Source organism: Fodinicola feengrottensis (assembly GCF_010993775.1).
In the GTDB taxonomy this organism is placed as follows: domain Bacteria; phylum Actinomycetota; class Actinomycetes; order Mycobacteriales; family HKI-0501; genus Fodinicola; species Fodinicola feengrottensis.
On sequence record NZ_WOTO01000025.1, the window covers coordinates 1 to 109,892 of the forward strand.

Consider the following 109,892-nt stretch of genomic DNA (forward strand, 5'->3'; position numbering starts at 1 on the left):
CCGCCGATGGGTGCTGCTGTCCCGACCTTCCAAAGCGGCTTGGCTAGCTCCTTGATTGGCAGACCGGTCAGGCTACGCCGTACCGGCCAAAATACAAAAAACGTCGTCGGTTGTGAATATTCGATACGCAAGAATGCGACGAGCACCCCAACGGCATGCGCCCCGCGTTCTGCTGGCCACGCTCCAGCGGGCTCTGCCACCACCGCGACAAGGCCCACGACGCCGCTCGGCCAGATCGCGGCCTGGCGCCTGGACGGTAGAGATCCAGGTCACGCCGCGGAGGAGATCCCAGCCGGCCCAGCACGGCGGTCGCGTTGGCGATCGTACGACCATGTCGGACCAGCAGCACCGTTGTCATCGCAGCCCAGCCTACGTCGGGAAAAGGTGCCGGTCAGACGGCCGCGACGAGGCCGGTGGCGACCAGCAGGATGACCGCGACGCCGACCACGATCCGGTACGGCACGAAGACGCTGATCGGGTGCTTGGCGACCAGTCGCAGCAGCCAGGCGATCGAGGCGTACCCGACGATGAAGGACACCACGATCCCGACGATCGTCGGTCCCCAGCCGCCGGTCACGGAGATGTCCTTGCGGGCTTGCACGGCCTCCAGCAGGCCGGCCGGCCGCGCTGAGCGCCGGGATGGCCAGGAAGAACGACAGGCGGGGTGGCCGCGACCCGGTCCAGGTGCCGGAACAGGCCGATCGAGATCGTCGCACCGGACCGGGACACTCCCGGCACCAGTGCGATGCACTGCGCGAGGCCGATGAGCAGCGCGTCCATGATGGTGACCTGGTCCTCATGGCGGACACCGCTGTCGTCCGGCCCGTGCCGACCCAGCGGTTCCGCGGTCAATCGGTTGTGATACCACTCGGCCGCGACCATCACCGCGGACCACAGGATCAGGCCGGCGGCCACGAACCAGAGACTGCGCAGGGCACCGGTGACGATGTCCTTCGCGAGCAGGCCGACGACGGCGATCGGAATCGATCCGACGATGATCGCCCAGCCGAACCGCCACTCCAACTGCTGGCGGGCGTCGGCGGAGAAGATGCCTTTGACGAAGCCAACGACGATCCGGACGATGTCCTTGATGAAGTAGAGGACCGCCGCGAGGATCGCACCGACCTGGATGATCGCGGTGAACGCGGTGACACCCTTGTTGTCGATGGTCAGGCCCATGATCTTCTCGACCACCGTGAGGTGGCCGGTGGAAGAAACCGGAAGGAACTCGGTGACCCCCTCGACGATGCCGAGGATGACCGCCTGGATGTAGTTCAGCTGGTTGGCCGGGTCGCCGGTCACCGCATCCGCGAGAATCATCATTCGCCCACTCCCGCCAGGTCCAGTGCCTCAACCGCGGTCCGCAGCGCGGCGATCCGCTGGTCCATGTCCGCGCCCGAGGGCGAGATGCTGAGCGTTGTGACGCCCAGCTCGGCGTACGCCTGCATCTTCTCGGCTATCCGTTCTTTCGGGCCGATCAACGACGTCGAGTCGACGAACTCGGCCGGCGGCACTGCGGCGGCCGCCTCACGATATTTGCGGTCCAGGAACAGGTTCTGCACCTTGGCGGCGGCGTCCGCGTAGCCCATTCGTACGGCGAGTTGGTTGTAGAAGTTCTTCTCCCGGCTGCCCATGCCGCCGATGTAGAGCGCTGCGTTGGGCCGGAGCGGCTCGGCGCAGGCGGCCAGGTCGTCGCCCACCACCAGGCCCATCGACGGCACCACGTCGAAGCCCTCCATGGTCTTTCCGACCTTTTCCCGGCCGGCCTTCACATAGGCCAGCGACTCGGGCGCGTAGTCCGGCGCGAAGAAGATCGCCAGCCAGCCGTCCGCGATCTCGCCGGTCAACTCCAGGTTCTTCGGGCCGACCGACGCGATGTATACCGGCAGGTCCTGGCGGGCGCCGTGCACGGTGAGCTGCAGCGCCTTGCCGGGGCCGTCGGGTAAGGGCAGCTGGTAGTGCTTGCCGTCGTATCGGACCTTCTTGCGGCTCAACGCCATCCGGAATGTCGACATACTCCCGCGTACGGCCGAGCGGGTGGTCGAAGCGGACGCCGTGCCAGCCCTCGGAAACCTGCGGGCCGGACACGCCGAGGCCGAGTCGGAACCGGCCGCCCGACAGCGTGTCGAGGGTGGCCGCGGTCATCGCGGTGGCCGCTGGCGTACGAGCCGGGATCTGCATGACGGCGGCGCCGATGTCGATCTGGTTGGTCTGCGCGGCGATCCAGGAGAGCACGGTGGGCACATCCGACCCGTACGCCTCGGCCGCCCAGACCACCGAATAGCCGAGTTTGTCGGCTTCCCGAGCGAGGGCCAGGTTGCCCGCGTCGTTCCCGGCTCCCCAGTAACCGAGGTTCACCGCCAGCCGCACGCTTGTCTCCTTCATGCCGATCTTCGGCCGCGAAACCCGTCCCCGGAACAGGACGCGGGGTAACGCCGTGCAGCCTATGGCGGGTCGGTGCACAGTGATCCACCAGGGCGGCGGTAGCGTCCGCGAGCATGGAACTGCGCGCAGCCTCGGCCGCACCGGCCTGATGGTGTCCCGGTTGGCGCTGGGCACGATGACCTGGGGTTCCGACACCGGGGCCGATGACGCGGGGGCTCAGCTCAAGGTCTTCACCGAGGCCGGTGGGACCTTGATCGACACCGCGAACGTCTACGGCGGTGGTGCGGCCGAGCGGATTCTCGGCCAGCTGCTGACCGAGTCGATCGATCGCGCCGAGCTGGTGCTGGCCAGCAAGGCGGTGGCGCGCCCGGACCATCCGCGTCGGTTCGACGCCTCCCGCGGGCACCTGTTGTCGGCGTTGGACGCCTCGCTGGCCCGGCTGGGCACGGACTATCTCGATCTCTGGCAGTTGCACGCCTGGGATGACCGTACGCCGTTGGAGGAGACCCTCGCGGCCGTCGATATCGCGGTCTCCTCCGGACGCGTCCGCTATGTCGGAGTGTCGAACTACAGCGGCTGGCAGACCGCCAAGGCGGCCACTTGGCAGGCCGCCTGGCCGGGCCGTACGCCGCTGGCCTCGGCCCAGGTCGAGTACTCGCTGCTGGCTCGCGGGGCCGAGACCGAGGTGCTGCCGGCCTGCGGGGACGCCGGCATCGGGGTGCTGCCGTGGTCACCGCTCGGCCGTGGCGTCCTCACCGGCAAATACCGCGGCGGCGTACCAGCCGACTCCCGGGCTGCCTCATCCCGTTTCGACCGTTTCGTCGGCCGCTTCCTGGACGACCATTCGGCCGGCATCGTGGAAGCGGTCGCGACCGCGTCGGACGGATTGGGTGTGTCGCCGCTCGCGGTCTCGCTGGCCTGGGTAAGGGACCGGCCTGGGGTGGTGGCGCCGGTGGTCGGCGCTCGTACGGCTGGACAGCTCGTGGTGTCCCTCGACACCGAGGAACTCACGTTGCCGGCCGAGATCACGGCGGCCCTCGACGACGTTTCCTCACCCGTACGCGCTGGTTGACGGTTGGGCGCCGAAAATGCCGCCCCCGAATTCGAGTCTTCGCGGCGGGTGGGACATTTTCGCGCCGCTCCCCTGGAGCGATGAAATGTCCGATTCCGCGGCGACGGCGGATCGCTGGATGGGCTCTCTTGACCGAAAAAAACTGCCGGTGTCGGGGAGACGATCGGGCGGTTAACAGGCAGGATGGAAGCGTGCCTCCACCCGACTACGAGTACGCCCCGCTGCGGATTCCGCCTCATACGGACACCGCGACGGCGCAGACCCAGTTGGCGATCCAGGCCGAGTTCTCCGGCTGGGAGCTGGCGCGGTTGCGGTTGTTCGCGGACGGGACCCGCCAGGTCCTGCTCCGGCGGCGGCGTACGAGCCCGTTGCAACCCGGACTGTCCACCTGACAGCCTGAGGTTGAGGTCGCTGCCCACGCCGACAGCGGCCGGTCTTTTGATGTCCACGCGAGCGGTCACGCGCCGTCGTCGTCGAACGGGTCCCGCTGTTCCGGATCGGCCGGCTGGACCTGCTCGTCGATGCGCATGAGTACGGCCGTACGGCGGCCCCAGCAGGAACGGAAGGTCCTCCTGGTCGTCGTCTTCTGTCAGGTCCAATGGCCGCGGCACCGCGTTGACCATGATCAGGCCGGCGCCGGCCCACAGCTCTGGGATGTCCAGCCCGGCCAGCGAGCCGTCGGCGGCCTGCAGCAGCTCGTAAATCGCCTCGCCCACGTCCGAGATGTCCGCGTCCAGGTCGGACCAGTGCACGTCCGCACCGCCGGCCGAGAAGGTGTCGTTGCGAATGTCGGTGGCGGCGGCGAGCAGGTCATCCACGTTCGGGACCGTGTAGTCGCGGCGCTTGCGAACCGAGACGGTCATGCCGTCGTGCACCAGCGTCGCCGGGTCGGGCTTGCGCCGGGAGGCGCGTACGGGCCGCCAGGGAGTCACCTCGCCGGTGGCGGACCGCAGCCGGGCGCCGTAGACCTCCGACGCGGCGGCGAGCTCGCTGAAAGCCTCCGCGATCGCCGGCTCGTGGCCGGACCGCACAGCGTCCAGGTGCACCTTCGACGCGTGGATGACGCGCTCCAGTGCCACATCGAGATCATCGCTGAATTCGCTCACTCCGAGGCCCTTCCTGCCGGGTTGCGGGGGAACCTGCGACCCTATCGCGATGGAACGGATTGTCGTGGTCGACGGAGCGAACGTGGTGGGGTCGCGGCCGGACGGCTGGTGGAAGGACCGGGTGGGCGCGGCCCGCCGCCTGCGCGATCACCTGGAGGACTGGATCGCCGACCAACCCGAGGGAGTCAGCGGTGTGATCTTGGTCGTCGAGGCGCCGCCGCCCCCGGTCGCCGAGGACGACCGCGGCGACGTGTACGTGCTCGCCGCGCCCGGTTCTGGCGACGACACCATCGTCGAGCGCGCGGAAGCGTCCGCCAGCGTCGGCCCGACCGTGGTCGTCACCGCCGACCGGGCACTGCGAGAGCGGGTCCACGCGGTGGGCGCCGAGACCGAGTCCCCCAGCTGGCTGTGGTCGCAGCTGGACGCTGTGTAAAGGATTACTCCATCTCAACAAATGCTTCAACGTTCCGTTTACAACGTGAGAACGTGCGCAGGTGACCACTGTCCTCACCCGGCCGCGCATGCGCGATGTCCTGGGCAATAGAGAATTCCGCGCGCTCTGGCTGGCAGAGTCGCAGTCCACCGCCGGCGACCAGCTCGCCAAGGTCGCCCTGATGGTGCTCGTCTACTCGCGGACCGGCTCGGCCCTGTGGGCGGCCGGGGTCTTCGCACTGACCTTCCTACCAGCGCTCGCCGGCGGCCTCGGACTGTCCCAGATCGCCGACCGGTTCCCCCGCCGTACGGTCCTCGTGGTCAGCTCGTGCGGCCAAGCCGTCTGCGTGGGGCTGATGGCGGTCCCGGGCATGCCGCTGGTGGTGCTGTGTGTCCTGGTCGTGTTGACCCAGTTCCTGCTGGCGCCGGCCAACGCCGCCCAGAACGCGCTGGCCCGGGAGGTCATCGAGGGCGACGAGACGTACGTCCGATCGCAGGATCTCCGGCGGCAGATCAGCAACAACACGATCCAGCTCGTCGGACTGGCCGGCGGCGGTCTGCTGATCGCCGCCATCGGTACGTCCCCCGCGCTCGCGATCGATGCGGCGACCTGCGTACTCGCCGCCCTGACGGTGTGGTTCCTGCTCTCCCCGCGACCTTCGCCAGGCGGCCAGTTCACCAGCTGGTTCGCCTCCAGCGGCTGGGTCTTCAAGCAGCCGCGGATGCGGGTGATGTTCATCCTGTCGTGGCTGGTGGGGCTGGCGGTGATCGCCGAGGGCCTGGCCGCGCCACTGGCCGACGAACTGCACGCCGGCAGGGCCGCGGTCGGCTGGCTGCTCGCCGCCGACCCGCTCGGGTTCATTCTCGGTGCGTACGTGCTGTCCAGGTTCTTTCACGCTCAGACGCGGCTGCGGATGGTCGGGATCCTGTGTACGGCGTCGCTCACGACCCTGGTGCTCTTCTTCATCAGGCCAAGCCTGCCGGTCGCACTGATCCTGCTCGTGGTGGCCGGCGCCACCGGCGCGTACCACATCTCGGTGATCTCCGCGGTCAGCACGTGGACGCCACCGGAGTTCCGGGGCGGCACCAACGGCGTTTTCCGTACCGGCCTGCGGGTGTCGCAGGGCCTGGGCATCGCGGCCGGCGGTGCCGTCGCTCAGCTGATCGGCTCCAGCGCGATCACGATCGCCGCGCTGGCCTTCGCGGGGCTCTTCATCTCGGTCCCCGCCACCCTCGCCTGGGCGCGCCTGAAGCCGACCATCGAGGCCACCTGAGCAGTCCTCAGGAGTTCTCGACCAGCCGGCGCAGAACCCGTACGCCGAACTTCAGCGCCTCGGTGGGTACGCGCTCATCGACGGCGTGGAACAGTGACGCGAAGTCCAGGTCCGCGGGCAGTTTCAGCGGCGCGAAGCCGTACGAGCGAATGCCGAGGCGGTGCAGCGCCTTGCCGTCGGTGCCACCGGAGAGCATGTACGGGACGGGCCGCGCGCCAGGGTCCTCGGCGATCAGCGCCGCGCCCATCGCGTCGACCAGCGCGCCCTCGAACGGGAACTCCAGCGCCTGCTGGCAGCTGATCCACTCGCGGGTCACGTCCGGGCCGGCGAGTTCGTCGATGATCCGCTCGAACTCCTCCTGCGTGCCGGGCAGGAAGCGGCCGTCGACGACCGCTTCGGCCTTGCCGGGGATGACGTTTGCCTTGTAACCGGCCGAAAGCATCGTCGGGTTCGCGGTGTTGCGCAGGGTGGCGCCGACGATCCTGCTGATGGGGCCGAGCTTGTCCACGGTCAGCTCGGGATTGTCCAGGTCCACCTCGATGCCCAGCTCCGCCGCGGCGGCCCGGAGAAATGCCTCGACGGTGTCCGTTATCTGCAGCGGGAACCGGTGCCGGCCGATCCGGGCCACCGCTTCGGCGAGCGTGGTGACCGCGTTGTCCTCGTGCAGGAACGAGCCGTGCCCGGCCCGGCCGGTGGCCGTCAGCTTCATCCAGCCGATGCCTTTTTCGGCGCCCCCTGGATGGGATAGAGCCGCCGGTCGGAGTCCAGGCTGACGCTGAAACCGCCGACCTCGCTGATCGCTTCGGTGACTCCGTCGAAGAGTTCGGGCCGCGTGTCGACCAAGTGGTGGGCGCCGTACGTGCTGCCAGCCTCCTCGTCGGCGAAGAAAGCGATCACGATGTCCCGCGGCGGGGTCCAGCCGTCCCGGCGCCACTGGCGTACCAGCGCCAGGATCATCGCGTCCATGTCCTTCATGTCCACCGCGCCACGGCCCCACAGGTAGCCGTCGTCGGTGATCTCGCCGGCGAACGGCGGCTGCCGCCAGTCGGCGGCCTGCGCTGGTACAACGTCGAGGTGGCCGTGCAGCAACAGCGCTGGTCTCGAGGAATCCGCGCCGGTCAGCCGGGTCACCACGCTCGCCCGAGTCGGTTCACTTTCGCTGAGGGTGACCTCCAGGCCCACCTCGGAGAGCTTCTCCGCCACGTACTCGGCGGCGACCCGCTCCCCCGCGCGCGCTGGTGGCGGTGTCCCCGGTGTTGCTGGTGTCTATCCGGATCAGGTCGCGACACAGGTCGACAACCTCGTCCTCGGCGGTGACGGTGTTCGGCATGCCCTCGATCCTGGCATGCCGGACCTGCGACCATGTCGGCATGTCGATCACCCTGGACGTGTCCCGCTCCACGGCCGCCTCGCTGGTCAGGGTGGGCGGCCGTTTCATGACCGGCGATCAGCTGGCAACCGCGGCGCGGGCGCAGCTGATTCCGACCACCGGGCTCTACTTCCGCGGCCGGATCGGGGCGGTCGGGGAGGTGCCCTCGCCGGTGGCGACCAGCCTGCTCGGGATTTTCCCGCACTGGCTGGTCGAGCGGATCTGGGCGGAGACCGCGGCCTTTCCGGCGGCTGCCGCGGTGTCCGCGTACGCCGGTGCTTGTACGTCCTGGGGTGCCGAGGCGCTGAGCGGGCTGGAGCGCGCCGACCAGGTGGTGGAGGTGGCCGAGAAGGTCATCGACCGGGCCGAGAGCACCGCGCTGCCGCTGTTCGCCGGCTGGCGGGCCGCCCACCGGCCGGCGGCCGGCCCAGGACGCGCCGGATACGCGTTGATGCTGCTCAGGGAGCTGCGCGGCGGCCTGCACTTCGCGGCGCTGCGGGCCGCGGGTCTGGACATACCGATCGCCGTTATCGGTGACCCCCGACCGGCGGGCTGCCGCGGCTGCGGCAAACGGACTGGCGGCCGGAAGAAATCGAGCAGCTGCAGCGCCGGGCCAGCACCGTACCGGACTTCCAGCGACGCTGGAACGCGGCTGAGGAGACCACCAGCGTCGCGTTCGCCGGCTGCCTGGCCGTCCTCACCGAAACCGAGCTCACCGAGCTGGCAGAGCTGATCATCGAGGCGGACCGCATCTCGGTGAACACGTAGCTCAGCTAGACTTTCTCATCTTTCACTCTAGCCACAGAAGGCTTATATCGGACATACTCCCCCAAGTCACTCTGAGAGTTCTGGGGGATCAGATGAAACGACGGAGCGTCTTATCGATGGCGGCGCTGGCGCCGTTCGCGGTGGCCGGCGCCGCCCGCCCGGCCGCGGCCAGCCCGCCGCCCACGCCCGCGACCAGCGCTCACGAGGTCGAGTTCGGCCACCTGGACCGGCCGGCAGCCGGCCTGACGGCCAGCACCGGAGTGCCCGCCGGCGTACCGACGGCCGGCGAGGCGCCGAAGATGCGGCTCATGCGGTCCGCCGCCGAGGTCCGGTCGGTACGGTACCGCTCCCAGGACATCCCGCCTTTCGCGTTGTTGGGGCTCACTTGGGCGGCGGAGAAGCCCACCGAGCTCTACGCCGGCGAGGTCTCCGTCGCCGCTCGTACGATCGACGCCGCCGGTCGCTGGTCCGGCTGGCAGGCCATCGGTGTCGACGACGCCTTCGACACCGCCGCCCGCGAGCGGACCGGCACCGAGCCGCTGTGGACCGGCAACGCCCGCGGCATCGAGGTCGTCGTCTCCGGCTCTGGCGCCCGCTCGCCGCGGGATATCCGGCTGGCCCTGGTCAACCCGGCCCGGCTGGCCTCCGATCACCAGGTCAGCCAGCGACCGCACCTGATGGACAAGGCCACTCGCCCGGACGTACTCAGCCGGGCGACCTGGAAGGCCGACGAGACGCAGATGCACTGGAAACCGGAGTATTCGGACACCCTCCAGGCCACCTGCCTGCACCACACCGAGACGTCCAACGACTACACGGCCGACGACGTACCAGCCATCCTGCGGTCCATTTATCACTTCCACTCGATCACCAGAGGGTGGGGCGATATCGGCTACAACGCCCTCGTCGACAAGTTCGGCCGGCTCTGGGAGGGCCGCTACGGCGGCATCGACCGGCCGGTCATCGGCGCGCATGCCGGCGGCTTCAACTACCGGTCCGGCGGCATCTCCATGCTCGGCAGCTTCGTCAAGGACGACGTACCGCAGATCATGCGCGACACCGCGGCCACCTGGCTCGGCTGGAAACTCGGCATGTACGACCGGGACGCCCACGGCTCCATCAGCATGACCGGCGGCCCGAACACCATGTACCGCCACGAAGTGACCGTCGTCCTGCCGTCCGTCTGGCCGCACCGGCAGACCAGCAACACCGACTGCCCCGGCGACGGCGGCATGCGGGCCATCCAGAACATCCGAGACCTCGCCTCCCGCGCCATCCAGGGGATCTGAGCTTCACCGACAAGGCGCCGTTCGGCCGCCGTACGAGGCCGCCGGAGGGTCCCAACACTGCGCCAAACCTGGGTTGAGGCGACCGAAACGGGTAAAGTTCGCGCCCAGTCAAGCGAAACCGGGAGCGAGCCGATGGGGAGTCGCCGCCATGTCCTCGCAGCGCTGGGAATCGGTGCCTTGGTAGCCGGATTCGATCCGGGCGCGCGTGCTTGGGCCAGCGATGGCCCCGGAGTGCAGGCGCTGCCGCCACTTGACGGCACTGTCCACCTCGACGATCCGACGCGGCGGCAGGACTCGCAGGACGCCGGGTCGCTATCTGACCCAGCTGCCGCACGCGGTGCTGCGGCCGGGCTCAGTCACTGACGTACAGAAGATGATCCGGTTCTGCCGGCGGCACCGGATCCCAGTCGCCGCTCGTGGGCTGGCGAACACGACGAACGGCCAGGGCCTGGTAAACGGCCTGCTGATCGAGAGCCGATCGCTGGCCGGCATCCGGACGATCGGCGCCGACCACGCCGTCGTCGGCGCCGGCACGACCTGGCTCGAACTGACCAGGGCAGCGCACCCACGTAGCCTGACACCGCCGGCGTTGACCGGTTATATCGGACTCACGATGGGTGGCACGCTGTCGCTCGGCGGCATCCCACCGGCGTACCAGACCGGCGCACAGGTCGACAGTGTGCTGGAGCTCGAGGTCGTCACCGGCACCGGGGAACTGGTCCGGTGCTCGGCCAGCCATCGCCGCGAGCTTTTCGAGGCGGTGCTGGGCGGACTCGGTCAGTTCGGCATCATCACCGAAGCGACCGTACGACGACTGGTCGCCGCGCCCACGAACGTACGGGGACACGAGCTGTCCTACACCGATCCGTCGGCTTTCTTCGAGGACGTCCGGACATTGGTACGCCGTGGGGAAATCACCGAGATCTATGGCGACTGGTGGCGTCCCGGTGAGCACGGGGAGACCTACCACCTCAACGCGTTCACCTTCTACGACACGGATAATCCACCGGACGACGCCCATTTGCTGCGCGGCCTGACGCAGCTACCGGACCGCGCCGTGGTGACCGAGAACGATTATCTCTCGCACGTCACCCGCATCGACGTCGCCGTCGACCAGCTGCGCGAGGCGCTCGACTGGGACAACCGGATCAAGCCGTGGGTGACGTTGTGGCTGCCGGAGTCGACCATTGAGGCGTACGTACGAGATGTCGTGCCGTCCTTGCGGCCACCCGATGTCGGGGACGCTGGATTCGTGCTGATGTACGTCCACCGGCGCTCGAAGCTGACCCGGCCGTCGCTGCGGCTGGCCGACGAAGATGGCAGCGACTGGGTTTATCTCTTCACCTTGATGACCTCCGGCGCGGTCGGCGACGTGGCGTTCGGTCACGAGATGGTCCGGCGGAACAGGCACCTTTACGACAAGGCGCGTGCGCTGGGAGGCCGGCGCTATCCGATCGAGTCGGTTGATTTTGATCGAACCGACTGGACCCGCCATTACGGCGATCGCTGGCCGGAGTTGGTGGCGTTGAAGGAAAAGTCGGACCCTGCTGGATTGCTGACACCTGGTCCTGGAGTGTTCGGCCAAGACCTGCCGTTTTAGCGGAACATCGGTGAAGCGGATCTGAAGCGGCATTGTACGACGGTTCGGTGCGACTGGGGCATCCATCTCCCCAGTCGCACCTTTCCAGGTCCACGAGCGAAAGGATACGACCTATGCGCACAGCCCTGAACGCCGTCGCCGATCGCCTTGTCAGCTTCGTCGCTCCCCGTACCGGCGCCTGCGACGGCGAGATCGTCTACCGATGCAACGCAAGGAACGAGCTTCGGCTCCCGGCGCGGTGGCTATTTCGACGGCAACGCAGTCCTTGGTGTCGTCGTACGCACAATGCAATCGTCATAGCCGCCCTCAAATACCGGCGCGGGACCTGAATCGGGGATGGCTGAGGCCAGTACTCGCTCTAGTACGGCCAGGGAGCGGGTCCGGTGCTGGATGTCCGATACCAGCCGCTCACGGACAACAAGCAGGTTCTTCACCAGCGCGGGGGCGGCATCGTCGGTAGCGCCGGTCATGCACGGCAGGGCTTCGATAACGCAACTGCTCCTCATGCCGGTCGAAAAAAGCAGCTGAATGGTCGCCACCCGTGACACGTCCGAGGCGGCGAAACAACGGTAGCCGTTCGCGTCGCGGGTGGGCGCCAGCAGGCCCTGCTCCTGGTAATAGCGCAACGCCCGAACGCTGACACCGGTGCGGCGAGCCAGTTCGCCGATCTTCATGTCGCCGTCCTCACAACGCTTGACCATCACGTCAACGTGACCCTTTAGCGTTCGCAACATGACCGACACCACCACCTATTCCCCGACCAATCCCCTGCTGCGCCCGTACGACTCGGCCGCGTTACATTTGCCGAACCGCATCGTGATGGCCCCGATGACCCGCGGACGCGCCGATGCGGCAGGCGTACCGCACCCACTCGCCGCCGCCTACTACGCGCAGCGCGCCAGCGCCGGCCTGATCGTCACCGAAGGAATCTGGCCGATCTCGACCGGCATCGGTGGGCCGGGATTGCCTGGCCTGGCCACCGCCGCCCAGGTGGCCGGATGGCGGACCGTCACCACGGCCGTACACGCCGCAGGCGGTCGGATTTTCGCGCAGTTGTGGCACGTCGGGCGGGTCAGCCACCCGTCCGTCCAGCCCGGCAGGGCGGCGCCGCTCGCGCCGTCGGCGGTCCGGCCGCCGGGACAATTGCACGTACCAGGCGGGAAGGCCGACTACGTGACACCCCGGGCGATGGCGCTCGCTGAGATCGCCGAAACCGTGCGGTCGTACGCGGACGCTGCCCGGAACGCACTGGCCGCCGGGTTCGACGGCGTCGAAGTCCACGCGGCGAACGGCTACCTGCTCCAGCAATTCCTCGGAGACAACACAAATCTGCGCTCGGACGCGTACGCCGACGGCCGCCGGTTCGTGATCGAGGTGGTCGACGCGGTGACCGGCGCGATCGGGGCCGCCCGGGTCGGGCTTCGACTGTCGCCCGGAAACACCGAGAACGACGTGCACGAATCTGATCCCGGAGCGCTCTACGCACCGCTGGTGTCCACATTGGACTCGCGCGGCCTGGCGTACCTTCATCTGTCGGAAAAAGGCCGTTATCCAGCGATCACTGAGTTACGCCAAGTCTGGTCAGGAACGCTGATCGGCAACTACGATCCGCCGGAGCCGACCAACCCCGCGACCGGTGAACTGTTGCTGGCCTCCGGAGCGGCCGATCTGGTCGCGTTCGGGCGGCTGTTCCTTGCCAACCCCGACTTGCCGATCCGGATAGCGGTCGGTGCACCGCTTGCCGAAGCCGCGGAAGCCACCCACTACACCCCTGGCCCCAGCGGCTACGCCGACTACCCGGCGATCGACCTGGTCGACGCGTACGACCCGATCAACGGTATGTGACTGCGCCGCATTCATCACTGACCCTGAGGTGCCGATGCCCGTACCCAAAGGTCAACTTAGCCCAGTGTTAGCCCAGTGTTAGCGCGCACCCGGGAAAACTCGGCTTCCGTCCATCTACGACGGGAGACACCGTGACCAAAACCCTCGGCCTCGTGAGCGACCGGCTGCTGACTCTGTTCGTACCGAAAACCACCGCAAGCGCGTGTGCCTGCAACGACTATTACTGCACGAGGTACGGCTGTCCGGCCGGCTACATCCGCGACTGTCGCGACAACTGCGACTGCAGCAAGACCGTTTGTGGCGTCTGCTACCGCGGTTACTGCTGAGAAAACCCATTATCACCACCGGTTCTCCCCCAGTGGCCGGTTGGTCACTGGGGACCTTTTCGCAGGCGCACCAGTACTCAGGAGCACCAAATGTCCGCAGTTGTCGCCGCGGTCGCCGTTGTCGGCGCTCTCAGCGTGGTCAACCTCTTGTTATGTATCGGAATCGTACGCAGGCTTCGCGAGCACACCGAAATCCTCAACACCCAACTCGGTGACAGTGGCCAGAACCGCCGCCCCGCGCCGATGTACGCCACGGGCCAGCGCATCGCGGAGTTCACCGCCACCACCGTCGACGGCGCGGACCTCAGCCGCGCCCTGATGACCGGCACCACGATGGTTGGCTTTTTCACCCCGGGGTGCTCGCCGTGCAAGGAGCGAATGCCGCTGTTCATCGAGCAGGCCGCGAACCATGACCGCGATCAGGTCCTCGCGGTTGTTGCCGGCACGCCGGATGCCTCAGCCGAGTACGTCGCGAAGCTCGCGCCAGTCGCTCGGGTCGTACGCGAGAACGACAACGGCCCGGTCGCCGCGGCGTCGGCGTAGACGGTTTCCCGTCCTTCGCGCTCGTTGACGCTGACGGGCTCGTACTCGCCAGCGGCAGCAAGCTTGGTGCGCTGGCGATCCCCGTCCCAGCATGATCGGGCTCAGCGTTGCCCAGTTCGGCTTTGTCCTGCTCGGCCTGGTTCTGCTCGGCGTCGTCGGTGCCGTCCTGGTCGTACGGGGCGCGGCTCGTCGCGGTCACGGTCGTGGGCGAAAGCATGGCGCCGACGCTGAGTCCAGGCGACCGCGTACTCGTGGTCAAAGTACCGCTTCGTTGGATACGCCGCCGGCAGCTCGTCGTTTTTCGCGCCACCAGCGGAGTTGGCCGATGACGATCCGCCGTGGCTGATCAAACGCGCGGTCGCGCTCCCCGGAGACGTGGTGCCGGCGGAGGTTCCGCACCTCGCCGGCGCACGCGTACCAGCCGACCGTTTTGTGGTGCTCGGCGACAACTCGGCGCGCAGCTACGACTCACGGCGGGTCGGCTATCTGCATGCCGACACACATTGCTTGGTGTTGTCGTACGCCGTTTGCAAGCATAGCGGCCAAAGATTTGTCCTGTAACCCCGAGGAAAGTGGAGGATTCCATGTCCATCACGAAACTGTCCGATGCCATGGTCCGGTGGCTGGTGCCACAAACGACCGCGGCCGCGTGTATTCAACCCGATGGTTGTGACGCCTGTCGTCCCAATCCCCGGGTCTGCTACAACCACCGCTGGACAGTCTTCTACTACCAGCACCTGGCCTACAACTGCCTCGGTCAATGCGTCTTGCACAGAACGACCGAATGCAAGGCGCCGGTGGTCGGCGGGACCTGCTGACAACGGCACGGATTTGTCGAATTATCCCAACGGAAGGGGAAAGAATGTCCATCACAAAACTGTCCGACGCGGTGGTTCGGTGGCTGGTGCCACAGACGACCGCGGCCGCATGTATTCCGCCTGAGCCGTGCGACAACTGCGTTCCTGGCTTTGTGTGCGATGCGAACCGCAGGCGCTACGAGGCGCTCATCTCGCACAAGGTGAACAACTGCAACGGCCAGTGCACGATCGGCAAGACGACGGTTTGTTCGGTAGGAAAATTTGTCGGAGCCTGCCTGTAAAAGAAACAGGTGACTGCTAGCAACACAGGTGAGCACGTCCGGACCGGACGTGCTCACCTTTACTATTGCACTGTTGCCGGCTGATATCCCTGTCCCTGAAGCGTAAACAGCCGTGCATAGACGCCGCCGCACGCCATCAGGTCGTCGTGGTCGCCTCGCTCGGTGATCCGTCCGCCGTCGAGTACCACGATGTGGTCGGCATTGCGCAAGGTGCCGAGTCGATGCGAAATGAGGATGGACGTACGGCCGCTGCGAAATTCCGTGAGCGTCTGGTGAATGTGATGCTCGGCCTCGGCATCCAGCCCCGAGCTCGGCTCGTCGAGGATGAGCAGGCTGGCACGGTCACGCATCAATGACCGCGCGAGTGCCAGGCGTTGCCATTGGCCGCCAGAAAAACTGACACCGGCTTCCTGCTCGTCTTCGTCGTCTTCGGCGAAGAAAAAAATCCGACTGAGCATCGTGTCGTAGCCGCGCGGCATCGCTGCGATCGCGTTATCAATATCCGCGCGTACCGCAGCAGCACGAATCGCATTCATGTCGTCGTACCGAGACAGGTCACCCAGACCGATGTTGTCGCGGGCCGGCAGGTCGTACGACATGAAGTCCTGAAACGTGGCGGCGAGCCGCAGTCGCAGCGATTCTGGTGAGATCTGCTGCAGATCGATGCCGTCCCACAGGATTCGGCCCCGTTCGGGTTCGTAGAACCGGCACAGCAGTTTGATAAGCGTACTTTTGCCAGCACCGTTGACGCCGACGATCGCAAGGGAACTGCCGGCGGCGATCTCGAAGCTGACGCCGCGCAGGATCCACGGACCGTCCGGATGGTAACGGAACCAGACGTCGTCGAACCGTACGCAGGTGCTCAGGTCTGGAGCGACCAGCTCGCCGCTGGCTGACCGCCGGCAGCGCCATCACCTCCAGATAGCGTTGGAAAGACTTGAGCGACTCGACCACGGACCCGATCCGCCCGACCAGATCCGACAGCGCGGCTTGTACGCTCCCGACGGCCGCCATGAACAGCAGCACATCGCCAGGCGTCAGCTCACCGCGTACGACCCGCAGCGCGACGATCGCCACTGCGACGCCGGAGATCACCGCGCCGAGCAGGCTCAGGCCGGACTGCACGACCGTTGTCCGACCGGCCAGCCCGAGCGTGACCTCCTGCGAGCGGCGCAGCGCATCGAGTTGGAGGCCGCGGAAATGGTCGCCGAGGCCAAACAGCCGCACTTCCTTCGCGGCCTGTTCGCTGGTCAGCAGCATCCGGTAGAAAAAATCGCCGCCGTTGCAGCGGCGAGATCGCCAGGCTGGCCACCACTTGGCGGTTGGCCAGCATGATCTCCGCCACCAGACCAGGAACCGCTGCAACCAGCAACACGACCGCAAGTGCGGGCCACACACGACCGCGACAATGCCGAGAAAGCTGAGGATCGAGATGACCGCGCGAGTGCTGCCTTCGGCGAAGTCGTTGATGCTGCTGGGGCCGTGTGACGCTGCGCTCTCGGCGACCATGAGGTTGTCCTGGAAGCCAGGGTCCTCGAGGTAGCGCAGGCCGACGAATCCGCAGACCTTCTCGAAGAGGTCGCTCTCGGTGCGCAAGGTGATGGCGGCGTTGTGCCTGCCGAGAAGGTACGTTGTCAGCTGTTGACCGAGCAGTCCGACGGCCGCTGCGATCGCGGCCGCGACGGCGTAGAACACCACATGAGCGGCCTGGCCGGACCGTCCCAGCGCCAACTCATCAACGAGCAGCTTGCCGTACCAGGCGGCGACTGGCGCGCTGGCCGCGATGACCAGGGTCAGGGCGAGCCGGCCGATCGAGCAGCGGGCCGATGCTCGCCAACCCAGCACGAGAGCAGACCAGCCTGCCGCGAGAAGAGCGGCAGGGCTGGTCGGGAGGTTGTTGCGCTTCACGCTGGTACGTGGTCAGGCAGTACGTCGGCATATTTGATCGACGATGCGACGACCACTCCGTCCTTGATTCGCGCAGCAGTCGGATAGCCGCGGCTGCCGAACGCGTCCTCGACGCCGGCCGTGCCGTCGAAGGCCGCGATCGTCCCGATCCCGGCAAGCTTCGTGAGCATTGTGTCGAGCTCCGGCTCGTCCGGCTCGGCCCGCAGCAGGATGAACGTACGCTCCGGTAGGTCGGCACGGTCCTTCTCGAGCTTGGCCGCGGTTTCCTTGCAGGGCTGGCAGCTCGGCGACATCATCAGCACCAGCGACTCGCCGCTGCTGAGGTCCGCCTCGGTGACGGCCGTCCCGTCGACGGAGGTGACGGCGAAGGCGCCGACCGTCGCGCCGACCGCAGGTAGCTCAGGCTGTGCCTCGTTTTCTTTGTCTGATGCCATCGTACGGAGGCGGCGGACGACACCGAGCAGGATGAACAGATTGAGCAGGGTGAGGACGGCGAGCAGGCCCACCGCGACAGCCATAGCAGCCATGAGGAATCCAATCAGCGAGGCGAAAGCAGGAACGCGAAGTCGTCTAACCGGGTCATGACAATGGCAAGTACGGCACCGACGGCGACGGCGACCGCGGCGGTCACCAGGTCAGCTGGGACATCCGGTCCTAGACTCGCGGCGACGGCAGCGCCAAGCAGCAACAACCCGTTTCGTACCGCGTGGATCGGCGCGATCGTCGTACTCGACGAGCCAAAACACGCGCAGGTGACCTTCAACCGGCGGCGCAGGATGAGCACTGTTCCGGCGGTGAGTACGGCCATAAGGACGGTCGCCAGCCCGGCGCCGACGACCACCGTCCATGGGAGCAGCAAGAGCACGGCCGAGGTGGCCTCGCCGACGATCAACAGACCACCGACCCAACCGGCCTGCCGGCCGATGCCAAGCTGCGTAAGCATGTCGCTGAGGCCGCGCCGGCCGCTGGGCGTCAGCTTGCTGACCGAGCTCCAGCCGAGAACAACAGCCAGCAGCACCCGCAGGGTCAGCGCCGCTGTCGACATTCATTCCTCCACGCCGCAGGGGCCCATCGGCCCAGGATCACCGGCAGGAATATGCGCAGGAGCCGCTAACTTTTCGCTAACAACCAGCTATCCGCAGCACCAGCGCGGTCGCCAGGTCTGCCGCAGTGCTCATCGGTTTCACCACCGAACACGATCTCGTGACGGGCGGCGACAACGGCGTCCAACGCTGCCGGCGGATGCACGATGAGATGGGAAAGTCCGGTTCGACGATGAGCAGCAGCTGACGTAGGACTCGACTATTGCCAACAGAATCATGGCGCGCGTCATTCAGCGCAACACCATCACCATCTCTACCGTCTCGCGCAACTTGTCGCGCGCCGTCATTGTTGTTTGGGTGTGGTGTATAGCTCGTACCCGAGCTTTCCGTCGTCGACACGTGTCACAGTGTCACTCACCAGGACATTCTGGTCAGTGTCCCGACTGAACACGTAGCCGACATCCCAGATCCCGCCGTAGTTGCAGACCTGCCCTCCCGGGCAGAACTTGATCAGGATCCTGATCGTGATACTCCGGCCGTTCTCGTCTATCGGACCGTTGATCCGCTGGGTCAGCACCTCATGCCGAGCCGTCAAGCCGACGGCGTTGGTGATCGGGAACGCATCCACCAGCCAGGAACTCACCCAGGCGTTCTTGCATGCCGTGATGGCGATGCTCACGTCGCCGTACCGCACCTGCCCCGTCTTTATTCCGGGATAGAAGTTCATCTGCGAGGGAGTGGCACAGTATCCTTGCGAACTTCCGGACGATGGTGCGGATCGCAGGACAGTGACCGTCGCGAAGACCAGCAACAGGGCCGCGCACGCCGCAGCCACCATAAACGGACCCGAGTACTTTCTCAGCAATGGCATTCCTCAGAAGTCGTCGCGAGCAGCTGGTAACAGATATCTCGGCTGTCCAGCGCAGAAGAAGAAATGACGAAGATTCACAGTTGGCGATCGACGGCGCCAGTCACGATCGATAACCCACCCTCCAGTTCCTATACCGCGAACTGAACAAGCTACCTGCCTTGGCCGATGTTCGACCTCCCAGTTCTGGCGAGTCGAACAGCCGCGACCACATTCGAGGGTCTTTGATGGCGATTGCCGCGCAGTACGTTCCAATCTCGACCACATACAGTAACTTGACCGTCCGGAAGCTGGGATCCTTTTACTGGCCGCAAAACACCATGCCCCGAATATCCACGACAACGTGGTGGCGGTGTTCAGAAAACCGGGATACTGGTCGTGCCGTTAACGAAACCGAGAGTGGTGGGCCACGGATCGCCGACGGCGGGTGGCCGGGTTTCGCCGAAGGGCGTATACCAGCGACGGGGTGACGGTTCGCTTCGGGCGAGGGTGAGTTTCGTCGACGGGGTCAGCGAGACAGTCCAGCCAGCCTGGACGTCGCTTCGCTCCTTCGATCCGCCCAACAGGGATCAGGAAGTCGACGATGAACTGGGACGCGGGGGGTACTGCGTCCCAGTTCGTCTCGTGAGTCGTCGTTCAGCACCGTGTGCATATCAGGTGACGGACGCTCAGCGGTGGCTGAGCCTGTCGGTCAGTCGATGCCTTCGATGATGCGGAAGTCGCGCTGGAAGCCGTCGGGAAGGGCCACCAGCGCGTCCTGGTAAGCCTCGCTCTCGTACGCCGCGACGGCCTGTTCGAAGCTGTCGAACTCGATCAGAACGACGCGTTGCGTGATTCCGGCTTCGTGGGCGACGACTCGGCCGTCACGGGCCAGGACCCGTCCGCCCCCAGCTTGGACGGCCGGACGAGCCAACTTGTTGTAGGCAATCAGCGTCTCAGGGTCGGAAATAGCGGGGTAGACACTGACCCAGTAGCCCCCTTGGCCATGGAAACCTCCTGTGTTCGGCCGGACACGTCCGACTTCGAATTCACGCTCAGATCGCTCGATCCCGGCGACGGATCCCCTCCCGCGCCGAGTGCGGGGTGAGGCGCGGTGTTCGGGACGAGAGATACATAAAGCATTCATATAAATATTGTATGCTTCACCTATGAGCCGTCAAGACGCTACTCGTAGCGCTTCCGCTGCAATCGGATCGACCCTCTATGGGCTGGCCACCAGGGCTGTGAGACGCCTTCCGCGCGATATGAGCATCACGTCCGCCGCCACCCTGGCCACCCTGGACAGGTCCGGCCCGCGACGCATCACCGATCTGGCCGTGATCGAGGGTGTCACCCAGCCCGCGATGACCGTCCTGGTCCGGGTGATGGAGGAGTCCGGACTGGTCGAGCGGAGGGGCGACGCGTCCGACAAGCGGGTCACGCTGGTGTGTCTGACCAAAGCCGGCACGTCGTACGTTCAGACACGGCATCAGACGGGCGTCGATGCATTCGCGCGGCTGATCGACGAACTCACCGACGACGAGGTCGAGGCCCTGGTGGCGGCGCTTCCGGCGCTGGCGCACCTGGCAGAGCTCGAAAGCCAGGACCAAGAAGGGTCGAAGCGGTGACGGAGCGCACCCTGGAGCGCTCCGAGGCGCGGCTGCTGGTCCCCGCCCTGATCTTGATCGCCCTGGTCGTGGCGGCGGTCGCCAGCCTCGGGGCGCCGCTGATCACCAGTGTGGCGACCACGTTCCACGTCTCGCTCGACAGCGCGCAGTGGACGCTGACCGTCCCACTGCTGAGCGGCGCCGTCGCCACGCCCGTCCTGGGCCGGCTCGGAGCCGGCCCGTACCGACGGGCCACGATCCTCGCCACGCTGGCGATCGTCGTCGCCGGCAGTACGCTCACCGTGCTGCCGCTGCCGTTCGCCTGGCTGCTGATCGGCAGGGCGACCCAAGGCGTCGGGCTCGGTCTGACGGCGCTGATGATGGGCGTGGCCCGGGACCATCTTCCCGAGGACCGCGGCACGGCGACGATCGCCCTGATCTCGGTGGTCTCGATCATCGGCGCCGGCGTCGGCTACCCGCTCACCGCGCTGTTCGCCGAGATCGGCGGCGTGCGGGCCGCCTACGGCTTCGGTCTGTTCGTCACCGCTGTCGCCTTCCTGACCGCTTGGCGTTCGATACCCGCGGCTCCCGAAGGCCGGTCCGCTCACGTGAACGTGGCGGGCACGCTCGCCCTGGCGGGCGGACTGTTCCTCGTCCTGTTCCTGGCCGGCCAGAGGAGCCTGTGGAGCCGTCACCTCGCCGTGGCGGTGGTTCTCGCCGTAGCCGCCGTGCCCCTGCTGTGCGTCTGGACCACCTCCGAGCTGCGCAGCAAGACGCCACTTGTCGATGTCCGTGCGGTACGGCACCCGGCGGTCGCCGGAGCGAACATCGCCATGTTCGTCGGCGGGAGCGGCATGTACCTCCTGCTCACGCTCATCACGCGGTACGCGCAGACGCCGCACAGCGCCGGCTACGGCTTCGGACTGACAACCTTCGTCGCCGGGCTGGTCCTCGTCCCGTTCTCGGTGCTGGGGTTCGTCGCCGGCAAACTCACGCCGCGGGTTCGGACGCTGATCGACGCACCCGTGCTTCTGGCCGGCAGCGCGGTCATCGTCGGCGGCGGGTTCGTCCTCTTCGCCACGGCCCGGTCAAACCTGGCCGAACTGCTCGTCGCGATGGGTGTGCTGGGCCTGGGCGTCGGCAGCTTCTCCGCCGCAATGCCCGGCGTCATCCTGGCCGTCACACCCAAGAGCGAGACGTCGAGCGCGATGAGCTTCAACTACGTCGTCCGCAGCGTCGGGTACTCCCTCGGCAGCGCGATAGGCGGCCTGGTCCTGGCCACCGGCACCGACACCGGTCATCTCTTCCCGAACGACCACGCCTACACCACCGCAGCGCTGGTCGGCATCGCCGCGATGGCGTCACACGACGCTGGCCCGCCTCGCTCTCGCCCCGCCAACGCCCGCCCGAGATCAACCCCACCGCGGTCGCGAGCTGGGGCAGACCCGCCTCCGGCGGGCAGACGACGACTGTGACGCAACGAGGGCACGGTCAGCGGCGCCACTACGGCGCTGCCGCTCACGGCGACCACCTCGCACCGCGAAGCACCCGAAACGGGCGGAGTTGATAGTTTCGGGTGTCCAAGTGTGCTTGAACACCACACGTCGTTTGTGGCAGATATGCCAAACCTGTGTGTCCGAGGGGGGACTCGAATACGTATCCATGTGGATAATCGCAGTGCCTCACGTGTCAATGCGCCGTACTGGTGGTCAACGTCTCCCCTGCGAATTCTGAACGCATGGCAACTCCGCGGTCCCCTCCCCGCTTGCCAATGCGACAGTCAGAAGCGGCCGACGTGCCTGACGTGGCAACGTTGGCAACTGCGCGCGAAAATTCGCAGCACCTATCTGTCGACCACATGTGGAATCGACTGATGATTGATCCTGGTGGACAAATGATGTCGGTCTTGTCTTTTTCGGAGGCTCGTTCTGTTGGTCTGCCCAGCATCTCGGAGCTATCGACTTCCTGCGTTACGGACGAGGTCGATCGCTGAGCCGGTGATCGCTCGCTCGCCGGTGATAAGACTGGCGACGGCTCCGACAAACAGTGTGGTTTGGATTGTGGCAAACCCTTGAGCCTGTAGGGATATACCGGGAAGGAACGGAAGCGCGAACGCGAGCCCAGCGAGCGCAACTGCACCACCGATCCTGTTCCAGGCCTTTGTCAGCGCCGCTAACCGGGGACTCCGCACGTCCGTTTCTTGCCGATCAGGCCATCGCCCTTGCGCAAGCAGGATCACATCTGCACAAACCACATTGAGCAGAACACGGAAGTCGCGGTAGGACGCAGCTGCGAGCATTGACCGCTCATACCCCTTCATCCTTTCTTCGACAGCGACCGCAGCTCTTCGGAACCACCGCCGATCCTCGGCGTTGCCGCCCAAGGACCTGACACTTCGGGAGACCTGACGTACCAACTGTAGCCTGACAAAACGCATACTTCGGACCACAACGCGTCGCTGTCTGGGCCTCATCCAGACGCGCCGACACTCATCGAGTTGCTCCAGAGCTTGCAGACACACGATGAGGGCATCGAATCGCGGCGAGAGCGCGCGTCGCCTCCGGTCATGTAGGACTTCGCTGATCCATGCCCACAGCGGCGAAAGCGTCAGCGACGACGTGAAGAAAATTGTCAGAAACACTAACACTGCCCACGACGCAGGCTGAACAAATCGGTCCAAGTCGGCTAACCGCGGATCGATGGATCGATAGAAAATGCGAAAGGATTCTGAGGCTGATGATTTTGACAACCAGAACTGGCATGAACACAGCACAGCGATACTCACGCTGCGAGGACGGGGAAGGAACTGCAGCATCTCAGTCAGCTGCCCAATCACCATCCAGGAAAGCCAGAGTTCGAAAACCGCCGCGACACTCATCCAGAAGACTGCGCCGCTGCCCATGCGATTGACCTGCTCGATAGCAAAGATCACCCATACGGCCGCGACGAAGGTCAGGACTGTCGCTAATCCGGCTGATATGACGAAAAATTCGTAGCCGGACCACCAGTCCCAGCGGGCCGACTCTCGCACGGCTGCACGGCGGACTGCATGCCGGATGGATGGCTCCTCGACATGAGGATCGAGGCGATAAGTGCGAACCAGGTGGATCCAACTCGAATATCTCGATCGTGCCCTTTCCAGAAGATCCACGTCCATGTTTGCTCACCCACCTTTCGGCGTGGTACGGAGGCGCGAATGCGGCAACCCCGACACCGACACACCGGGCATCGCAGCCACCCACGCGACTCCTGACTGCGTCGTCAGGCAGGAAGGTCAGACTGCGGCTCGAATGAACATCCGGGGCGGACCCCGAGCATTGGTCGGGACAAACATCGGCTCCTTGCCCACACCGAACAGACGCATCAGGTCCCGCTCGGCAACACCACTCACATGCGACTCCTGCAGCACTCCACCACGTGATTGTCGCATCGCCAAGCGCTACAATTCGTACAATTCCGAAAACTCGATAGGTCATCCGTAGATCAAACACAACATGCTGGTCAGGGCGATCTCGCCGGCAGACTAGATAGAGGGTCGCATGACCACTGCTCCCGTCGATGCCTACCGCGTCGACACCAGCCGCCGATCACCCAACTGATGGTCGGCCGCTGTGTGCTTGCTCGCCGTCTATTTTCTGCTCCCCCACTCGTGTGTACGGGTACTAAGTAGTTGTGGGTAGGGCCAGATACGTGAACGTCACGCCCGAGCGGTACACGTGCTGCTGGATCCAGGTGGCGCTCATGTGAGGCTGTCCTGCCATGCCGTGTGCAGGTCGGCGAATGGTCCGTGCTCGTTGAGGAGTTCGCCGGGCGTGCCGTCCTCGACGATCCGCCCGTCGGCCATCATCAGCACCCGGTCCGCGATGTGCACAGTGGACAGGCGGTGGGCAATGACCAGAGCCGTGCGTCCATGCAGCACCGTGTTCATCGCATGCTGGACCAGTCGTTCGCTGGGCATGTCTAGGGAGGGTGTGGCCTCGTCGAGGATCACTACGGCGGGGTCGGCTAACAGCGCCCGGGCCAGCGCCACCAACTGCCGCTGTCCGGCGGAGACCCGGTGTCCACCGGCCTGGATGTCCGTGTCGTACCCGTCAGGCAGGGCGCAGATGAACTCGTGCGCACCGATGGTCCCGGCCACCTGTTCGATTTCCTCGCTGTTGGCGTCGGGTCGGCCCAGTGCGATGTTCTCGGCGATGGTGCCGGAGAAGATGAAGGCTTCCTGGGTCAGCATCACTACGGCACGACGCAGCTCGGCCGTGGTGAGGTAGCGCAGGTCAACTCCGTCGAGCAGAACACGACCGTGGGTAGGGTCGTAGAAGCGGGCCAGCAATTTGGCCAGGGTGGTCTTGCCCGCACCGGTGGCTCCAACAACGGCCACAGTCTGCCCGGGGACGAGGGTCAGGTCGAATCGTGGCAGCACCTCGCTCCCCGTGTGGTAGGCGAAGGCGACCGACTCGAAGACAACGCCACGGCCCCGTTGCCTGGAGGAGGAGGTGCTCGGCGAGAGAGAGCGTCTGGGGCGATGCCGGCTCAGGTACGGAGGCTCGCTGGGCCAGCAAGGCCGCAATCTTCGAGAGAGACGCGACGGCTGACTGGTAGGCGTCCAGGACGCCACCCAGTTTGAGCGGGTCGTCGTACAGACGGCGCAGGTAGAGCACGATGGCGGCGAAGGCACCCAGATCCAGGTCATGCCCGGCTACCCGGAAAGCACACCACATGACCAGGACAGCGATCCCAATGTTGGCCACCAACCGGGACGAGGTCACATAGCGTCCCATCACAAGCGCGGAGTCACCGTTGATGCGGGCGTGCCGACGGTTGATCCGCATGAAGGACCGGTCGTTGGAGGTCTCCAGCCGAAAGGTCTGCACAGGGTGGATGTTGGTGAACGTCTCCGCGTATTTTGCTGTGACAGCGGCGGTCGCGGTCGACCGCTCGCGGTAGACCTGGTACGCCCGGCGCCGGAAGTCGCGGACGGTCAGGTATAGCGGGCCGCCCACCGGATGGCCGCCAGACCCAGCGGCCAGTCCAGGTAGAGCAGGGTGACAGAGACGTAGATGGTCGTCAGGACTGCACCGACGATGTCCTCGAGGCCGCCTGTGAGCAGGTTGCGCAACGCCTGCACGTCGCTGGTGGCCCGGGAGGTCAGCCGACCGGAGGTGTAGCGCTGGTGGAAGTCGATACTTAGCGCTTGCGCGTGGGTGAAGATCCGGCTGAGCAGGTCGGCGATTAGATCCTGACCAACCCGGGCTTCGGCCCGTACGAAGGCATATTGGAAAACTGCCGAGGCTACCGCAGACAGCAGGTATCCGAAGCAGACCGCCAGTAGCGGGCCGTATTGGTGGGCGCGAACCGCCGGAATCACGTGGTCGATCGCATACGCGACTAGCAGCGGGCCCAACTGGGAGATCGCGCGCTGGACAATCAGCAGCAGGCCGGCCAGCACCACGCGGCGACGATGCGGGCGCAGCAAGGACGCCAACAGCGCGCGCGACGCGTCCTCAGGTGCGGGCAGCAGATCCTGCGTGAAGAGGTCGAGGGCAGCACGCGCGGATGCATTCGGTGCCTGCGTCTCGCTGACACGGTCGGCGCCCGCCGCGGCGAGAGGGTTCGGAAGCGTCATGACGTTTTCGCCCCCCCTTGCCTGTGCCGCCGCCCAGTGTCAGAGGCTCGATCCCCGACATGAGGAGGGCATAGTCGGGGTTGGTCTTAAGCAGCTCCCTGTGGGTGCCTACGGCGGCGACAACTCCATCGCTGAGCAGGGCGACCCGGTCGGCCAACAGTGCCGTCGAGGGCCGATGGGCCACGATCAGGGCCGTTGTGGTGGCCAGTACCTGCCGCAAGGCCCTTTCGACCGCGGCCTCGGTGTGGATGTCCAGCGCCGACAACGGATCGTCCAGGATCAGTACTCGCGGTCGGCCGACAACGGCCCGGGCCAGAGCGAGCCGCTGGCGTTCGCCACCGGAAAGCGTCAGCCCCTGCTCGCCCACCTGCGTGTGCGGCCTGAGGGCAGAAGGTGGACGAAGCCGTCGGCCTGCGCGACCCGCAAGGCCCAGGCACCATCGGTCTCGGTGGCCGCCTCGCCGCCCATCAACACGTTCTCCATGACTGACGCGGAGAAGAGCGCTGGGTCTTCGAAGGCGACGGCGACCATGGTCCGCAGCTGCGAGCGCGGCAGGTCGGCGATGTCCTGGCCGTCGAGCGTGATGCGTCCGGCCGTCGGCTCGTACAGCCGCGGCACCAGACCGACGAGGGTGGTCTTGCCGCTGCCCGTCGAACCGACCAGCGCCATCGTCTCACCGGGTTCGATCCGCAAGTCAACACCGCGGAGCACCCCCGGAGCGTCCATCGAAGCGTTCGGATACTGAAAGTGCACATTCTCGAAAGCGAGAGCGGCCGGCCGCGGCGGTGCTGACAGCCCCACGTCGGGCAGGTGGTCCTGCGTAGGCAGCGGCTCGTCCATGATTTCGCAGTAGCGGTCGACCGCGGTCGCAGCCTGGTTACACATCGCCAGCAGCGGTCCGGTCGATTCCACCACCGGGCGCAGCACTAGAACAGTTGCCAGGAATGCCACTAAAGTCCCAGCAGCGAGTGTCCCGTCGGCCACTTGGACCACGCCCAGCGCCAGTGTTGTCCCCATGGCGATTTCCGGGAGCAGGACGAACATCCCTGACAGACTCGCGAGAAGGCGTGCTCTGTGTAACTCGACGCCGCGGACTTCGAACACCATCTTCTCAAAAGCCCGGGCCTGACTGCGATGACGGCCAAATCCCTTGATCACCCGGATGCCCCGGATCGACTCCTCGACCAGCGTGGTCAGGTCCCCCTCCAGGTCCTGCGCACGGCGCGATGCGAGCACATGCCGAGCCTGGAACCACGAGCACAGCACGGTCAGCGGCACGACCGGCACTAGCAACACCAGCCCTAACACCCACTGCTGCTCCAGCAAGATGACGCAACCCGCTACAAACGTCACAGCGTTGACCACCAGGAACGTGAGAGGCTGAGCCAGGAACGCATGCACCTGGCCGAGATCCGCGGTGCCCCGTGAGAGCAGCTGACCCGAGGACCACCGATCGTGAAAGGCACTCGGCAGCCGCTGAAGTCGGCCGTACAGCGATTCCCGCATCGACGCCTCGACGTCGGCCAGCGGCCGTGCCGTCAGCCAGCGGCGCACACCGAAGATCCCAGCCTCAGTGGCACCCAGCAACACCAGGACCAGCCCGCCCAGCCAAATCCCGGAAAGATCACCACTGGTCAGAGGGCCGTCCACTAACCACTTCAGCACGAGTGGCATGACCAACCCCAGACAGGAGGCAATGGTCGCCAAGAGGCAAGCCAAGAACAGCCGCACGCGCACCTGCCGCACATAAGGCCACAACCGCAGGAGTGAACGCACAGCAGAACGCGGCCCAGCATCGGAACGCATTTGCACTGTTAGGTTACTCATCAGAGGCGGAGGATATAGTGAGCATGCGAAGCGGGCTCAGGCGAGTCATCCGCCCGGGCAATGCAGCCGGCCACCCGCTCCCCAGTACACACACCCGGCCACGTCTCAGGCCCAACCGATGGCGAGTTGACTGCTTCACTCCATCGTCGCCAAAGCTTGGTCGAATGCACTTGCGGTGTGGTCCAGCTCTTCTTCTGAAGCAGGCACGTCAAGAACGAATATTCGGTTGCCTTGCTTGATGTACCGCGCGATCTCCAGGCCAACCTCGGTGTAGCTACCGACTAAATACGGGCAAAACGACTGGGAATTACGAAGGGGGCCGGTCCAATGGGGGGCTGATTCCACTGGCACGTCCCGTCACGCAGAGTCGCCAGGCGACGGAACCAGCGCGAGTCAGACGACTTTACTGTGAGAGCATATGTGAATTGCCCCTTGCGGTTCTCCGGAAAGCGCGCACGAGCGACCCGTCACGCTGCCGCGGAGCTATTACGCGCAATAACCCCGACGCGCACACCTCGGCTCCCGCCAGCAATTTCCATCTCCGTCTGTTCGGCCGGGGGCCGAGGGTAGCCGACGACTGTCGCGCCGATCGCCTTGGCCGCCGCTAAGCTTGCTGTCGACGAGCCCGATGTGAACATTTTTGCAGTGCGGCCTGGAGCAGGCGCCGGCGTGAGCTTCAGACACTTGAGCGTGTAGTAGGCGCCGTCAAACGTAATCGGCGATTTACCAGACAGCAACTGCTTGACGATGAATGCGTACTCAGCCACCCGGTCATAGCGTTGGTCATGTGCTGTCTGATCCCTCAATGCGATGAGGTCGTCTCGAAATCCCCTGCGACCATGTTCAGATATGTCTCGCACCCATAAAGCCAGCCGAACATACTGGCCGCCTTAGCGGTTACGAACGGACGCATGCACAGCGGTTGAACTGCAACAAGAGGAACCAGGAAACGAGTACTCTTCACGATTATCTCTGAAACAAGCCATGGATCAGCCTGTCGATTATCGGCATATGCCGAATCCGACTTCGGGAACAGTTCCTCTGGCGATGAGTATTTCGACCAATACCACGGAGCGACAGAACCAGGTGCAGCTTCAGTCCGGCAGAACGGAATTGATCTCTCCGTCGGGCGCCCGGATCCCGACTTCGGGCCAGGCCTTACACAACAACCTCGCTTAAACAAGCGATGAGTTGGATGGCAGCGAAGTCCAATCCGGCCGTGCTTCATTTCAGAGCCCCGATAAGTGCGTTGCGACAAATGAATGGCGTGTCCTCACTAGCGCCGATGAATCCTATCAGAACTTGGTTCGTCTTGGACGTAGCCAAGGACCCATGCATGGCTATGATGGGGTCGAAGGCCCGCTGTTGCTGAAGCCGCAGCGCTTCTTGGCGGGCGACCCGGCACTGACAGGAGGACCCCAGATATCCTTCCACATGTCTGATGCCCTGGCGCTACTCGAAAGGTTCCTGGAGCCCGAGCGATGAGCAAGATCAACATACCTGTGACGCCAAGAGCTGAAGCCCTCCTCGGCGAAGTTGTCGTCTCGATGTCCAACTTGTTCGCGATCAGTCACGAGGAAGCCATAGGGCGAGTCAACGTACACTGGAGCGGTCATGCCATCTCGACCGAAGATAGTGAGATCATGTTTCTTCACGAGACGTCAGACTACTGGGCGAAGGAAATTTTCTATCTTCCAAAACTAAATGGTGGATACCTGGCCAGGAACCCAAACCCAGGCCGTATCATTGAGTAGACCTGACAACAAGTATTAGGTGATGGTGATTTGTGCTTGTCGAACTCGCAGTAGGAGATGCTTACGGAGCCGGGTTCGAGTACGCCGATCCGGACTTCGTTGCATCGAATAATACACTCAATCGCTATGTGCAACATCCGAAGCATAGTGGAATTCGCCCAGGTCAATATACTGACGATACCCAGATGACTCTGGCCGTAGCCGAACTCCTTGTGTCAAACGAGCCGTGGACCGAGGGCTCTGTGGCGGACAAGTTCGTTGAAGTATTCCGCCGAGACCCGAGAGAGGGATATGCAGGCAGGCGGATTCTACAATGTTCTGAGCCATGTGCGCAGTGGAAGTGAACTACAAGACCGCATCACACCCCACAGCGACAAGAGTGGCGCCGCTATGCGGGCGGGCAGGCGCAATTGGATTATGTTCAGATGTAGACCAAGTTATTCGGTACGCCGACATACAGGCTCGCGTGACGCATGCAACCCCCCTCGGCATCGAGTCAGCACAGGCCGCAGCCCTGGCGGTACATTACTGCCGTTACAATATCGGCCCCGTCAGCAATATCGGCGCATGGATAGATGCGGAAATTCAGGAATATGGCGGTCTTGGTGGATGGGCAAGAGTATGGAATGGCCCTGTAGGAAGTCGCGGATGGATGAGTGTTCTCGCGGCACTCACAGCCCTGTCTGCCGCATCCAGCCTTAGCGACCTGCTAACGCGATGCGTCAACTACACAGGGGATGTTGACACAGTCGCAACCATCGCTCTCGCCGCGGCATCGTGCACAACGGAGCTAGTTGCAGACCTACCTCATGCGTTGCTCCGGGATTTGGAGAATGGGCCTTATGGCCATGACTACCTGACGGAACTTGACAAAGTTCTTTTCCGTGTAATTCAATAGATAGTCACAGAAGAGTTGTTAGGGGCAAACGGAATTCCCAAATCCATCCCAGTAGCTGTGGTTGGACACCAATGGGATACCGGGTACCCTGCGATTGGCCTGGCCGTGAGGTCTCAAACACGCCAACAGGGTGATCCATCGTAGCCAATGACGCGTGGGGCGCAGAGCGTGATCGATCGCAAGTTGCCCCGTATACGTGGCGAGTCCACTTATATGGGAAAATATATGGGATTCGGACAAAGACCGTGAGACCGTCACTGCGCATGAAATCAATCAACTGGAGAAGACATGGTACAGATGGGACGGGTGGAACCTCCTGCCTCCTGATGGGGGAGCATGAGTCGCATGACATTTGATCCAGGAGCTCCTCACCAGCGACGCTTCGCACACTACGGACCGGCTCCGATTCCGGCCGCCCGAGATACCGAGATGGATGAGTTCATCGACGCCGTCTGGCGCGGGGGAGAGACAGCTGTCTACACCGCACTGGCCGCGGTGGCGGAACCTGGTCGCCGAGTGCTGTGTACATATGCCGAACGCCTAGCAGCTCGGGCTGTGAGGAACGAGACCCCTGAGGATCTCATGCGGGCCCTGATCGCGCTCGTAATTGGCGGCCTTGACCAGAACACGCCTGAAACGCTGATGTGTATGGCTCTTGTTGAGGATGCTGCGCGACGTTTGAACTATGACCTGGCTGAATTGTTCGAAGAGACGTCCGGTGTGGTCGGGCACCCAGGAACTGTTCATCTGGTGCAATGGCTTAGCCGTCGTCCTGAGGATCGCACACTGACCTGCATGGGCTTTGAAGCTAGGAACGACGGATCCGGATTTCGCTACTACTGGGTTGCCTGACGCTGGTGAGCGCGGGCGATCGCCGTGTATTCGACGATGAGCCTCGCTCAGGTTCGCGCCGTGTGGCTGCTTACGCGGCGCCTCGTGATCGGCAGCAGCCACCCACCGACGATGGTCGCGTATGGATCGCCCGGCGGCAAGCCCGGATTTTGGCTCGCTGACACGTGTGCGCTATTCACCAAGAAACCACGTCGCGATGGAATGTTGGACAGTGACATCAAGGCACAACGCCGAGAACGCACCTTGGGTAGCCGATCATCGGCGGACACCTAGTAGTACTTTGTTAGGTTGTTTCGGCGTGTCGAGTCGGAGTTTTTGTTGTTATTCGGGACAATGTGTGGCATGAACCTGAAGCGCGGGATTCGTCAGGATCTTGAGCGGTACGTGCTGGATGTTTTTGGCGCGTTGCCGCGTTCGGATCAGCGGGTGAAAGCGGGCGCGTATCTGCGTGGCGTGTTGACCGATGGTCGGCGTAAGTCGATGTGGCCGATGGCGGAGCGGGTCGGCGTGGACTACCAGCAGATTCAGCAGTTCGTGTCGTCCTCGACCTGGCCGGTGGAGCCGGTTCGCGCGCGAATCGCGCGGCTCGCCCAGGAGTTGGTCGACCCGGTGGCGTGGGTCGTGGACGACACCGGGTTTCCTAAGGACGGCAAGCATTCCCCGTGTGTGGCGCGGCAGTACAGCGGCAGCCTGGGCAAGGTCGGGAACTGCCAGGTCGCGCCCAGCCTTCACCTGGCCACCGACGTGGCGTCGGTACCCGTGAACTGGCGCTTGTTCGTGCCTGAGCGCTGGGACGACTCACTCGCCGACGACGGTGATGCCGAGGCGGTCGCGGTGCGACGAGCCGCGGCGAAAATCCCGGCAACCGAACGACACCGGGAAAAATGGCGGATGGCACTGGAAATGATCGACGAAACAACGAAATGGGGCCTGCGCCCCGGCGTGATATGCGCGGACCCCGGCTACGGTGACTGCGGCGATTTTCGCACGGCACTGACCGACCGTGGATTGTCTTATGTCGTCGGCGTCAAAGGTGACACCGGCGCGCACGCCGTGGACACCGAACCCGATATGCCGCCCTATTCCGGGTCCGGTCGCCCGCCGACAGCCCGCTACCGCACCAAACCCCTCAGCCTCAAGCAACACGCGATACGTGCCTCAACCCAGGCCGCGCAGACGATCACCTGGCGCAAAGGCACCATCGGTCCACTTCGTTCCCGGTTCGTCATCATCCAAGTCCGACCCGCCAACCGCCACATCCCCCGTCAATCGGACGGCACACTACCGATCACCTGGATGATCGCCGAATGGCCCCCAAAAGAAGAAGAACCCACAAAATACTGGCTATCCAACCTCCACCCCAGCACCCGACCGAAAACCCTCGTGCAACTCGCAAAAATCCGCTGGCGCATCGAACACGACTACAGAGAACTCAAAACCGGACTCGGCCTCGACCACTTCGAAGGACGATCCTGGCTCGGCTGGCACCACCACGTCACCCTCACCAGCGCGGCACACCTGTTCATCACCAAAACCAGGCTCACCAACCCAAAAAAGCACCAGCGCCGGCCCACCCCCAACCCTTTACCAAATAATACGAGAAATCCAGCACATCCTCGCCACCTGGGCCGGCGCATGCCATACCTGCCACCAAATTCTACGAACCTAACAAAGTACTACTAGTCGCATCCAGGGTTCTGAGAACGTCGCGCACCGCGCGAAACCTGTTACACCACACTGAAAACGAACCTGCTGCCTTTCTCCCGCAGCTGCACCAAACAACGCTCAACATCCAGGTCTGGCACGCGAAGACCGAGGGCTCCCCCGCGTCGGCACGCGGTTCCGGTGTGCAGCCGCAGAATAGCGCGTCGAGGATGCCGTCATTACCGCTGGAGCGGGCGGCGAGATTGATCTGTTCGAGCTCGCTGTCTGTGGGGGCGCGTCGGGTGCTGGGCAGCCGGCGGGCCTTGGTGACGCGGTGGGCAAGGCTGAGGCCGGGCGCGACGATGCCGTCGGCGATGGCACGGTTGTAGACCGCGCGGGCGGCGGCGATGACGTGTTCGCCGGCATGCCGGCCATGGCGGCGGTTAGGCCGCGACCGCGCGCTCGCGGCGGCGGTATGTTGCATCGCCTCGATATCGCTGGCATAGATCCGATCCAGCCGGCGGTCGCCCCACACGACCGCCAGCGGGCGCCAATAGCTACGATTCGCCCCCGGACCAGCGGCAGCGATCACCCGCGGGAGGTAGTCGGCGAATGTCGGCAGGACCAGAACCGCGGACTCGTCGTTGAGGAGGTCCGCGATGCTGACACCGAGCTGGGCGAGAAGCTGGCGGGCGAGCGCGGTACGCGAGCCCTCAACGGTCATGGCGACCGCCCAGCAGGTCCGCGTCCATAGGCAGCCAACAAGCGCGCCACTACTCCCCCGGCGTGGATGAGCAGCAGATCCTCAGGTACGACCGCCAAGAAAACGACTGGTTGATCTGGCTCGATTGCGCACATCCGCCGCACTGCAGCAGGCAGGCGGAGCGCGCCGCGGCTGTCGATCACATGCTGGCCAGCATGTGACGGCGTGCCCATAATCAACCCGGCCGCCGTGTCCAGGCTACGACGACGACGACCTGCGGTCCACTTCGACGCGGAACCAGCGCGCCGACCACCTGTTCCTGCGCACACGCCGACAGTGCCTGGTCATGATCGGTCATGCCGTCATCATCCCGACCCGCTGACCTGCGGCAACGCGATACTTAGAGCGCTGTGCTACCCAACGCGCTAGAAGCGCGAGGTACGCCAAACCATGGTGTCCGCATCCCCAGTCCGGCGCCACCGGATTGGTAATAGTCCACCCATTGTGGTGTCCGAGGGGGGACTTGAACCCCCACGCCCGTTAAAGGGCACTAGCACCTCAAGCTAGCGCGTCTGCCATTCCGCCACCCGGACAGGTGTTTCTCGCCGCCAACGCTCAGCGGGAGAACTCCACCATAGCGAACCCGTACCGGGCGCCGGCAGCCCGGGGTGCGTAGGGTGCCGTGGCTCCGTACGTGGGTATGGCAGCGCCGTAGCCCGAGATAAAGCAAAGGCTTAGCGTGCGGCGGTGATTTGTTCTCGGAGAATGTCGCCGTGGCCGGCGTGACGGGCGAAGTCCTCGATCAGAAGCAAGTAGACGAATCGGAGGCTGACATCGCCGGCGAGAGGATGCGTTCTCGTGTCGTCGAGTCCGAAATCGGCGGCGATCCGCCGCGAACGTTCGCTGGTACGTTCGAATTCGGCGATCACCTCGGCCAGCGTTTCCCCTTCGGTGACAACGAAACTGCCGTCGCCGGGGATGGCGTTGCCGTCACATTCGGATGCGTCCAGACCGAGCAGGATGCACTGGAACCAGCGGCGCTCGGCGGCGACGGCGGCGTGTTTGATCAGGCCGATCGGTGTCGTCAGCGAGGTGACCAGGCGCCGCCGCGAGTCGGCTTCGGACAGTCCTCGTACGGTGTCGATGAGCGCTTGCCGGTTCCGGTCGAGCATGTGCTCCAACATGAGACGCTCAGGCCCCGGTGGTCAGCAGGGGCAGTACGGGCATTGCTCACTCAGCCTTCTCTGACATTGTCAATGGTTTCTCGGTGGCGGCCGTGATGGCCGGATCGCTGGTGACCGCGCCAGCCGCGTACGCCGACCCGGGTCCGGCGCCAACCCCGTCGAAGCCGCCGGCTTGGGCCGGCGCCGGGCGGCAGGGTCCTCAATGAGGATGGCTGGTCCGCCAACCTGGTCTACCAGTCCGACGGAAACCTGGTCCTCTACCGGTACGACGGCCAGGCCCTGTGGTCCAGCAACACCGCCGGCCAGGCCGCCTACCGAGCGAGCCTGCAGAACGACGGGAACTTCGTGCTCTACCACCCCGACGGCTCTTCGTACTGGTCCACCGGAACGAATCAGTGCACCGCGTCGAACGAAATCAACCAGCTGCATGTACAAAGCGACTGGAACGTCGTCATTTACCGATTTGAACGCGGAACCAACAACTCGACCGCGATCTGGGCGCTCTACGGAGGTGCGCACTGCTGATCAGGCAGGGCCGATCCAGACGGTAGTGTCGGTGGGCAGGTGACCATCGTCGAGCGGGCCACTGCTCACCAGTACGGTGCCGGCCGGCAGGGCGACCGGGTGCGGGCCGAAGTTGGTGATCGACTGCCAACCACCGGGACGGACGAAATGCAGCACCGGCTCGCCCGGATTCCCCCACCATTCCAGCTCCTCCGCGGCCTGCGATCGACGTCGTACGTCCAGCGCCCGCCGATAGACGTGGAGGATGGCGGCAGGATCCGCTTCCTCAGCCTCAACCGAGTACGCGCTAAACCACGCTGGCTGAGGAAGGTGGGCTTTGCCCGTACCGAAGCCAAAAGACGGTCCGTCGACGGTCCATGGCAGCGGAACGCGGCAGCCGTCGCGGCCTTTCTCGGTGCCGGCGGAGCGTACGAAGGTGGGGTCCTGCAACGCGTCCGCCGGCAGGTCGGCGACTTCGTGCAGGCCGAGCTCCTCCCCCTGATAGAGGTAAGCCGAGCCGGGAAGCGCGAGCATCAGAAGGGTGGCGGCCTTGGCGCGACGCAGGCCCAGCTCGAGGTCGACGGGCGGATTCCTGCCGTCGCTGAGCAACCACGCGATCTGGTCCGTACCGGACGGCAGGCCGTAGCGAGTCGGGTGCCGAATCACGTCGTGGTTCGAGAAAACCCACGTTGACGAAGCGCCGGACGTGGCCGCCTCGGTCAGGTTTTTGCTGATGATGTCCCGAAACTGCGCCGGATCCCAGTCGGCCCTCAGGAGATCGAAATTGAATGCCTGCCCGAGCCCTTCCGAGCTGGCATAGCGGACCCGGCGCTCGGCCGTGTTCACCCATGCCTCGGCGACGGCTGTACGGGGTGGGTCGTACTCGTTGAAAACCTTGCGCCACTCCGCATAAATCTCGTGGACCTCGTCGCGGTCCCACAGTCGCTTCGAACCGTTCATCAGGTCGGCGGTGTCGACGATGTCGGCAGGTAGCGGGTCTGGTAGATCCTTGGCGAGCCCGTTCGCCACGTCCACCCGGAAGCCGTCGACTCCACGGTCCGACCAGAATCGCAGCGTGGTCAGGAAATCATCCCTGACCTCGCGGTTCCGCCAGTTGAAGTCGGGCTGCTCCGGCGCGAACAGGTGCAGATACCACTGCCCGTCCGGCACCTGCGCCCACGCCGGTCCCCCGAACACGGACTTCCAGTCGGTCGGCGGCAGGTCGCCGCGGCCTTCCCGGAAGATGTATCGGTCCCGAGCCGGTGAGTGCCGCGGTGCAGCAGCAGCGCCTCCTGGAACCAGACATGCCGATTCGACGAGTGGTTGGGCACGATGTCGACGATCACTTTGATGCCGTCCGCGTGCAGGGCGGCGACCATCTCGTCGAAATCCGCCAAGGTGCCCAGCCGCGGATCTACGTCGCGATAGTCGTCGACGTCGTACCCACCGTCCGCCAGGGCCGACGGATAGAACGGGCTGAGCCACACCGCGTCGATGCCCAATGCCTTCAGGTACGGGATCCGTGAGGTCACACCGGGCAGATCACCGATGCCGTCGCCGTTAGCGTCGGCGAAACTGCGCGGATAAATCTGATAGACAGCGGCCTGGCGCCACCAGTTCGGGTCGGACATGGTGTTCCTTCCTGAATTAATATAGCTTCTATATTTAGACCCTGCAGATAGTCTGACGCGCAATATCCCCGAAATCAAGAGGCAGATGAGCGAACCCTCCGCGACTACCCCCCCGCGCCTGCTGCGCCAGCTGAACGCCCGCAAGGTGCTCGGCGTGCTGTCCACCGGCGAGCCGCTGACCAGCACCGAACTCGTGGACGCGACTGGGCTGACCCGCGCCACTGTGCACGCCGTCTGCCAGGACCTGATCGAACTCGGTTGGGCGCATGAGCTGGAGAATGAACGTACGACCGGCAGCTACCAGAGAGGCCGGCCATCTCGTCGGTTCCAGTTCAACGACCGAGCCGGGTTTGTGCTCGGCATCGACGTGGGCGCCTTTAAAACCACCGCGATGGTTGCTGACCTGCGCGGCCAGGAGTTGGCCCGCTGCGGTCTGGCCTTCGCGGACGTGAAGGTGCCGGCGGCCGAACGGGTCGACACTGTTGACAGCGCGCCGCGCTGGGCGTGCTCGAGGCCGCCGGCGTGCCAGTCTCGTCGGTTCTCGCCGTGACGGTCGGGGTAGCCGCTCCAGTCGACCGGAACGGGAAAGTCGCGGTTTCCGACCAGTTCTGGAAGATCTTCGACATCGACCTCGGCGCGGCCTTACGAGACCGGCACGGCTGTTGTTGGTTCAGATGGAGAACGACGACGCCAATCTCGCCGCCCTCGGCGAGCGCTGGCAGGGGGTCGCCCGGGGCGTCGACGACCTGGTTGTGCTGCTCGCCAGTGAGCGCATCGGCAGCGGACTCCTTGAGTCCGGCCGGCTCCTGCACGGTCGCCGTGGCGGCGCCGGTGAGCTGGCTTTCCTGCGACGACTGGAAGGCGTCGGTACGGTCGACGGCATCGCCTCTCTCGCGCGGCAATGGGGCACTGAGGCAGTCGCCAGCGGTGAGCACGCGACCGTAATGGCAGGCACAGTCACCGCCGAGATGGTTTTCGCCGCAGCGCCGGCGGCGACCAGGTCGCCCTCGACGTTCTCGATCGGCTCAGCACCCGGATGGCCAGGATCGTCGCCGCCATCAGCGATTTGCTCAACCCCGAGCTCGTCGTCATCGCCGGCGCTGTCGCCCAAGCCGCCGGCGTACTTCTCGAGACGATCCAGGCCCGGCTGCCCACCTTCGCCAACAGCCCACCCCGGCTCGCGGTCTCCACCCTCGGTGACGCGGTCGTCGCCATTGGCGCGATCCGGCACGCGTTGGACTACGTCGAGGCGAACCGGCTGACTTTCGCGACAGCATCAGGTGAACCGAACGATCGGTTCCACTCCCGCCGGTGACCGAGATGGCGCTCCGCCATGTTCCTTGCTGGGTCCGTGAACCGGTTGGCTCCGGCGTCCGTTTACCGAGACCATGACCGCCACCACGCCGCGCGGCGCCGCACCGGTGCCGGTACGCACGCAACGCGTCGCGCCTCGAGGATGGGGCAGCCACCGCACCATCTCGGCTGCCTTGCGGGCGGCGTCCAACGGCTCGGTGATCAGCGTGGCTCCCGGGGTCTATCACGAGAATGTGCTGGTCGACCGGGACATCAGCATCATCGCGGACCGTGAGCACGGCGGCGTGGAGCTGGTCGGCGCCGACGGTCCCGCGCTGGTCAGCCGGGGCGGCACGGTGGAGGTACGGGGGCTGGCCGTACGCGGCAGCGGATCTGGGGCTGCCGTGCAGACCAGTGCCGGGACGTTGACCATGGTCGACTGCGAGGTCTCGGACGGCTGGCTGGAGGCGGACGGCTATGCACCCCCCGGTGCTGCGCGGCTGCCGCGTCCACTCGGTCATCGGCGCGGGGCTGCGGGTCCACGGCGACGCCAAGGTCGAAGCGCTCGGGTGTGCCATCGAGGGGGTGGACGGCGACGCGGTCGTGGTCGGCCAGTCCGCTCGCGCAGGCCTGCGCGACACCGTGATGCTCAGGCCGTCCGGCCACGGAGTCGCGCTGTCCGATCGGGCCTTCGTGGAGCTCGCGAACTGTACGGTCGCACACACCGGCGGCGTCGGCGTACACGTCGATCGGCAGGCCCGGGCCGTCCTGCGCGAGTCGAAGATCACCGACACCGCCGGCGATGCGATCCAGCTGGTGGGAGGAGCGCTGGACAGCACGGTCGCGGAGCAGGATCCCTGCACTGTCGAAGCGACCGGGACGACCATCGCCCGCAGCGGCGCGCATGGCCTCTCCGTGCACGGTGCGGCGCATGCGGTCGTGCGCGAATGCACAGTGAACACGGTGGCGAAGAGCGGCCTGATCGCGGAGGCAGGCGGGCGGATAACAGCTGACGACTGTACGGTCTCCGGCAGTGGCAGTACGGCCCTGGTCGCTCGCGGGGCGCGGGTCGAAGCGGCCGACTGTACGCTGTCGCGGGCCGGCGCGAACGGTGTTTTTCTGGACGGTGCGGCCCATGTCACGCTCCGCCGGTGCATCGTCAGCGGTTCGTCATTCAGTGCCGTCCACCTCGCCGGCGAGGCGGTCGCGGAACTGGACACCTGCACGGTCGCGGAGTCCCCGCAGCATGGCGTACGGGTCACCGGGCAGGCGATGGTACGGATGACCGGTGGGCGCGTGGAGCACGCCGCGATGTCCGGCGTACAGGTCGAGGAGACCGGTGACGCGACGGTCCGGCACACCACGATCGAGCACGCCGCGGTGGGGATTCGGGTGCAGACGCCGCACCGTCCGCTGTTCGAGGACTGTACGGTCGGCGCCACCACGCAGGCCGGGATGGAGGTCGCGGCCGGCTGCGGACCGACCGTACGGGACAGCCGGTTCACGGACAGCGAGGGCGCCGGGGTGTTCCTGGACCGGGACAGCAGGGCCACCATCGAGGACTGCGTGATCCGCGACAGCAAGGGCAGCGGCCTGGTGGTGTGGGACGGGGCCCGGCCGACAGTCCGTACGCTTCGCGTCGAGCGCTCCGGCAAGAACGGCGTCTACCTGGCCACCGACGCGGCCGGCGCGCTGGACGACGTGACCATCACCGAGAGCCAGTTTCCGGCGATTTTCGTCGGCAAGGGCGCACGCCCCCGGTTCCGGCGCTGCCACGTACAGAACACCGACCGCGACCTGAACGTCCTGGACGGCGGCGAGCCGACCTTCGTGGACTGTACGACGAACGACGTGCGCGCGGTCAGCATGCCAGCGACCACCGCCGTCGCGCGCTTACTAGTCAGCGAGCCGGGCGGCATCGCGCGGCACCGGCGCCGCTGTCCACCGATGGGTCCGAGGTGGACGACCTGGATGACCTGCTGCGTCAGCTCGACGACCTGGTCGGCTTGGCCCGCGCCAAACACGACGTGGGCACCCTCGTACGACTGATGCAGATGGTCAAAAACGCCGGCAGCAGGCCGGCCTCGCTCCCCCGCCGCTGTCCCGCCATCTCGTCTTCGCCGGCAACCCGGGCACCGGCAAGACCACCGTCGCGCGGCTCTACGGGCGCATCCTCAACGCGCTGGGCATGCTCGCCCGGGGACATTTGGTGGAGGTCGACCGGGGCATGCTGGTCGGCGAATACGTGGGCCACACCGCACCCAAGACCCAAGCGGCGTTCCGTCGAGCCATCGGCGGGGTCCTGTTCATCGACGAGGCGTACGCGCTGGTGCCTGCCGGCCAGTCCAACGACTTCGGCCAGGAGGCCATCTCGACCCTGGTCAAGTTGATGGAGGACCACCGGGACCAGGTCGTGGTCATCGTCGCGGGGTATCCGGACCAGATGGGCCGCTTCATCGCCGCCAACCCGGGCCTGTCCTCGCGCTTCAACCGGACTCTCACATTCGACGACTACACGGTCGACGAGCTGGTCGAAATCGTGGTGCACCACGCCGCCGACCATGAGTACGAGGTGCCGACGGCTACCCGCGCGAGGCGCTGGTCGGCTACTTCTCAGACAGTGCGGGCGGCCAGCGCTCGGGCAATGGCCGGTTCGCCCGGCAGGTTTTCCAGGAGATGACCGAGCGGCACGCGTACCGTGTCGCGGACCTCGACGAACCGACGAAGGAGCAGCTCAGCGCACTGCTGGAGGCCGACGTACCGGAGCCGGCGCACGGCTAGGAAGGACACCCATGGCAACCGAGAGGTCAGCTCTTTGGCTGGCTCGGCGGGCCGAACAGGAAGTCGCGGGAGACCAGCACTTCACGGAGGGCCCGCAGGCCGTAGTACGTCCGCGACTTCACCGTTCCAGGTGGCACGCCGAGCAGCTCAGCGGCCTCTGCGACCGAATACTGCTGGAAGTAGATGGCGACCACGGCCGTACGCAGCCGCTCGGGCAACGCGGCCAGCGCGGCCCGCACCACCTCACGGGCGTCCAGCAGCCGGTCGACCTCGTCGCTGGCTACGGAGAACGTTTCCATTCGCTCGTCCGGCTTTCGGGCGGCCGGGCCTGGATGGCGCGGACCTGGTCGATGGCGATCCGGCGGGCCACCGTGAACAGCCAGGCCCTACTCCAACTGCCGTCGGCCCGGCGCGCTTCCGGGTGGCGCCAGGCGCGTACGAGTGCCTCCTGCACGATGTCCTCGGCCCGCTGCCGATCGCCGTTGGTCAGGCGCATCAGGAAATTCAGCAGGACCGGGCGGTGCGCCTCATACAGGTCGCGCAGTGCCTGGTCATCGACCTCGCTCGTACGTCCCCCGGCAGCCTTGCGCTCCGCCTCGACCGTGTCCTCGTCGGCCACTAGCTGCGCCGTCCGATCATGCGATCACCGTACCGGCTGCCAACGGCGACGACACCGACCACGCCTCGCGTACGGTTCCCTGATCCGGTGCCTGGCGGTACGTGGGACACCCCCATCTCGTCAGAACCCTGGACAGTCCTTCCCAAGACGCTGTCCGCCGATATCTGGTTGGGTCTTGTGACGGAGTAACTGAAAAACGTTCCCATTGCGACTGCCGTTCGCATCTCTGAAACGTCCCCGTCCCCGCTCGTACTCCATCGCGCAGCGTCGACGATGCCCGTGACGAACCAGGGTTCGCATCGGCGAGAACTACGTAGATCCCGTAGCCGTCAGTCGAGGTGCTTGCTGACTTCCGCCAGGCGCCCAGTCAGGAAGGCACGTTCCATCTCGTTGTCGGTCATCGCCAGCGCCTCGTCGTACGCGGTCGCCGCCTCGGCCCACCGCTGGAGCCGGCGCAGGAAATCGGCGCGGGCGGCACTCAGATAGGCGTACGTGCCCAACGCCGGCTCGTCTAACAGCGGCGACAGCGCCGCGAGGCCCGAAGCGGGCCCGTCCCGGAATCCGATCGCGACCGCACGGTTCAACTCCACCACCGGCGATGGCCACACTTCGCGCAACACGTCATAGAGCCCGACCACCTCGCCCCAGTCGGTGTCCTCCCAGCTCGGCGCCTCCGCGTGGACGGCCGCGATCGCCGCCGCCTGCACCGAATACCTCGTCGGACCCGTACGCCGCAGTGCCTCGACCAGTAACGCGACACCTTCTTCGATCAGCCCGCGGTCCCATCGTGACCTGTCCTGCTCGGCGAGCAGAACCATTTGCCCGTCCGCGGACCGGCGGGTATCCCGGCGAGCATCGGTAAGCAGCATCAACGCCAGCAGAGCGGTCACCTCACCGCTGTCAGGCAGCAGCCGATGCAGGGTGCGGGCGAGCCGGATCGCGCCGTCGACCAGGTCCGGGCGTACGAGCTGCTCGCCCACCGGCGCCGCGTGGCCGGTGGTGAAAACCAGGTGCACGACATCCAGAACGGCACCCACACGTTCCGGGAGATCCTGCTGCGACGGCACCCGGTACGGGATCCGGGCGCCGCTGATTTTCTTCTTCGCGCGGGTGATCCGCGCCGCCATGGCGGACTCCTGGACCAGAAACGCGTGCGCCACCTCCGCTGTGGACAGACCGCAGACCAGTCGCAGAGAGTGAGCGCCACCTGCGCCTCACGAGACAGCGCCGGATGGCAGCAGGTGAAGATCAGCCGCAGCCAGTCGTCGTCGACCACCGGCGGATCGGTGGCCTCCTCCGGGCCGGCCACCACCTCGTCGGTGACCAACAACGGCAGCGCCGAACGGAACACCGACTCCCGCCGCAACAGGTCTTTCGCGCGGTTGCGCGCGACCGTGGTCAGCCAGGCTCCCGGCCGGGAGGGAACGCCGTTCGCAGGCCAGTCCCGTAATGCGCGGGCATACGCGTCCTGAGTGCATTCCTCAGCGAGATCGAAATCGCGTACCAGCCGCACCGTCGCGGCGAGCACGGTGGCCCACTCGCGACGATGCGCCTGCGCGACGGCCTCGCGGACGTCCGGGTGCGCCATCAAGCGACTTCAGTTCGCCTCGCGGATCGGCCGGATTTCGACCCCGCCGTGCTCGGCCGAAACCTCGGGCAGCCGCTGCGCGATCGCGATCGCGGCGTCCAGGTCAGCCGCCTCCACCACGTAGTAGCCACCCAGCACCTCCTTGGTCTCCAGGAACGGGCCGTCGGTTGGCGTCGGTTTTCCGGTGACACTGGCCCGCAATGTCGTGGCGGTAGCCGACGGCAACAGCTCGTGGGTCGCGAGGATCGCAGCACCCGCCGCGGCCACGAGCGCGGCGTGGCCCGCCTGGAGCTCGTTCCGCTGCTGCCCGGACATCGCTTCCCAACTCTGCTCGTTCCCGTAGATAAGCAGCAGATATTTCGCCATCTCGAATCCCATCGTCCCGGGCCCGGTTTGGCCCGCCTACTCATACGACGAACCACCTTGCCGCCGATCGATGCTCGGCGAGTCACCCATTTGGGCAACCGTACCGTCGCGTACGGGATCACCTGCTACCCGCTGGAATCCCCATACCTCGAGACAAATTCGATGGCCCGCCGAGGGGCGGGTGATTAGGCTCCACCGGGTGATTTACGAGGATCCGCGGGCGTATTTGCTAGGGCTCGAAGGCATCGCGTTGATGCGCGCGTTCACCGGCGAGTCCGATCGTGACTCCGTCGAGGCCCGGATCGCCGAGATTCGCCAGGTGCTCGCAGACAAAGAGCTGGCGAACGCGGCGGTGGAAGTCGAGCGAGTGGACACCGTCGCGGGATATCGACGGTGGGCGCCGACGTACGACCATCCCAACTCGGCGTTCGACATCGACGAGCCGGTGGTCAGGGAAATCGTGGACTCACTGCCCTTGGGCATGGCTTTGGACGCAGCCTGCGGGACCGGCCGGTACGCCGAGTTTTTGGCCGGACGCGGACATCGCGTCATCGGGGTGGACAGCTCGCCCGACATGCTGGCGCGGGCCCGCGTACGAGTGCCCGGCGCTGATTTTCGGCCCGGCGATCTGCACCAGCTTCCGGTCGCCGATGGTGAGGTGGAGCTCGTCGTCTGCGCGTTGGCTTTGACGCACGTCGCCACCCTCGAACCGGTCATCGCGGAATTCGCGCGGGTCCTGCGACCCGGTGGGCACCTGGTCATCGTCGACATGCACCCCGAACGAGTGGCGCTGGGTTCGATTCCGTCCGTACGCGATGCGGACGGCCGGCCGGGACGACTGAGCAGCTATCGGCATTTGATCGGCGATTATCTGCGCGCCGCGTTGCGAGCAGGGCTGCTCGTACGCCGGTGCGAGGAACCTTTTCTGCCGGGCAGCTATCCATCCGAACATAACGGCACGTTGGGGGCGGCGGGACCGTGGGACTTTTGGCCGTGGAGCCTGGCAGACATGGTTCCCGCGGCAGCCCGTGCTGCCGGTGTCGGCAGTCCGGTGATGGTGATGTGGCATTTCCAGCTGGCCGAATAAGGGCCGCCTTCAGCCGATCTGCGACTACGTGGCCGTCGTTCGGGCGTATCGCGCCGGAGAAACGCCAACAGTGGCGGTAAAGGCACGAGTGAAATGGGCCTGGTCGGCGTAGCCGAGATGGGCGGCCAACTCGGCCCAGTCGATGTCGGCGCCGTCCGCGCGCGCTCGGCGGCGCCATGCATCTGGAGCCGGCGGATCACCCATTTCGGCCCAACGCCCACATATTCGTCGAACAGCTGCTGCAGCCGCCGCGGGGTCATCGCCAGGTCTTCGGCGAGCCGGTCCACCCGGGTCAGGGTCGGGTCGGCTCTGATCCTGCGCACGATTTCCGCCAGTCGTACGATCGCCGGATCCGGTTTCGGGCAGCTGCCGGTGAGGAAGTCGTCTATTAGGGCGACGCCAGCGGCCGCGTCGGGGGCCGCGACGATCCCGGCCGCGGCAGCCCGGCCACGGTCGCCGAAGATCTCGTCAACGGGCACGAACCGGTCGGTGATGGTCGACATCGGAGCCGACAGGAACGGCCGGAAGCCGCCGACCCGGAACTGCGCGCCGATCACCCGGCCCTGTCCGGCGATCTCTTCGACGAACTCGCCGTGCTGCACCCCGGTGACGCGGGCGCGCCCCTCACCAGTGGTGAGATAGGACGTGAAAGTCATGTGCACCGACGGATGCGTGATGACACGCTGCCGATGTGGCTCCCGGCCGCGCAGATCCCACTGCACGATCCAGTAGTGGTCCACAAACGGCTCCAGGGCGACGGCCGGCGCCGCCCTGGTCAGCTCGAAATGCTGCTGCGCCGTACGCGCGTGCACGATCGCTCCGCTGCCCTGGCTCGTCGCGTCGATCATGGGCCAACACTACGTTTCGCTTTTCTTCAAGACGCCTGGCCGGTGATCCTCATAGCCTCCTTCCATGAACGAGATCGAAAAAACCGTGCTGGCCCTCGAAGAGCACATGCTGGCGGCCGACGCCGCGTACGATCCGGAGTTCTTCCGGGTCACCTGCGCCGACGACTTCCTCACGGTGAGCACCGCTGGGGTGGCCAGCAAGGAACAGGTCGTGGAAATGTACGCCCAAGGCGGTCCGGCCGGCCGGCGCAACGAGATCAACGATCCGCGGATTTTGATTGTCAACGAGGAAAGCGCGGTGCTGACGTACCGACTGGTGAGCACGGCCGGCGACACGACGGTCACGATTTTCTCCACCAGTGTTTACCGACGCGAGGCGGACGGCTGGCGGATGGTCTTCCTCCAGCAGACCCCGTCGATGCCGTCTACTTGATGCCCACCACCATGGAGTCCGGCCCGGCGAGGTGTTCCACGTACGTCTCGCGGAACCCGCCGCGCCGAGCCATTCGCGGCAGTCGGCTCCGGTGTAGTCGAAGCCGCCCTCGTCCTCGATGAGCATGTTGAGGCTCATCAGCAGCCATTCTGCACACCTTTTGGCCACTCACCGATCACATGGAAATGGCCGTACCTGAATGGGCAAACCAGTGCGCGGCGATTTAAGGACACTAGTTTCCAGCGACAGTGGTCTGTGGATAGTGCGGCCGGAGGCTGGCCGCGAGGATGCGGTCGAGCATTCGATCCGGCAGCACCCGCGCGAGGCGGGTGATCACGGCGGCGTCCCGCCCGATGGTGTAGCGGGTACGGGGCTTTCCAGCGGTCACGGCTTTCGCGATCACCTGGGCCGCCTCGGCCGCGGACTTGCCGCCGGAGGTGCCGGCGGCGGCCTGCGCGTTGATCGCCTCGACCAGCGGGCCATAGCGAGCCCGCTGGTCCGTTGACATCCCGGCGGCCAGCCGGTTGCTGTTGGCGATGACCCGCTCACCCATCTCGGTACGGATCCCGCCCGGCTCGACGACCACCACCGGCACGCCCAGCGGCGCCAGTTCCCGGCGCAGCGAGTCGCTGACCGCCTCCAGGGCGAACTTCGTGCCGGCGTACGGGCCGTACGTGGCCATGGCGATCCGCCCGCCGACCGAGCTGATGTTGACCACCCGGCCCGAATCACGCAGCAATACGGGCAGCAGCGCCTGGGTGACGGCGATGTGGCCGAACAGGTTGACCTCGAACAACTGTCGCCACTCGGCCAGCGGCAGGGTCTCGACCGGGGGCCGTTGGTCTGGGTGGCGGCGTTGTTCACCAGCGCTCGCAGAGCACCTTTCTGCGAGCTGACACGAGCGGCCAATTCGGCGATGTGGTCAGGCTGGGTGATGTCAAGGATCACTGGGTGGATGCCAGGAGCGCGAAGGGCGTCGGTGTCCCGGTCACGGCGGACGCCAGCCAGCACCTGGAATCCCCGGCGAGCCAGTTCCCGAGCGGAGGCAGCGCCGATCCCGGTCGACGCGCCGGTCACGACTACCCATCCTCGACCTTCAGATGACATTGTCATCTTAGCGACCCTAGGCATCTCAGATGACACTGTCAACTGTATGGTGAACGGCATGGTCAGCCGTGCCGAATCCGCCGCCGTGACGCGACGTGCCTTGCTCGACGCCGCCGCCGCCCTGCTCGACAGCGGTGGTCCGGACGCGGTGACCTTGCGAGAGGTCGCGGCGTGTGCGGGGGGGTCACTCGAGGGGCCCCGTACCGGCATTTTCCGGACAAGGACAGCCTGCTCGCGGCCGTCGCGACGGAGGCCTTGGACCGGATCGCGGAACAGGCGCGGGCGGTACGCGCCGAGCCGCGGGCTTCTCCGGCCGACAAGCTGCACCGCGCCCTGGCCGTACTGATGACGGTCGGACGCCGTCAGCCGCACCTCTACCGACTCATCTACGCCACCCCGGCCGGCGATCCGGCCGCGATCCACGCGGCGAGCGAGGCGGCCGAACACGCGCAGGACGAGTTCTTCGCCATCGTCGGCGACCTCGTCGGCGCCCAACACGCCCGTCGGTTCGCGGCACTGCTGTTGACCAGCGCGCACGGGATCACCGACATGGAGGTCAACGGGCATCTGTCCGCCGACAAGTGGCGCCTCACGGCCGAGGACCTCGTGTCGACCCTGGTGTCCATGATCGAGCGCCAAGCCAGCGGCGAGTAGCCCACTTTCCCCGCCACACCACCGTCAGCACTGTCGCTGTCCGCGCACCCCATCGCCGGATTTGCCACATATAATGCGGATATTGCACACCATTGAGCCGGCACTCATCGGTCAGGCGGTTGGGTCAGCCCCGAGTCAACCTCCGCCGGGACTCACCGCGTCCCATGAGTAACGGCGGCGAGAAATGGCGGCCTGACAAGGGGGGAGCCAATGGTGAGACGCGAATGAGCGACCGTGACGCGGTCTTCGCGGCGTTCGTCTCGGCGAACGCGGCTGGGTTGCTGCGCACGGCCCATCTGCTGATCGGCGACCCCCACCGCGCCGAAGACCTGCTCCAGACCGCGCTCACCAAGGCCTACGTGCATTGGGAACGGATCGAGAATCCAGCGGCTGCCAAGGCGTACGTCCGCCGCATCCTCGCCAACACGGCGACCTCATGGTGGCGCCTACGCAGCTCGTCCGAGCGGCCAACAGATGAGCTCCCCGAGCTGGCGGTGACCGACCGCAGCGCCGAGAGCGCCGAGGCCGACGAGGTCTGGGCGTACCTGAATCAGCTGCCGCGCCGCCAACGCACGGTCCTGGTTCTGCGATTTTACGAGGACATGTCCGAGGCGGAGGTGGCCGCGGCGCTCGGCATCAGCCGCGGCACGGCCAAAAGCACGGCGTCCCGCGGACTCGCTCGGCTACGCGAGCTGATGGAAACGCAGGAGGTGTATCGATGAGCACGGACATGAGTCCCGAGGACCGGCTGCGAGAGTCGCTTGCGCGCCGCGCCGCGGCGACTCCAACGCCGTCCTTCACTACCCGCGCGTTGGTGCGACGCGGCCGCCGCGTCCGCCGGACCCGCCAGGTCGGGGCGGTCACCGCCGTCGTCGCCAGCATCGCGCTGATCCTCACCGGCATCGTGGTTGGCACGAACGTCCTTGGCCACCACAAAGCCGAGCCGGTACGCCCGGCACCGGTGATCACGCACGTACGAACGACGGCGATCGTGGAGACGGTTCAGCTGCCGGCCATCGGCGGATGCCCCGCCGGCACCTGGTCGTTCGACGGCGGCGGAACCAGCGACAGCCACGGCGGTCCGCTGGCCCTGGAGGCGAAACCGACCGCCAAATCTCCCAACGGCGACCCGGTGGTTCCGCAGCACGACTTCAACAGCGACGGGAAGCCAGAAGTCCTGCGGAAACTGACCTGCCGCGCCGGTCAACGGACCGAGGCCATCGTGGCGGTCACCAAGGCGGGATCCACTGCCTGGACCACCCTGGGCGGACCGATCGTGAGCAAGCCGATCTCGTCGGCCAGCGACGAGATCACGGATTACTACATCACCAAAGGCAGCCTCGGCGGGAGCACCTACCAATACATCATCTCCGCCAGCGGCACGTACGCCTGGGACACGGACCTCCACGACTGGCACACCTGGGGAGGCTGAGGCATCGTCGCGGCGGGGCGTACGTCTTGACGGCGCCCGGACACTGAACGGTGTTCCACACGGAGGCCGAGCACGGTGAGGACGAGATGAGCATCCCCAGTCAGTATCCCGGCACACCGCCGACGGGCACTCCGCCGGCACCTGGACAGCCCCTCGTGAAGGTCGGGATCCGCGCTGGTCAGCGGGTTGGTACGGGCAGCTGGCGTGCTGGTCCTGGGGTGGGTTGGGCGTCCTGGTCTGGCGGGCGCTGGCGCTGGCCGCCGCACCGGCCACAGTCCGCGGTGGGGGCACGCCGAGCCCGGGTTACTCGATCGTCTCCCATGAGCCGGTGCAGCAGCTGGTCAATTCCCGGCTCGGCGCCAGCCTGCTCGTCTTGGCGTTGGCGCTGGTGGTGGGTGCTCTGGTCGGGTACGGCGTGGCCGGCCTGCGGACCGTGCTGCCGTCGCCGGCGGGCCGGGTCGCCGGCGGTGTCGGCTGGCTGCTGGGCGTGCTGTGGACACCGCCCGTACCACTGGCGATGACGTTCGCTTCGCTGGTCGTCGCGGGTGCGGCAGGGGCCGCCGGCGCAGGCCGGATGGCGATCCTCGCGCTCGGCCTTGGCAGTGCTGTCGCGGTCCTGGTCGCGGTCACGGTCGGCGAACGCTGGCGGCGGCGCGCGTGGCTGGCGGGCGCGTTGGCCGGCGTCGGTGCCGTCGGCCAAGGCCTCGCGGCCAGCGCCGGAGCACTGGTGGTTCTGGAGCCGCTGGTGAGCCAGCCAGGCGTTGGCAACCTGCTCGTCCAGTCGCTGGTCCGGTTGGATGTCACCGCGGTGGCCGCAGCCGCGACCACTTTGCTGGTTGTCGCGCTGATGGGACAGTTGGTGGGGCGCGCTGGCGGGTGCGTTCGGCGACTGGCTGGACGTTCCAGAACCATCGTCGACGCCGGAGGGATCCGTGCTGGGGACCGTGCTCGGCGTCGCGGCACTCGTCACGTTGGTCGCACCCGTACTCGCCCTCGCCGGCTCGTTGCTGACCGGCAGCACCACAATGTTCGACGAACAGCACGCTGGAATGGGCCCGTCGCTGACGCATTTGCTTGGTACGGACGCGGTGGGCCGCGATGTGTTGGCTCGGCTGCTGGTGGGTTTTCGGGACGCCTGGCTGATTTCCCTCGGTAGTGTCGCCATCGCGGCCATGGTGGGCCTGAGCTGGGGAGCGGTGGCGGTGGTGCTCGAGCGCAAGCTGCCGCGCGGCGGCAGGGTGGTCGCAGAGGCCCTGCTCGCACCGGGCCGGCTGGTCATGGTGGCTCCGCTGATGGTGGCCGGCCTGATCCTGGTCGGCACGGACCGGTGGCCCGCCGTGTTCGCTCTCGCGCTGATCCTCGCTCCGCGGCTGGCCACCGCGGTCCCCGGCCTCGCCCGGCCGTCTCTGGCTTCGGTTCCGGCAATGGTCCGTACGGCCGGCGGCCTGCTGCTCAGTGCCTGGGGTGTGGCGCTGGCCGTCCTCATCGGACAGCAGTTCGTCGGTGTCGGGGTGTTTGCGCCCGCTCCAGCGCTCGGCGGTGTGCTGGCCGAGCGGGTCCCTTATTTCGTTGTCGGTGCCGGCCAAAGCCTGCTTGCCGCGTTGCTGGTGGTGGTGCTCACCGCGCCGTTCCTGCTGGCCGGCTGGGCATTGCTGCGGCAGTCCCCCCCGCGCGGACGCCGTCACGACCTTGGACGCGTGACGGCACGGTTCAGCACAGCTCGACACGCGCCCGGGCGAAGTCGAGGACCTGCCGACCGACCGTACTCAGCTGATCGCGGGTTTTCGGGTCGAACGGCTTCGCCGACGAATTCACCACGGCTCCCAGCGCAGTGGGCCAGCCGCGCAACGCATGCACGGTCGATCGCAGGGACATCAACGAGGTCGCGCCGGCCTGCCAGCCGGCCGCCGCGACAATGCAGCCGACGGCTTTGCCGTGCAGATATGGCCGCGGTTCGGCGGCCAATACCTCCAGATAGTCCAGGGCGTTCTTGAGCAACCCGGAAATCCCGCCGTGGTAGCCAGGGCTCGACACGATCAGGCCGTCCGCGCGACGGATCGCGTCCAGCAGCCGCAGGGGGCCGCCGCTGGCAGCTGCCGGCCCGGCGCGTACATCGGCAGATCCAGTTCGGTCGCGACGATCAGCTCGGTTTCCGCGCCGAGCTCGGCGGCGGCGTTCACCGCGTACTTCAGCGCCTGCTCCGAGGTGGACTCGGCGCGAAGGGTGCCGCCGATTCCCACTATGCGTACGCCGGTCATCGATTCTCTCCAGTCCATGGCGGCCGCGACCGGATCACTCCGGTGTCGCGTTCTTCGCCCGATAGGCGGGCCCGGGTTCCGGCGTGACCCGGTCGGTGGTGATATCGCCACCGCAGGTGCGACAGGCGACATAGGTGTCCGCGATCTCGCCGCAGTCCTCGTGGCGCAGGACGATCGGCGGCCCGTCGGGACCGGCCAGGTGCCGATCCCCCCATTGCATCAGGGTGACCACCGCCGGGAAGAGATCGCGGCCGGCCGCGGTGAGCCGATATTCGTAGCGCTCGGGCTCGGTCGAATACTGGACGCGCTCGAGAATTTCAGCGTCCACCAAGGATTTCAGTCGTGCGGACAGGGTCGGCCGCGGGATGGACAGGTTCCGCGCGAATTCGCCGTAACGGCGTACGCCGAAGAAGGTTTCGCGGAGAATGAGCAGGCTCCATCGCTCCCCGACGAGCGCCAGCGCGCGGCCGACGGAATCGGCGGTGAAGCGGTGCTCAAGATCATCTCCGGACCGCATGGGGCTCACCGTACTCCCGATCACAGTGCGAGGACGTACTTGCCGAAGTTCTTGCCCGCAAACAACTCCAGCAACGCCTCGGGGAATTTCTCGATCCCGCCGGTGACCACGTGTTCCATCGAACGCAGGGCACCCGACCGGAGCCACCCGGCCAGCTCGGCGACGGCTTCGGGATACCTGGCGGCGTAGTCAAACACGACGAACCCGGTCATGGAAGAGCGAGTGACCAGCAACTGCATGTAGTTCGCCGGGCCTTGGGCCGGTTTTTCGTTGTTGTACTGCGAAACCGCTCCGCTGATGACGACCCGCGCACCCTTGGCGAGCCGCGCGAGTACGTCTTGGAGAATGGTGCCGCCGACATTGTCGAAGAAGACATCGACGCCTTTTGTGCGTACTCTCGCAACTGCGCCCTTACGTCACCGGCCTTGTAGTCGATGGCGGCATCGAACCCGAGTTCCTCGACCAATCCACGGCACTTGTCGGCGCCGCCGGCGATGCCGATCGCCCGGCATCCTTTGATTTTCGCGATCTGCCCGGCGATGCTGCCGACCGAACCCGCCGCGGCGGACACCACCACGGTTTCGCCGGGCTTCGGGCGGCCGACATCGAGAAGGCCGAAATAGGCGCTGATGCCACTGAGTCCCAGCGCGCCGAGGTGCACCGGTGCCGGTGCCAGCTCAGTGTCCACAACAGACACACCCGCGCCGTCGGAGATGGCGAATTTCTGAACCCCGAAGGTGCCATAAACGTGCTGGCCGGCGGTGAAATTCGCATTCTTGGATGCGACGATTTTTCCGATCCCGGCCGCCCGCATGACCTCGCCGATCTGCACCGGCGGCACGTACGATCGACCGGCGTTCATCCACGACCGCATCGCTGGGTCGAGTGAAATACTCGACTCGAGCTCGACCAGGATCTCACCCTCCCCCGGCGTGCCGACTGGCTCCTCGGTGTAGCTCCAATCGGACGGCTTGGGCAGCCCGGACGGCCGGGCCGCGAGCCGGAACTGGGCATTGGTCAGGGCAGTCATGATGAAGTCTCCTTGGCGTAGGCCTCGCTGTCCGGCCGATCCAGCCAGTACGGCGTGACGACCCCGATGCTCACAGCTGCCCGGTCTGCGCGTCCAGGCCGAGCAGCAGCTTGCCGGGCAGCTCCCAGCTCGCGCTGTTCACCTGGAAGTGGGCGGTGGCCGTACGGGCATCGCGGAATCGGCGCTGCAGCGGCGAAGTCTCGTAGATCGCCGCCCCGCCGCCGAGGTCGTACATCGCGGTCGTCACGTCCGCGGCCGTCTGGGTGACGTGGGTGGCGGCCAGCCGGAGGCCGAGCCGCAGCTCCAGCGGAATCGGATCGGTCCGCTGGGCGGCCTGCCAAGCGTCGTCAATCGACGCATACATCAGCAGCCGGGCCGCCCTCAGTTTGGCTTCGGACCCGGCGATCAGGGCCTGCGTCTGCGATCGCTCGGCGAGCGTACGGCTGGACCCCAGTGTCTTGCGGGTGCCGGCGAGTTCGAGCAGATCATCGATGGCACCGCGGGCATTGCCCAGCGCCGCCGCCGCGATGGAGAGCGCGAAAAAACCAAAGAGTGGAAAGCGATGCAACGCGACGGCGTCCGCTGGTGGACCGTCGACAACGGAGAAAATTCGACGGCTGGGAACGAAAACCTCGGAGGCGACACAGTCGTGGCTGCCGGTGCCGCGCAGGCCGCCGGTGTGCCAGGTGTCAAGGACCTCCAGCTCTGCCTTCGGAATCGTCGCGACCCGAAGAACCGGCTTACTGTCCTTGCTCTGCAACATGAATCCGACACTCAGCCACTGCGCATGCGGGATGCCGCTGCAGAAGGCCCACTGGCCGGACACGACGACCCCACCGTCGACTGCGCGGCCGGTGCCCCGCGGCGCCCACACGCCGGCGGCGACGGTCGACGGATCGCCGAACACTTCCCGCGCGCCTTCGGCGGGCAGGTACGCCGAGAGCAGGCTGCTCGTCACCGCGATGGAGACGCACCATCCTGCGGACGCGTCACCGCGCGCCACCACCTCCGCCGTCTCAAGACTCGCCGCTGGCGGCAACTCCGGTCCGCCCAGCCCGCCGGCGACGCCGGACCGGAGCAGTCCCGCGGTGACCAGCCGGTCCACCAACTCCGGCGGCAGTGACCGCTGCTGCTCGGTGACGGCGGCGAGCGACCGGGCCAACCCGGCACATTCGTACGCGGCGGCGAAGAACTTGTCGTACTCGGTGCCGATGGTCACCACGGTTCCTCTCCGTCGGTTCATTCTCCTTACTGGTTCAGTTTCGTTACCGACTCGCTCGTTGTCAACCCCGAGCGCGGGTCAGAGCGCAAACAAGAAGCCGCCAGCCCGCGTCTGGGGCTGGCGGCTTCTTGGCGAATGCCGGCTAACTAGTACTCTGTTTTGAGCCCGCCAACTGACTTGTCCGGTGGGACAGTTTGTCACCGGCCGACTTTGTCTTGTCGGCAGCGGTCTGCGCGGCTCCCGATATCGTGTTCGCGGTTTTGTCCGCCGCCGATGAGGCTTGGGAGGCCGCAGTCTGCGCTGCCGCCGCTGCTTTCTGGGCGACCGCCTCCCCAGTGGTCCCCCACTCGCTTTCGGCCAGCGGCATGCCGTACTGGTCGAACATCTCTTCTCCGCGTCGAGCCAGCAGGGCCGCTCCCAGCGCGCCAGCGGCCGCCCCGATCGCGAACGCGCCGACAACTACCGGCCACCGACTGGGCATCTTTTCGCCTTGCACTGCCAGAACTGCTCTCTTGGTACGACGCTTTGCCTCACCTGCGACGTTTTTCGCGTCCTTGCGAGCCACATCGGCCTTCTTCTGCCACTTTCGAGTCGCCTTCTTGGCGGACTTCGCGTGGGCGCTCTGCGCCTGAACGGCCGCCTCCACCACTGGCGCGAGGCTGGCCAACAGCTGGTCGACTCGCGGTTTCACCGCGTCCCGCGCGTTCGTCACAGCGGCGCTGGCCGCGTTCTCCCAGTGGCCCACACCCGTACCGAATTCGGCCGAGATCTCCGCGGCCCGCTCACGGGTCGACGACTTGCTACCGAAAGACATCTGGCCTCCTCTTTCTTCAACATATCAACACTTGTATTGCCGGGTACGTTCCAGCCGCACTGATGGAACGCCCATCAGCTGAGTACCACCTCAGCCAGGTTCTAAACCCGAAATATCCTGGGGGGCCTGTCGTCACAATTGCCGGTGACTTGCGTGCCGAGAACGAGCAGACCGAATACGACGAGGTGCGTGAGGAAAGTCTCGGCCCGCTATATGGTCCGCCTGTAACGGATCCGCCGCGCCTGCACAGGCAAAGCGAGACGGCCGATAATCGCGGTCAGCGCCGCGCCGATGATCAACCAGAGAATCGCGGCCAGGCCCTGATTGCAGCAGCACCTGCATTTTGGCGTCCCCTGGGGTGAAAAGATCGCTTAGTCCCAGTGTGATCGCGCCGGACCAGCTGGCGATGAACTGCGCGAAGCCATTTCCGCCATTCGCCGATCCCAGGACCAGCAGGATATGGATGGCCAGCACGACCGCGAACAACGTACAGATGGCGCTGATAACCGTACACATCGCCCGTACGGCCCTGATTTTCCCATAGCCGTCGTCCACCACCTCGGTCTGTTCGACGACGGGCTGCTGCGGTACGGGATCACGGTAGGTCATTTCCTTGCATCCAATCGGCAGGGGATCCGGACGAACGCGGGTTTCCCAGGTGGATACCCGCGGCAACCGATCCTCAACCGTGCGGAGATTCATCCCTTCAATCTGCTGCTCAACCGCTACTGCCCATAACCGTGCGGAGGTTTGCCTCGCGACCACAGCCCGACCCCACGAGTCACCCTTCTTTTCACCGTCACCGTGGAGATTCAGCGCCGCACCTTGACCGCCTGAATGTGCAGGGCCGCGATGCCACCGCCGACATCGGTCAGCCAACTCCGGACCGAGTCGGCCACCGCCGTCAACACCCGCCACCCGAAGCCCGTCGTGCTTTGCGCTGTGACATCGTTCGTCCGCACCGAGGCCGTCACCGTCAGCGCGCCGGCCGTCATTTCGAAGCGGCAGACCAGTTTCCGCGTCGCTGATGGCTCTCGCGACCATCGTCGAGCACAACTCGTCGACGATCATGGTGATGTCCGACACGGCGTCGAACTCGAATTCCTGCTGGACCGCGATCGTGCCCGCCACCGCCCGCATGACCGGCAACTGGCTCGGCCTCGCCGGCACCGACATTTCGACTACATGATCGCGATCCTGCGGTCGGATCAGCTGCTTGCGGTGTGTCGGCATCGGTGGTCGCCCCCTTCCACGGTCGTCATGGTGTCGCTCTTGGGTTACCCGGACGTGAGCCGCTCAATCACGCAGATAGGGCAAAACCTGTTTCCGACAAACGGATCCAATCGCGCACCGAGGACATACCTCGCCACTTTTGGCTACCAGGTTTGATTCTCGCCACCCGTGGTACCCGGTTGTCATGCCTCTTCTCATCATCGTTCTCGTACTGGCACTGCTCCTGGGCGGAGCGGGTTTCGCGCTCCACGCACTCTGGTATATCGCGGCGATCGTCCTCGTGGTGTGGATCGTCGGATTCTTCGTCCGCGTCGCCGGCGGCTCCCGCTGGTATCGCTGGTAACCAACCATCGACCGGCCGCCGACCCCAACAGGTGCCCGGCCATCGCTACCCGCGATGGCCGGGCATCGCTCTGACCGACGAGAAATCCTTGACTCATCAAATACCTGATTTGTACGGCTAAAAGCCCGGTTGCATCGGGAAATCCCTACAGTTGCGCGGCAATATCAGCACTCACCGTGTGTCTTGCGCGAAACCCGCTGTTATTGTCGCGCTTCGATGGCTCACTCAGTCGCTGATGCGGGGTGTTGCACGTCCGCCCAGGTGCACGTAGCGCTCCCCGGTGGGCAACGAATAAAACGTCACCGGCGTCCAGGTCCGCAGCCCCGGCCGCCGGATCACGAACAGGTTGCCGGATCCATCAGCGGGCATCAGGTCGTGTTCCACGACGGGGTCGGGTTCGAGGTCGGCGAGCGGTCCGGTCACCGTGGTACGCAAGATGGGCTTTCCGTCGCGTACGAACACATCCACCCGGCAACTGGCCCGCTCGTAACGTCCCAGGTGCGGCGTGGTGTCGACGTTCACCGGCTCGGCGGCCGGGCCCAGCGGTTCGGGCATCGCGACGCCGGCCAGCTCCGCGAAGATCTCACGATAGAGGTCCTCGTACAGGTCGCGACTGTTGCCGCCGTTGGTGAGCAGGGTGACCGCCAGCCCCTGCGCGTCGGCAGCACCCGCAGGAAGGCGTCCTGACCGATGGTCCTGCCGTCGTGGCCGATCAGCCGGTGGCCGTCCCACTCCATCCGGAGCCAGCCCAGGCCCACGAATCCCCGAGAGTGTGCTTGTCGGGCAGGTCGACCTGATGCGCGGCCATTGCCGCCACGGCCTGTTCGCTGAGCACCCGGGTCCCGTCCGCCGCGAGACCGCCGGCCAAGTGCATCCGTACGAACGCCAGCACGTCGGCGGCGGTCGTGGTGATCAGCCCGGCCGGGCCGACTGAGCGCGGGAGGCACCACACCGGCGCGGCCTCGCCATCGGCGAGGTGAGGTGACCGACGGCGGCTCGCTGCAGCAGCGCCTCCTCCGGCAACGTGACCGCTCGTTCGAGGCCAAGCGGCGTGAAGATTCGCGCGCGCATCGCGGCATCCCAGGTGTCGCCGGTGAGCTTCTCGATCACCCGGCCAGCGAGGACGAACCCGGAGTTGCAGTACGACCAGGTGGCGCCGATCGGGTGGTTCTGTGCGGCTTTGTCGAGCTGGGAGACGTACGCCTCCACGCAGTCATCACCCCGGCCGGTGTCGGTGAACACGTCGCCGTCGATACCGCTGGTATGGTATGGGTGAGCAGGTGCCGCATCGTCACCCGTCTGGCGGCCTCAGGATCGGCCAGCCGCACCTCGGGCAGCACTTCGACAATCGGCGCGTCCAGGTCGAGCTTGCCCTCGTCAACCAGCTGCAACACCGCTGTCGCCGTCCACACCTTGCCGATTGAGCCGATCTGGAAGACGGTGTCGGTGGTGACCGGCACGCCGGTGCTGGCGTGCTCGTTCACCACGCCGTACGCGGCTTCGACCAGCTCATCCTCACCACCAGGCCCCAGTCGCAAAATACCCAACGTCGCACCGGGTACGCGGTGCCGCTCGGCCAGCTCGTCCAACCGGCGCTGCCAGTGGCCCGCGTCGATCCGCGCCGGACGCCGTCCCGCGTACTGCTGCACCCAGTCGGCGACCCGGTGGTTGAAGTCGAGCCGATGCGACGGCCGCCCGTCCAGGACGAACGAATGCGAGGCGTCCGGGTAAAGCACCAGCCTGGTGGGTACGGCCCGCTCCAGCAGCGCCGAATACCACTGCTGGGCCTGACCGACCGGACACCGTAGGTCCGCGACACCCTGCAGGATCAGCGTGGGCGTACGAACCTGGTCGACCTGGCTCAACGGCGACATCGCCTCGTACTGGCTCGCGCGCTGCCACGGCGGCCCACCGAACTCGTACGTCGCCAGGTAGTGGCCCATGTCCGAGGTGCCGACCATGCTGGTCAGGTCACTCACCGGACCGCCCGCGACGGCGGCCGCGAAGCGCTGGTCGCGGCTGGTGAGGTAGCAGGTCATGAACCCGCCGTAGCTGTAGCCGGCGACCGCGAGCCGCTCCGGATCGGCGGTGCCGTCGGCGACGAGCTCGTCCAGCGGTTCCAGGAAGTCCTTCGCGTCCGCGATCCCCCCCCCACCCGCTCAGCCCGGCCTGGTAAAACCGCTCACCGTAGCCGTCGCTCGCGCGCGGGTTGAGCAGCAGAAACGGTCCAGCCACGGGCCGCCAGCTCCTGGTGGTAGAGGTGGGCCTCGTCGGCGGCGCCGCTCCAAGCGTTGTGGGGGCCGCCGTGGATGTCCAGCAGCAATGGCTGCGGCTCGGCCGCCGCTGGGTCACGAACCAGCCAGCCGTGTACGCGAGTGCCGTCGGAGATGCCGAATTCGCGCTCGATCCGCTCAAACGGCTCTACCTCGGACAGTTCTGACCCGTGCGTGGTGCACACACGCGTACCACCGCTGTCGACGATGGCGATCTCACCGAACGACGTTGGCGTGCTGAGCACGGTCGCGACCACCTCGCCGGCGGCCGAGAGGTCCGACACGCTTTGGCGCCGTCCGCCGAGAACGCGGCGCGGCTCTCCTCCGGACACGTCCACGGCGTAGAGGTGGGTGTAACCGCGGTCTCGTACGCAGAACGTCACGGTCTGGCCCACCACCTGCGGCAATCCGCCCGGGTAGCCAAGGCTGCCTGGCATCACGTTGCGGTCCAGAGCGGCTGCGAGATTGAGCGGCTCAAATCCGTCGTCGAGGGCTATCCGCCACAGCCCCGCGTGCCCGACCGGGCAGCCCAGCGTTGCGGAGACGAGCAGCGCTCGTCCGTCCGCGGTCCAGGTGACAGTGTCGGCGATCGCGTCGGCGGGGCCGACCCTGCTTGGCGTCGCCTGCGGATCCACCGCGTCGATGACGTAGACCGGCGCTGTGAAGGTCAGGTCGGCCGCGGTCCGCGCGGCGTACGCGAGCTGGGCACCATCCGGCGACCAGGCCGGATCGCTCGCGTACGAGTCGCCGCTGGTCACCTGACGACACGTCCGGTCGGCCACGTCGAACACATGGACCTGCGTACGCGTCGTACCCAAGAGCCCGGCGCCGTCCGCTTGATAGTCGATGCGGTCAGCGACGATCGGCGCGCGCGTACGCCGGTCATTCTCACCGACCGGCGCGCTGAACGCGATGCGACCGCAGTCCGGGCTCCACATTGGGGTAGCCGCGCCCAACGGCAGTGTCGTCAGTTGTTCCGGCTCGCCGCCTTCCATCGGGAGCACCCAAAGCTGCGCCGGACCGTCAGTGGCCCGCAAGAACGCAATGCGGCTGCCGTCTGGCGACCACACCGGCGCGGTATCGGACGAGCCGTACGTCAGGCGGCACGGCTCAGTGCCGCCGTCCGGCGACACCCGCCACAGCGAACGCACGTCCCGGTCCGCGTCGATATCGGCCGTACGCAGCACATAAACGAGGTCGGTGCCGTCCAGAGACAGCGCCGGCCGCTCCGGAACGGCGATGCGGGCAAGGTCGTCGATCCGCAGGCGTCGGGTCACGATGTCATGCATATCGCGACCCGGCAGGATTCGCCGGCCAAACGCCTGTGACCGCGGTCAAGATGCCACGTTCCTTTTTGCAAGCGACTGTCACATTTTTCGTGCCACTGGACAGGAACCGGCCCATCGACTGCAGCACAATGTCCCGCACTCGACGGGAGCGCCGCGAAGTTGATGTAGCTCCCCCACGAAATTCACCCATTCGAACAGCTGTACGATACGGGGTGGGTTGGGTGGGTGGTGTGGCTGCTCACCGAGCCGCCGCCCCACCCCGAAAACCAACGACCTGGCGTGGCCGGCCTGAGCGGCGCGCGGCCATCCGGGCGAAAAAGGCTTTGGCAGAAAGAGGTTCGGCTGATACCGTACGCCGGACTGTGACGCCGTCTGAGGAGGTGAGACCCATGCGAGTTGTATCGATGTGGGTGCTCCTTCCGTCCGTCACGGCCGGGCGATTGACGTAGCTGTCGCCGGGAGCGCCTGGACCACAAGGCACTCCGGAAAGGCAGCTAACCATGAACTCTGTGCATTTCAGTCCGGGCACGGCAGTGATCACCCGGATCTCCGACAAACAATGGCACGCGTTGGACGACGACCGAGTGGTCGGTCGCGGTGACGTGTCACGCCGGCCCGACGGCCGGATCTTCCTCAGCATCGACTCGTGGCATGGGGCGGTCTTCGACCAACTCGCCGCGACGATGCTGACGACCCTCCCCGCACCGCTCTACACGGTGGTCGACGAGGCTGACCTCGACCTGACAGCAAGTTGGCAGCGGGCCGGCTTCACGACCCGGCGCCGCGAGTGGGAATACCTGGTGCCCACCGACCCGCTGGTCACCGGCCTCGACTCGGCACTTTCGCCGGAGGGCGTGCATATCGTGCCGATGGGTAAGGCGCAGGAAGGACCGCTTCGGGAGGTGTACGACGCGATTCGTGCCGAAGTCGACGCCAGCGTCGGCTGGGATTCGATGCCGGCCGAGGTGCTGGTACGGCCGGACGGGACCGTCCCGGTGGACCCGGCGAAGTACGCGGTGGCGGCCCAGTTCGATCGGTACATCGGGCTGGTGCGGGTGGTGCGGGTGACCAGGCTGCCACGGATCGGGCTGCTCGCGGTGCGGGCCGACCAGCACCGCCGGGGCATCGCCCGGGCGTTGCTGGCCCACGTGCTCGAAGCGCTGCGGCGGGCAGGGATCGAAACGGCATCGGCCGAGGTGAACGAATCCAACACGGCCGCGGTGGCATTGTTCGACAGCGTCGGCGCCGAACGTGTGAGCAGCAATCTCGAACTTGTCCGACACTGACTGGAAAAGAGAAAAATATGGCTAAAATAGCAAAGGGCATTGAAGTCGAAGGCACTGTCGTTGAGTGTCTACGCAACGCCACTTTTCGGGTGGAGGTGCCGAATGGGCACAAGGTGCTCGCGCACATCAGCGGCAAAATACGAAAGAACTACATCAAAATTGTGCCGTACGACCGAGTTCTCGTGGAGCTCAGCCCGTACGACCTCACCCGCGGCCGGATCACCTTCCGCTACCGCTCCTAGTGGCGAGGCCGGTCTGACGGCGCGGTAACAACCGGACTGGGCCTCAGCGCGATGTCGCTGAGGCCCAGCCGCGCGCGACTGATCCAGCTGCTCAGCGACCTCGTCCAGGACGAAACCGAGGCCGGCCGGCCAGAGCCGCTGACCGGAGTCAGTCGGAGATCGGCAGCTCCTGGTGCGGCCACCCGAGCAGCCGGGCGCCGGCGACCGCGACCTGCAGGGCGAGGCGGTCGTCCGGGTTGTCCACGTCGTAACCGGTCAGGACGCGGACCCGATGCAGCCGGTACGTGACGGCGCGGACGCTGAGGTGCAGCGTCTTGGCCGCCTCGGTGCTGCAGCAGCAGGCCTGGAAATAGGCCTCCAGGGTGTCCAGCAGTGGCTCAGGACCATTCTGCGCGTCGTTCAGCGGTGTCAGGATGGACCGAATCAGGTCCGCCATCGCGCAACGGTCCCGGTAAAGCACCCGGGACAGCAGCAGCCGGTCGATGTGCAGGATCCGACGGCCGCTGGACGGCCGCCACAGGTGCAGCGCGTCGCAGGCGTCCTGGAAGGACAGTTGGACACCGGACAGGCCGGCGCGCTGCCGGCCGATGCCGGCGTGCCAGTCGTCGTCCTCTTCGCCGAGGGCCTGGTCGAGCACCCGGGCGAGGATCTTCGCGACCCGTGCCGGGGTGTCCTCGGCGGGCCGCGAAGACGCCGACGATGAACGGGTCCTTGACCGTCACGATCAGGTCGGACTGCCCGATATCGGCGCGCAGCGCGGAATCCAGCCAGCTGACGATCCGCGAACCGGTATCCAGTTGCCGGTTGGTGGCGATCACCGTGACGAAATGCGCGTCCGACGGCTGAAAGCCGATGAGCTCGGCCTTCTCCATCAGGGCCGGCAGGTCCAGCGTGCCGTCCAACAAGTCCGCGACAAAATCCTGGCGCAGCTTGTATTCCGAGGCGGCATGCCGCAGAAACGTGGAGCTGTGCCCGTCGGTGACCGCGTTGAGGGCGACATCTGCCGCATGCACCACGGTGGCCGCCATCGCGGCGAGCTCGGCCGGCGGCGGCTCGCCGTCGTACGCGCTGGTGGCGAGCGAGCGTGCTGAGCTGCGCGCCCAGCGCCCGGGTGGCGGCGCTGCAGAATCTGATGACGCAACTGAGGTTGATGCCCTCCCGGGCCGCCTCGGCGCCCATCATCCGCAGCGCGGTCTCGTCCTGCTCGGACGGCAGTCGGCCGGCCAGCACCACGTCGACCAGGTTGTGCAGATAACTGGAGGCCAGCTCGGTCGCCACCCCAGGCAGTGAGGTGACCTCGTTGCGCACCGCGTGCAGCACCTTGGGCCCGAGATCACCACTCTCGTCGCGCAGTCCCTGCAATTGGACAGCCGTCTTGGAAAGCATTGCGTCCCCTTCCGACCTATCCCGAGATTCTACGCCCTCATATGCCCGCCGTGCTGCCATCAACGAGAACAAAATACGACGAACTGCTTACCGGAAACATATTGAAAAAGAACATAAAATTCATGAGTTACCGCGAACAGTTGACCGAAATGGGTGGGTCCCACGTTGAAAGCTCGTTTATTTTCCCGCAATAGGGTTAGAAAGTCCATTTCGTGTTGGTGCCGTGAAAAAAAACCGACCCGCCGTCCACAAATGTCGGACTGGCGAGCGAGCCACCCAAAGGCGACCCGTGGCCGTACGGCATAAAAACTCCGGCATCGTCGCGGTCGTCATCGGCTCGGCATACTTCCGCTCGTACGCGACCGCGATCCGCTCCAGGACCGCGGCATCGCCGGCGTGCTCCGCGGTGCCTTCCAGGATCACCAGCTCGGTGGCACTTTCGGTGTGGACACACACTTCTGGGCTGTGTGCGAGGTTTCCGACCGCGAGTGAGCCGGTACTGAAAATACACGGTCTCCTCGATCGTCACACCCCAGACCGGCCGGCTGTGTGGCCGGCCGTCGGGTCGAGTGGTGGCAATCCAGTAATGCATGCAATCAGTGAGCGTCCGCACCGCCCAGCTCCACGGCAGCAGCACCGGATCGGCGTGTCCACCGAACATCCGGGGCCGGCTGGGCTTCACGAGTGGCTGCCCTCCGGCGTACGGCCAACGTTCGCGACCGGTGTTCGGGCTGGCTGCGGCAGGGCGAACGTCAGCACCAAGACGATCGCGAACGCGACCAGCGTACTGATGATGGTCAGGCGTACGGCCGACGTGTACGCGAGCGCCGTTCCGCCACCGGCCGCACTGAAGAAGATCACTCCGAACAGCGCCACGCCGACCGCGCCGGCGACGATGTTGACGTTGTTCAGTACGCCGGACGCGGCTCCCGCGTCCGCCGACTTCGAGGCACCGAGGATGACGTTGACGAGCGGCCCCACCAGCATGCCCAGGCCCAGTCCGGCGATCAGCAGGGCCGGCGCGACCAGCCAGCCGCTGGCCAGCGGGACGGCCGCGAAACCGATCGTGACCGCCAGCGCGGCCATCCCGACACACACCACCGCGGCGCCGAGGGTGAGCAGCGTACGACCGAGTTTGGGCGCCAACATCGCGGATGCGATCGACGTGATCATCGAACCGACCGCGAAGGGCACGGTGGTGATACCGGCCGCGAGCGGCGAGTAGCCCACCCCCAGCTGCAGGTAGATCGAGAAGAAGAACACCAGCGGTGTGAAGCCGGCGAAGACCACCAGGGTGATGAGCAGCCCGACGACACTGAACGCGCGGTCGTGGAACAGCGTCATCGGCAGCAGCGGCGACCGCTGTTGCTCGGTCAGCCGTGACTCCCACCACCAGAACGCCACCAGCGCGGCGATCGCGAGGACGCCACCGATCCACGCCCAGGCCGGCCAGCCAGCCTGCCGCCCTTGTACGAGCACGCCGACCAGCAGCACCAGCGCGACCGCGATCAGCACCACCCCGACCAGGTCCAGCCGTACCTTCCCGGTCGCCTTGGACTCGGGCAGGAAAGCGTGGCGCGAGCAGCAGCACGGCGATCCCGATCGGTACGTTGACCAGGAAGATCGGCCGCCAGCCAAGGCCGCCGAGGTTGGCTTGCAGGATTCCACCGCCGACAAACGGGCCGAGCAAGGTCGGCAGCCCGAGCGTCAGCCCGTACAGCCCGAACGCCTTCGCCCGGTCACCCGGGTGGGAGCCGGGCGGGAACAACACCTGCATGACGGCCAGGACCTGCGGCAGCATCAGCGCGCGGTGATGCCCTGCAGGCCGCGGGCGAGGTCCAGTTGCAGGCCGGACTGGCACAGTCCACAAAGGATGGACGCGAGGATGAAGCCGACCATGCCGATCATGAACGAGCGCTTGCGGCCGATGATGTCGCCGATCCGGCCGCCGGTGATCAGCAGCGCCGCGTACGCGAGCAGGTAGGCCGCGAGCACGAACTGGATCTGCGCGTCGGTGGCCTGCAGGTCCCGTTTGATCAGCGGGATCGCGACGTTGGTGATGGTCCCGTCCAGCAGTTGCATGAAGGACGCGACCAGGACGACGACCAGCGCGACCCAGCGACCGGAGCCGGTTCGGGGCACGGTGGTTTCGGCGGCGCTCATCGGTGGGCCTCCTCATGATCGGGGGTGGGATCCAGCGGCCGGCGGGCTGCCACCAGGGCGGTCCACGGGACGCTGAACAAGCGGTGGTTGCGTACCTTTTCCATCCTCCGGTGAGCCAGCCATTCTCGCAGCTCAGGAAGGGTGTACGTGCCACCCGTACCAGGGTCGAACAGGCGCAGGTTGGTCAGCTCGACGACGGCTCTGGCCGCTCCGCTGCGCACCGACCGGCGCATCTGGTCGAGGATCACCAGCTGCCCACCCGGCGCGAGGGCGGCGCGGGCCCGGTCCAACAGCGCCAGCTTGCGCTCCAGCGGATAAGCGTTCAGAAGATTGAAAAGCAGCACAGCGTCGTAGCCGGTGCCCCAGTCGTCGGTCCAGAAGTCGCCGGTCCGAAGCTCCACCCGGTCGGCGACCCCTTCTTCCGCTTGCACCGCGACACTGCGCTTCAGTACGTCTTCGGTGTCCAGAACAGTCGCTCGCATTTCGCTGTGTTTCTCGACAAATCGGGCAGCGAAAACACCGTGGCCGCCACCGATGTCCAGCAGCCTTCGAGGTGGCTTCGCAAAGGAGATTCGGCGTACGACCTCGTCGGCGGCGAACCGCGCGTTGCTGACCATCCCGGCGAAGTTCTCGTCGGCGGAGTCGCCGCCGGCCACCCACGTACGACTGCCCGGGTCACCCGCCTCGCCCCGCAGCCGGGCCGGCAGGTCGGACCAGCCGTCGGCGGCCATCCATTCGTAAAAGTCCACCCCCGCGGAGAATTTCGGCATCCAGCGGGCCGCCATCGCGGTCGGCTCGTACGCACCGGCTCGCGATCGTGCGTAGCCGATCGACTCGAGCGCGTCGAGCAACGTCTCGGTGCCGCGCGGGTCCAGGTCCAGCTTCGCGGCGAGATCCTCGGCCGTACGCGGACCGTGGTCCAGCGCCTGGAAAATCCCGACCCGTACGGCCACGAACACCGCCCGCAGGCCCAACGCACCGACGTAGTCCAGCACCGGTCCGGGCGCGGCGTTCAGCCCGAACGCGACGCGCTCGGTCGGTGAGGTGGGCGTGGGCATCAGGTGTCCCTTCAGAATTCCAGCGGCAGCGAGTCCAGGCAGCGCAGCGCAACACGAAGGTGTCCCGGTAGCGAGCGCCCTCATCGGCGATCCGCAGCTCCGGGCAGCGTTCGATGATCTTGCCGATGGTGATCTGGCCCTCGGCCCGCGCCAACGCCGGTCCGAGGCAGAAATGCCGGCCGAGCGAGAAGGACAGGTTGGGCAGGGTCGGCCGGGTGACGTCGAACCGCTCCGGGTCCGGGTCCGGCCAGCGCTCGGCGTCCCGGTTGGCGGCCGCGATCACCAGCACCACCGGGCAGCCGGCCGGGATGACCGCGTCCCGGACCTTCAAGTCGGTCAGCGCCATCCGCTGGGTGAGCTGGGTCGGCGGATCCCATCGCAGGCTCTCGTCGATCGCCGGTGCGATCAACGACGGGTCGCGGCGCAGCAGCTCCAGCTGGTCCGGATGCCGCAGCAGCGCGTGGATCCCGTTGCAGATCAGGTGCACGGTGGTCTCCGTGCCGGCGCCGACCAGAAGCACCGTGGTCGACATCAGCTCGTCCTGGCTGAGCCGGCCACCTTCCTCCTCCACCTGGATCAGCTCGGAGATCAAGTCGTCGCAGGGCTGGCGGCGGCGCTCGTTGATCAGTGCGGTCAGGTAGTCCTTGCCTTCGCGCATGGTCTTTTCCTGCTGGGCGATCGCGTCCGGCGGCGCGTCCAGGCGCATGTCCATCGACGCGGACATGTCCTTGGACCAGGCCAGAAACTTGGCCTGGTCGGCGCGCGGTACGCCGATCATGTCGCTCATGACCCGGAAAACCAGCGGATAGGCGATGTCCCAGACCAACTCCATCCGCCCGTTCGGCATCACCTCGTCGAGCAGCTCGTCGGCCACCTCGGCGATCCGTGGCCGCATCCGCTCGACCACCTTGGGGGTGAAGGCCTTGGACACCAGCTTGCGCAGCCGGGTGTGGTCCGGCGGGTCCAGGAACAGGAAAGACGGCCGGCCGGTGATGGTCTGCGGCAGCCTTAATACGCCATTTTCCACCAGCCGCTGGTAAACCGGCGACTTGGTGGAGTCGCTGCCGGCGTCCGGATGGCGCAGGATCGCCTCGGTCGTCGTACCTCGTGACGTACCAAACGTCGACGCCAGGCACCCGGCCGGTCGGCGCTTCGGTGCGCAGGCGCTCAAAAAACGGGTACGGGTCGGCCCGATAGACGGGGTCGAACGGGTTGAAGGCCAGTGGCTCGGTCTCGGTGCTCACGGTTGTCCTTCCGGCGCGACCAGCAGCGACTTGATCTCCACGAACGGTTCCAGGCCGAACTTTCCGCCGGCCCGGCCGTAACCCGACTGGCGATAGCCGCCAAAGGGTGCCAGCGGGTCGAAAACTCCTCCATTGATCTCCACCTGGCCGACCCGGAACCGGCGGGCCAACCCGAGCGCGCGATCGGTGTCCGCGGTCCAGACACTCGCGGCGAGTCCGTACGACGTGTCCATCGCGATCGCGATACCTTCTTCTTCGCTGTCGTACGGCAAAATGGCGAGGACCGGCCCGAAAATCTCCTCGCGGGCAATGGTCATCTCCGGGCGTACGTCCGAAAACACCGTCGGGGCAACGAAATGTCCACGGTCCAGCCCCGCCGGTCGATCCGGCCCGCCGACCACCAACCGGGCACCTTCGTAGAGTCCACTGTGGACATAGCGAAGGACGCGATCGCGCTGGCCGGCCGAGGCCAGTGGGCCAAGTTTGCTGGCCGGGTCGAACGGGTCGCCGACCGGACAGTCGGCGATCGTCGTACGCGCCAACTCCTCCACCTCGGTTAGTCGCTCACGTGGCACCACCAGCCGGCTGAGCGCGCTACACACCTGGCCGGAGTTGAGGAATGCCTTGAAAATCCCGTCCGGCACAGCCTTTTCGAAGTCGGCGTCGGGGAACAGCAGGTTGGCGGATTTTCCGCCGAGCTCGAGGCTGACCCGCTTGACTCCGCCGGCGGCGAGTTCGGCGACCCGCCGGCCCCCCCGTCCGAACCGGTGAAGGACACCATGTCCAGGTCGGGGTGGCAGATGATCGCCTCGCCGGCCTCGCCGCGGCCGGACACCAGGTTGAAGACGCCCCGGCGGCAGCCCGCATTCGTCGATCACCTCAGCCAGGGCGAAGGCGGCCAGCGGTACGAGGTCACTGGGCTTGACGACCACCGTGCAGCCGACCGCGAGCGCGGCTGCCGCTTTGCTGGCGATCTCGGCCAGCGGGAAGTTCCACGGCGTGATCGCCCCGACCACGCCCACCGGCTCCCGCCAGACGATCGACTGCGCGAGTCGCTCTTGGAAGGGAAACTCGCGGGCCATCCGTGCGGTGATCGCGAAAGTCTCCGCTGGCATCGCGACCTGGGTGAGGGCGCACAGGTCGTGCGGCATGCCGAGGTCATGGGTGATCAGCTCGGTCAGCGCCGGCATCCGGGCGTACAAAGCCGCGCTGATTCGCTCCAGCGCGGCCAACCGTTCCTCGAGCGGGGTCGCCATCCAGTCTGGGAAAGCTGCGCTGGCGGCCCGTACGGCCCGGTCCGCGTCGGCCTTGCCGGCCATCGGGATCCGGCCAATCTGCAGCTCGGTGGTGGGGCTGTGCACGGCCACCGAGCTGCCGATGCCCGGCTCGACGGGCGGCACCCACTCGCCGCCAATGTAGAGGCGGTCGTAGTCGGTGCCTACCGCGGCCGTGCTGGTCATGCCCGGGCTACCGGAAGGTTCCGCAGCCCACGCAAGGTGGCGCTGGGGCGTACGACCGGTTCGCCATCCAGCCGCAACAACGCGTTGCGGCTGGTCAAGACCGACAGCACCACCCGCGCCTCCAGCCGACCGACCATCGAGCCCAGGCACGAGTGGCTGCCGCGGCCAAAGCCCAGATGCGGGTTCGGATCGCGGTCCAGGTGCAGCACGTCCGGGTCGGGGAAGGCAAGCGGGTCCCGGTCACCGGCGCCGATCATCGCGATGACGATCTGGCCGCGCTCGATCGGCGTGCCGCCGAGCGTGGTGTCCTGCGTACAGGCCCGGCTGAGGGCGTGGACGGGACCGCCGAAGCGGACCAGTTCCTCGACCGCCGGATCGATCGGGGCGCCGTGTGCAGCAGTGCCGCCATCGCCGCCGGCTGCCGGATCAGCGCGGCCACCGCGTTGCCGAGGAACCGGCTGGGCACCTCGAAGCCGGCGTGGAAGAACGCCCGGATCGAGTTCACCAGAACGGCCTTCTCCACCCCGCCTTCTTGCTGGTGCTCGGCCAGATATTCGATCGCACCGCCCGGTGGCGGGTCGTCCAGCCATGACTCGACCAGCGCATTGAAATGCTGCCGGGCGCGCAGGCCCGGCCCTTCCAGTTCGGCGTCGACGCCGCTGTCCATGCTGGCGTCCAGCTCACGGTTGAGCCGGTGGAAAGTCTCGTCTTCGGTCGGCGGGGTCACGCCCAGCACCGCGGTGATCGCGGCCATCGTGAACCAGTCGCTGAAGTCGGCGACGAAGTCGAAGGAACCACGATCCAGCAGCCCGCCGAGCCGCTCGGTGGCGATCCCGGACAGCGCCGCCGCCTCGATGGCCGGCAGGTCGAGCGTACGCATGGTGGCCACCCCAGGTGCCGCAGCGGAGTGTGGTCCGGCGGGTCCAGGGTCTGCAGGCTGAGCAGGGTCGGCGGAGTCGCAATGCCGATCCGCCGAAAGTCGGTGCCGAACCGGTCCGAGTCGCGGAGCACCTCCTGGCATTCGGCGTGCCCGGTCAGCACCCAGGAGTTCAGCTGGTCGTGCCAGTAGACGCGAGCGTGGTCACGCATCCGTACGTAGGCCGGGTAGGGGTCGGCGAGGACTGCTTCGGACAGCGGGTCGAACAGCGGATCACTCAGGACCCGCTCCTGCCGCGCCGGCCATTGCACCGCGGTGTCAGTCATGATCGCTTCCTTCTGATGAGAGGTCTGGGGCCGTGGCCCGGTGCTGTCACCGGGCCACGGCTATGCGTCGGATCAGTGCAGGTAGCGCATGGCTCCCACCTCCTCCGCTCGGCCGACGGGCGTTGCCCACTCGTCCGCGGGTAGCTCTCCGGATGACGAGCGGTCGGCGCGGCCGAACCTCCGGAGCGGCCCGGCCCCGCCTGCAAGCTCGGGCCCGGCCAAAACATAAGTTCGCGGGCGGGTCCGGCGGATCTGCTACGAGCGGACATTCGACCCGGTGCGTCTTGCCGGGCACCGGAAGGTGTACGGAATCCGGACGACCGACGCCCTCTGTGCGGCCTTTGCGAGGTTCACAACAAGCCGTGATCGCGCATCTTGCCGGCGTGTACGTCGATGCCTTCGGCGATCGCCCTGGGTGCGCCGCCGGCCCAGAGGGCCACTTGTACGTCCTGGACGACCAGCATCCCGTCCTGCAGCAGGTCCTCGAAGTCGTCCTCGGCGAGCAGCGCGGCCAGCCGGTCCAGTTGGCCGGTCAACATCAGCGTGTCCCGGTTCGGACCGGTCTTGGACACGTAGAGCTGGGAGTCCTCGATCCTTCCCTCCCCCCGCAGCTGCTCCACGTACCCGAGCGCCTGCTTGAGGACTCGCAACATGCCGGCCTCCCGGCCGGGGATGGCGGCGCCCCACGACACCACCACAGCACCAGTTTTTTATCGACGCCACTGGAATTCCTCTCGCGTCAGGCAGAACGCGGGCGGGCTCGCCCGTGCAGATGGGGGCGGATCAGCGGCGGCAGCTCGTCGATCCGCTCCGAGGTCAGGTCTGTCGTGTCGAAGCCGGCCCGGTCGAAGGCCGCGAGGGTGCGCCGGTTCGGCCGACACCCGCCGCCGAAGAAGGACCACGGCCCCGCCATCCGGTCCTGCCAGCGGCCCAACGACTCCCCGTCGCCGGCGCGTACGTGTTCCAGTACGAGCAGCTCACCGGTCGGCTTCAGGACGCGGCGGGCCTCGGCCAGCACCGCGACCGGGTCGCTGACCGTACACAGCACCAAGGTGCACAGGACCGTGTCAAAGGACGCGTCGTCGAACGGCAGGTGCTCACCGCTGGCGTTGACCAGCTGCACCGGCATCGACAAATCGGCGGCCCGGCGCGCACAGATCTTGCGCATCGAGGGGTCCGGCTCGACACCGACCACCTCCTTGACCGCGACCGGCAGATGCAGCAGGTCATAGCCGGGACCGAGGCCGATTGCGAGCAGCCGCCCGCTGGCCGGTTCCAGGATCTGCTGGCGCAGTTTCCCGTAGCCGGAGCGTTCGACGAACGCGGTCACGAAGTCGTACCAACGGGAGAAGATCGGGTGCCGGCTTCTGCTCATCGCGGTCTCCTTTACTGAGCCAGGGCGTGGTCGGCCGGTGCTTCTTCTGGGGTGAGTTCGGCCGACAGCGCGCCGTAACGCCTGCTCAGCCGTACGACCGGGTCATAGAGCGCGGGCGCCACCCGGCCGTCGGACCAGACCGACCGGTGGACGTGGATGTGCACCACCCGGCCGACCACCACGTGCCCGTTGCCGGCCGGCGCGTGCCACACCAGCACGCATTCCAGCTGCGCCTTCGCCTCCGCGACCCGGGGCGGCCGTACGCGTTGCGACGGCTCGGCGGTGACGCCGCAGAGGTCAAACTCGCTGCTGTCGTCCGGTGGCGATTCGGCCGTCTTGTCCAGCGCCCCCAGCTGGCCGCGGCCGGCGAGGTTAACCACGAATTCACCATTGTCTCTGACGTTTCGCAGAGTGTCTTTTGCGCCAATCGAAGAAAACATCACGTGCGGCGGATCGTCCGCGACCAGGTTGAAATACGAATAGGGAGCGAGGTTCAGCCGGCCGTCCGCGCCGATCGTGGACACCCAGGCGACCGGCCGCGGCACCACCAGCGAGCCGATCAGTGTGTACGTGTGCTGGCTGGCCCATTCCTCGGGGTCCAGCTCCAGATCCGCGCCGAGCTCCGGCGGCGGCTCGGGATGGGACGAAAACATCGCGCTCCTCCTAATCGGCGTAACTCAGCAGTGGGTCGCCGTAACGGACCAGCGGCCGGTAGCGAGCGGCCCGCTGGTGCCGCATCTGCCGCAGCGTCGCTACCGCGTTCTCGCTGCCGCGCTCCTGCTGGACGAGCGAGCGATCGGCGCGTACCAGCGCGTCAGCGACACAGACGTGCCGCTCGATGTCGAGCAGGTCCGCGTCGAGCAGTTCCTCCCGAGCGGTGGCGAGCGCGGGCGAGCGCGCGTGAAGCTCGTCGTACGGCTGGTCCAGGACGTCCAGCAGGGCACCCAGGCCACGCCGGTACGCGCGGTGTTCTGGCTGCATGCGGCCGGTCAGCTCGGTCGGCGCGGCCGGCGGTGACATGGTGGGGCGTACGACATCGCGGTAGTAGTCGCGGGACAACGCGGCCGAATGCGCCATCGCCGCGGTGAGCGCGCGGACGTACTCGGCGGCGACTCTTAACGACTCGGCCGCGGCTTGCCAACGCCGTTCGCCGAGTGCGCCAATGGCCAGCCGGATGTGGTCCGCGGCCCGTACGTTGAAGAGGAAGTAGAGATGGTGGGTGACGATCCACCGCTCCAGGCCGTCGCCGTCCGGACGATAGTCGACCAGCGGCCCGTTCTCGTGCTTTCCTTTTGCGCCGGCCGAAGTCAGCGCCAACCGCATCCCGGTTGCCTCGGCCGCGATGTCGTTTCCGTCCACTGTCGCGAATCCGAGGTCGACGAGTGCTCGGTAGACGATGGCGGTCGCGTGTACGGCCGCATCTCGTGCTGACACTTTTCCTCTTCGTACGCCGAAATACTCGTGGACGTGGAAGTCCGCGGGCATCCGCTCGCCGTTGTCCACTGGCCCGGCGCAGGTCTGCGCGACGAGCAGCCGGCGGCACTCGCGTACCGCGATCGGCAAGGCCGCGTCCAGGCCGATCCGCCGGTCCGGCTCGGCGGCCAGCCGGCTGAGCCGGTCGAGCGCCACGGCCACCGTCGCGGCACCCGAGATCGGTTCCAGCACCTCGGTCGTCGCCGGCAGAACCACCAACGGAACCCTCGGCGCCGCTCGTACGCTGCTGCCCACCGCCATCACCTCATGCCGCAGGCTATGTCCTCCCCGAGCCAAAAATGGGGCCCCTTGACCGGCAGCACCGGCCGGGTGCGGTTGCCGATCAACGGCAGAGCGCCGGCAGCCACGCGGCCGTCGCCTGGAGGTCGTCGACCGCTTGGTGGGCGCCGGTCACACCTGACCACCGTCCACTGTGGACGGTGAAGGTGTGGCCGGCGAAGATCAGCTCGAGGTCGTGGAAACCCAGCCAGTCGCCAGTCGCCGGATAGACGGCCTTGAAGACGCTTTCCTTGGCGCTGAACACCAGCCGCAGTCGCTGCGACGGGCTGTCTCCGGCGAGGCACCAGGCCTGCTCGGACGGGACGCACACGGTTTCCAGCATCGACTCCAGTGGCGGTCTTCGGCATTCGACGTCGATGCCGAGGCCCGCGTACGCCCGGCCACCTGCGACCGCGGCCGCGACGTACGCGTCCGAATGGGTGATGCTGCCGACCACGCCAGCCGGCCAGAGCGGCTCGCGGCGAGGACCCGACCCGATCACCGACAGGTCCATCCCGAGTGCCGCCAGCGCCCGGTGCGCACACCGGCGGCCGCCGCGAATTCCCGTTGTCGCCGCGAAACCGCGCCGCATACCAGGGCCCGCTCGTCGGTCGCGATCGGCACGTCCGCGCGCCGATCGCGCCTTCGACAACCACCACGCCGACGGGTACGACGCTGCCAACCAGCATCCGGTCAGGCGCGCCGGATGACGGTCAGGCCGTCTCGTACGGTCAACAGCGTGCAGCGCAGCCGCGGGTCAGCGGCAACCGCGGCGTTGAACGACCGCAAGGCGTGCGTGTCCGGGTCGGCACTGTCGGCGTTGAGGACATCGCCGTTCCACAGCGTGTTGTCCGCCAGCATCAAACCGTTGGGTGACAGTTTTTCCAGTACGGCCTCCAAATAGTCGGGGTATCCGGTTTTGTTCGCGTCTATGAATGCCAGGTCGAAAGGTCCGTCGAGGCTCCGTACGGTATCCAGCGCCGGGCCTTCCTCGACGGTGATCCGGTCCGCGAAGCCGTTCTCCGCGATGCGCTTTCGCGCGAAGGTCGCGTGTTCGGGATTCAGCTCGCAGGTGACGATCCGCCCGCCGGGCGGCAGCGCCGGCGCCATCGACAGCGCCGAATATCCGCTGAAAGTCCCGATTTCCAGCACCAGCCGGGGTCGCATCGCGAACACCAGCAGCTCCAGGAAACGGCCCTGCACCGGACCGGACATCATTTGCGGGTCCACCAGCGCCTCGTGTGCCTGCGCCGCCAACTCGACCAGGTGGGGCGCATCCGGGGTGGTGTGCGCGGCGACGTAATCCTCAATTCCCGGCAGGGTTACCGGCTTCATGACTCGCTCCTGGAGGTCGGGGACCCGAGCAGTCGGGCCGCTTCGTCGTCGGTCATCCGTTCCAACCGGCGGATCTGCTCCTGCTCGGCCAGTCCGGCCAGCGCCGCCACGGTGAATCTCTCGAACGCCCGCTCCGGGTCGAGCGTGACGCCCAGTGCCCGGTTGATCTCGACCAGATCTGGTTGCCGAACACCGAATCCCCGCCGAGCTCGAAGAAGTTGTTGTCGTTCGCGCCGACCGGCTCGATGCCCAGCGACTTCTGCCAGATGGCGGCGATCCGCCGGGCCACCCCATCGGCCGGCGGCTGGTACGGCGTGGTCAGCTCCGGCCGGGCGCCGGAACCCACTCCGATGCTTTTCAGCGACCGTACGCTTTCGTCGGCCACCTCGGTGAAAAACGCCGTTCCCAGCGAGGCCGGATAAAACTGCAGCAAATCGCGGATATCAAAGGGAAGCACCACTGCGTGAACCGCTGGGCCGGTCGCCAGCCGCTCGAATTCGTCCAAGCCCTGGCGCGGTGAGATCGAGCTGATCCCAGCGCCGCCGGCCATCCCCTCCCCCAGCTCTGAGGCCGCCCACGGCCCCCAGCCAATGCTGACCGCCGGGAGTCCCTCGCTCTGCCGGAAAGCCGCCAGCGAGTCGAGATACGCGTTCGCCGCCGCATAGTTCGCCTGGCCGGGTGAGCCCAGCACGCTGGCAGCACTGGAAAACGCGACCCAGAAGTCGAGCGGATCATCCCTGGTGAGCTGGTGGAGATGCCAACCGCCGGCCATTTTCGGCGCCAGCACTCGGCTTAACGAGTCACCGGTCAGTTCCAGCAGGGCACCATCTTCGAGCACGCCAGCCGCGTGCACCACACCTCTGATGGAACCTTTCACCCGCAGCTCAGCAAGAACTCCCGCGAGCGCCGGTTCGTCTGCCACATCGGCTTGTAGTGCGACAACCCTTTCGCCACCGGCCCGCAAGACTGGCGCTGCCGTGTCTTTCAGCGGACCGCGCGAGATGAGCGCGACCGTACCGGCGCCACGTTCGAGCAGCCGACCGGCCACTGCCAGACCGAGCGCGCCACTCCCGCCGGTGACGACGTACACACCGTCGCCGTCGAGGTTCAGCCGTCCCGATGCCCTCTCGGCGAGACCGAGCCTTCGGACATATCGCTGGCCGGCTCGGTACGCGACTTCGGTGTCAATGCTGGCAATCACCGCCGGGTCGCTGGTCCGTCCGGCGCCGCCGGTACGAGCTCACCCAGCAAATCGGCCGCCGCGTCCTTGGCGCAGGCCGCCGGGTCGAGATCCACGCAACGAATGGGAAGTGTCGGGTTCTCCATCGGGGATGTCTTGCACAGACCCCACATCGGCGCTGCCGTCGGAACTGTTGTCGGCATGCCGGCCACCGGGTGGCAACCGCGAGTGGCCACCACGATCGTCGGAGTGTTCGCATACGAGGCAACCTGGATCAGCTGAGCCATGCTATGGAGATCCACGTCGTCGTCGAGGCCAGCGAGATGGACTACTCCCGTGTACGTGCCGTTGTCGAATTCGCCGATCACCACGTCGGTGCCACGAGCGGTCAGTTGCTCGGCAAGGGCCGCGCCGACGCCACCTTGATCGGGCACGATCAGCCACCGGCCGGCACCCGCTGTGGTGCGGTCGGCGCGAGCCGCCGGTAACCATCGCAAGTCATAGCGCCAAAGTCCGTCATCCTGTGCGGCAGCTCGGCCGGTCCGCCGGACCCGCAGGCCGTTGATCTGTACGCACGGCTTGCCGTCCGCGTCAGCCAACACGATGTCCGCGGTCAGCTCGTCGCCATCCACCGCACGTACCCGGGCATGCGCCAGGATCGCGTCAGCCGCGTCCGCCCAGCGGGTCACGTCGGCCGCGGAAACTGGCACCGCAGGCCCGTGACCAGCGGATCCGGACCAGCCCGCCGGACTGACCGCGGCGATCAGCTGGATGGCGGCGTCCATCGCGCGCACGCCCGGAAGCTGCTCGGACCCGACCTGAATTTCCGCGAGCGCTTCACCGTCGCCGCCGTACACCGCTGCGAGGCCTCGAAAAGCCGGACCGTACTGCAAACCCTGCTCGGCCAGTGCGGCGTAGACAGCGCCGGCCGGCATCTCCTTCGGGCAACGCGCGCGTACGGCCGCGAGGTCCAGCAGCGGCGCGGGGCCGGCCGCGATCGCTCGTGCGGTAGCGAAACGCGCCCACGGTTGGTCGGTCTACGAGCGTCGATCGTCACCTCGTACGCGTCATCTCGCGGCTGAAGACTGGTCTGCACTCGCCACCGCGAGCGGTCCAACGTCAGCGGTTTGAGCAGCTGGACTTCTCGCAACGAGTCCCGGCCAACGTGGGCCGCCGCATCCAGCGCCAGCTCCAGATATCCCGCCGCTGGCAACAGAACCGTGCCGCCAACCAGGTGATCCGCCAGCACCGAATCGAAAGACAGCGCGGACTCCCAGACTTTCTGTTCGCCGGACGCAAGATCCACGGGTGCGCCGAGCAGGGGCAGACCGCTGGGGAGCGTACGCTCGGGTCGCTCGATCCAGTGTCTTTCGTGCTGCCACGGATAAGGCGGCAACGACACTGGTGGGCTGGCCGGTCCCAGCCGGTCCCAGCGGACAGTCGCTCCCAGCTCGTACGCGCCGGCCAGCAGCTGCCGGAAGCTGTCCGAGTCGTCGCGGTCGCGGTCGATCGCGTGCAGCACTTCGAAACCATTCGACGCGCGATCTGGCGGAGGGCTGATCGTAGGACCGGATGGCCACCCAGTTCGACAGTCGCGTCGATGCCGGACAGTCCCGCAACTGCGGCCGCGACCGCGTCGGAGAACCGTACGCGCTCCAGGATTCCCCGCGACCAGTACGAAACGGTCAGCTCACCAGCGGTTACCGGAGCGGCCGTGAGGGCGGACCAGAACGGTACAGCCGGCTCGGCCGACGGCTCCAACTCGACGTGTCCGAGCGCTTCGGCGGCACCCGCCATTCGCGGGCTGTGGAAGGCGTAGTCGACCTTGACCCAACGCGCCAGCACACCGTCGGCGGACAGCCGCGTACGCACCCGGCCGAGTGTCTTGGGATCACCGGACAGCACGCAGGTCCCCGGTGAGTTCACTGCTGCCACCGAGACGTCTGTCAGCTTTTCGGCCTCTTCAGCGGAAATTTCGACGGCCAACATGGCGCCGGCACCGCCAGGAGCGGCCATCGCGAGACCTCTGCGGGCCGCCAGCCGATACCCGCACCCAGCGGCAGGGCGCCACTGATCACCGCCGCTGAGATCTCTCCGACGCTGTGTCCGACGACGGCGGCCGGCATGACGCCGTATCCCCGCAAAAGCTCGGCCAGCGCGACCTGAACGGCCACCGTGACCGGCTGCGCCACCGAGGTGTCCGCGAGATCGCGTGGGTCGTCGCCACCCAGGACGGCCTCGATGGACCAGTCCATCTCCTCGTCGCAACGCCTGATAACAGAACGAAAAAAAAGCGGCTCGACAGCAAGCAGCCCGCGGGCCATTCCGGCATATTGCGAACCCTGACCGGAGCAGACGTAAAGCAGCCGCGGCTGGCCCGCGGTGGCCGCCGTCGTACGCGGCACCAGCGGCACCGCGGCCGCCAGTCGTTCGGCGGTCGGTGTCGGGACGGCCAGCCGGTACGGGCGATGGTGCGTACGACGACCCGCCGCCGTCCGTCCGCGAGATCGCGGTGACATCGCTGGATGTTTCCAACAAATCGACAAAGCGTTGCCTGAGGATCTGCAAGCCTTCGCGCGTACGCGCAGACAACGGCAGCACTGTCCGGCCAGCTTCGGTCTTCAAACCAACCGGCGGGCTGGCCAGCACGGCATGCGCATTCGTACCGCTGAAGCCAAAGCTGCTCACTCCAGCAAGCCGGGCCCCAGGAATTTCGACCGCGTTGGTCGCGACCCGCAGCCGGGCCGCGGCAAAGTCGATATGCGGATTTGGCTCCAGTACGTGCAAGCTCGCCGGCACCCGACCGTGGTGCAATGACAGGCAGACCTTGATCAGCCCGGCCATTCCAGCGGCGGCCTCCAGGTGCCCGATGTTCGTCTTCACCGACCCGATCAGGCATGGGTTCGTACGAGCGCCACCCACCACAGCGCCCAAAGCGGCGGCCTCGATCGGGTCGCCCAACAATGTGCCTGTTCCGTGGCATTCGACGTAATCGACGGTATCCGGAGCAACCCCGCCATCCGCGTACGCGGCGGCCAGCACGGCCCGCTGCGCGGCCGGGTTGGGCGCGGTCAGGCCGTTGCTGGCGCCATCGGAGTTGACCGCGCTTCCCCGTACGAGAGCATAAATCCGATCGCCATTCGCGACCGCCGCCGACAGCGGCCGAAGGACCACCACACCGCAGCCTTCACCACGACCGTAGCCATCAGCACGCGAGTCGAAAGCCTTGCATCGACCGTCTGGTGCCAACATTGCGGCCCGCTGCAGACTGAGGGTCAATTCCGGGTCAAGCAACGCGTTTACACCTGCCACCAGAGCCGTCCCGCAGTCGCCCGCGCGCAGCGCTCGTACGGCCAGATGCAGGGCCACCAGCGAGGACGAGCAGGCGGTGTCGACTCCCAAAACAGGGCCGTGTAGATCAAAAAGATAGGCGATCCGGCCGGCCGCCACCGACCGCGCGCCGCCGGTCGCGGTGTGCCGGTTGATGCCGGCCGGGGTCCGCGAGCTGCCGGTTCAGATACTCGGTTTCCGAGATTCCAGGAAAACTCCGGTATCCGAGCCGCGCAACCGCTCCGGCGGGCTGCCGGCGTCCTCCAACGCCTCCCAGCAGACCTCCAGCAGAAGACGCTGCTGCGGATCCATCCGGTCCGCTTCTGCCGCGGTGAAGCGGAAAAACTGGGCATCAAAGCCGGCCAGGTCCGCGAGCGTACCGGCCGGGGGCAGCCCTGGAGTGCCAGCGCAACGGTCCGGCGGCAGTGGCGACACCGCGTCGACACCGCCGTCCAGCAGCCGCCAGAACGCCTCCGCGTCCGGGGCGCCAGGCATCCGGCAGGCCAGCCCGACGACCGCGATTGGCTCCGATTCTGGGCGTGCCCTCGTACCCGCGACCGCTGGAATCGCGGTGGTCAAAGCGATCGCCAGCTGGGCGATGGTCGGATGGTGGTATCCCACTGTCGGGTCGATGCGCCGGCCGAGCCGCTGTTCCAGCTCACCGGCCAATGCGGTCAGCCGCGCCGAGTCCAGCCCGAGCGCGTTGAACGGTTGGTCGACCGGCACCTCGGAGGCCGCCGCGCCGGTCAACTCGGCGACGCGGTTTGTCAGCCACCGCACCAGATCCGCGGTGTCGCTCATGGCACCTCTCCCTCAGCTGACCACCGCGAACTGGCTCGGATCGCGGTCTTCGAAGAGCACGTCGAGTTGGCCGCTGGTCAGCAGCTGCCGACAGGCCTGCCGCCGCACCTTGCCACTGGTCGTCTTCGGGACTGCCCGCGCCGGCACCAAAAAACACCGCCGCGAGAGCCACTTGCTGATCGGCAAGCACCGCTTGTCGTACGACCGCGGCCACCTCAGCGAAATCGTCGCCAGCCGAAGTTTCGGCCACCAAGGCGATTCTCACGTCGTCCAGATGGAAGGCCGCGCAGCCACCTGGCCGGATCAGCCGATGAGCGGCCTGGGCCGCGTCCTCGACCTCGTGTGGTTGGACGTTCCGGCCGCGCACGATCAGCAAGTCCTTGATCCGCCCGGAAAGATACAGAAGTCCATTGTGGACAAAGCCGAGATCGCCGGTACGCAGGAACGGCGTCGGGTCGTCGCCGAGGCGGGCGCCGAGCGACGGATCGGCCGCACCGCCCCAATATCCGCGGACCACACTCGGACCTGCCACCCACACCTCACCGACGGTGTCCGGCGGGAGCGCCACCCGATCGGCCGGATCCACGATCTCCAGCCGTACGCCCGGCGGCACCCGCCCGCAGGTCGCGAGCCGGGTCACCGGTTCACCCGGCACCGGCTCGCGGACCTGGTCGTGCTCGATGCCGTCCCGGTCCACCGCGACCGATTTCGGATCGGTGTTCGTGCAGCCGCTGACGATCAGCGTGCCCTCGGCCAGCCCATAGCAGCCGATCACATTTTCCGGCCGGAGGCCAAAAGGCGCGAACCGCTCTCCGAAACGTTCCACGGTGGCCGGCCGGACCGGCTCGGCACCGTTGAAAGCGACCTGCCAGCAGGACAGATCCAACCCGGCGGCCTGTTCGTCGGCTTTACTTTACTGACCGCCAGGTCGTACGCGAAATTGGGCGCTCCACTGATAAACCCGTGGTGCGTGGAAACCGCGGACAGCCACCGCACCGGGCGTTGCAGGAAATGCAGCGGGCTCATCAGGTACGCCGTGCCGCCGCTGCTGGCGGCGAGCAGCAGGCCGGCGATCAGCCCCATGTCGTGATACAGCGGCAGCCAGCTCACCGAGGTGCTGCCGGGCGGCACCGCCAGCGCGTGTCCGAGAGCGTCCAGGTTCGCGGCCAGATTTCCGTGACCCACCACCGCGCCCCGCGGAATGCGAGTCGATCCGGACGTGTACTGCAAGAACGCGATGGTTTCCGGACGTACGCCCGGATCCCGCCAGCCGGCCGGGTCGCCGCCAGGGCGGTCCACACGAATGGCCGCCACGCCGGCCGGCAATTCCACCGGAAGGTCGCCGGACAACAGCAGTGCCTCCGCACCGGCGTCCCCGACGATCCGCAGCAGCCGCTCCATCCCAACATCAGGCCGTGGCGGCGCCGGTGCGGCTACCGGCACGGCGATCACGCCCGCATACAGGCAGCCGAAAAAAACGCTGCCGCGAAGTCCGGATGAGGCTCGGCCTGCAGGATCGCTCGAGAGCCGGCAGCCAGCCGCCCTTGGAGTTGGTCAGCGATCGTACGCGCCCGCACGTCGAGTTCGCCGTACGTGAGCGTGGCGGTCAGATTCTCACCGTCGCCCAGAAACCCGCACGCCACTCGTTCCGGGACCCGCTCGACCTGCTGACGGAAGCGGTTGAGATACGCGGAATCACCGACCATTGCTGCCACCACCGCCGACGTGCAGCCGCCAGAGCGCCGAAGCGTCCACCGAGCGGTTGATGCCCACCTGTTGGTCGGTGGCGCCGTCTTTTTTCCACTGCTGCGGATAGGAAGTGACCGGCGTCAGGTCAGGTTCGTCGATCGCCGGCCGGCGCGCCAACGCGGCCTCGATGTGCGGTGCCAGGTCACGCTCTTTCTGGGCCTGTCGCTCGACATGCCGTTCGTTGAACTCGCCGAGCACCTTCTTTCCCAACAGCCGCAACGAATCGCAAATATGCTCGTGCTGGTAGCCGGCGGCCTGCTGGAGCAGGATCACCTGGTCGACACCGGCTTCCTCCAGGCCCTTGAAGTGCTCGATCGCCTGCTCGGGCGTGCCGACCGCACCGACGCCGGCCATCGGCTCCGGCTCGATTTTCTGGAACTCCTCCCACAGGTTCGTACGCCCCGGGACATGTTCGCCGTGCCGGTAGTAATGTGCCAGCGCCCACTTGAAAAACTGCTGACCGAGCAGCCCACGATCGAGCGCGACCTGCTCGTCCTCGTTGATCATCACACCGGAGAGCATCGCGATGTTCGGGTTCACCGCCTGCCCGATCGGCCGACACTCGCGGGCGAAGGTCTCGTAATACTCGTTGACCCAGTATTTGGCTTCTCCCGCGTCCATGAAGGAAAAAGTCAGAGCACCCATGCCGAGGCGGGCAGCCAACTTGAGGGTGTCACGGTTCGTACAAGCCACCCAGAGCGGCGGATGTGGAGACTGCACTGGCTTGGGCACGATATTTCGCGACGGCATCGAAAAGTGCTTACCGGCATAACCCGGATACGGCTCTGTGCACATCATTTTGGCCGCTTCCCGTACGCACTCGGCCCACATGCTGCGCTTTTCGATGTAGTTGACGCCAAAACCCTCCAGCTCGATGCGGGAGGTGGACTCGCCGGTCCCCCACTCCACCCGGCCGCCACTGACCAGATCCAGCATCGCGATCCGCTCGGCCACTCGGGCCGGGTGGTTGTACGCCGGTGGCATCAGCGTGATGCCATGTCCGATCCGCATCTTGCTGGTGTGTTGGCTCAGCGCCGACAGGAACACCTCGGGTGCGGTGGAATGCGAGTACTCCTCCAGAAAGTGGTGCTCCTGCGCCCAGGCGTACGCGATCCCCCCGCCTCCTCACCGAGCTCGACCCATTCCAGCGCGTTCTGGACCAGTCGGTGCTCGTCGCCGTCGGCCCACGGTCGGGGCAACTGAAGCTCGAAGAACATGCCGAACTGCATCGGTGCCTCCTGCTCAGATCCGCGCCGCGCCGTCGCCGGCACGCAACAGATGGGTGGTGAGCATGTCGACCGTCTCCTCGGACATCTCCGCGACCAGCCGGCGGATCCGGCCGTCCTCGTCGGTCAGGTGCAGCGACCGGTCCACCTCGGCCTGGACAAGCGCGGCCAGGTGACTCACTGTCGGGTTCACGAAAAGGTCCTGGACGGACAGGTCGACGCCGAACCGGACGCTCAATGCCGCCACCAGTTGCGCGGCGGTGAGCGAATGCCCGCCCAGGTCGAAAAAAGTCGTCGTAGAGGCCGACCCGCCGCACCCCAAGCGAGTCGGCGGCGAACCCGGCGACCTCCTTCTCCAGGTCGCTGCCCGGTGCCACGTAAGGTGCCGAGCCGGAGCGGTCGCGACCGGGCTCGGGCAGCGCCTGCCGATCGAGTTTTCCGTTGGCGGTGACGGGAAGTTTCGGCAGGAACGTGAAGGCGGACGGCACCATGTAGTCCGGCAGCCGCAACCGTAACGCGTCCCGGAGCTGCCCCGTGATCTCGGCGGGCGTCGCGGAGGTGTCGGCGGCGAGAACGACGTGGCCCACCAGCCGACCGGGCGGCTGCACCGCGACGGCGGCCTCGGCGACCAGCTCGTGGCCCGCCAGCTCCGCCTCAATCTCCCCCAGCTCGATCCGGTAGCCGCGGAGTTTGACCTGGTCATCGGCCCTGCCGGCGAACTCCAGCGAGCCGTCCTGGCGGCGCCGAGCCCGGTCGCCGGTCCGATACAACCGGCCGCCGGCTGGCCCGTACGGGTCGGGGACGAACCGCTGCGCGGTCAGCTCTGGGCGGTCGTGGTAGCCGCGGGCGAGGTGCGCGCCGGCGATGCACAACTCGCCGTACACGCCGACTGGAACGGGTTCGAGGCTGTCGTCAAGGACGTGCAGCCGTACGCCATCCAGCGGCTCGCCCAGCAACACCGGGCCATCCGTGGTCAACGGCCCACACGACGACCAGACGGTCGATTCGGTCGGGCCGTACATGTTCCATGCCTCATAACGCTCGGCCAGCGAGCTGGCCAGCTCGTCGCCAATCGGCTCTCCACCGCAGAGCGCTCGTACGCGACTGCCGTCGACTCCGCCGGCGCCCTGCAGCAGCCGCCAAGTGGTCGCCACCGCCTGCACGACGGTGACCTGGTGCCGCTCGATGAGCGCGGCCAACCGGCGGCCGTCACACGGGCGTCGTCGGCGTCCACGACCACCACCCGCGCGCCGGCCGCGAGCGGCGGGAACAGCTCGGCCACCGACGCGTCGAAGGACAGGCTGGCGATCATCGTCATCGTGTCGTCCGGCCCGAGTCCAGGCCGGCGGCGCATCGCGTACGCGAGATTCGCCAGCGACCGGTGCTCGATCTGGACGCCCTTCGGACGACCGGTCGAGCCCGAAGTGTAGATGACGTAAGCCAAACTCCCACTGTCCACTGTGGACGGCAGCGCTGCCGGTACGTCGTCGCCGTCGATCCAGACCAGCGTTGCCGGCAGTCCGGCGAGCTTGGTGTCGGCAAGTTCCGGTGAGGTGATCACGATCGGGGCGGCCGAGTCCTCGGCGAGATATCCGAGTCTTTCGGCCGGATAGCCAGGATCCAGCGGCACGTACGCGCCGCCGCTGGCCAGCACTCCGAGCGCCGCTACGGCGAGATCAACACTGCGCTCCAGGCAGATGCCGACCCGAGTTTCGGGGCGTACGCCCAAGGAAACCAGCCTTCGCGCCAAGGCGGTCGCGGCTTTGGCCAGCTCGCCGAAAGTCAGTGTGCGGCCTTGCGAGTCGACCACCGCCGGCGCGTTCGGCCGCAGCAGGGCCTGCTCGGCGATTTGCTCATGTACGGGAACAAAGGACTCGCAGGCGGGCTCGCCACGCGACCACTGCTGGAGGCGCACCCGCTCGTCCGGCAGCAACATCGGCAACTCAGTAAGCCGACGGTCAGGCTCAACCACCGCGGTCTCGGCGAGCTGTACGAACCGGTCGACGAACGACTGAGCGGTGGTCCGGTCAAACAAGTCGGTGCTGAAAGCCAGCCGCCCCACAAACTCCGGCCGATCCCAGAGGTGCAGTTCCAGATCAGCTCGTACGCTTCGGGAGCCCAACTCGATGAGCTCGATGTCGAGACCGGCGAAGTCAGCTGGCGCGCTGGCCGGCTGCATCACCAGCGTGGTCTGGAAAATCGCACCTCGCGAAGTGTCTCGCGGCGGGTTGATCTCCTCGACGACTCGCTCGAACGGCACCTCCTGATGCCCGTACGCGGCGGAGCAGGTGCGATGGACCCGGCTGACGAGTTCACCGAAGGTCGGATCGCCGGCAACGTCGGTACGCAACGCCAGCATGTTGATGAAGTTGCCAATCAGCCCGTACGTTTGCGGGTGGCTGCGATGCGCCACCGCCGTGCCGACGGTCAGGGTTTGGCCGCCGAGCCGCGACAGCAGGGTCGTGTAAATCGCGAGCAGCACGGTAAAAGCTGTCGTGTCGTGTCGCGGGCGCGGGCGAGCGCGCGGATGGCGTCGGACGTACGAGCGCCGAGCTCGATCGGCAACCAGTCTCCGTCGAGCGACAGGATCGCCGGCCGTGGCCGATCCAGCGGCAATTCCAGCGGCGTCAGGTCGTGCAGCCGATCGGCCCAATAGCCCAGGTCAGACTGCCAGTCCTCGGCGCGTACGGCTTCGCGTTGCCAGCTGGCAAAATCCGCGAAGGTGACAGGCAGGGCCTCGAGTGGGGGCTCCTCATTTCGTACGCGTGCCTGATAGCAGGCGGACAGATCGCGCAGTGCGACACCGAGCGACCAACCATCGCCTACGAGGTGATGGACGACTAATCCGATGCAGTCGTGGTCAGGCCCGCGCAACAGCAGGAACCGAGCCGGCGGACCAGTCCGCAGCGCAAAGCGGAGATGGATCGCCTCGTCGTCCATCTTTTCGCGTACGGCAACATCAAAGTCGGCCGAGTCGCGAAGGTCAACGACAGCCAGCTCCGGCGGCGGCAACGCGTCCGTACGCTGAGCAGGACGGCCACTGATCGTCACGACCGCGGTCCGCAAGGTTTCGTGGCGCTGCACCAAATCGGCGACCGCGGTGGTCAGCGCGGCCGGGTCCAGTCGACCGCTGAGCCGGCCGCAGAAGAAAAGGTTGTAGGCAGCTGAGCCGGGCTGCAGTTGCTCCAGGATCCAGAGTCGTTGCTGCGCAAGGGAAAGGGGCGCCGGACCGCGGCTCGTACGGGCCGGGATGTCGCCGGGCGTCTCGGACTCGTCGGTCGCGGCTTCTCGCCACCGGGCCAGAAGTCTGGCCTTGGCCGGGGAAAGATCGGTCATCGCCGCACCTCCACGGGCACACTGTCCAGGACCGTCGCACGCAAGATGCGGGCGCGTCCACCGGACCACGGGCGGCCCGGGATTTTCGCAGGTCCCGGGTCAGCACCAGCTTCTTCAGCCAGCGATCGCGGCCGTCGTATTTGGCGCGGAACCCACTGCGGCCGTGCACAGCCCGATAGTTGTCAACAAAACACGCGGTGCCCGGGGGGGTGAGCGGCAGCGGCCGGATCGCCTCGCCGAGTTGCTCGACGATCGCGGTGAGCGCCGCGGCGGCCTCCGGATCACCGTCGACCGCGCGCATGAAAAACGGGTCGATGCGCAGGTAAGGCTGGTCGAGCGAGCCAAAAAGGACGGCGGTCGGCGGCGGATGGGTCCAGTCCGCCGGCAGCGGCTCGCCGGCGGCCGCGTCTTCGCGCTGGCGCTGGGTCAAATGCTCGTTGTCCGGCCCGATCACGAACCGCGGCTGCGCCAGCACCTCGCGATGACGCGCGTCCAGTCGTACGGCGTCCACCGGTGCGATCGTGGTCGGCACGAGATCGTCGTTGCGCAGCGCGAAAAAAGTCCGAGATAGTCGCACCGGTACGGGTGAAACGTCCTCGGTGTGTGCCAGGCGAGGGTGGTGAGGCTGCCGTGGCCGCTCTGCTCGTGTTCCTGGTTTTTGATCGGCAGCACGTTCTGCACCAGCCGTCCACTTTGCAGGGTGGCCCAGCCAAACGGGTCGCCGATGACGGCGGCCAGCAACAGGAACCAGATCTCCTCGCGGACCGTGCTAGCCGGGTCTCGTTGGGCGGCCCAGTGATCCGGGGTCGGGCCGATCCGGGTGTCGTCGACCGGCAGCCCAGCGACCGCCAGCACCGGCACATGCTCGGCGTCCCGGAACCGGGTCAAGGTGGCCACCAGGTCCGCGGGCAGCCGCCGGTACGCGAGCTGGCGGCAGCGGCCGGCCAGCAGCTGCGGGTCGTCGGCGGCCGGGTAGCGGTCGGTCAGCTCGTCCAGTAGTGGCTCGACCAGGGGCAGATCGGGGGCCAGCTCGTACACCCCGACCCCGGGTGGGAACTCGCTGTCCATAGCGGTGCTGTCACCTCTCCATTCGCTGGCGCAGGCTGAGCGGACGCAGGTCCGTCCACACCTCGCGGATGTGGTCCAGGCACTGCTCACGCGGCCCACTGGTGCCGGTCCGGCGCCAGCCGGCCGGCGGCTCCCGGTCGTCGCGCCAGATCGAGTACTGGTCCTCGTCGTTCACCACCACGGCCCAGCTGACCGCGCTTTCTTGGTCACTCATCTTGGTTGTCCTTTCGCTAACAGACCGGAAAGGAGTGCGTCCACGTCTCGCTCGGACAGTGCGCTCACCGGGTCGGGTCGGGCGGACCGGTCGATCTTGCCGGTGGCCGTACGCGGCAGCTCCGGACCGACCTCAAAACGACTCGGCACCATGTATGCGGGTAGCCGCTCCTTGACGTACTCGACCAGGTCTTCCGGCGGCCGACTGGCGTCACGTGGGACCACGTACGCGACCAGTTCGGTGTCGCCACCGCGGGGGCGACCGATGACGACCGCGGCCGTACCGACCTCCGGGTGGCCGTGCAGGATCGCCTCGATCTCCGCCGGCTCAACCCGGAAGCCGCGCACCTTGAGCTGGTTGTCGAGGCGGCCAGCGAAGGTGATTTCACCGTCCTCGCCGCGAAAGCCGAGGTCGCCGGTGAGATAGAGGCGGTCGCCCGGGGAGCCGTACGGGTCCGGCACGAACCGCTCGGCGGTCAGCGCGGGCCGGCCCAGATAGCCACGGGCGATTCCTTCGCCAGCAACGCAGATCTGTCCCACCGCGCCCAGCGGCACCGCCAGCAGGTGCTCGTCGAGCAGGTGCACTCGTACGTTCTGGATCGGCTTCCCGATCGGCACACTGGCGCCGGTCTCGTCGCCGCGACAGCTGTGCGCGGTGCTCCACACGGTGCCCTCGGTCGGACCGTAATCGTTGCACAGCAAGGCGTTTGGCAGGGTCCGGCGGTGCTCGGCGGCGACTTCCGGCGGCATCGCCTCGCCGCCGATCGCGGCATCTCGCAGGGTCGCCAACGGCTCCGGGCCGGCGGTCAACACCAGCGCGTAAAAGGACGCCATGCCGGTCACGTGGGTGACTCGCTCTTCGCGTATGAGCAGCGCGAACAGCCGCGGGTCACGAGCCTCGTCGTCGGACGGCAGGACAAGCCGTCCGCCGCGGCACAGGCTCCAGTAAATCGCCGCCGCCGACGCGTCGAATGACAGCGGCACGGGCGGTGCGTACGCGCCGGGTGAGAACCGGCCGTCGGCCCACCGCGCCGCTGTGGAGTGCACGATCTGGCGGTGCGCGGCACCAACACGCCTTTGGGCTCGCCGGTCGAGCCGGATGTGTAGATGACGTACGCGAGATTGTCCGGGAGTGCAAGGTTTTCCAGCCGTCGCTCGGGAAAATCGGCCGATACAGCGGTGCCGTCGACCGCTCCGGGCACTCGACTGGTGAGGTCGTGAGGCGCCACTACGAGATCCAGGCCGGCGGTCATCAGGCGCAGCCGTGGGGCTGGCTGGTCGGGATCCAGTGGGACGTACGCGCCACCGCCCTTCAGCACCGCGAGCATCGCCACCACGGTCTGGATCCGGCGGGCAGCAAGAATGCCGACCATCCGCTCCGGGCCGACACCGGCCGCCCGTAGGTAATGCGCCAACCGATTCGCCGACCGGTCCAGATCCCGGTAGCTCAGGTGCTCGCCGCCGGCGGTCACCGCGATCGCTTTCGGGGTCCGCTCGACCTGCTCCTCGATCAGCTGGTGCAGGCACTTGTCACGCGGGTACGGGGCGTCCGTCGCGTTCGCCTCGGCCAGCACGCGGCGCTCGTGCGCTGTCAGGACCGGCAACTCGGAGAGCCTGGTATCGGGGTCGGCCGCCACCACCTGCGCCAGCCGATCCAGCAGTCGGCTGCCACCCTGGAACGTGGTGCTGTCGGCCCAGAGCGTGACCTCGCCGTTTGTCGCTCGTACGGCCGGCTCGTCGATCGTCCATCGGAGCGAGCCGTGGGTGATGTGGGCAGCCTTTGGCGGGCCGGCCGCGAACCGTACGGCCAGGTGCGGGCCATCCGTCAAGTGCTGAACAGCCTCTGTGGGTACGGGGGCGTGCTTCTTGGCTTCCTGCCAGGCCGCTTGGGCTCGCTCGGCGATGACCGCAAGTGTGGGATCGCCGAGCAGGCACACGCGTACCGGTAGGTCGACCGGCTCGGGCCCCGGCTGCTGGTCCGTCGGCGGGATACCGATCGTGATGTCCCGGCTCCCGGTCAGGCGGGCGACGAGGGCGTACCAGCCGGCGAGCGCCACCTTCGGATCCACCGAGTGGGAAGCCCGACCTGGCCGCTGAGCTGTCTCAACGACCAGATCGGGGACTGTGGCGCCGCGAAGCCGCACTCCCCACCACGCCCCGCTGTCCGAGCTCGGCCGCGGTGTCGGCGGGGCGCCAGCGAGGCGTACGTCGGCGCGTACGCCGCTGTCGACCGCATACTGGCCGGCGATCTCCAAGACCAACGCGCGCAGTCCGGCCGTACCGAGCACCGACGGGTCCGCGGTGACCACACCAGGGTGTGTCGGTCGTCTGAGTGTCGGAGCAGTACAAAGCGCGGCACTTCGGTCGTACGGGCGAGGGCGGTCTCGGTGGCGGCAACGGTCTGTTCGGGCGGCCCATCGGTCAGGTCGACCGCTGCCCAGGTCTGTCCACTGTGGACATGATTGCGACGGCGGCGCAGGCAGCCACTCACCGACCGGCGGAGCAGGCCCGGCTCCAGCGGCCCGTCGATCCCAGCGGTGACCGCACTCACCGCCGGCCACCGCGCTGCGGTTCCGGGAGGAATCCCTTCTCCAGCAGGAAATTCATGCAGTTGTGCAGGAATTTCTCGTCAATGGGCGGACACGAGATGCCCTTGCCGGCAATCGCCTGGTGCAGATTCCGGCATTCGCTCGCCGGGTCCAACGCCAGATGCGCCGCGAACTCCATGGGCAGCCCGGCATCACCGCCGGTGTAAAGGAAAAGCACCGGCAGCAGCGGATAGATCGGATGCGACGGATCGACCCGCATCGCCCCCGATCGGTGGCCTCCTGGAACGGCACCACATCGAAGTCGTAGCCGAAGGACCGAATCCACTCGTACGTCTCGTTGGTAGGCAGGGCTTCGGTGTTCCAGATGTGGAAGATCCGGCCGATCGAATCCGGCCGCAGCGAGGCCGCGATCAGCGCCGCGCTGGCGAAGTCCACCGTCACCGAGTTCAGGATTTCGGTGTAGACCGGCAGGATCTTCAGGTCCAGGAAGCCGCGCAACGCGGTCAGGATGTAGTCGGTCTCGTGACAGGCGCCGGTCTCGGTGTGGCCCATCATGATAGAGGGCCGGAAAATCGTGGTCGGCAGGCCGCGTTCCCTCGCCGTCACCACCATCTTCTCCGCGATCCACTTGCTTTGCGGATAACTGAACGGAACCCGTGGCGGCAGCGGCGGCAGGTCGATCTCCAGGAACGGCCGCGGAATGTACGACCCAACCAGCACGTCGATCGTCGACACGTGGTGGACGAGCTTCGCGCGGGTCCGGCAGGCAGGCGAGTCGCAGCACCTCGACAGTGCCGTTGACATTCGGCGCTTTCAGGACCGTGTACGGATAGACGAAGTTGACCAGGGCGCCGTTGTGGTAGATCACGTCGAGAATGCGGCCCAGCCGGTCGAACTCGTCCTCACTTGTCCCCAGCAGCGGTTTCGCCAGGTCGCCGACCACCGCGTGAACTCGCTCGTCCCAGCGCTCGTCCCAGTCCACCTTGAACTTGGCAGCGGTCTCCCGGAGCCGCTCCTGCGCGGACACCGGGTCGTCGGCGCGTACGAGACAATGCACATGCGCGTGGGTCTGCAGAAGCAGTTGCTCCACCAGGAAAATCCCGAGGTAACCAGTGGCGCCGGTGACCAGCACCTGGTCCGGGTCGGCGATGTTCGCCATCGGCAGCCCGGCCGGGGTGATCTCCGGATCCAGCCGTGACTCGGCCACCAGCAGCTGCGGGTCACGTTTGGCCAGCAGGCCCTGGTAACCCTCCTTGCGATAGACCTCGATCGTGGTCGCCACCCCCGCGACGGTGGGTGTGGTGAACAGCGAATGCAGCGGCAGATCCACGCCGTACGCCTTGGAAAGCCGCGAGCCGACCCGCGCGATCAACAGCGAGTTTCCACCGTTGGCGAAGAAATCCTGATGCCGGCCGACCCGCTCGATGCCCAGCGCCTCGGCGAACGCCAGCGCCACCTCGCGCTCGATCTTGGTACGCGGCTCCTGGTAGCCGACGCCACGGTCCAAGTCCGGCGCGGGATCGGGCAATGCGGCTCGGTCGACCTTGCCGCGGTCGGTCATCGGCAAGGTGTCGAGCAGAACGTATTGCTGCGGCAGCATGTACGACGGCAACCGGTCGCGTACGAACGACTCCAGGCCAGCGCGATCGAGCGTGCGGCCGGTACGCGGCGCCAGATAGGCGATCAGTTGAGCGGCGTCGCCGTGCTGGCGTACGACGACCGCAGTCGCCGCGACCGCCGAATGCTCGCCGAGCACGTTCTCGATCTCGGCCAGCTCGACCCGAAAGCCCCGCACCTTGACCTGCGAGTCGGCCCGGCCGAGGAACTCCAGCTCCCCGTCCGGACGCCATCTGGCCAGGTCACCGGTGCGATACATGCGCCCGCCCGGCACATATGGGTCGGGTACGAACCGCTCGGCGGTCAGCTCGGGACGATTCAGGTAGCCGCGTACGACCTGCTCACCGGCGAGGCACAACTCCCCCGGCACGCCGATCGGCGCGAGCCCGAACGCCTCGTCCAGGACATGCACACGTACGCCCCGGACGGGTTTGCCGATCGGCACGGTCATGCCAGCATCGGCCGCCTCGCAGCGGTGGACCGTGCTCCAGACAGTGCCCTCGGTTGGCCCGTATTCGTTGAAAAGTGGGGTGTTTGGCGCAAGTTCATAGTGCCGCGCGACGAGTGCCGGCGGCAACGCCTCGCCGGCCAGGATGACGCAGCGCAGGTCCGCCACGCAGTCCGGCTGGGTCTCCAACAGCACGCCGTACTGCGAAGGAACGCCGTCGAAATGGGCGCCCTTTTCCTCGCGTAGCAAGGCGGCCAGCAACCGCGGGTCGCGTACTTCGTCCTCGCTCGGCAGCACCAACCGGCCGCCGTTGGTCAGCGTCCAGTAGAGGCCGGCGCCGGACGCGTCGAAGCTCAACGGCGCGAGCATCACGTACGCCCAGATGGGCTCCGGGAAGACGCCGGTGCGATTTTCGGTGGCGTTGATGATCGCGTGATGCGGGACCAGCACACCCTTCGGCCGACCGGACGAGCCGGACGTATAAATCGCGTAGGCGGTATTTTGGTTGTCCGTCAACGGTTCCGGGTTGGTGTCCGGCTCGTCGCCGGCGCCGATGGTCTCCTCGACCACGACTTTCCAGTCGCCCTCAGACAACTGGGCCGACCGGCCGGGCGTGATCACCACGGCCGCGACCGCCGCGTCCTCGCAGACATAACGCACTCGCTCGGCGGGGTATTCGGGGTCCAGCGGGACGTACCCGGCGCCGGACTTGAGCACTCCGAGCAGCGCGATCACCGATTCGGGCCGGCGGTCCGCGGTCACCGCGACCAGCCGCTCCGGGCCGACGCCAAGGCCGCGCAGCCGGTGCGCCAGGCGGTTCGCGCGGCGGTTCATCTCGGCGTACGTGACGCGTAGGCCGCCGCCGCGCAAGGCGATCGCGTCGGGCGTACGAGCGACCTGTTCCTCGATCAGTTCGTGCAGGCCGCGGTGGGTGTCGGTGGTGGTGGCGGTCTGTTCCCACGCGGTGATGCGCGCGCGCGCTCGGTCTCGCCGGCCAACGGCAGCGCGCCCAACCGAGTGCCGGCGTCACCGACAACGTGCCGGAGCAGCACCAGAAGATGATCGAGCATCCGCTCGGCGGTGGCGTCGTCGTACAGGTCGCCGGCGAACTCCAGCACCAGCGAGGCACCCTGTGGCGTCTCGCGCAGGCGCAACGTGAGGTCGAAGGGTGCGAGGCCGGTCGGGATGTCGGCGGGTTGCCAGCGACGCCACCGGAACGCTGTTCGCCTTCGACTTCCTCGGCGGCGAAACGTACCTGGAAAAGCGGGGAATGGGCCACGTCCTGGCGATGCGGGACGTCCTCGACCAACCGCTCGAACGGCACCGCGCCATGCGCTCGGGAATCGTTGACCGACGACGAGACTCCGGCGAGCAGGTCACCGAAAGGGGGGTCGCCGCGCAACACGCAGCGCACCGGCCAGGTCTGCTGGCAGGGACCGACCATCGACTCCCATTCGGCCCGCTGCCGGCCATCGGTCAGCCAGCCGATCGCGAAGTCGCGCTGGCCGGAGTAGCGCGCGAGCAGCGCTGCCCAGCCGGCCAGCACAATGTCCGGCACCGGCTGGCCGAGCGCGATGACCTGCGACTTCAGGCCCTCCCAGGTCGCCGCAGGTACCGGCATCGCGACCCGGGAACCACGCAGGCCCTGCGCCTTCACGGTCGGCCGAGAGCGGTCGGTGGGCAGCGTCAGCACCGGCACCTCGGCCCAGCCGGCCACGCCACCACTCCAGCTGCCGCGCACCCTCCTCGGAGGTGAGCCAGGTGCGCTGCCAGGTCGCGAAGTCCGCGAACACCGGCGCCGGCCTACTGTCCGGCACCCCGCCGTCCTGCGCGAGCGTCCCGTACGCGCGGCGGATCTCGTCCACCAGCAGCTGCCCGGACCGGTCGTCGGCGACCAACTGGTGGGCGACGAGCACCAGCACGTGCAGCCGTGGAGAGCAACGAACCAGGGTGAGCCGTACCAGCGGCGGCGAGGCCGCGTCGAACGGCCGCGCCGCTTCCTCGGCGACCACCTGCCGCAACTGTTCCAGCTGCCGGCCGGCCGCCACGTCACTCAGGTCCACTGTGGACAGTGGTACCCAGCCGGCGATCGAGGCGTGTACGCGTACCGGCCGGCCCTCGACTTCCACGAATCCGACCGAAAGATCGCTCCGCCGCCGGACGACCGCGGCGCAGGCCTGCTGCAACAGTGCGCTGTCGACGACCCCGGACAGCTCGGTCGTCGTCACCACATGGGTCGCGACCTCCGGCGCCATCTGCCGCAGCACCCAATATCGGCGCTGCGCAACGGAAAGCTGGTCAGCGTCCTTGGCCGCCTCAGCCTTGAGCAGCTGGGCGAGCAATTCCCGTTTGGCTTCGAGAGACATCTGATGGACAGCGTCGGGCTCATGCATCGGCGTCGGTCCTCCCGATCCACCACTCCCCGCCTGGGGAGAAGAATGGCTCCGATTTGGTGGGCGCTGATGACGCTAGGCGCCGCGACCGGCCGCGCGCGGGGTGTCAAAAAACGGACGACGCTACCCGCGTCTGCTTTCCGGCCTCCGGCAACGAGTTTACCGCTCCCGGGACTTTCCGCGTTCTATTCCACGAATGTCGTGAAACAACGCGCACAAAGCAGATCGTCCCCGTTTGCGCGGTGACTGCCCCGAAGGAGCTCTTTGGGGCGTTCAGCCTGGATCCGCCGATCCGCCTTTGTCGTTACGTTTGCAGTGCCGGCGGCCGCGCTTTTGTCAGCAACATGCTCTCGCCAATAACGGGCGGCGTGCTAGCTTTCGCGCCAAATATTTCATTTCTTATCATTCTAGGCGGACCACGTAGATGCGCCCTTCACGTACCCGACTTCTCATCAGCGCCGGATCGGATTGCCCCGTAAAGAACCGTGTCCACGGTCGCCCGCAGCAGATCGGCCGCGGTGCAGTCGAGTTCGCGCGGCAGCTGCGAGTTCAACAGCCGCTCGACCGCGCCGCGGATGATCTCACCCAACAGCTCGGGCCGCGCCGACAGGAGTCCCCGCCGGTGCCCGGCCTGGAACAAGTCGTCCAGCCGCTGGTAGACCACCGCGTCAATGCGCTGCTCCACATGCCGGCGCAGCGCGGCATCGCCGCGTCCGGTCGCCAGCTGCGCCGCGCCGATCCGCTCGAGCTCGCCGCCCGCGGCCATCAGGAACTGCCGCACCTGGTCACCGAACGGCTGGCCTTCGGAACTCCGCGGCCGCCGAGAGTAGCGCGCGTTCGACGGCTCCGAACTGCCGATCCAGGACGGCGGTCAGCAGGCTGTGCTTGTCTGGGAAGTGACGGTAAATCGTCTTCTTGCTCATCCCCAGCTCATGGGCGAGATCGTCCATGCTCACCCGGCCGGCCCCGGGTGCGAGGAACAGCCGGCCGGCCGCGTTCACGATCAGGTCGATGCGACCCTCGCCAGAAACTGCGGAAACTGTCTGGGTTTCCATAGTTTCCATAGTCGCGCGCCGGACCGCGGTCGTCAAGGTCGCCGCAAGCCCGGATCAGCTAGAAAGTGGTTTCGGCAAAACCGAAGGTGTCGGGGCGGAAGTCGCAGTGCCGCAGCCAGGCCGGGCGCACTCGTACGTACGCGATGTCGGGGTCCTTGGCGCGGTCCCGGCCGTCCGGATACTGCTCGAAGTAGAACGGCTGGCAGCGCTCCAGTTCCGCGCCGGTGATGATGTCGGCGGTGCCCTCCAACTGGACGGTGACCTCGTCCTCCCACCCGATCACCAACGCGACCTTCGGTTGCCGCCCTATGTTCGCGAACTTGCGGGAGCCTGCCGAGGTGTCGAAGACGATCTCGCCGCGGTCGGTCGCCGCCACCCCGACCAGCGCGGCCTGTGGCGTGCCGTCCGGGCCCTGGCTGGCGACCACCGCGAGACCCCGTTCGCGTACGAACGCGATCAACTCATTGCTGTCCATCCGACATTCCTCCCGGATCCGGTTGACACTGCATGCTGGCACGGACCGGCCAGAGCTGCGAGACGTCCAACCCCCCGAATCGGGATCCACCTCCAAGGCACTTCGCCCCTTGTTAGCCATACAGGTACTGGCCAGTGTTCAGACGTCAGCATGAATGTGCCCCCTGCGTTTACCGGCGATGCGCCTACAAACCGGCTGTTAGAGGCGAATACGGTCATTGAGTGCCGCGGTTCTCCCGCGCGGGGGGTGGGAAGACGGCGGCGCGGAGAGGGGCAGGGACGTGGCTGGGAATCTGACCAGGGTGCAGGCTCGGCGGCGCGCCACACTGATCGCGGTCGAGTCGTACGCGGTCGAGCTGGACCTGAGCGGCGACGACCAGACGTTCACCTCGACCACCGTCGCCCGTTTCGGCTGCACGGCACCGGGCAGCGCGGTTTTCATCGACCTGGCAGCGAGCGCGGTGCGCTCCATCGACCTGAATGGCCGGCCGGTCCCGCTGTCCGCCTGGTCCGGCGGCCATATTCGGCTCGGCGCGCTGGCGGCCCACAACACCCTCCGGGTGGTCGCCGACTGCGCGTACTCCCGCACCGCCGAGGGCATGCACCGCTTCACCGATCCTGCCGACGGCTCGGTGTACGTCTACACCCACTTCCAGCCGGCCGAGGCGCACCGGGTGTACGCGTGTTTCGACCAGCCAGACCTGAAGGCGACGTTCGAGCTGGGTGTCGTGGTGCCGGCCGACTGGCAGGTGGTCGCGAACACCCAGCCCGACTCGGTCGGCAAGGCCCGGCTGGCCAGCGGCACCGGCGCCACCCGCTGGCACTTTCCCGCCACGCCACCGCTGCCGACCTACGCCACCTCGGTCGCCGCCGGCCGGTTCCACTCGGTCAGCGGATCCTGGCAGCGGGTGCCGCTCAGCCTCTACTGCCGCCGGTCGCTGGCCGCGTACCTCGATGCCGACGAGCTGCTCGAGGTGACCTGGAACGGCTTCGACTTCTACCAGCGGCTTTTCGGGATGCCCTACCCGTTCGGCAAGTACGACCTGGTGTTCGTCCCGGAGTTCAACCACGCCGGCATGGAGAACGCGGCCTGTGTGACGCTGACCGAGAACATGCTCTTCCGGTCGCGGGTCACCGACGTGCGACACGAGCGGCGGGCGTCGTTGCTGCTGCACGAGCTGGCACACATGTGGTTCGGCAATATGGTCACGATGACCTGGTGGGACGACCTGTGGCTGAACGAGTCCTTCGCGACGTACGCCAGCACCCTCTGCCAGGCCGAGGCGACCCGGTGGCCAGGCGCCTGGACGACCTTCTCGCAGCTCTTCAAGACCTCCGCCTACCACCAGGACCAGCTGACCCGTACGCACCCCATCGTGGCCGACTTGCCGGACGTGGCGACCGCCGAAGTCAGCTTCGACGGCATCACTTACTACAAGGGCGCGTCGGTGTTGAAGCAGCTCGTGGCGTACGTCGGCCGAGAAGCGTTCACGGCCGGCCTGCAGCGGTACTTCCAGCGCCACCAGTGGTCCACCGCGACCCTCGCCGACCTGTTGGCGGCCGTCGAGGCGACCTCCGGCCGCGACCTTGGCTGCTGGTCGAAGGAATGGCTGCAGACCGCCGGCGTGAACACGCTGCGGCCGGACTACCGGCTCGCCGGCGACGGGACCATCGACGGTTTCGCGGTCACCCAGAGCGCACCCGAGGCCCATCCGCTGCTGCGTCCACACCGGATCGCCGTCGGCCTCTACGACCGCGAAGGCACCACCCTGACCCGCCGCAGCAGCGGCTGGAAGTCGACGTGGCCGGTGATCGTACGAGCATCCCGGCCCTGGACGGCTGCCGGCGGCCGGATCTCGTGCTGGTCAACGACGACGACCTCACGTACGCGAAGATCCGGTTCGACGACCGGTCGCTGGCCACCGTGCTGGCCGGCGCGGCGCACGCGGCGAACACCTTGCCTGCTGGCGTGTGCTGGACCGCGATGTGGGACATGTGTCGCGACGGTGAACTGCCGGCCCGCGACTACGTACGACTGGTCGCCGGCACGCTCGACGCGATCGACGACCCCGGCATGTTGGAGACGCTGCTGCTGCAGACGGTCGCGGTGGCCCGTGACTACGCCGCGCCGTCGTGGCGGCTCACCGGGCTGCGGCAGCTCGCGGACGCCTTGCACCGGATGTTGGTGCTCGCGCCGGCCGGCTCGGACCGCCAGCTGTTCTGCGTACAAATGCTGGCGGGGCTGGCCACCTCCGACGAGCATTTGACCCTCTTGCGGGAGCTGTTGGAGGGTGCCACGCGGCTACCGGGCCTGCGGGTCGACACCGAACTGCGCTGGCTGTTGCTGCGCCGGCTGATCAGCCGCGGTGCCAGCGACGAGTCGACTATCGGAGAGCACCTGCGCCGCGACCGTACGGCCGCGGGACTGCGGCACGCGGCCACCTGCCGGGCCGCGATCCCGACCGCGGCCGCCAAGGCGACCACCTGGCGGCTGCTGATGGCCGCCGACGGCCAGCAGCCGCCCACCAGCGCGGCGATGGTCGGCGCCTCGCTGACCGGATTCGCCGACCTCGACCAGGCCGACCTGCTCGAACCGTACGCACAACGCTATTTCGACGTGATCGTGGCGATCTGGCGCGACTGGCCGGCCGGTCTCGCCCGCCGGTTCGCCACCGCCGGCTACCCCACCCCGGTGATCAGCGAACAAACCGTCGCGATGACCGACGAATGCCTCAGCCGCGACCGCCCGCCACCGGCCCTCAGCACCATCCTGCTGGAGCGCGCGCGCGACGACCAACTGCGCGCGCTTCGGGCCCGTTCCCGCGACTCTCGCGCCTAGCGCTCGACGGCGCGTACGAGCCGGCTGGAGATCTCAGCGACGAGGTCCGGCGACGTGCCGAAGTTGAGTCGGGCGAAGCCGCGGCCGGAAGGGCCGAAGCCGAGCCCGGACGACAGGCGTACGCGTGCGTGTTCCAGAAAGAACTGGGCCGGTTCGCTCGGCAGCTGGAGCGCACGGCAGTCCAGCCAGGCGAGATAGCCGGCGTCCGGTGGCGAACAGTCGATGCCAGCGGATCCCAGCTCAGCCACCAAAAAGTCCCGGTTGCGCTGGAGTACCTCGAGCACCGCCGAGAGCCACCCATCACCCGACCGCCAGGCGGCCAGGGTGGCGAGTACGGCCGGAGTGCTGACGTCACCGAGCAGGTTCGGCGGCAGCCGCGCCAGCCCGGCGCGTACGGAGGCGGAACCGACATGGCCGACCGCGCAGCGCAGCCCCGCCAGATTGAACGCTTTGGTCGCCGAGGTCAGCGTGACCGTACGATCTGGCGCGAGCGACCCGAAAGGCACGAAACGGGCCGGCGGGAAGGTCAGGTCGGCGTGGATCTCATCGGCGATGACCAGCAGGTCGTACGTCTCGGCCACCTCAGCGACCGCCGCCAGCTCCTCGACCCGCATGCATCGGCCGCTGGGATTGTGCGGGTTGACCAGCACCAACGCGCGGACTCGCTGCCGCGCGACCGTCTCGGCCAACGACTCCCAGTCGGCCAAGGGCACGAGCCTGCGCCGCAGATCTTCGACACTCGCCAGCACCGGCGGGTAAGCGGGGGCGAGGACGGCAACCGCGTCGCCTTCGCTCGTACCCACCTGCAGAACAGCCTGAAGGCCCTGGATCAGATCGGTGAACTCCCGGACGTACGATTCGTCAACGGTCCAGTCGTGCCGTACCCGCATGCGCTCGGCGAAGGCCGAACGCAAGGGCGACGCGTCGTCCAGCAGCCACGGCGGATAGCCCAGATCGCCATCCTGGACGTACCGAATCAGCGCCTCACGCACCACTGCCGGCGCCGCGAAGTCCATGTCCGCCAGCCAGGCCGCGATCACATCCGGCTCGCAACTCGCCCACTTCACGCCCGTACGCGCACTGAGTTCCATCAGCCGCGCCTGCGCACGGCCGGCCCCAGCAACAACTGGCCGGCGCCGCCGCCGCGCGCGCACACCGCCGCGCAGGTCAGCCAGAGCACCGGGACACCCAGGCTGAGCAGCCACGACCCGCCGATCGGCGCGACCAGCCAGGCGACCGAGTACGCGAGCCCGAACATGCCGCTGTAGCGGCCACGCAGGTGTGGCGGCGCGAGCGCGGTGATCACCGCGAGCGCGGTGCCGGCCGACAGGATCTCCCCCATCGTCCAGACCGCGACCGCCAGCGCGTACTGCCAGGCCGTGTGCGCGACCGTGTTCAGCCCAAACCCGAGTCCCAGCACCACCGCGCTCGCGGCCAGGCCGTAGTGTGGTCCCAGCGAGCAACCCACGCACCGACCACCGGCTGGAGCGCGATGATCAGGACGCCGTTCAGCGCGATCACGATGCCGTACACACTGGCTGGCAGGCCGTTCAGCCGCATCGCCAGTGGGAAAGTCGTGAACGACTGCATATACACCAGCGCTTGCGCGAAAATCAGCCCAACAAAAGCCAGCGCCAACCAGTCTTTCGAGATCACCCGGAAAGCTCCGGCGACTCGTACGCCCGGTTCGGGCCGCTTTCGCGTCTCCGGCACGGCCCGCCACACCAGCACCCCGAAGAGCACCGAAGTGACCGCGTCGAGCCAAAAAAGCAGAGTGAACCCGGCCCGGGTAAGCAGCCCGCCGAGAATCATCGCGAGTGAGAATCCGAGGTTCACCGCCCAGAAACTCACGCCGTACGCGCGAGCCCGATCCTGCGGCGGCACCAGGTCGGCGATCATCGCCGTCGAAGCCGGCCGGTACATGTCTAGGGTCAGGCCGAAAAGGAAGGTCAGCACAGCACCACCAGCAGCACCGGCGATCCAGTGGATCCAAGCAACAGCAACACCACCGCGTTGGCGACGGTCGAGAAGACCACCGTCGGCCGCCGTCCGACCCGGTCGGCCATCGTCCCGCCGACCAGCTGAGCGCACACCATTCCGAGGCCGCATCCCGAAATCACCAGTCCGGTCGCGGTGACCGACAGGCCACGGACGCCGGTGAGGTAGTACGCCAGGAACGGCTGGACGACGAAACCGACGCGGTTGACGAGAATGCCGCCCCACAGCACCCAGCAGGCCCGCGGCAGGCCGCCGACCGTGCTTCGTACGAAGGCGACGAACCGCGTTTCGGTCGCCGTACCAGCCGCCCTGGTCATCACACCAGCTGCCGGTAATGCCCAAGGTCGAGCATCGGGTCCAGGTCGGCCGCGACGCTGAGGCATCGCTGCGCCGCGTCCGTGTCGCCGATTTCCCGGTAGCACTCAAAAGCCAGGAATGCGCCGGCCGCACCCGACCGACCCGGACCCGCCCCTGCTGGCCGCCTCGAAATGCCGGGCGGCCTCGGCGGGCTGTTCCGCGCGAGCGAAAAGCAGACCAACGAAGAACCGGCTTTCGTAGAAGTACGGCTCGATCTCATCCAACTCGGCGATCTGGGCGGCTACCCCGGCAGGGTCGTGCCCGACCTGGTTCTTGATCGTACTTTCCAGCAAAGTACGATGATTCTCCAGCCACAGGTGGTGAAGGATGGGATTGTCACCGGCCTCTTTTCGAAGCTCCGCATCGGCCTGATAGGACGCCCGCAGCGCATTCGCCGTCTCCGCCGCGTCCTTCTTGCGGAAATGGTAGAGGGCCACACAACGGTGGAACTTGCTCTCCGCCAACTGCGCCAGCCAACGCGGATGTTCTTTGAGATCATCGAGTCCCGCATAGCCGAAGTCGATCCACGGCTTCGCCGGCTCCCACGCCCGGTGAATGCGCAACTCCTGGGTGATCACTCGTACGGTGGCACCGGTACGCAGCACGGCCTCGGTCGCGTTTTTGGTGAAAAACTGGGAAAGCTCGTCGTTCCACGGGTCCTTCGGATACCGCTGGTGCAGGACGCCGGCACGGGCGTACCGCAGGTGCTGGACGATCGGATCGGTGTCATCCGGATCCGGATCGGGCGTCTCCAGCACCGGAAGGTGGGTGGTGAGCGCGCCCAGCAGAACGGTCATTTGCAGGCGCCGCAACGGATCCGGGCCGTACAACCAGTCGCGCCAGACGGCTCGCAGCTTCGAGATCGGCTCACCGGTCTCCGGTGCGTCGGGCGCCAGGTGGTTCGGCGCACGGCACTGGCCAAGGATGAAGGGCCGCAGGCCCGCCGACGTCAGCAATGAGGTCCACGGCCGCGCGAGAATGTCGTTCCGGTCCGCGGTCATCGTGTGGTTCCAGGTCATCCACGCCGTTTTCACGATGACATGGGTCGTGTCGTCGACTCCCATGGTGATCCACGGCAGCCATCTTTTGCGCAGATCCTGGACATCCAGGACCGCTGGCGCACCGAATGCCCCCCCGCCGGCTCGGCGCCGGTACGGAAGTTCCTGCCGATCGGCCTCCAGATGCTCGCTGGTAGGCATGTTTTCTCTCCTCGTCCGCGGAAAACGGTGCCGGCCACAGTGGAAGCCGCCGGCCGACGGCTCCCACCGCGAGCGGGTTACCTAGCTGCTGGCCCCCAACTCAAGGCGCAGCACCTGCCGGACCGGCGTACTTTCGGTCGACAGGAAGTAAAAAGGACCCGCCAGTGACTCACGTCGGGTAGGCGATGCACAGCAGGTATTCGAGCTCACGGGTCTCTTCCTTCATCCTTGCCACCTCCCCTCGCGTCCACGATCGCCGGGCCGCGGGCGCGGGCTCGGCGATATTTCCAGCCGGGTGAGCGACGCGCGTAGCAGGACGAACGTAAGGCGCGTTTCGGCATCACTGCTGGGTAGCCGGCCGACGACGACTGCCCAGAGTGACCTTTGCCGGAACCCGGAAAGGCAACACCTAGTACTTGACTGGTTGGTACGTCAGAAAGGCGAGGCTGTTACCTACGGTTCGAACGCTGGTCAACCGCAGCGGCTTCGAGTCGCTGGTTTCGCCGAAGAGCCGTTCGCCGGTGCCGAGCACGACCGGAAAGACCATCAGCCGCAGTTCGTCGACGAGGTCGTGCTCGAGCAGCGTACGTACGAGCGGGGTGCTGGCGTAGACGACGATCTCGCCGTCAACCTCTGTCTTCAGCTTTCGCACCTCGTCCACCACGTTGCCTCTAACGACCGTCGCGTTGCTCCACCGGGGATCTTGGATGGTGGCGGACACGACGTACTTGGGCAGGCTGTTCAGCCGATCCGCCCATTCGCCGCGGCGGGACAGCCACCGCGCGGCGAACCACGCGTCGCTTCGCCGTCCCAGGAGCAGGGCCGCCGCGCCGACGGCCTCGTCGAGTTCGACCTCGGCCCAGGCGTCACGGTCCCGCTCCGGCATCTGCCCGAACCAGCCGCCGCGGGCGAAGCCCTGGTCACCGGTCGGGTCCTCGACGACTCCGTCGAGGGACACGTTCTCGCTGACAACGATCTTTCCCATCGTGGATCTCCTTGGGTCGGCTACTGGTGATAGAGACACCGCGAAAGGCGGGAAAGGGCCGCCCCTTTCGCGTTCCCGCTGGTGTCCGTACAAGATGAGAGCCGACGGAAGGTGAACCGAAAGTGCCAGCTGGCGATGTGACGGCCCAGGCCCGCGAAAGTGCGGCGTTCCGGGAACTGACCGAGCCGTACCACCGGGAATTGCAGGTGCATTGCTACCGGATGCTCGGATCGTTCCAGGACGCCGAGGACGCCCTACAGGAAACACTGCTGGCCGCCTGGCAGGGCTTCGCCGGGTTCCAGGGGCGCGCCTCGTTGCGTACGTGGCTCTACCGGATCGCCACCAACCGGTGCCTGAACGCGCGCCGGACGGCCAGCCGGCGCCCCGCGAAGGCGTGGGACATACCGCAAGTGACCCGCCCGAGCCGACCCGGCTGGGCGAGGTCGTCTGGCTGGAGCCCTTTCCGGACGCTCTGCTGGAAGATGCGCCGCTTGGTCCTGAAGCGCGCTACGAGCTGACCGAGGCTGTCTCACTGGCGTTCGTGACCGCCCTGCAGCTCCTGCCGCCTCGCCAGCTCGCCGTGCTCATCCTGCGCGATGTCCTCGGATTCCCTGCCGTCGAGGTGGCCGGCATGCTCGACGCCAGCGTGGAGTCGGTCAAAAGCGCCCTGAAACGGGCCCGCGCCAGCTTGCGGCACCAACGGCCACCGGCCGCCGCCGACCTGGCCGCGGCGGACGCGATCGTGGCGAAGTTCGTACGCGCATGGGAGGCGGCCGACGTCGAGGCGCTGGTCAGCTTGCTGACCGACGACGTGACCATGTCGATGCCGCCCATTCCGTTCGAATACCAGGGCCGGGACGCGGTCGCCCGGTTCAGCGCGAGCATCTTCCAGGCCGGGCGCAGGTTCCACCTCGTGCCAACCCGCGCCAACGGCCAACCTGCCTTCGGCGCGTACTTGCGCGCCCCCGATGGCACCATGCACGGAACGGGCCTTTACGTGGTCACCCTCGCCGGCGACCGGATCAGCGCCCTCACCCGATTCGAGAACAGCGCGCTCCGGTGGTTTGGGCTGCCGCGATCGCTTCCCAGCTAGGAAGCCTCACGACTGGCGACTTCGCCGATGCGGCCGGATCGCGGCGGCTCTAGCTTTATGCGTGCCAGCGACGATCGCGCTAAGGAGGTCCGCTCCGATGACGCCGCCAGCCTTCGCCGGCGCGTGACATCGCGGTGGCATCCCTTTGACAACCGGGTCTGGAAACATCCGTCGTCCAGGAACCACCGAGAAAGACTTTTTTGCTGCCCTAAAAGGGGATTTCCGCGACGACGACGGATATCGCCGCCCCGATCGGAACCACGCCCACCGGGCTCGGCGCACCAACCACCACGAAAGGCACGCTGAATGGGTCGCCTTTCTCAGCGTAGACAAGGCAGGGCTTCGATGAGCCCGCCCGGTGATTGGCTGGCCACCACCGGCTGGCGTGCGGAGGAGCCGCGCAAGGGGTTTGCCCGCTGGACCGCGCGCTGGTTCGGGCGTACGACAGCGGTGCCCAGCTCGCGTTTTCAGGACCACAGCGAGCCGTTTCCCGGTCATTGGCGACGTTTCCCGGACCCGTGGTCACCGGCCGAGCCGACGGATCCACGGGTTCGCGACGCGCTCGCCGCGGCTCTCGACCAGCTGCCGGCGACCTGGCGCACGATAATCGTCGCCCACGACGGACTCGGTCTCGACGCTACCGCCATCAGCCGGCGATCCGGCCTGTCCCCGCGGCAACAGCGAGCAATCCTGAACAAAGCGCGTGCAGTCGTACGAGATCACCTCGCGCGGGCGCTCATCGGGCCCGGCGACCAATGACCATCGCGCCGCGTACGCTCGCACGCCGGCTGGTCCCACTGCAGGTCGCGGTGGGCCTGCAGGGCCTCGCCCTGTGGGTGCCGGTCGAGAAGCTCTTCATGACCCAGATTGGCTTCACGCCAAGCACAGTCGCGCTCATGGCGGCCGCATACGCGGTCGTCGTCCCCGTGCTCGAAGTGCCTTCGGGTATCCTGGCCGACCGCTGGAGCCGGAACCAGATCATGGTCTGCGCCACCGTCGCGCTGATCGCCAGCACCCTGCTGGGCGGCCTGAGCACCAACGTGCCGACGTATATCGCGGCGGCGATGATTCTCGGCATTTACTTCGCCCTCAGCTCGGGCACCCTGGACAGCGTCGTTTATGACGTGCTCATCGAGGAAACCGGCGACAGCGATCTGTACGCGACCTGGATCGGCCGGGTCCAGATGGTGCAAAGCGGCGCTTTCGTGGTGACCTCGCTCGCCGGCGGCCTGCTCGCCGGGCTGACCTCCGCCAGAGTCACGTATTTTGTTTCTCTCCCGTGCATCGCGCTCTCGATTGTCGCGTTCCTGCGGTTCGACGAGCCACACAGCTGCATCGCGCCGCGGAGCCGCTCGCGCTGCGCAGCCATATCGCGCTGACCTACCGGACCATGATCCGAGAGCCGGGCATCGGGCAGGTCGTGCTGCTGGCCGCCCTGGTCGGGCTACTTTCCCAGTCGGTGTTCGAATTCGGACCGCTATGGCTGGTGGCGCTGGCCGCGCCGGCCGTCCTGTTCGGCCCGTACTGGGCGGCCTTGGTCTCCACCCTGGGCGTGGGCGGCCTTCTCACCAGCAAGCTGAACCTCGGCCATCCCTTGTCGGTCGGCGTGCTCGCGGTTGCCGCACCGGCCGCCGCGATCGCACTCACCCTGACGCGGTCACTGGTCGCGGTGATCGCCACTCAGGCGGTGCTCGCCTTGCTGCTCGCCATCATCAGCATCCGCGCCGGAAAGTTGTTGCATGACGGGGTGCCCTCGGCGGTACGAGCCGGCGTCTCGTCCGGGGTTGGCACCCTGTCGTGGCTGTTGTTCCTGCCGTTCTCGCTGGTATTCGGCTGGTACGCGCGCACCCACGGTGTGCCGTCGGCCGGCTGGTTCCTGACCGGCGCCGCGGTGCTGATCGGACTGCTGCTGATTACGTCCGTACGGCGGCCATCCGTCGCCGAACAACCGGCGGATTGCGCCTGCGAGCAGTTCGTCGAGCTGGTCACCGACTTCCTCGACAGCGTGCTGCCACCCGATCTCAAGGAGAGCTTCCAGACCCACCTCGCCGACTGTGTCGGCTGCCAGGACTACCTCGGCCAGATTCGCGACACCATCCGCGCCCTCAAACAAGCCGATCTCCATCTCGCTCCCTGACGAAAGGCTTTCCTTATGTTGCTCGAAAACAAGACCGCGATCGTCTACGGCGCGGCCGGGCCCGTGGGTACCGCGGTGGCTTGCGCTTACGCCCGCGAAGGCGCCGAGGTCCACCTCGTCGGTCGCACCGGGGCGACCCTGGTGACGCTGGCACAGCAGATTCGCGAGGAGGGCGGCACGGCGTCGTACGTCGCCCCTCTCGACGTCCTCGACCGGGCCGCCGTCGAAGAACACGCGGCGGCCGTCGCCGACAGCGGCGGCATCGATATCTGCTTCAACGCCACCCCCAATGACGACGTTCAAGGCATCCCGCTGCTCGACCTCGCCTACCAGGATTTTCTGCGCCCTGTCAGCAAAGCCATCACCGCGCATTTCACCATCGGCACCGCGGTCGGCCGGCACATGACAAGACGCGGCAGCGGCGTCATCCTCGTGATGGCCGGCGGCCGTGAGGCCATCGCCAACCTCGGCGGTTCGCACGTCGCCTGGGCCGCACTGGCCGGGCTCTGCCGACAACTCGCCGCCGAGTTCGGACCCGCTGGCGTACGAGTCACCTGGCTGCTCTCACCCGGCTCCGACCAGTCGGGCGAACCGGACACCGCCGGGCTGCTGCCCCGCCATCAGCCCACTTACGCCGAAGTCGGCACCGTTGCCGCCTTCGTCGCGTCCGACTGGGCCCGCACCATCACCGCCAGCGAAATCAACCTCACCGGCGGAGCCGTTATCGACTGACCACTGTCTACTCGCGGCCGCCGAACTGCCAGTTGTGGACCTCGATGGCGGCATACCGGTCCTCGGACAGGACGGCGCGGGCGGTGTCCGGGTCCGGCGCCCGGAGCAACACCACGGTCCCGAGCCAGCCGGTGCCATCGTCGGACAGGAGCGGACCGTACGCGATCAGCTCGTCATTGTCCGGTGGCTCCAGATCGGCACCTTCGCCAGTCCCGAGACCAATAACCAGGTAGCGGTTGCCGCCCTCGCGGCCGCCAGCGAAGTCCCACATCGTCCGGCCAAGCTTGTTCCGCCACCGCCGGATGAGCACGTCCCGGTAGGCGCCGGCCTGATAATTGGGCTCGTCAAAGGCAAACGCGCGGGCGGTGGCCACATCCGGCAAATCCACAATGTGGATACTGCCGGTGGGTGTGTCCAGATCCTCGCCGAGAGTCGGCCCGCGAGCGATCATCCCCTTCGCGTAACCGTCCATGTAAGACCAGTGCGCTTCGATCAACTCTTCACGCAACGGCATCGAGCCCGGCCGATCGCGGTGATAAAAGACAAATTCCATAGCCCTATTATCCCCTCAGGAAGGCCAGCTCCGGAGGGCGGCATCGAGTACGTTCAGAATTCTGTCCCAGGAAACGTCCGCGCCGCGCGGATGGTGGTGGAATCCGCCGGATTTCTCCAGACTCACATAACCGTGGAATGCACTGCCCAGCAGCCGTACGGCGTCGGTTTCAGCGGGTTCGCCGAGGCGGTAGTCGCGCAGGACCGCCCGAGCGAAAGCCGAATGCCGACGAGCGGCGGGGCCGGCGGCCGTCTCCGGATCCAGCTCGATCTGCATCGCCGCGTACCTGCCAGGACAGGCCTTGGCATAGTCGCGGTACGCGTTCGCGAACGCGACCAACGCGTCCTTGCCGGCGCGGCCGGCGAGGGTGGCGGCGATCTTGTCGGCGAGCTCGTCGAGGGCGAGCGAGCGCCGCCAGCCGCTGCCGCAACTCCTGGAAGTTCCTGATGTGGGAGTAGAGGCTCGCGTCCTTAACGCCGAAGCCGCGGGCCAGCGCGGACACCGTCACGTTCTCGAAGCCGACCTCGTCGGCCAGCTCCGCGGCAGCCTGGGTGAGCCGCTCCGCGGTCAGGCCAGCTCGTGCCATGCGTCACCTTCCTAGAGGGCCTAATCATTTGCCTAGGGATCCTAGGCGAGTTAGTTTAGCTGACATGAGATCAGTGACCGAGAAGGAGATCCGCACCTCCTTCGTCAACTGCACCAAGGGCGAGGCGACTCGGCTCGCGGTGCCCCGCGATTTGGCCGAGCGGCCCTGGGACGACCTGGACTTTCTCGGCTGGCGAGATCCCGCCTCGACCGAGCGTGCCTACTTGGTGACCGAGTCCGGCGATGGCCTGGTCGGGGTGGCGTTGCGGGCCGCACGACCTACTGGCCAACGGCGGCAAAGCATGTGCTCCCTCTGCCTGACCTCGCATTCCGGCGGCGGGGTTTCGCTGATGACCGCCCGCAAAGCCGGCCGGAACGGGCAGCAGGGCAACTCCGTCGGGTCGTACGTGTGCAGCGACCTGGCCTGTTCGCTTTACCTGCGCGGCAAGAAGCCGGTCGGTCCCGGTGGCCGGCTGAACGAGTCGCTGTCGCTGGCCGAAAAGGTCGAGCGGACGATGTCGAACCTGACCGGATTCCTGGACCGGGTGACCGCATGATCACGACGCCGATCGAGGCCGGGATGCTGCGCGGTGCACTTGAGGTCGAGCGCACCGACGTTGGCCTGCTGCCGCATCGGCTGCCGACGGCGGCCCGGAGGCAGTTCCCGGATGGCTATCTCGCCCGGATGGAGGCCATGCCGTCCGGGGTTCGGCTGCCGTTTCGTACCGAGGCGACCGTCGTTGAGCTGGACGTACGCCCGACCAAGGCGATAGTCGAGGGCTTTCCGGCCGGACCGGACGGCGTTTACGACCTGCTCGTCGATGGTCGGCTGACCTCTCGTACGAGCGTGTCCGGCGGCAGTGTGCAGACCGTCGACATGACGACGTTCTCTCACGTCACCACGCCCGGACCCGCCGGCACCGCCCGGTTCGCGCCGTTGCCGGCGGGCATCAAAGACGTGGAGATCTGGCTTCCTCACAACGAGATCACCGAGGTCATCGCGCTGCGTACGAATGCGCCGGTGCTGGCCGCGGCTGATCGCGATCAGCGAGTGTGGCTCCATCACGGCAGCTCGATCAGCCACGGCTCGGGGGCCGACGGGCCGAGCGAGACCTGGCCGGCGTTGGCCGCCGCGAATGCCCACGTGGACC

General features: G+C 66.8%; 117 protein-coding genes, 1 tRNA gene and 25 pseudogenes (1 of these 143 running past the window's edge). 48 read left to right on the top strand and 95 right to left on the bottom strand.

Annotated features, from left to right (window positions below):
* Positions 1 to 391 precede the first annotated feature (391 nt).
* From GNX96_RS54260 to GNX96_RS22550, 3 genes and pseudogenes are all read right to left on the bottom strand, one after another.
* A complete protein-coding gene (locus tag GNX96_RS54260; protein ID WP_279581180.1) occupies positions 392 to 577 on the bottom strand; it encodes an undecaprenyl-diphosphate phosphatase in 186 nt (61 codons plus the stop codon).
* Complete coding sequence (locus GNX96_RS22545) at positions 574 to 1,323, bottom strand: undecaprenyl-diphosphate phosphatase (RefSeq protein ID WP_279581181.1); 750 nt, start codon at positions 1,321 to 1,323, stop codon at positions 574 to 576. The genes GNX96_RS54260 and GNX96_RS22545 overlap by 4 nt, the downstream gene beginning before the upstream one ends.
* Positions 1,320 to 2,385: pseudogene (locus GNX96_RS22550) on the bottom strand (LLM class F420-dependent oxidoreductase). The gene GNX96_RS22545 and the pseudogene GNX96_RS22550 overlap by 4 nt, the downstream one beginning before the upstream one ends.
* Before the next feature lie 148 nt (positions 2,386 to 2,533).
* On the opposite strand from GNX96_RS22550, the gene GNX96_RS22555 reads away from it, so the two are divergent.
* From GNX96_RS22555 to GNX96_RS22570, 4 genes are all read left to right on the top strand, one after another.
* Positions 2,534 to 3,457 carry an aldo/keto reductase gene (locus GNX96_RS22555; protein WP_279581184.1) on the top strand — a complete coding sequence of 308 codons (924 nt, stop codon included), beginning with the start codon at positions 2,534 to 2,536 and terminating at the stop codon, positions 3,455 to 3,457.
* A gap of 191 nt (positions 3,458 to 3,648) precedes the next feature.
* Positions 3,649 to 3,849, top strand: a complete 201-nt coding sequence (locus GNX96_RS22560) for a DUF5703 family protein (RefSeq protein WP_163569593.1) — start codon at positions 3,649 to 3,651, stop codon at positions 3,847 to 3,849.
* Positions 3,850 to 4,612: 763 nt separating this feature from the next.
* Positions 4,613 to 4,996, top strand: a complete 384-nt coding sequence (locus GNX96_RS22565) for an NYN domain-containing protein (protein WP_163569594.1) — start codon at positions 4,613 to 4,615, stop codon at positions 4,994 to 4,996.
* 61 nt (positions 4,997 to 5,057) lie between these two features.
* Positions 5,058 to 6,269: an MFS transporter gene (locus GNX96_RS22570; RefSeq protein ID WP_279581185.1), complete on the top strand. Its 1,212-nt coding sequence runs from the start codon at positions 5,058 to 5,060 to the stop codon at positions 6,267 to 6,269.
* Positions 6,270 to 6,276: 7 nt separating this feature from the next.
* Here the strand turns inward: GNX96_RS22570 and GNX96_RS22575 are convergent.
* A pseudogene (locus tag GNX96_RS22575) lies at positions 6,277 to 7,599 on the bottom strand (M20/M25/M40 family metallo-hydrolase).
* Between GNX96_RS22575 and GNX96_RS22580 the strand changes: the two are divergent.
* The 3 genes from GNX96_RS22580 to GNX96_RS22590 all read left to right on the top strand — a co-directional run bounded on the left by GNX96_RS22580 (position 7,598) and on the right by GNX96_RS22590 (position 11,295).
* Positions 7,598 to 8,371, top strand: coding sequence for a helix-turn-helix domain-containing protein (locus tag GNX96_RS22580; RefSeq protein WP_163569595.1), 774 nt, complete (start codon positions 7,598 to 7,600; stop codon positions 8,369 to 8,371). The pseudogene GNX96_RS22575 and the gene GNX96_RS22580 overlap by 2 nt on opposite strands.
* Before the next feature lie 151 nt (positions 8,372 to 8,522).
* Positions 8,523 to 9,695 carry an N-acetylmuramoyl-L-alanine amidase gene (locus GNX96_RS22585; protein ID WP_163569596.1) on the top strand — a complete coding sequence of 391 codons (1,173 nt, stop codon included), beginning with the start codon at positions 8,523 to 8,525 and terminating at the stop codon, positions 9,693 to 9,695.
* 250 nt (positions 9,696 to 9,945) lie between these two features.
* Positions 9,946 to 11,295 carry an FAD-binding protein gene (locus GNX96_RS22590; RefSeq protein ID WP_163569597.1) on the top strand — a complete coding sequence of 450 codons (1,350 nt, stop codon included), beginning with the start codon at positions 9,946 to 9,948 and terminating at the stop codon, positions 11,293 to 11,295.
* 242 nt (positions 11,296 to 11,537) lie between these two features.
* On the opposite strand, the gene GNX96_RS22595 is transcribed toward GNX96_RS22590, so the two are convergent.
* On the bottom strand, positions 11,538 to 12,029 hold the full coding sequence (locus GNX96_RS22595; RefSeq protein ID WP_279581186.1) for a MerR family DNA-binding transcriptional regulator: 492 nt from the start codon (positions 12,027 to 12,029) through the stop codon (positions 11,538 to 11,540).
* Between GNX96_RS22595 and GNX96_RS22600 the strand changes: the two genes are divergently transcribed.
* The 5 genes from GNX96_RS22600 (at position 12,028) to GNX96_RS22625 (ending at position 15,108) form a co-directional block, all read left to right on the top strand.
* Positions 12,028 to 13,140, top strand: coding sequence for an alkene reductase (locus tag GNX96_RS22600; protein WP_163569598.1), 1,113 nt, complete (start codon positions 12,028 to 12,030; stop codon positions 13,138 to 13,140). The two genes, GNX96_RS22595 and GNX96_RS22600, sit on opposite strands and share 2 nt — an antisense overlap.
* 131 nt (positions 13,141 to 13,271) lie before the next feature.
* Positions 13,272 to 13,466 carry a hypothetical protein gene (locus GNX96_RS22605; protein ID WP_163569599.1) on the top strand — a complete coding sequence of 65 codons (195 nt, stop codon included), beginning with the start codon at positions 13,272 to 13,274 and terminating at the stop codon, positions 13,464 to 13,466.
* Between the two features lie 90 nt (positions 13,467 to 13,556).
* Positions 13,557 to 14,009, top strand: coding sequence for a TlpA family protein disulfide reductase (locus tag GNX96_RS22610; protein ID WP_163569600.1), 453 nt, complete (start codon positions 13,557 to 13,559; stop codon positions 14,007 to 14,009).
* Between the two features lie 318 nt (positions 14,010 to 14,327).
* On the top strand, positions 14,328 to 14,570 hold the full coding sequence (locus GNX96_RS22620; protein ID WP_163569602.1) for a S26 family signal peptidase: 243 nt from the start codon (positions 14,328 to 14,330) through the stop codon (positions 14,568 to 14,570).
* Positions 14,571 to 14,871: 301 nt separating this feature from the next.
* On the top strand, positions 14,872 to 15,108 hold the full coding sequence (locus GNX96_RS22625; RefSeq protein ID WP_163569603.1) for a hypothetical protein: 237 nt from the start codon (positions 14,872 to 14,874) through the stop codon (positions 15,106 to 15,108).
* Between the two features lie 62 nt (positions 15,109 to 15,170).
* Here the strand turns inward: GNX96_RS22625 and GNX96_RS22630 are convergent, their stop codons facing one another.
* The 5 genes from GNX96_RS22630 to GNX96_RS22650 all read right to left on the bottom strand — a co-directional run bounded on the left by GNX96_RS22630 (position 15,171) and on the right by GNX96_RS22650 (position 20,053).
* A complete protein-coding gene (locus tag GNX96_RS22630; protein ID WP_163569682.1) occupies positions 15,171 to 15,989 on the bottom strand; it encodes an ABC transporter ATP-binding protein in 819 nt (272 codons plus the stop codon).
* A 1,023-nt stretch (positions 15,990 to 17,012) separates the two neighbouring features.
* Entirely contained in the window at positions 17,013 to 17,543 is a 531-nt protein-coding gene (locus GNX96_RS22635; protein WP_163569604.1) for a TlpA family protein disulfide reductase, read from the bottom strand.
* Positions 17,544 to 17,554: 11 nt separating this feature from the next.
* Positions 17,555 to 18,061, bottom strand: a complete 507-nt coding sequence (locus tag GNX96_RS22640) for a MauE/DoxX family redox-associated membrane protein (RefSeq protein ID WP_163569605.1) — start codon at positions 18,059 to 18,061, stop codon at positions 17,555 to 17,557.
* Between the two features lie 341 nt (positions 18,062 to 18,402).
* Positions 18,403 to 18,753 (bottom strand): hypothetical protein, encoded by a 351-nt coding sequence (locus GNX96_RS22645; protein ID WP_279581187.1) that lies wholly within the window; start codon positions 18,751 to 18,753, stop codon positions 18,403 to 18,405.
* 865 nt (positions 18,754 to 19,618) lie between these two features.
* A complete protein-coding gene (locus GNX96_RS22650) occupies positions 19,619 to 20,053 on the bottom strand; it encodes a DUF1330 domain-containing protein (RefSeq protein ID WP_163569607.1) in 435 nt (144 codons plus the stop codon).
* A gap of 118 nt (positions 20,054 to 20,171) precedes the next feature.
* On the opposite strand from GNX96_RS22650, the gene GNX96_RS22655 reads away from it, so the two are divergent.
* Positions 20,172 to 20,534, top strand: a complete 363-nt coding sequence (locus tag GNX96_RS22655; protein ID WP_163569608.1) for a MarR family winged helix-turn-helix transcriptional regulator — start codon at positions 20,172 to 20,174, stop codon at positions 20,532 to 20,534.
* Positions 20,531 to 21,988, top strand: coding sequence for an MFS transporter (locus tag GNX96_RS22660; protein WP_279581188.1), 1,458 nt, complete (start codon positions 20,531 to 20,533; stop codon positions 21,986 to 21,988). The genes GNX96_RS22655 and GNX96_RS22660 overlap by 4 nt, the downstream gene beginning before the upstream one ends.
* A gap of 479 nt (positions 21,989 to 22,467) precedes the next feature.
* Here GNX96_RS22660 and GNX96_RS22665 read toward each other — a convergent pair whose 3' ends face one another.
* The 6 genes and pseudogenes from GNX96_RS22665 to GNX96_RS22680 all read right to left on the bottom strand — a co-directional run bounded on the left by GNX96_RS22665 (position 22,468) and on the right by GNX96_RS22680 (position 28,823).
* Complete coding sequence (locus tag GNX96_RS22665) at positions 22,468 to 23,670, bottom strand: hypothetical protein (RefSeq protein WP_163569609.1); 1,203 nt, start codon at positions 23,668 to 23,670, stop codon at positions 22,468 to 22,470.
* 582 nt (positions 23,671 to 24,252) lie between these two features.
* Positions 24,253 to 24,933, bottom strand: a complete 681-nt coding sequence (locus GNX96_RS54270; protein WP_279581189.1) for an ABC transporter ATP-binding protein — start codon at positions 24,931 to 24,933, stop codon at positions 24,253 to 24,255.
* A 558-nt stretch (positions 24,934 to 25,491) separates the two neighbouring features.
* Positions 25,492 to 26,136 (bottom strand): ABC transporter transmembrane domain-containing protein, encoded by a 645-nt coding sequence (locus tag GNX96_RS54275; protein WP_279581190.1) that lies wholly within the window; start codon positions 26,134 to 26,136, stop codon positions 25,492 to 25,494.
* 316 nt (positions 26,137 to 26,452) lie between these two features.
* A pseudogene (locus tag GNX96_RS64505) lies at positions 26,453 to 26,503 on the bottom strand (hypothetical protein); the annotation flags it as partial.
* Positions 26,485 to 27,963 carry an ABC transporter ATP-binding protein gene (locus GNX96_RS22675; RefSeq protein ID WP_313885750.1) on the bottom strand — a complete coding sequence of 493 codons (1,479 nt, stop codon included), beginning with the start codon at positions 27,961 to 27,963 and terminating at the stop codon, positions 26,485 to 26,487. The gene GNX96_RS22675 and the pseudogene GNX96_RS64505, both read right to left, overlap by 19 nt.
* A gap of 467 nt (positions 27,964 to 28,430) precedes the next feature.
* Positions 28,431 to 28,823, bottom strand: coding sequence for an LLM class flavin-dependent oxidoreductase (locus GNX96_RS22680; RefSeq protein WP_279581192.1), 393 nt, complete (start codon positions 28,821 to 28,823; stop codon positions 28,431 to 28,433).
* A 621-nt stretch (positions 28,824 to 29,444) separates the two neighbouring features.
* Here GNX96_RS22680 and GNX96_RS22685 point away from each other — a divergent pair.
* The 5 genes and pseudogenes from GNX96_RS22685 to GNX96_RS22700 form a co-directional block, all read left to right on the top strand.
* Positions 29,445 to 29,717 (top strand): hypothetical protein, encoded by a 273-nt coding sequence (locus GNX96_RS22685; protein ID WP_163569611.1) that lies wholly within the window; start codon positions 29,445 to 29,447, stop codon positions 29,715 to 29,717.
* Between the two features lie 32 nt (positions 29,718 to 29,749).
* On the top strand, positions 29,750 to 30,061 hold the full coding sequence (locus GNX96_RS64510; protein WP_390624114.1) for an ADP-ribosylglycohydrolase family protein: 312 nt from the start codon (positions 29,750 to 29,752) through the stop codon (positions 30,059 to 30,061).
* Positions 30,043 to 30,615 (top strand): ADP-ribosylglycohydrolase family protein, encoded by a 573-nt coding sequence (locus GNX96_RS64515; RefSeq protein WP_390624115.1) that lies wholly within the window; start codon positions 30,043 to 30,045, stop codon positions 30,613 to 30,615. Before GNX96_RS64510 ends, GNX96_RS64515 begins: the two co-directional genes overlap by 19 nt.
* A 429-nt stretch (positions 30,616 to 31,044) precedes the next feature.
* Entirely contained in the window at positions 31,045 to 31,467 is a 423-nt protein-coding gene (locus GNX96_RS22695; protein WP_163569612.1) for a hypothetical protein, read from the top strand.
* A gap of 342 nt (positions 31,468 to 31,809) precedes the next feature.
* Positions 31,810 to 33,051 (top strand): annotated as a pseudogene (locus tag GNX96_RS22700) (IS701 family transposase); the annotation flags it as partial.
* A 73-nt stretch (positions 33,052 to 33,124) separates the two neighbouring features.
* Here the strand turns inward: GNX96_RS22700 and GNX96_RS22705 are convergent.
* Positions 33,125 to 33,835 (bottom strand): hypothetical protein, encoded by a 711-nt coding sequence (locus tag GNX96_RS22705; protein WP_163569614.1) that lies wholly within the window; start codon positions 33,833 to 33,835, stop codon positions 33,125 to 33,127.
* Positions 33,836 to 33,897: 62 nt separating this feature from the next.
* On the opposite strand from GNX96_RS22705, the gene GNX96_RS54280 reads away from it, so the two are divergent.
* Positions 33,898 to 34,035: a hypothetical protein gene (locus GNX96_RS54280; RefSeq protein ID WP_279581194.1), complete on the top strand. Its 138-nt coding sequence runs from the start codon at positions 33,898 to 33,900 to the stop codon at positions 34,033 to 34,035.
* Between the two features lie 14 nt (positions 34,036 to 34,049).
* Here GNX96_RS54280 and GNX96_RS54285 read toward each other — a convergent pair whose 3' ends face one another.
* The 5 genes and pseudogenes from GNX96_RS54285 to GNX96_RS22720 all read right to left on the bottom strand — a co-directional run bounded on the left by GNX96_RS54285 (position 34,050) and on the right by GNX96_RS22720 (position 37,133).
* Entirely contained in the window at positions 34,050 to 34,172 is a 123-nt protein-coding gene (locus GNX96_RS54285) for a hypothetical protein (RefSeq protein ID WP_279581195.1), read from the bottom strand.
* Between the two features lie 147 nt (positions 34,173 to 34,319).
* Positions 34,320 to 34,407 (bottom strand) — tRNA-Leu (locus GNX96_RS22710).
* 141 nt (positions 34,408 to 34,548) lie between these two features.
* Entirely contained in the window at positions 34,549 to 34,998 is a 450-nt protein-coding gene (locus tag GNX96_RS22715) for a DinB family protein (RefSeq protein ID WP_163569615.1), read from the bottom strand.
* A 69-nt stretch (positions 34,999 to 35,067) separates the two neighbouring features.
* Positions 35,068 to 35,355: a hypothetical protein gene (locus GNX96_RS54290; protein WP_279581196.1), complete on the bottom strand. Its 288-nt coding sequence runs from the start codon at positions 35,353 to 35,355 to the stop codon at positions 35,068 to 35,070.
* A 168-nt stretch (positions 35,356 to 35,523) separates the two neighbouring features.
* Positions 35,524 to 37,133, bottom strand: a pseudogene (locus GNX96_RS22720) (glycoside hydrolase family 13 protein).
* Positions 37,134 to 37,218: 85 nt separating this feature from the next.
* Between GNX96_RS22720 and GNX96_RS54295 the strand changes: the two are divergent.
* The 3 genes and pseudogenes from GNX96_RS54295 to GNX96_RS54300 form a co-directional block, all read left to right on the top strand.
* Entirely contained in the window at positions 37,219 to 37,683 is a 465-nt protein-coding gene (locus tag GNX96_RS54295) for a MarR family transcriptional regulator (protein ID WP_279581197.1), read from the top strand.
* Between the two features lie 124 nt (positions 37,684 to 37,807).
* Positions 37,808 to 37,960, top strand: a pseudogene (locus GNX96_RS64520) (ROK family protein); the annotation flags it as partial.
* A 146-nt stretch (positions 37,961 to 38,106) separates the two neighbouring features.
* Positions 38,107 to 38,448, top strand: a pseudogene (locus GNX96_RS54300) (ROK family protein); the annotation flags it as partial.
* A 222-nt stretch (positions 38,449 to 38,670) separates the two neighbouring features.
* Here GNX96_RS54300 and GNX96_RS22730 read toward each other — a convergent pair.
* A complete protein-coding gene (locus tag GNX96_RS22730) occupies positions 38,671 to 38,859 on the bottom strand; it encodes a hypothetical protein (protein ID WP_163569616.1) in 189 nt (62 codons plus the stop codon).
* A 44-nt stretch (positions 38,860 to 38,903) separates the two neighbouring features.
* On the opposite strand from GNX96_RS22730, the gene GNX96_RS22735 reads away from it, so the two are divergent.
* Genes GNX96_RS22735 through GNX96_RS54305 form a run of 3 tightly spaced genes read left to right on the top strand, consistent with a single transcriptional unit; the run spans position 38,904 to position 41,207 of the window.
* Positions 38,904 to 40,475, top strand: coding sequence for a right-handed parallel beta-helix repeat-containing protein (locus GNX96_RS22735; protein ID WP_163569617.1), 1,572 nt, complete (start codon positions 38,904 to 38,906; stop codon positions 40,473 to 40,475).
* Between the two features lie 49 nt (positions 40,476 to 40,524).
* Positions 40,525 to 41,106 carry an AAA family ATPase gene (locus GNX96_RS22740; RefSeq protein WP_279581225.1) on the top strand — a complete coding sequence of 194 codons (582 nt, stop codon included), beginning with the start codon at positions 40,525 to 40,527 and terminating at the stop codon, positions 41,104 to 41,106.
* Positions 41,025 to 41,207, top strand: coding sequence for a hypothetical protein (locus GNX96_RS54305; RefSeq protein ID WP_279581226.1), 183 nt, complete (start codon positions 41,025 to 41,027; stop codon positions 41,205 to 41,207). Before GNX96_RS22740 ends, GNX96_RS54305 begins: the two co-directional genes overlap by 82 nt.
* A 26-nt stretch (positions 41,208 to 41,233) precedes the next feature.
* Here GNX96_RS54305 and GNX96_RS64525 read toward each other — a convergent pair whose 3' ends face one another.
* The 4 genes and pseudogenes from GNX96_RS64525 to GNX96_RS22755 all read right to left on the bottom strand — a co-directional run bounded on the left by GNX96_RS64525 (position 41,234) and on the right by GNX96_RS22755 (position 43,780).
* On the bottom strand, positions 41,234 to 41,506 hold the full coding sequence (locus tag GNX96_RS64525) for a sigma factor-like helix-turn-helix DNA-binding protein (RefSeq protein ID WP_279581198.1): 273 nt from the start codon (positions 41,504 to 41,506) through the stop codon (positions 41,234 to 41,236).
* Positions 41,488 to 41,826: a sigma-70 family RNA polymerase sigma factor gene (locus tag GNX96_RS64530; protein WP_279581199.1), complete on the bottom strand. Its 339-nt coding sequence runs from the start codon at positions 41,824 to 41,826 to the stop codon at positions 41,488 to 41,490. The genes GNX96_RS64525 and GNX96_RS64530 overlap by 19 nt, the downstream gene beginning before the upstream one ends.
* Positions 41,827 to 42,155: 329 nt before the next feature.
* Positions 42,156 to 43,414, bottom strand: a pseudogene (locus GNX96_RS64535) (RNA polymerase sigma factor).
* Between the two features lie 9 nt (positions 43,415 to 43,423).
* Positions 43,424 to 43,780: a YciI family protein gene (locus tag GNX96_RS22755; protein WP_163569618.1), complete on the bottom strand. Its 357-nt coding sequence runs from the start codon at positions 43,778 to 43,780 to the stop codon at positions 43,424 to 43,426.
* 481 nt (positions 43,781 to 44,261) lie between these two features.
* Here GNX96_RS22755 and GNX96_RS67320 point away from each other — a divergent pair.
* A pseudogene (locus tag GNX96_RS67320) lies at positions 44,262 to 44,543 on the top strand (class I SAM-dependent methyltransferase); the annotation flags it as partial.
* Between the two features lie 173 nt (positions 44,544 to 44,716).
* On the opposite strand, the gene GNX96_RS67325 reads toward GNX96_RS67320, so the two are convergent.
* Positions 44,717 to 45,715 (bottom strand): DUF6597 domain-containing transcriptional factor, encoded by a 999-nt coding sequence (locus GNX96_RS67325; protein ID WP_313885752.1) that lies wholly within the window; start codon positions 45,713 to 45,715, stop codon positions 44,717 to 44,719.
* Between the two features lie 64 nt (positions 45,716 to 45,779).
* On the opposite strand from GNX96_RS67325, the gene GNX96_RS22770 reads away from it, so the two are divergent.
* Complete coding sequence (locus GNX96_RS22770; protein WP_163569619.1) at positions 45,780 to 46,148, top strand: nuclear transport factor 2 family protein; 369 nt, start codon at positions 45,780 to 45,782, stop codon at positions 46,146 to 46,148.
* On the opposite strand, the gene GNX96_RS22775 is transcribed toward GNX96_RS22770, so the two are convergent.
* Entirely contained in the window at positions 46,141 to 46,296 is a 156-nt protein-coding gene (locus GNX96_RS22775; RefSeq protein WP_279581200.1) for a hypothetical protein, read from the bottom strand. The two genes, GNX96_RS22770 and GNX96_RS22775, sit on opposite strands and share 8 nt — an antisense overlap.
* Before the next feature lie 84 nt (positions 46,297 to 46,380).
* Positions 46,381 to 47,235, bottom strand: a pseudogene (locus GNX96_RS22780) (SDR family NAD(P)-dependent oxidoreductase); the annotation flags it as partial.
* A 191-nt stretch (positions 47,236 to 47,426) separates the two neighbouring features.
* On the opposite strand from GNX96_RS22780, the gene GNX96_RS22785 reads away from it, so the two are divergent.
* From GNX96_RS22785 to GNX96_RS22800, 4 genes are all read left to right on the top strand, one after another.
* Positions 47,427 to 47,909, top strand: coding sequence for a TetR/AcrR family transcriptional regulator (locus GNX96_RS22785; RefSeq protein ID WP_279581201.1), 483 nt, complete (start codon positions 47,427 to 47,429; stop codon positions 47,907 to 47,909).
* A 224-nt stretch (positions 47,910 to 48,133) separates the two neighbouring features.
* Positions 48,134 to 48,631, top strand: a complete 498-nt coding sequence (locus tag GNX96_RS22790; RefSeq protein WP_163569620.1) for a SigE family RNA polymerase sigma factor — start codon at positions 48,134 to 48,136, stop codon at positions 48,629 to 48,631.
* Positions 48,628 to 49,341: a hypothetical protein gene (locus GNX96_RS22795; RefSeq protein ID WP_163569621.1), complete on the top strand. Its 714-nt coding sequence runs from the start codon at positions 48,628 to 48,630 to the stop codon at positions 49,339 to 49,341. Before GNX96_RS22790 ends, GNX96_RS22795 begins: the two co-directional genes overlap by 4 nt.
* A gap of 223 nt (positions 49,342 to 49,564) precedes the next feature.
* Positions 49,565 to 50,497 carry a hypothetical protein gene (locus tag GNX96_RS22800; protein WP_163569622.1) on the top strand — a complete coding sequence of 311 codons (933 nt, stop codon included), beginning with the start codon at positions 49,565 to 49,567 and terminating at the stop codon, positions 50,495 to 50,497.
* A 554-nt stretch (positions 50,498 to 51,051) separates the two neighbouring features.
* Here the strand turns inward: GNX96_RS22800 and GNX96_RS61365 are convergent.
* The 8 genes and pseudogenes from GNX96_RS61365 to GNX96_RS22835 all read right to left on the bottom strand — a co-directional run bounded on the left by GNX96_RS61365 (position 51,052) and on the right by GNX96_RS22835 (position 56,177).
* Positions 51,052 to 51,375 carry an NADPH-dependent FMN reductase gene (locus GNX96_RS61365; protein ID WP_313885753.1) on the bottom strand — a complete coding sequence of 108 codons (324 nt, stop codon included), beginning with the start codon at positions 51,373 to 51,375 and terminating at the stop codon, positions 51,052 to 51,054.
* A 2-nt stretch (positions 51,376 to 51,377) separates the two neighbouring features.
* A complete protein-coding gene (locus tag GNX96_RS61370; RefSeq protein WP_313885754.1) occupies positions 51,378 to 51,617 on the bottom strand; it encodes an NADPH-dependent FMN reductase in 240 nt (79 codons plus the stop codon).
* 16 nt (positions 51,618 to 51,633) lie between these two features.
* A complete protein-coding gene (locus tag GNX96_RS22810) occupies positions 51,634 to 52,116 on the bottom strand; it encodes a winged helix-turn-helix transcriptional regulator (RefSeq protein ID WP_163569623.1) in 483 nt (160 codons plus the stop codon).
* Positions 52,117 to 52,136: 20 nt separating this feature from the next.
* A pseudogene (locus GNX96_RS22815) lies at positions 52,137 to 53,146 on the bottom strand (NADP-dependent oxidoreductase).
* 70 nt (positions 53,147 to 53,216) lie between these two features.
* Positions 53,217 to 54,359, bottom strand: a complete 1,143-nt coding sequence (locus GNX96_RS22820) for an acyl-CoA dehydrogenase family protein (protein ID WP_313885756.1) — start codon at positions 54,357 to 54,359, stop codon at positions 53,217 to 53,219.
* A gap of 151 nt (positions 54,360 to 54,510) precedes the next feature.
* Positions 54,511 to 55,182, bottom strand: coding sequence for a hypothetical protein (locus GNX96_RS22825; protein WP_163569625.1), 672 nt, complete (start codon positions 55,180 to 55,182; stop codon positions 54,511 to 54,513).
* A 132-nt stretch (positions 55,183 to 55,314) separates the two neighbouring features.
* Positions 55,315 to 55,947 carry a hypothetical protein gene (locus tag GNX96_RS54320; RefSeq protein WP_279581203.1) on the bottom strand — a complete coding sequence of 211 codons (633 nt, stop codon included), beginning with the start codon at positions 55,945 to 55,947 and terminating at the stop codon, positions 55,315 to 55,317.
* Positions 55,948 to 55,994: 47 nt separating this feature from the next.
* Positions 55,995 to 56,177, bottom strand: coding sequence for a hypothetical protein (locus GNX96_RS22835; protein ID WP_163569626.1), 183 nt, complete (start codon positions 56,175 to 56,177; stop codon positions 55,995 to 55,997).
* A gap of 32 nt (positions 56,178 to 56,209) precedes the next feature.
* Here GNX96_RS22835 and GNX96_RS22840 point away from each other — a divergent pair, with 32 nt between their 5' ends.
* Together GNX96_RS22840 and GNX96_RS22845 are read left to right on the top strand one after the other, a co-directional pair.
* A complete protein-coding gene (locus GNX96_RS22840) occupies positions 56,210 to 56,371 on the top strand; it encodes a hypothetical protein (protein ID WP_163569627.1) in 162 nt (53 codons plus the stop codon).
* A 228-nt stretch (positions 56,372 to 56,599) separates the two neighbouring features.
* On the top strand, positions 56,600 to 56,758 hold the full coding sequence (locus GNX96_RS22845; RefSeq protein WP_163569628.1) for a DUF5670 family protein: 159 nt from the start codon (positions 56,600 to 56,602) through the stop codon (positions 56,756 to 56,758).
* Positions 56,759 to 56,983: 225 nt separating this feature from the next.
* On the opposite strand, the gene GNX96_RS54325 is transcribed toward GNX96_RS22845, so the two are convergent.
* Genes GNX96_RS54325 through GNX96_RS54345 form a run of 5 tightly spaced genes read right to left on the bottom strand, consistent with a single transcriptional unit; the run spans position 56,984 to position 60,320 of the window.
* Positions 56,984 to 57,490 (bottom strand): hypothetical protein, encoded by a 507-nt coding sequence (locus tag GNX96_RS54325; protein WP_279581204.1) that lies wholly within the window; start codon positions 57,488 to 57,490, stop codon positions 56,984 to 56,986.
* On the bottom strand, positions 57,471 to 57,710 hold the full coding sequence (locus tag GNX96_RS54330; protein ID WP_279581205.1) for a hypothetical protein: 240 nt from the start codon (positions 57,708 to 57,710) through the stop codon (positions 57,471 to 57,473). Before GNX96_RS54330 ends, GNX96_RS54325 begins: the two co-directional genes overlap by 20 nt.
* Entirely contained in the window at positions 57,671 to 57,967 is a 297-nt protein-coding gene (locus GNX96_RS54335) for a serine hydrolase (RefSeq protein ID WP_279581206.1), read from the bottom strand. Before GNX96_RS54335 ends, GNX96_RS54330 begins: the two co-directional genes overlap by 40 nt.
* Positions 57,865 to 58,902, bottom strand: coding sequence for a prolyl oligopeptidase family serine peptidase (locus GNX96_RS54340; RefSeq protein WP_279581227.1), 1,038 nt, complete (start codon positions 58,900 to 58,902; stop codon positions 57,865 to 57,867). The genes GNX96_RS54335 and GNX96_RS54340 overlap by 103 nt, the downstream gene beginning before the upstream one ends.
* Positions 58,903 to 58,940: 38 nt before the next feature.
* Entirely contained in the window at positions 58,941 to 60,320 is a 1,380-nt protein-coding gene (locus GNX96_RS54345; RefSeq protein ID WP_279581207.1) for a S9 family peptidase, read from the bottom strand.
* A 500-nt stretch (positions 60,321 to 60,820) separates the two neighbouring features.
* Here GNX96_RS54345 and GNX96_RS22855 point away from each other — a divergent pair, with 500 nt between their 5' ends.
* Together GNX96_RS22855 and infA are read left to right on the top strand one after the other, a co-directional pair.
* The gene (locus tag GNX96_RS22855; RefSeq protein WP_163569629.1) at positions 60,821 to 61,606 is read left to right on the top strand and encodes a GNAT family N-acetyltransferase; all 786 of its coding nucleotides are present in this window, start codon (positions 60,821 to 60,823) and stop codon (positions 61,604 to 61,606) included.
* A 17-nt stretch (positions 61,607 to 61,623) separates the two neighbouring features.
* On the top strand, positions 61,624 to 61,848 hold the full coding sequence (gene infA / locus GNX96_RS22860; RefSeq protein WP_163569630.1) for a translation initiation factor IF-1: 225 nt from the start codon (positions 61,624 to 61,626) through the stop codon (positions 61,846 to 61,848).
* Positions 61,849 to 61,996: 148 nt separating this feature from the next.
* On the opposite strand, the gene GNX96_RS54350 is transcribed toward infA, so the two are convergent.
* Both GNX96_RS54350 and GNX96_RS54355 read right to left on the bottom strand, forming a co-directional pair.
* Entirely contained in the window at positions 61,997 to 62,284 is a 288-nt protein-coding gene (locus GNX96_RS54350; RefSeq protein WP_279581228.1) for a PucR family transcriptional regulator, read from the bottom strand.
* A gap of 96 nt (positions 62,285 to 62,380) precedes the next feature.
* Positions 62,381 to 62,509, bottom strand: a pseudogene (locus GNX96_RS54355) (hypothetical protein); the annotation flags it as partial.
* Between the two features lie 38 nt (positions 62,510 to 62,547).
* Here GNX96_RS54355 and GNX96_RS22870 point away from each other — a divergent pair.
* Positions 62,548 to 62,694, top strand: coding sequence for a hypothetical protein (locus GNX96_RS22870; RefSeq protein WP_163569632.1), 147 nt, complete (start codon positions 62,548 to 62,550; stop codon positions 62,692 to 62,694).
* A 6-nt stretch (positions 62,695 to 62,700) separates the two neighbouring features.
* A complete protein-coding gene (locus tag GNX96_RS22875; RefSeq protein WP_163569633.1) occupies positions 62,701 to 63,138 on the top strand; it encodes a hypothetical protein in 438 nt (145 codons plus the stop codon).
* Between the two features lie 774 nt (positions 63,139 to 63,912).
* Here the strand turns inward: GNX96_RS22875 and GNX96_RS22880 are convergent.
* The 41 genes and pseudogenes from GNX96_RS22880 to GNX96_RS23065 form a co-directional block, all read right to left on the bottom strand.
* On the bottom strand, positions 63,913 to 64,902 hold the full coding sequence (locus GNX96_RS22880) for an MFS transporter (RefSeq protein ID WP_163569634.1): 990 nt from the start codon (positions 64,900 to 64,902) through the stop codon (positions 63,913 to 63,915).
* Positions 64,903 to 65,034: 132 nt separating this feature from the next.
* Positions 65,035 to 65,397: an MFS transporter gene (locus GNX96_RS22885; RefSeq protein WP_163569635.1), complete on the bottom strand. Its 363-nt coding sequence runs from the start codon at positions 65,395 to 65,397 to the stop codon at positions 65,035 to 65,037.
* Complete coding sequence (locus GNX96_RS22890; protein ID WP_279581208.1) at positions 65,394 to 66,146, bottom strand: SAM-dependent methyltransferase; 753 nt, start codon at positions 66,144 to 66,146, stop codon at positions 65,394 to 65,396. Before GNX96_RS22890 ends, GNX96_RS22885 begins: the two co-directional genes overlap by 4 nt.
* Positions 66,147 to 66,224: 78 nt before the next feature.
* Positions 66,225 to 66,539 (bottom strand): annotated as a pseudogene (locus tag GNX96_RS64555) (methyltransferase family protein); the annotation flags it as partial.
* A gap of 31 nt (positions 66,540 to 66,570) precedes the next feature.
* Positions 66,571 to 67,482 (bottom strand): annotated as a pseudogene (locus tag GNX96_RS64560) (cytochrome P450); the annotation flags it as partial.
* 213 nt (positions 67,483 to 67,695) lie between these two features.
* Complete coding sequence (locus GNX96_RS22900; protein WP_279581209.1) at positions 67,696 to 69,159, bottom strand: aldehyde dehydrogenase family protein; 1,464 nt, start codon at positions 69,157 to 69,159, stop codon at positions 67,696 to 67,698.
* Entirely contained in the window at positions 69,156 to 69,749 is a 594-nt protein-coding gene (locus GNX96_RS22905; protein WP_163569638.1) for a cytochrome P450, read from the bottom strand. Before GNX96_RS22905 ends, GNX96_RS22900 begins: the two co-directional genes overlap by 4 nt.
* 133 nt (positions 69,750 to 69,882) lie before the next feature.
* A complete protein-coding gene (locus GNX96_RS22910; RefSeq protein ID WP_163569639.1) occupies positions 69,883 to 70,362 on the bottom strand; it encodes a hypothetical protein in 480 nt (159 codons plus the stop codon).
* Between the two features lie 350 nt (positions 70,363 to 70,712).
* Positions 70,713 to 71,057 (bottom strand): hypothetical protein, encoded by a 345-nt coding sequence (locus GNX96_RS22915; RefSeq protein WP_163569640.1) that lies wholly within the window; start codon positions 71,055 to 71,057, stop codon positions 70,713 to 70,715.
* Between the two features lie 44 nt (positions 71,058 to 71,101).
* The gene (locus GNX96_RS22920) at positions 71,102 to 71,737 is read right to left on the bottom strand and encodes a class I SAM-dependent methyltransferase (protein WP_163569641.1); all 636 of its coding nucleotides are present in this window, start codon (positions 71,735 to 71,737) and stop codon (positions 71,102 to 71,104) included.
* A gap of 11 nt (positions 71,738 to 71,748) precedes the next feature.
* Positions 71,749 to 72,390, bottom strand: a complete 642-nt coding sequence (locus GNX96_RS22925) for a flavin reductase family protein (RefSeq protein ID WP_163569642.1) — start codon at positions 72,388 to 72,390, stop codon at positions 71,749 to 71,751.
* A 10-nt stretch (positions 72,391 to 72,400) separates the two neighbouring features.
* Complete coding sequence (locus tag GNX96_RS22930; protein WP_163569643.1) at positions 72,401 to 73,471, bottom strand: hypothetical protein; 1,071 nt, start codon at positions 73,469 to 73,471, stop codon at positions 72,401 to 72,403.
* An 82-nt stretch (positions 73,472 to 73,553) separates the two neighbouring features.
* Complete coding sequence (locus GNX96_RS22935) at positions 73,554 to 74,081, bottom strand: 4'-phosphopantetheinyl transferase family protein (protein WP_163569644.1); 528 nt, start codon at positions 74,079 to 74,081, stop codon at positions 73,554 to 73,556.
* A gap of 101 nt (positions 74,082 to 74,182) precedes the next feature.
* Complete coding sequence (locus tag GNX96_RS22940; RefSeq protein ID WP_163569645.1) at positions 74,183 to 74,824, bottom strand: O-methyltransferase; 642 nt, start codon at positions 74,822 to 74,824, stop codon at positions 74,183 to 74,185.
* 52 nt (positions 74,825 to 74,876) lie between these two features.
* Entirely contained in the window at positions 74,877 to 76,025 is a 1,149-nt protein-coding gene (locus GNX96_RS22945) for an SDR family NAD(P)-dependent oxidoreductase (protein ID WP_163569646.1), read from the bottom strand.
* Positions 76,022 to 77,002: a polyketide synthase dehydratase domain-containing protein gene (locus GNX96_RS22950; protein ID WP_163569684.1), complete on the bottom strand. Its 981-nt coding sequence runs from the start codon at positions 77,000 to 77,002 to the stop codon at positions 76,022 to 76,024. The genes GNX96_RS22945 and GNX96_RS22950 overlap by 4 nt, the downstream gene beginning before the upstream one ends.
* A 104-nt stretch (positions 77,003 to 77,106) precedes the next feature.
* Positions 77,107 to 77,526 (bottom strand): annotated as a pseudogene (locus tag GNX96_RS64565) (hypothetical protein); the annotation flags it as partial.
* A gap of 26 nt (positions 77,527 to 77,552) precedes the next feature.
* Positions 77,553 to 78,044 (bottom strand): annotated as a pseudogene (locus tag GNX96_RS64570) (acyltransferase domain-containing protein); the annotation flags it as partial.
* A complete protein-coding gene (locus tag GNX96_RS64575) occupies positions 77,951 to 78,523 on the bottom strand; it encodes an acyltransferase domain-containing protein (protein WP_163569648.1) in 573 nt (190 codons plus the stop codon). The pseudogene GNX96_RS64570 and the gene GNX96_RS64575, both read right to left, overlap by 94 nt.
* Before the next feature lies 1 nt (position 78,524).
* Positions 78,525 to 80,060 (bottom strand): annotated as a pseudogene (locus GNX96_RS64580) (beta-ketoacyl synthase N-terminal-like domain-containing protein); the annotation flags it as partial.
* Positions 79,993 to 81,021 carry an AMP-binding protein gene (locus tag GNX96_RS22985; RefSeq protein ID WP_163569650.1) on the bottom strand — a complete coding sequence of 343 codons (1,029 nt, stop codon included), beginning with the start codon at positions 81,019 to 81,021 and terminating at the stop codon, positions 79,993 to 79,995. The pseudogene GNX96_RS64580 and the gene GNX96_RS22985, both read right to left, overlap by 68 nt.
* Entirely contained in the window at positions 80,907 to 81,587 is a 681-nt protein-coding gene (locus GNX96_RS22990) for an AMP-binding protein (protein WP_163569651.1), read from the bottom strand. The genes GNX96_RS22985 and GNX96_RS22990 overlap by 115 nt, the downstream gene beginning before the upstream one ends.
* On the bottom strand, positions 81,584 to 81,841 hold the full coding sequence (locus GNX96_RS22995; RefSeq protein WP_163569652.1) for a fatty acyl-AMP ligase: 258 nt from the start codon (positions 81,839 to 81,841) through the stop codon (positions 81,584 to 81,586). The genes GNX96_RS22990 and GNX96_RS22995 overlap by 4 nt, the downstream gene beginning before the upstream one ends.
* Positions 81,831 to 82,997, bottom strand: a complete 1,167-nt coding sequence (locus GNX96_RS23000; RefSeq protein ID WP_313885757.1) for an LLM class flavin-dependent oxidoreductase — start codon at positions 82,995 to 82,997, stop codon at positions 81,831 to 81,833. The genes GNX96_RS22995 and GNX96_RS23000 overlap by 11 nt, the downstream gene beginning before the upstream one ends.
* Positions 82,913 to 83,113, bottom strand: a complete 201-nt coding sequence (locus GNX96_RS54370; protein ID WP_279581210.1) for a hypothetical protein — start codon at positions 83,111 to 83,113, stop codon at positions 82,913 to 82,915. The genes GNX96_RS23000 and GNX96_RS54370 overlap by 85 nt, the downstream gene beginning before the upstream one ends.
* A gap of 13 nt (positions 83,114 to 83,126) precedes the next feature.
* On the bottom strand, positions 83,127 to 83,432 hold the full coding sequence (locus tag GNX96_RS23005) for a phosphopantetheine-binding protein (RefSeq protein ID WP_163569653.1): 306 nt from the start codon (positions 83,430 to 83,432) through the stop codon (positions 83,127 to 83,129).
* 124 nt (positions 83,433 to 83,556) lie between these two features.
* Positions 83,557 to 84,273 (bottom strand): annotated as a pseudogene (locus GNX96_RS64585) (AMP-binding protein); the annotation flags it as partial.
* Positions 84,274 to 84,335: 62 nt separating this feature from the next.
* Positions 84,336 to 85,592: pseudogene (locus GNX96_RS23015) on the bottom strand (AMP-binding protein); the annotation flags it as partial.
* The gene (locus GNX96_RS23020) at positions 85,538 to 86,446 is read right to left on the bottom strand and encodes a condensation domain-containing protein (RefSeq protein WP_163569655.1); all 909 of its coding nucleotides are present in this window, start codon (positions 86,444 to 86,446) and stop codon (positions 85,538 to 85,540) included. The gene GNX96_RS23020 and the pseudogene GNX96_RS23015, both read right to left, overlap by 55 nt.
* Positions 86,447 to 86,896: 450 nt before the next feature.
* Positions 86,897 to 87,514, bottom strand: a complete 618-nt coding sequence (locus tag GNX96_RS23025; RefSeq protein ID WP_163569656.1) for a hypothetical protein — start codon at positions 87,512 to 87,514, stop codon at positions 86,897 to 86,899.
* Between the two features lie 10 nt (positions 87,515 to 87,524).
* Positions 87,525 to 87,728, bottom strand: coding sequence for an MbtH family protein (locus GNX96_RS23030; protein WP_163569657.1), 204 nt, complete (start codon positions 87,726 to 87,728; stop codon positions 87,525 to 87,527).
* Positions 87,725 to 88,774, bottom strand: a complete 1,050-nt coding sequence (locus GNX96_RS23035) for an amino acid adenylation domain-containing protein (protein ID WP_163569658.1) — start codon at positions 88,772 to 88,774, stop codon at positions 87,725 to 87,727. The genes GNX96_RS23030 and GNX96_RS23035 overlap by 4 nt, the downstream gene beginning before the upstream one ends.
* Before the next feature lie 29 nt (positions 88,775 to 88,803).
* A pseudogene (locus GNX96_RS61375) lies at positions 88,804 to 90,288 on the bottom strand (AMP-binding protein); the annotation flags it as partial.
* Positions 90,289 to 90,330: 42 nt separating this feature from the next.
* Complete coding sequence (locus tag GNX96_RS64590; protein ID WP_390624117.1) at positions 90,331 to 91,080, bottom strand: SDR family oxidoreductase; 750 nt, start codon at positions 91,078 to 91,080, stop codon at positions 90,331 to 90,333.
* Positions 91,055 to 93,310, bottom strand: a pseudogene (locus GNX96_RS23045) (non-ribosomal peptide synthetase); the annotation flags it as partial. The pseudogene GNX96_RS23045 and the gene GNX96_RS64590, both read right to left, overlap by 26 nt.
* Positions 93,250 to 93,495 carry a hypothetical protein gene (locus GNX96_RS54380; RefSeq protein ID WP_279581211.1) on the bottom strand — a complete coding sequence of 82 codons (246 nt, stop codon included), beginning with the start codon at positions 93,493 to 93,495 and terminating at the stop codon, positions 93,250 to 93,252. The gene GNX96_RS54380 and the pseudogene GNX96_RS23045, both read right to left, overlap by 61 nt.
* Positions 93,496 to 93,623: 128 nt before the next feature.
* Positions 93,624 to 94,082: pseudogene (locus GNX96_RS64595) on the bottom strand (condensation domain-containing protein); the annotation flags it as partial.
* Positions 94,057 to 94,734, bottom strand: a pseudogene (locus GNX96_RS23055) (condensation domain-containing protein); the annotation flags it as partial. The pseudogenes GNX96_RS64595 and GNX96_RS23055, both read right to left, overlap by 26 nt.
* Before the next feature lie 433 nt (positions 94,735 to 95,167).
* Positions 95,168 to 95,515: a hypothetical protein gene (locus tag GNX96_RS54385; protein ID WP_279581212.1), complete on the bottom strand. Its 348-nt coding sequence runs from the start codon at positions 95,513 to 95,515 to the stop codon at positions 95,168 to 95,170.
* A gap of 4 nt (positions 95,516 to 95,519) precedes the next feature.
* Positions 95,520 to 95,789, bottom strand: a complete 270-nt coding sequence (locus GNX96_RS54390) for a TetR/AcrR family transcriptional regulator (RefSeq protein WP_279581213.1) — start codon at positions 95,787 to 95,789, stop codon at positions 95,520 to 95,522.
* Positions 95,790 to 95,847: 58 nt separating this feature from the next.
* On the bottom strand, positions 95,848 to 96,264 hold the full coding sequence (locus GNX96_RS23065; RefSeq protein WP_163569663.1) for a pyridoxamine 5'-phosphate oxidase family protein: 417 nt from the start codon (positions 96,262 to 96,264) through the stop codon (positions 95,848 to 95,850).
* Positions 96,265 to 96,565: 301 nt separating this feature from the next.
* Between GNX96_RS23065 and pepN the strand changes: the two are divergent.
* Both pepN and GNX96_RS54400 read left to right on the top strand, forming a co-directional pair.
* Positions 96,566 to 98,032: pseudogene (gene pepN / locus GNX96_RS54395) on the top strand (aminopeptidase N); the annotation flags it as partial.
* Positions 98,033 to 98,121: 89 nt separating this feature from the next.
* Positions 98,122 to 99,102, top strand: coding sequence for an ERAP1-like C-terminal domain-containing protein (locus tag GNX96_RS54400; protein WP_279581214.1), 981 nt, complete (start codon positions 98,122 to 98,124; stop codon positions 99,100 to 99,102).
* Here GNX96_RS54400 and GNX96_RS23075 read toward each other — a convergent pair.
* From GNX96_RS23075 to GNX96_RS23090, 6 genes are all read right to left on the bottom strand, one after another.
* Positions 99,099 to 100,193 carry a MalY/PatB family protein gene (locus tag GNX96_RS23075; RefSeq protein WP_163569664.1) on the bottom strand — a complete coding sequence of 365 codons (1,095 nt, stop codon included), beginning with the start codon at positions 100,191 to 100,193 and terminating at the stop codon, positions 99,099 to 99,101. The two genes, GNX96_RS54400 and GNX96_RS23075, sit on opposite strands and share 4 nt — an antisense overlap.
* Positions 100,193 to 100,522: an MFS transporter gene (locus GNX96_RS54405; RefSeq protein WP_279581215.1), complete on the bottom strand. Its 330-nt coding sequence runs from the start codon at positions 100,520 to 100,522 to the stop codon at positions 100,193 to 100,195. Before GNX96_RS54405 ends, GNX96_RS23075 begins: the two co-directional genes overlap by 1 nt.
* On the bottom strand, positions 100,498 to 101,058 hold the full coding sequence (locus GNX96_RS54410) for an MFS transporter (protein ID WP_279581216.1): 561 nt from the start codon (positions 101,056 to 101,058) through the stop codon (positions 100,498 to 100,500). Before GNX96_RS54410 ends, GNX96_RS54405 begins: the two co-directional genes overlap by 25 nt.
* Entirely contained in the window at positions 101,052 to 101,417 is a 366-nt protein-coding gene (locus GNX96_RS54415) for an MFS transporter (RefSeq protein ID WP_279581217.1), read from the bottom strand. Before GNX96_RS54415 ends, GNX96_RS54410 begins: the two co-directional genes overlap by 7 nt.
* 105 nt (positions 101,418 to 101,522) lie before the next feature.
* Positions 101,523 to 102,656 (bottom strand): hypothetical protein, encoded by a 1,134-nt coding sequence (locus GNX96_RS23085; RefSeq protein WP_163569665.1) that lies wholly within the window; start codon positions 102,654 to 102,656, stop codon positions 101,523 to 101,525.
* A gap of 409 nt (positions 102,657 to 103,065) precedes the next feature.
* The gene (locus tag GNX96_RS23090) at positions 103,066 to 103,641 is read right to left on the bottom strand and encodes a dihydrofolate reductase family protein (RefSeq protein ID WP_163569666.1); all 576 of its coding nucleotides are present in this window, start codon (positions 103,639 to 103,641) and stop codon (positions 103,066 to 103,068) included.
* A 122-nt stretch (positions 103,642 to 103,763) separates the two neighbouring features.
* Here GNX96_RS23090 and GNX96_RS54420 point away from each other — a divergent pair, with 122 nt between their 5' ends.
* From GNX96_RS54420 to GNX96_RS23110, 6 genes are all read left to right on the top strand, one after another.
* Positions 103,764 to 104,159 (top strand): sigma-70 family RNA polymerase sigma factor, encoded by a 396-nt coding sequence (locus tag GNX96_RS54420; RefSeq protein ID WP_279581218.1) that lies wholly within the window; start codon positions 103,764 to 103,766, stop codon positions 104,157 to 104,159.
* The gene (locus tag GNX96_RS23095) at positions 104,093 to 104,734 is read left to right on the top strand and encodes an RNA polymerase subunit sigma-70 (protein WP_279581232.1); all 642 of its coding nucleotides are present in this window, start codon (positions 104,093 to 104,095) and stop codon (positions 104,732 to 104,734) included. The genes GNX96_RS54420 and GNX96_RS23095 overlap by 67 nt, the downstream gene beginning before the upstream one ends.
* 345 nt (positions 104,735 to 105,079) lie before the next feature.
* Positions 105,080 to 105,493: a sigma-70 family RNA polymerase sigma factor gene (locus tag GNX96_RS23100; RefSeq protein ID WP_163569667.1), complete on the top strand. Its 414-nt coding sequence runs from the start codon at positions 105,080 to 105,082 to the stop codon at positions 105,491 to 105,493.
* The gene (locus GNX96_RS54425) at positions 105,490 to 106,113 is read left to right on the top strand and encodes an MFS transporter (RefSeq protein ID WP_279581219.1); all 624 of its coding nucleotides are present in this window, start codon (positions 105,490 to 105,492) and stop codon (positions 106,111 to 106,113) included. The genes GNX96_RS23100 and GNX96_RS54425 overlap by 4 nt, the downstream gene beginning before the upstream one ends.
* Positions 106,114 to 106,124: 11 nt before the next feature.
* Complete coding sequence (locus GNX96_RS54430; protein ID WP_279581220.1) at positions 106,125 to 106,871, top strand: zf-HC2 domain-containing protein; 747 nt, start codon at positions 106,125 to 106,127, stop codon at positions 106,869 to 106,871.
* A 15-nt stretch (positions 106,872 to 106,886) separates the two neighbouring features.
* On the top strand, positions 106,887 to 107,603 hold the full coding sequence (locus GNX96_RS23110; RefSeq protein WP_163569668.1) for an SDR family NAD(P)-dependent oxidoreductase: 717 nt from the start codon (positions 106,887 to 106,889) through the stop codon (positions 107,601 to 107,603).
* Positions 107,604 to 107,610: 7 nt separating this feature from the next.
* Here GNX96_RS23110 and GNX96_RS23115 read toward each other — a convergent pair whose 3' ends face one another.
* The 3 genes and pseudogenes from GNX96_RS23115 to GNX96_RS64600 all read right to left on the bottom strand — a co-directional run.
* Positions 107,611 to 108,156: a YciI family protein gene (locus GNX96_RS23115; RefSeq protein ID WP_163569669.1), complete on the bottom strand. Its 546-nt coding sequence runs from the start codon at positions 108,154 to 108,156 to the stop codon at positions 107,611 to 107,613.
* A 15-nt stretch (positions 108,157 to 108,171) separates the two neighbouring features.
* On the bottom strand, positions 108,172 to 108,495 hold the full coding sequence (locus GNX96_RS54435; protein WP_279581221.1) for a TetR-like C-terminal domain-containing protein: 324 nt from the start codon (positions 108,493 to 108,495) through the stop codon (positions 108,172 to 108,174).
* A gap of 154 nt (positions 108,496 to 108,649) precedes the next feature.
* A pseudogene (locus GNX96_RS64600) lies at positions 108,650 to 108,742 on the bottom strand (TetR family transcriptional regulator); the annotation flags it as partial.
* 64 nt (positions 108,743 to 108,806) lie between these two features.
* Here GNX96_RS64600 and GNX96_RS23125 point away from each other — a divergent pair.
* Together GNX96_RS23125 and GNX96_RS23130 are read left to right on the top strand one after the other, a co-directional pair.
* Positions 108,807 to 109,298: an FBP domain-containing protein gene (locus GNX96_RS23125; RefSeq protein WP_163569670.1), complete on the top strand. Its 492-nt coding sequence runs from the start codon at positions 108,807 to 108,809 to the stop codon at positions 109,296 to 109,298.
* On the top strand, positions 109,295 to 109,892 hold the 5' portion of the coding sequence (locus GNX96_RS23130) for a GDSL-type esterase/lipase family protein (RefSeq protein WP_163569671.1). 542 nt of this gene lie beyond the right edge of the window; 598 of the gene's 1,140 nt are visible here — the first part of the coding sequence; it begins with the start codon at positions 109,295 to 109,297; its stop codon lies beyond the right edge, outside the window. Before GNX96_RS23125 ends, GNX96_RS23130 begins: the two co-directional genes overlap by 4 nt.

Excerpts from the sequence above, each read along its gene's own strand:
- GNX96_RS22555 (WP_279581184.1), top strand. The coding sequence starts at position 2,534 with ATGGTGTCCCGGTTGGCGCTGGGCACGATGACCTGGGGTTCCGACACC.
- GNX96_RS22845 (WP_163569628.1), top strand. The coding sequence starts at position 56,600 with ATGCCTCTTCTCATCATCGTTCTCGTACTGGCACTGCTCCTGGGCGGA.
- GNX96_RS22610 (WP_163569600.1), top strand. The coding sequence starts at position 13,557 with ATGTCCGCAGTTGTCGCCGCGGTCGCCGTTGTCGGCGCTCTCAGCGTG.
- infA (WP_163569630.1), top strand. The coding sequence starts at position 61,624 with ATGGCTAAAATAGCAAAGGGCATTGAAGTCGAAGGCACTGTCGTTGAG.
- GNX96_RS22875 (WP_163569633.1), top strand. The coding sequence starts at position 62,701 with ATGAGCTCGGCCTTCTCCATCAGGGCCGGCAGGTCCAGCGTGCCGTCC.
- GNX96_RS54430 (WP_279581220.1), top strand. The coding sequence starts at position 106,125 with ATGATCCGAGAGCCGGGCATCGGGCAGGTCGTGCTGCTGGCCGCCCTG.
- GNX96_RS23025 (WP_163569656.1), bottom strand. The coding sequence starts at position 87,514 with ATGGACAGCGAGTTCCCACCCGGGGTCGGGGTGTACGAGCTGGCCCCC.
- GNX96_RS67325 (WP_313885752.1), bottom strand. The coding sequence starts at position 45,715 with ATGATCGACGCGACGAGCCAGGGCAGCGGAGCGATCGTGCACGCGCGT.
- GNX96_RS22705 (WP_163569614.1), bottom strand. The coding sequence starts at position 33,835 with ATGACCGTTGAGGGCTCGCGTACCGCGCTCGCCCGCCAGCTTCTCGCC.
- GNX96_RS22925 (WP_163569642.1), bottom strand. The coding sequence starts at position 72,390 with ATGTTTTCGTCCCATCCCGAGCCGCCGCCGGAGCTCGGCGCGGATCTG.
- GNX96_RS22545 (WP_279581181.1), bottom strand. The coding sequence starts at position 1,323 with ATGATGATTCTCGCGGATGCGGTGACCGGCGACCCGGCCAACCAGCTG.
- GNX96_RS22905 (WP_163569638.1), bottom strand. The coding sequence starts at position 69,749 with ATGGCTGGACGACCCGCCACCGGGCGGTGCGATCGAATATCTGGCCGA.
- GNX96_RS22840 (WP_163569627.1), top strand. The coding sequence starts at position 56,210 with ATGGCTCTCGCGACCATCGTCGAGCACAACTCGTCGACGATCATGGTG.
- GNX96_RS22715 (WP_163569615.1), bottom strand. The coding sequence starts at position 34,998 with ATGTTGGAGCACATGCTCGACCGGAACCGGCAAGCGCTCATCGACACC.
- GNX96_RS22855 (WP_163569629.1), top strand. The coding sequence starts at position 60,821 with ATGAACTCTGTGCATTTCAGTCCGGGCACGGCAGTGATCACCCGGATC.
- GNX96_RS22770 (WP_163569619.1), top strand. The coding sequence starts at position 45,780 with ATGAACGAGATCGAAAAAACCGTGCTGGCCCTCGAAGAGCACATGCTG.
- GNX96_RS54425 (WP_279581219.1), top strand. The coding sequence starts at position 105,490 with ATGACCATCGCGCCGCGTACGCTCGCACGCCGGCTGGTCCCACTGCAG.
- GNX96_RS23075 (WP_163569664.1), bottom strand. The coding sequence starts at position 100,193 with ATGGAACTCAGTGCGCGTACGGGCGTGAAGTGGGCGAGTTGCGAGCCG.
- GNX96_RS22665 (WP_163569609.1), bottom strand. The coding sequence starts at position 23,670 with ATGGACGTGGATCTTCTGGAAAGGGCACGATCGAGATATTCGAGTTGG.
- GNX96_RS22885 (WP_163569635.1), bottom strand. The coding sequence starts at position 65,397 with ATGAGCGCCGCCGAAACCACCGTGCCCCGAACCGGCTCCGGTCGCTGG.
- GNX96_RS54350 (WP_279581228.1), bottom strand. The coding sequence starts at position 62,284 with ATGGCGGACCTGATTCGGTCCATCCTGACACCGCTGAACGACGCGCAG.
- GNX96_RS22930 (WP_163569643.1), bottom strand. The coding sequence starts at position 73,471 with ATGGCGGTGGGCAGCAGCGTACGAGCGGCGCCGAGGGTTCCGTTGGTG.
- GNX96_RS54275 (WP_279581190.1), bottom strand. The coding sequence starts at position 26,136 with ATGACGCTTCCGAACCCTCTCGCCGCGGCGGGCGCCGACCGTGTCAGC.
- GNX96_RS22600 (WP_163569598.1), top strand. The coding sequence starts at position 12,028 with ATGACCGACACCACCACCTATTCCCCGACCAATCCCCTGCTGCGCCCG.
- GNX96_RS23115 (WP_163569669.1), bottom strand. The coding sequence starts at position 108,156 with ATGGAATTTGTCTTTTATCACCGCGATCGGCCGGGCTCGATGCCGTTG.
- GNX96_RS64575 (WP_163569648.1), bottom strand. The coding sequence starts at position 78,523 with ATGTCACCGCGATCTCGCGGACGGACGGCGGCGGGTCGTCGTACGCAC.
- GNX96_RS23020 (WP_163569655.1), bottom strand. The coding sequence starts at position 86,446 with ATGACCGATCTTTCCCCGGCCAAGGCCAGACTTCTGGCCCGGTGGCGA.
- GNX96_RS22810 (WP_163569623.1), bottom strand. The coding sequence starts at position 52,116 with ATGCGGTCCGGAGATGATCTTGAGCACCGCTTCACCGCCGATTCCGTC.
- GNX96_RS64515 (WP_390624115.1), top strand. The coding sequence starts at position 30,043 with ATGTGCGCAGTGGAAGTGAACTACAAGACCGCATCACACCCCACAGCG.
- GNX96_RS23085 (WP_163569665.1), bottom strand. The coding sequence starts at position 102,656 with ATGCCTACCAGCGAGCATCTGGAGGCCGATCGGCAGGAACTTCCGTAC.
- GNX96_RS54285 (WP_279581195.1), bottom strand. The coding sequence starts at position 34,172 with ATGACCGATCATGACCAGGCACTGTCGGCGTGTGCGCAGGAACAGGTG.
- GNX96_RS22640 (WP_163569605.1), bottom strand. The coding sequence starts at position 18,061 with ATGTCGACAGCGGCGCTGACCCTGCGGGTGCTGCTGGCTGTTGTTCTC.
- GNX96_RS54370 (WP_279581210.1), bottom strand. The coding sequence starts at position 83,113 with ATGCAGTTCGGCATGTTCTTCGAGCTTCAGTTGCCCCGACCGTGGGCC.
- GNX96_RS22650 (WP_163569607.1), bottom strand. The coding sequence starts at position 20,053 with ATGAATGCTTTATGTATCTCTCGTCCCGAACACCGCGCCTCACCCCGC.
- GNX96_RS22675 (WP_313885750.1), bottom strand. The coding sequence starts at position 27,963 with ATGAGTAACCTAACAGTGCAAATGCGTTCCGATGCTGGGCCGCGTTCT.
- GNX96_RS22625 (WP_163569603.1), top strand. The coding sequence starts at position 14,872 with ATGTCCATCACAAAACTGTCCGACGCGGTGGTTCGGTGGCTGGTGCCA.
- GNX96_RS22635 (WP_163569604.1), bottom strand. The coding sequence starts at position 17,543 with ATGGCTGCTATGGCTGTCGCGGTGGGCCTGCTCGCCGTCCTCACCCTG.
- GNX96_RS23110 (WP_163569668.1), top strand. The coding sequence starts at position 106,887 with ATGTTGCTCGAAAACAAGACCGCGATCGTCTACGGCGCGGCCGGGCCC.
- GNX96_RS23030 (WP_163569657.1), bottom strand. The coding sequence starts at position 87,728 with ATGAGTGACCAAGAAAGCGCGGTCAGCTGGGCCGTGGTGGTGAACGAC.
- GNX96_RS22870 (WP_163569632.1), top strand. The coding sequence starts at position 62,548 with ATGAACGGGTCCTTGACCGTCACGATCAGGTCGGACTGCCCGATATCG.
- GNX96_RS23100 (WP_163569667.1), top strand. The coding sequence starts at position 105,080 with ATGAGCCCGCCCGGTGATTGGCTGGCCACCACCGGCTGGCGTGCGGAG.
- GNX96_RS22755 (WP_163569618.1), bottom strand. The coding sequence starts at position 43,780 with ATGGCGAAATATCTGCTGCTTATCTACGGGAACGAGCAGAGTTGGGAA.
- GNX96_RS22735 (WP_163569617.1), top strand. The coding sequence starts at position 38,904 with ATGCACCCCCCGGTGCTGCGCGGCTGCCGCGTCCACTCGGTCATCGGC.
- GNX96_RS22825 (WP_163569625.1), bottom strand. The coding sequence starts at position 55,182 with ATGTCTTTCGGTAGCAAGTCGTCGACCCGTGAGCGGGCCGCGGAGATC.
- GNX96_RS22940 (WP_163569645.1), bottom strand. The coding sequence starts at position 74,824 with ATGAAGCCGGTAACCCTGCCGGGAATTGAGGATTACGTCGCCGCGCAC.
- GNX96_RS23065 (WP_163569663.1), bottom strand. The coding sequence starts at position 96,264 with ATGGACAGCAATGAGTTGATCGCGTTCGTACGCGAACGGGGTCTCGCG.
- GNX96_RS22935 (WP_163569644.1), bottom strand. The coding sequence starts at position 74,081 with ATGCGGCGCGGTTTCGCGGCGACAACGGGAATTCGCGGCGGCCGCCGG.
- GNX96_RS22595 (WP_279581186.1), bottom strand. The coding sequence starts at position 12,029 with ATGTTGCGAACGCTAAAGGGTCACGTTGACGTGATGGTCAAGCGTTGT.
- GNX96_RS23090 (WP_163569666.1), bottom strand. The coding sequence starts at position 103,641 with ATGGGAAAGATCGTTGTCAGCGAGAACGTGTCCCTCGACGGAGTCGTC.
- GNX96_RS22835 (WP_163569626.1), bottom strand. The coding sequence starts at position 56,177 with ATGACGGCCGGCGCGCTGACGGTGACGGCCTCGGTGCGGACGAACGAT.
- GNX96_RS22795 (WP_163569621.1), top strand. The coding sequence starts at position 48,628 with ATGAGCACGGACATGAGTCCCGAGGACCGGCTGCGAGAGTCGCTTGCG.
- GNX96_RS64590 (WP_390624117.1), bottom strand. The coding sequence starts at position 91,080 with ATGTCAACGGCACTGTCGAGGTGCTGCGACTCGCCTGCCTGCCGGACC.
- GNX96_RS61370 (WP_313885754.1), bottom strand. The coding sequence starts at position 51,617 with ATGGACTGGAGAGAATCGATGACCGGCGTACGCATAGTGGGAATCGGC.
- GNX96_RS54390 (WP_279581213.1), bottom strand. The coding sequence starts at position 95,789 with ATGGAAACCCAGACAGTTTCCGCAGTTTCTGGCGAGGGTCGCATCGAC.
- GNX96_RS22730 (WP_163569616.1), bottom strand. The coding sequence starts at position 38,859 with ATGGTCAACGTCCCGGCACTGGTCTGCACGGCAGCCCCAGATCCGCTG.
- GNX96_RS22655 (WP_163569608.1), top strand. The coding sequence starts at position 20,172 with ATGAGCATCACGTCCGCCGCCACCCTGGCCACCCTGGACAGGTCCGGC.
- GNX96_RS22995 (WP_163569652.1), bottom strand. The coding sequence starts at position 81,841 with ATGGTCGGTGATTCCGCGTATCTCAACCGCTTCCGTCAGCAGGTCGAG.
- GNX96_RS22920 (WP_163569641.1), bottom strand. The coding sequence starts at position 71,737 with ATGAGCAGAAGCCGGCACCCGATCTTCTCCCGTTGGTACGACTTCGTG.
- GNX96_RS64525 (WP_279581198.1), bottom strand. The coding sequence starts at position 41,506 with ATGGAAACGTTCTCCGTAGCCAGCGACGAGGTCGACCGGCTGCTGGAC.
- GNX96_RS54415 (WP_279581217.1), bottom strand. The coding sequence starts at position 101,417 with ATGACCAGGGCGGCTGGTACGGCGACCGAAACGCGGTTCGTCGCCTTC.
- GNX96_RS22685 (WP_163569611.1), top strand. The coding sequence starts at position 29,445 with ATGAGCAAGATCAACATACCTGTGACGCCAAGAGCTGAAGCCCTCCTC.
- GNX96_RS22565 (WP_163569594.1), top strand. The coding sequence starts at position 4,613 with ATGGAACGGATTGTCGTGGTCGACGGAGCGAACGTGGTGGGGTCGCGG.
- GNX96_RS23125 (WP_163569670.1), top strand. The coding sequence starts at position 108,807 with ATGAGATCAGTGACCGAGAAGGAGATCCGCACCTCCTTCGTCAACTGC.
- GNX96_RS54295 (WP_279581197.1), top strand. The coding sequence starts at position 37,219 with ATGAGCGAACCCTCCGCGACTACCCCCCCGCGCCTGCTGCGCCAGCTG.
- GNX96_RS54345 (WP_279581207.1), bottom strand. The coding sequence starts at position 60,320 with ATGCATGACATCGTGACCCGACGCCTGCGGATCGACGACCTTGCCCGC.
- GNX96_RS22790 (WP_163569620.1), top strand. The coding sequence starts at position 48,134 with ATGAGCGACCGTGACGCGGTCTTCGCGGCGTTCGTCTCGGCGAACGCG.
- GNX96_RS22775 (WP_279581200.1), bottom strand. The coding sequence starts at position 46,296 with ATGGCTGCTGATGAGCCTCAACATGCTCATCGAGGACGAGGGCGGCTT.
- GNX96_RS22900 (WP_279581209.1), bottom strand. The coding sequence starts at position 69,159 with ATGACCAGCACGGCCGCGGTAGGCACCGACTACGACCGCCTCTACATT.
- GNX96_RS22910 (WP_163569639.1), bottom strand. The coding sequence starts at position 70,362 with ATGACTGACACCGCGGTGCAATGGCCGGCGCGGCAGGAGCGGGTCCTG.
- GNX96_RS22695 (WP_163569612.1), top strand. The coding sequence starts at position 31,045 with ATGGATGAGTTCATCGACGCCGTCTGGCGCGGGGGAGAGACAGCTGTC.
- GNX96_RS22585 (WP_163569596.1), top strand. The coding sequence starts at position 8,523 with ATGGCGGCGCTGGCGCCGTTCGCGGTGGCCGGCGCCGCCCGCCCGGCC.
- GNX96_RS22580 (WP_163569595.1), top strand. The coding sequence starts at position 7,598 with ATGCCCTCGATCCTGGCATGCCGGACCTGCGACCATGTCGGCATGTCG.